General features: G+C 32.4%; 101 protein-coding genes, 2 pseudogenes and 1 riboswitch (1 of these 104 only partly in view). Of the genes and pseudogenes, 76 read left to right on the top strand and 27 right to left on the bottom strand.

Translation table 11 applies throughout. The annotated features are described in order from the left end of the window. The 5 genes and pseudogenes from NSR03_RS06050 to NSR03_RS14445 all read left to right on the top strand — a co-directional run. Positions 1-596, top strand: partial view of a S66 family peptidase gene (locus tag NSR03_RS06050; protein WP_069820810.1) — the 3' portion only. It extends 439 nt beyond the left edge of the window; 596 of the gene's 1,035 nt are visible here — the last part of the coding sequence; the start codon falls outside the window, past its left edge; it ends in the stop codon at positions 594-596. 172 nt (positions 597-768) lie between these two features. Further along, positions 769-1,587, top strand: a complete 819-nt coding sequence (locus tag NSR03_RS06045; RefSeq protein ID WP_021338769.1) for an MIP/aquaporin family protein — start codon at positions 769-771, stop codon at positions 1,585-1,587. A 186-nt stretch (positions 1,588-1,773) separates the two neighbouring features. Further along, on the top strand, positions 1,774-3,276 hold the full coding sequence (glpK, locus tag NSR03_RS06040) for a glycerol kinase GlpK (RefSeq protein WP_069820811.1): 1,503 nt from the start codon (positions 1,774-1,776) through the stop codon (positions 3,274-3,276). A gap of 146 nt (positions 3,277-3,422) precedes the next feature. Beyond that, positions 3,423-5,096 (top strand): glycerol-3-phosphate dehydrogenase/oxidase, encoded by a 1,674-nt coding sequence (locus NSR03_RS06035; RefSeq protein WP_002507804.1) that lies wholly within the window; start codon positions 3,423-3,425, stop codon positions 5,094-5,096. 222 nt (positions 5,097-5,318) lie between these two features. Next, positions 5,319-6,212: pseudogene (locus NSR03_RS14445) on the top strand (transposase). 98 nt (positions 6,213-6,310) lie between these two features. Here NSR03_RS14445 and NSR03_RS06020 read toward each other — a convergent pair. Next, a complete protein-coding gene (locus NSR03_RS06020) occupies positions 6,311-6,814 on the bottom strand; it encodes a MepB family protein (protein WP_069820813.1) in 504 nt (167 codons plus the stop codon). Positions 6,815-6,885: 71 nt separating this feature from the next. Further along, positions 6,886-7,632 (bottom strand): sulfite exporter TauE/SafE family protein, encoded by a 747-nt coding sequence (locus tag NSR03_RS06015; protein WP_069820814.1) that lies wholly within the window; start codon positions 7,630-7,632, stop codon positions 6,886-6,888. Between the two features lie 510 nt (positions 7,633-8,142). On the opposite strand from NSR03_RS06015, the gene NSR03_RS06010 reads away from it, so the two are divergent. The 3 genes from NSR03_RS06010 to hfq are packed head-to-tail and all read left to right on the top strand — an operon-like array spanning position 8,143 to position 10,266. Further along, positions 8,143-9,081 carry an alpha/beta hydrolase gene (locus NSR03_RS06010; RefSeq protein WP_069820815.1) on the top strand — a complete coding sequence of 313 codons (939 nt, stop codon included), beginning with the start codon at positions 8,143-8,145 and terminating at the stop codon, positions 9,079-9,081. A 17-nt stretch (positions 9,082-9,098) separates the two neighbouring features. Beyond that, positions 9,099-10,076, top strand: a complete 978-nt coding sequence (gene miaA / locus NSR03_RS06005) for a tRNA (adenosine(37)-N6)-dimethylallyltransferase MiaA (RefSeq protein ID WP_069820816.1) — start codon at positions 9,099-9,101, stop codon at positions 10,074-10,076. Continuing rightward, positions 10,048-10,266, top strand: a complete 219-nt coding sequence (gene hfq, locus NSR03_RS06000; protein WP_002507796.1) for an RNA chaperone Hfq — start codon at positions 10,048-10,050, stop codon at positions 10,264-10,266. The genes miaA and hfq overlap by 29 nt, the downstream gene beginning before the upstream one ends. A 132-nt stretch (positions 10,267-10,398) precedes the next feature. Here the strand turns inward: hfq and NSR03_RS05995 are convergent, their stop codons facing one another. Further along, entirely contained in the window at positions 10,399-10,872 is a 474-nt protein-coding gene (locus tag NSR03_RS05995) for a glutathione peroxidase (RefSeq protein ID WP_069820817.1), read from the bottom strand. A gap of 95 nt (positions 10,873-10,967) precedes the next feature. On the opposite strand from NSR03_RS05995, the gene hflX reads away from it, so the two are divergent. The 6 genes from hflX (at position 10,968) to NSR03_RS05965 (ending at position 16,903) form a co-directional block, all read left to right on the top strand. Then, the gene (gene hflX / locus NSR03_RS05990; RefSeq protein WP_069820818.1) at positions 10,968-12,203 is read left to right on the top strand and encodes a GTPase HflX; all 1,236 of its coding nucleotides are present in this window, start codon (positions 10,968-10,970) and stop codon (positions 12,201-12,203) included. A 16-nt stretch (positions 12,204-12,219) separates the two neighbouring features. Further along, positions 12,220-13,458, top strand: a complete 1,239-nt coding sequence (locus NSR03_RS05985) for a methionine gamma-lyase family protein (RefSeq protein ID WP_069820819.1) — start codon at positions 12,220-12,222, stop codon at positions 13,456-13,458. A 265-nt stretch (positions 13,459-13,723) separates the two neighbouring features. Beyond that, positions 13,724-14,092 carry a MerR family transcriptional regulator gene (locus NSR03_RS05980; RefSeq protein ID WP_002507792.1) on the top strand — a complete coding sequence of 123 codons (369 nt, stop codon included), beginning with the start codon at positions 13,724-13,726 and terminating at the stop codon, positions 14,090-14,092. A 21-nt stretch (positions 14,093-14,113) separates the two neighbouring features. Further along, positions 14,114-15,454, top strand: a complete 1,341-nt coding sequence (gene glnA / locus NSR03_RS05975; RefSeq protein ID WP_002507791.1) for a type I glutamate--ammonia ligase — start codon at positions 14,114-14,116, stop codon at positions 15,452-15,454. 410 nt (positions 15,455-15,864) lie between these two features. Continuing rightward, positions 15,865-16,284, top strand: coding sequence for a VOC family protein (locus NSR03_RS05970; protein WP_064782950.1), 420 nt, complete (start codon positions 15,865-15,867; stop codon positions 16,282-16,284). A 421-nt stretch (positions 16,285-16,705) separates the two neighbouring features. Further along, positions 16,706-16,903, top strand: a complete 198-nt coding sequence (locus tag NSR03_RS05965; RefSeq protein ID WP_021338779.1) for a hypothetical protein — start codon at positions 16,706-16,708, stop codon at positions 16,901-16,903. Positions 16,904-17,133: 230 nt separating this feature from the next. On the opposite strand, the gene NSR03_RS05960 is transcribed toward NSR03_RS05965, so the two are convergent. Next, positions 17,134-17,325 (bottom strand): hypothetical protein, encoded by a 192-nt coding sequence (locus tag NSR03_RS05960; RefSeq protein ID WP_069820821.1) that lies wholly within the window; start codon positions 17,323-17,325, stop codon positions 17,134-17,136. A gap of 210 nt (positions 17,326-17,535) precedes the next feature. On the opposite strand from NSR03_RS05960, the gene nucI reads away from it, so the two are divergent. Next, a complete protein-coding gene (gene nucI / locus NSR03_RS05955) occupies positions 17,536-18,066 on the top strand; it encodes a thermonuclease NucI (protein ID WP_046465290.1) in 531 nt (176 codons plus the stop codon). Between the two features lie 171 nt (positions 18,067-18,237). Here nucI and NSR03_RS05950 read toward each other — a convergent pair whose 3' ends face one another. Then, positions 18,238-19,101, bottom strand: coding sequence for a hypothetical protein (locus tag NSR03_RS05950; protein WP_021338781.1), 864 nt, complete (start codon positions 19,099-19,101; stop codon positions 18,238-18,240). Between the two features lie 255 nt (positions 19,102-19,356). Between NSR03_RS05950 and NSR03_RS05945 the strand changes: the two genes are divergently transcribed. After that, the gene (locus NSR03_RS05945) at positions 19,357-19,812 is read left to right on the top strand and encodes a hypothetical protein (protein WP_069802283.1); all 456 of its coding nucleotides are present in this window, start codon (positions 19,357-19,359) and stop codon (positions 19,810-19,812) included. 111 nt (positions 19,813-19,923) lie between these two features. Then, entirely contained in the window at positions 19,924-20,517 is a 594-nt protein-coding gene (locus tag NSR03_RS05940; RefSeq protein ID WP_069820822.1) for a hypothetical protein, read from the top strand. 89 nt (positions 20,518-20,606) lie between these two features. On the opposite strand, the gene NSR03_RS05935 is transcribed toward NSR03_RS05940, so the two are convergent. Continuing rightward, positions 20,607-21,974, bottom strand: a complete 1,368-nt coding sequence (locus NSR03_RS05935) for an aspartate kinase (protein ID WP_021338784.1) — start codon at positions 21,972-21,974, stop codon at positions 20,607-20,609. A 190-nt stretch (positions 21,975-22,164) separates the two neighbouring features. Here NSR03_RS05935 and NSR03_RS05930 point away from each other — a divergent pair, with 190 nt between their 5' ends. The 4 genes from NSR03_RS05930 to NSR03_RS05915 are packed head-to-tail and all read left to right on the top strand — an operon-like array spanning position 22,165 to position 26,285. Beyond that, positions 22,165-23,445, top strand: a complete 1,281-nt coding sequence (locus NSR03_RS05930; RefSeq protein ID WP_002512325.1) for a homoserine dehydrogenase — start codon at positions 22,165-22,167, stop codon at positions 23,443-23,445. Between the two features lie 5 nt (positions 23,446-23,450). Next, complete coding sequence (gene thrC, locus NSR03_RS05925) at positions 23,451-24,512, top strand: threonine synthase (RefSeq protein WP_002507780.1); 1,062 nt, start codon at positions 23,451-23,453, stop codon at positions 24,510-24,512. Position 24,513: 1 nt separating this feature from the next. Further along, complete coding sequence (gene thrB, locus NSR03_RS05920; RefSeq protein ID WP_021338786.1) at positions 24,514-25,434, top strand: homoserine kinase; 921 nt, start codon at positions 24,514-24,516, stop codon at positions 25,432-25,434. Between the two features lie 44 nt (positions 25,435-25,478). Continuing rightward, positions 25,479-26,285, top strand: a complete 807-nt coding sequence (locus NSR03_RS05915) for a Cof-type HAD-IIB family hydrolase (RefSeq protein ID WP_021338787.1) — start codon at positions 25,479-25,481, stop codon at positions 26,283-26,285. A gap of 124 nt (positions 26,286-26,409) precedes the next feature. Here NSR03_RS05915 and NSR03_RS05910 read toward each other — a convergent pair whose 3' ends face one another. Both NSR03_RS05910 and NSR03_RS05905 read right to left on the bottom strand, forming a co-directional pair. Further along, the gene (locus tag NSR03_RS05910) at positions 26,410-26,724 is read right to left on the bottom strand and encodes a hypothetical protein (protein WP_002507777.1); all 315 of its coding nucleotides are present in this window, start codon (positions 26,722-26,724) and stop codon (positions 26,410-26,412) included. Positions 26,725-26,906: 182 nt separating this feature from the next. Further along, positions 26,907-28,352, bottom strand: a complete 1,446-nt coding sequence (locus tag NSR03_RS05905) for an amino acid permease (RefSeq protein ID WP_021338788.1) — start codon at positions 28,350-28,352, stop codon at positions 26,907-26,909. A gap of 223 nt (positions 28,353-28,575) precedes the next feature. On the opposite strand from NSR03_RS05905, the gene NSR03_RS05900 reads away from it, so the two are divergent. Further along, positions 28,576-30,063: a catalase gene (locus NSR03_RS05900; protein WP_021338789.1), complete on the top strand. Its 1,488-nt coding sequence runs from the start codon at positions 28,576-28,578 to the stop codon at positions 30,061-30,063. Positions 30,064-30,162: 99 nt separating this feature from the next. On the opposite strand, the gene NSR03_RS05895 is transcribed toward NSR03_RS05900, so the two are convergent. Both NSR03_RS05895 and rpmG read right to left on the bottom strand, forming a co-directional pair. Beyond that, positions 30,163-30,411 (bottom strand): hypothetical protein, encoded by a 249-nt coding sequence (locus NSR03_RS05895; protein WP_002507774.1) that lies wholly within the window; start codon positions 30,409-30,411, stop codon positions 30,163-30,165. Positions 30,412-30,851: 440 nt separating this feature from the next. Next, on the bottom strand, positions 30,852-31,001 hold the full coding sequence (gene rpmG, locus NSR03_RS05890; RefSeq protein WP_002507773.1) for a 50S ribosomal protein L33: 150 nt from the start codon (positions 30,999-31,001) through the stop codon (positions 30,852-30,854). Between the two features lie 231 nt (positions 31,002-31,232). Here rpmG and rpsN point away from each other — a divergent pair, with 231 nt between their 5' ends. The 3 genes from rpsN (at position 31,233) to NSR03_RS05875 (ending at position 33,704) form a co-directional block, all read left to right on the top strand. Continuing rightward, on the top strand, positions 31,233-31,502 hold the full coding sequence (rpsN, locus tag NSR03_RS05885; RefSeq protein ID WP_021338790.1) for a 30S ribosomal protein S14: 270 nt from the start codon (positions 31,233-31,235) through the stop codon (positions 31,500-31,502). 190 nt (positions 31,503-31,692) lie between these two features. Further along, positions 31,693-32,670, top strand: a complete 978-nt coding sequence (gene guaC, locus NSR03_RS05880) for a GMP reductase (RefSeq protein WP_069820823.1) — start codon at positions 31,693-31,695, stop codon at positions 32,668-32,670. Between the two features lie 11 nt (positions 32,671-32,681). After that, positions 32,682-33,704 carry a CAP domain-containing protein gene (locus tag NSR03_RS05875; RefSeq protein ID WP_002507770.1) on the top strand — a complete coding sequence of 341 codons (1,023 nt, stop codon included), beginning with the start codon at positions 32,682-32,684 and terminating at the stop codon, positions 33,702-33,704. Positions 33,705-33,904: 200 nt separating this feature from the next. On the opposite strand, the gene lexA is transcribed toward NSR03_RS05875, so the two are convergent. Further along, positions 33,905-34,528: a transcriptional repressor LexA gene (lexA, locus tag NSR03_RS05870; RefSeq protein WP_002507769.1), complete on the bottom strand. Its 624-nt coding sequence runs from the start codon at positions 34,526-34,528 to the stop codon at positions 33,905-33,907. Positions 34,529-34,669: 141 nt separating this feature from the next. Between lexA and sosA the strand changes: the two genes are divergently transcribed. The 8 genes from sosA to sbcC all read left to right on the top strand — a co-directional run bounded on the left by sosA (position 34,670) and on the right by sbcC (position 43,429). Then, complete coding sequence (gene sosA / locus NSR03_RS05865) at positions 34,670-34,903, top strand: DNA damage-induced cell division inhibitor SosA (RefSeq protein WP_002507768.1); 234 nt, start codon at positions 34,670-34,672, stop codon at positions 34,901-34,903. A gap of 130 nt (positions 34,904-35,033) precedes the next feature. Further along, positions 35,034-35,282: a DUF896 domain-containing protein gene (locus tag NSR03_RS05860; protein WP_002507767.1), complete on the top strand. Its 249-nt coding sequence runs from the start codon at positions 35,034-35,036 to the stop codon at positions 35,280-35,282. A gap of 77 nt (positions 35,283-35,359) precedes the next feature. Further along, complete coding sequence (gene tkt, locus NSR03_RS05855) at positions 35,360-37,348, top strand: transketolase (RefSeq protein WP_069801469.1); 1,989 nt, start codon at positions 35,360-35,362, stop codon at positions 37,346-37,348. Between the two features lie 210 nt (positions 37,349-37,558). Beyond that, a complete protein-coding gene (locus NSR03_RS05850; protein WP_021338794.1) occupies positions 37,559-37,798 on the top strand; it encodes a YneF family protein in 240 nt (79 codons plus the stop codon). 256 nt (positions 37,799-38,054) lie between these two features. Next, a complete protein-coding gene (locus tag NSR03_RS05845) occupies positions 38,055-38,237 on the top strand; it encodes a hypothetical protein (protein ID WP_002507700.1) in 183 nt (60 codons plus the stop codon). Positions 38,238-38,635: 398 nt separating this feature from the next. Further along, the gene (locus NSR03_RS05840; RefSeq protein ID WP_002507699.1) at positions 38,636-39,103 is read left to right on the top strand and encodes a CcdC family protein; all 468 of its coding nucleotides are present in this window, start codon (positions 38,636-38,638) and stop codon (positions 39,101-39,103) included. A 165-nt stretch (positions 39,104-39,268) separates the two neighbouring features. Then, entirely contained in the window at positions 39,269-40,399 is a 1,131-nt protein-coding gene (gene sbcD, locus NSR03_RS05835; RefSeq protein WP_069801470.1) for an exonuclease subunit SbcD, read from the top strand. After that, a complete protein-coding gene (gene sbcC, locus NSR03_RS05830; RefSeq protein ID WP_069820824.1) occupies positions 40,400-43,429 on the top strand; it encodes an exonuclease subunit SbcC in 3,030 nt (1,009 codons plus the stop codon). Positions 43,430-43,637: 208 nt separating this feature from the next. Here sbcC and mscL read toward each other — a convergent pair whose 3' ends face one another. Beyond that, positions 43,638-43,988 carry a large conductance mechanosensitive channel protein MscL gene (gene mscL, locus NSR03_RS05825; RefSeq protein WP_002507696.1) on the bottom strand — a complete coding sequence of 117 codons (351 nt, stop codon included), beginning with the start codon at positions 43,986-43,988 and terminating at the stop codon, positions 43,638-43,640. Between the two features lie 201 nt (positions 43,989-44,189). Here mscL and NSR03_RS05820 point away from each other — a divergent pair, with 201 nt between their 5' ends. The 3 genes from NSR03_RS05820 to menI all read left to right on the top strand — a co-directional run bounded on the left by NSR03_RS05820 (position 44,190) and on the right by menI (position 49,562). Beyond that, positions 44,190-45,833, top strand: a complete 1,644-nt coding sequence (locus tag NSR03_RS05820; RefSeq protein ID WP_021338796.1) for a glycine betaine uptake BCCT transporter — start codon at positions 44,190-44,192, stop codon at positions 45,831-45,833. 362 nt (positions 45,834-46,195) lie between these two features. Continuing rightward, positions 46,196-48,901 carry an aconitate hydratase AcnA gene (acnA, locus tag NSR03_RS05815; protein WP_021338797.1) on the top strand — a complete coding sequence of 902 codons (2,706 nt, stop codon included), beginning with the start codon at positions 46,196-46,198 and terminating at the stop codon, positions 48,899-48,901. A gap of 211 nt (positions 48,902-49,112) precedes the next feature. Continuing rightward, positions 49,113-49,562 (top strand): 1,4-dihydroxy-2-naphthoyl-CoA hydrolase MenI, encoded by a 450-nt coding sequence (menI, locus tag NSR03_RS05810; protein WP_002507693.1) that lies wholly within the window; start codon positions 49,113-49,115, stop codon positions 49,560-49,562. Between the two features lie 275 nt (positions 49,563-49,837). Here menI and NSR03_RS05805 read toward each other — a convergent pair whose 3' ends face one another. Both NSR03_RS05805 and plsY read right to left on the bottom strand, forming a co-directional pair. Then, positions 49,838-50,134: a HesB/YadR/YfhF family protein gene (locus NSR03_RS05805; protein WP_002507692.1), complete on the bottom strand. Its 297-nt coding sequence runs from the start codon at positions 50,132-50,134 to the stop codon at positions 49,838-49,840. 351 nt (positions 50,135-50,485) lie between these two features. After that, the gene (plsY, locus tag NSR03_RS05800) at positions 50,486-51,094 is read right to left on the bottom strand and encodes a glycerol-3-phosphate 1-O-acyltransferase PlsY (RefSeq protein WP_031265905.1); all 609 of its coding nucleotides are present in this window, start codon (positions 51,092-51,094) and stop codon (positions 50,486-50,488) included. A gap of 204 nt (positions 51,095-51,298) precedes the next feature. On the opposite strand from plsY, the gene parE reads away from it, so the two are divergent. The 7 genes from parE (at position 51,299) to NSR03_RS05765 (ending at position 62,477) form a co-directional block, all read left to right on the top strand. Continuing rightward, positions 51,299-53,293: a DNA topoisomerase IV subunit B gene (parE, locus tag NSR03_RS05795; protein ID WP_031265907.1), complete on the top strand. Its 1,995-nt coding sequence runs from the start codon at positions 51,299-51,301 to the stop codon at positions 53,291-53,293. Beyond that, positions 53,290-55,692: a DNA topoisomerase IV subunit A gene (parC, locus tag NSR03_RS05790; RefSeq protein ID WP_021338799.1), complete on the top strand. Its 2,403-nt coding sequence runs from the start codon at positions 53,290-53,292 to the stop codon at positions 55,690-55,692. The genes parE and parC overlap by 4 nt, the downstream gene beginning before the upstream one ends. A 253-nt stretch (positions 55,693-55,945) precedes the next feature. After that, positions 55,946-57,391 carry an alanine/glycine:cation symporter family protein gene (locus tag NSR03_RS05785; RefSeq protein WP_002507688.1) on the top strand — a complete coding sequence of 482 codons (1,446 nt, stop codon included), beginning with the start codon at positions 55,946-55,948 and terminating at the stop codon, positions 57,389-57,391. Positions 57,392-57,547: 156 nt separating this feature from the next. Further along, positions 57,548-58,507, top strand: a complete 960-nt coding sequence (locus NSR03_RS05780; RefSeq protein ID WP_040762886.1) for an IS30 family transposase — start codon at positions 57,548-57,550, stop codon at positions 58,505-58,507. Between the two features lie 109 nt (positions 58,508-58,616). After that, entirely contained in the window at positions 58,617-59,471 is an 855-nt protein-coding gene (gene glcT / locus NSR03_RS05775) for a glucose PTS transporter transcription antiterminator GlcT (protein ID WP_069801474.1), read from the top strand. Positions 59,472-59,813: 342 nt separating this feature from the next. Further along, positions 59,814-60,911, top strand: coding sequence for an acyltransferase family protein (locus NSR03_RS05770; protein WP_021338801.1), 1,098 nt, complete (start codon positions 59,814-59,816; stop codon positions 60,909-60,911). Between the two features lie 339 nt (positions 60,912-61,250). Next, positions 61,251-62,477 carry an AI-2E family transporter gene (locus NSR03_RS05765; RefSeq protein WP_002507685.1) on the top strand — a complete coding sequence of 409 codons (1,227 nt, stop codon included), beginning with the start codon at positions 61,251-61,253 and terminating at the stop codon, positions 62,475-62,477. Positions 62,478-62,738: 261 nt separating this feature from the next. Here the strand turns inward: NSR03_RS05765 and NSR03_RS05760 are convergent, their stop codons facing one another. Further along, on the bottom strand, positions 62,739-63,266 hold the full coding sequence (locus NSR03_RS05760) for an LOG family protein (protein ID WP_251470690.1): 528 nt from the start codon (positions 63,264-63,266) through the stop codon (positions 62,739-62,741). 426 nt (positions 63,267-63,692) lie between these two features. On the opposite strand from NSR03_RS05760, the pseudogene mprF reads away from it, so the two are divergent. The 7 genes and pseudogenes from mprF (at position 63,693) to NSR03_RS05725 (ending at position 72,255) form a co-directional block, all read left to right on the top strand. After that, positions 63,693-66,218 (top strand): annotated as a pseudogene (gene mprF / locus NSR03_RS05755) (bifunctional lysylphosphatidylglycerol flippase/synthetase MprF). Between the two features lie 448 nt (positions 66,219-66,666). Then, positions 66,667-67,230: a hypothetical protein gene (locus NSR03_RS05750; protein ID WP_069820826.1), complete on the top strand. Its 564-nt coding sequence runs from the start codon at positions 66,667-66,669 to the stop codon at positions 67,228-67,230. A 226-nt stretch (positions 67,231-67,456) separates the two neighbouring features. Beyond that, positions 67,457-68,455: a LacI family DNA-binding transcriptional regulator gene (locus NSR03_RS05745; RefSeq protein WP_069820827.1), complete on the top strand. Its 999-nt coding sequence runs from the start codon at positions 67,457-67,459 to the stop codon at positions 68,453-68,455. A 44-nt stretch (positions 68,456-68,499) separates the two neighbouring features. After that, positions 68,500-68,889 carry a D-ribose pyranase gene (gene rbsD, locus NSR03_RS05740; RefSeq protein WP_056935605.1) on the top strand — a complete coding sequence of 130 codons (390 nt, stop codon included), beginning with the start codon at positions 68,500-68,502 and terminating at the stop codon, positions 68,887-68,889. Positions 68,890-68,901: 12 nt separating this feature from the next. After that, entirely contained in the window at positions 68,902-70,395 is a 1,494-nt protein-coding gene (locus tag NSR03_RS05735) for a sugar ABC transporter ATP-binding protein (protein WP_069801483.1), read from the top strand. Next, positions 70,382-71,323 (top strand): ABC transporter permease, encoded by a 942-nt coding sequence (locus NSR03_RS05730; protein ID WP_069801485.1) that lies wholly within the window; start codon positions 70,382-70,384, stop codon positions 71,321-71,323. The genes NSR03_RS05735 and NSR03_RS05730 overlap by 14 nt, the downstream gene beginning before the upstream one ends. A 17-nt stretch (positions 71,324-71,340) precedes the next feature. After that, positions 71,341-72,255 carry a D-ribose ABC transporter substrate-binding protein gene (locus NSR03_RS05725; protein WP_002507677.1) on the top strand — a complete coding sequence of 305 codons (915 nt, stop codon included), beginning with the start codon at positions 71,341-71,343 and terminating at the stop codon, positions 72,253-72,255. Between the two features lie 110 nt (positions 72,256-72,365). Here the strand turns inward: NSR03_RS05725 and msrA are convergent, their stop codons facing one another. Next, a complete protein-coding gene (msrA, locus tag NSR03_RS05720) occupies positions 72,366-72,869 on the bottom strand; it encodes a peptide-methionine (S)-S-oxide reductase MsrA (RefSeq protein WP_069801489.1) in 504 nt (167 codons plus the stop codon). Positions 72,870-73,008: 139 nt separating this feature from the next. Between msrA and NSR03_RS05715 the strand changes: the two genes are divergently transcribed. Then, positions 73,009-73,989, top strand: a complete 981-nt coding sequence (locus NSR03_RS05715; RefSeq protein WP_069801491.1) for an LCP family protein — start codon at positions 73,009-73,011, stop codon at positions 73,987-73,989. 130 nt (positions 73,990-74,119) lie between these two features. On the opposite strand, the gene NSR03_RS05710 is transcribed toward NSR03_RS05715, so the two are convergent. Continuing rightward, entirely contained in the window at positions 74,120-74,305 is a 186-nt protein-coding gene (locus NSR03_RS05710) for a 2-hydroxymuconate tautomerase (RefSeq protein WP_002507674.1), read from the bottom strand. A 150-nt stretch (positions 74,306-74,455) separates the two neighbouring features. Between NSR03_RS05710 and NSR03_RS05705 the strand changes: the two genes are divergently transcribed. Continuing rightward, on the top strand, positions 74,456-75,718 hold the full coding sequence (locus tag NSR03_RS05705) for a Y-family DNA polymerase (protein WP_021338809.1): 1,263 nt from the start codon (positions 74,456-74,458) through the stop codon (positions 75,716-75,718). A 240-nt stretch (positions 75,719-75,958) separates the two neighbouring features. Here the strand turns inward: NSR03_RS05705 and NSR03_RS05700 are convergent, their stop codons facing one another. Beyond that, positions 75,959-77,050: a prephenate dehydrogenase gene (locus NSR03_RS05700; RefSeq protein WP_056935613.1), complete on the bottom strand. Its 1,092-nt coding sequence runs from the start codon at positions 77,048-77,050 to the stop codon at positions 75,959-75,961. 236 nt (positions 77,051-77,286) lie between these two features. Between NSR03_RS05700 and NSR03_RS05695 the strand changes: the two genes are divergently transcribed. The 3 genes from NSR03_RS05695 to NSR03_RS05685 all read left to right on the top strand — a co-directional run bounded on the left by NSR03_RS05695 (position 77,287) and on the right by NSR03_RS05685 (position 81,837). Then, positions 77,287-78,219 carry a D-2-hydroxyacid dehydrogenase gene (locus tag NSR03_RS05695; protein ID WP_069820828.1) on the top strand — a complete coding sequence of 311 codons (933 nt, stop codon included), beginning with the start codon at positions 77,287-77,289 and terminating at the stop codon, positions 78,217-78,219. Between the two features lie 41 nt (positions 78,220-78,260). Next, positions 78,261-79,973, top strand: a complete 1,713-nt coding sequence (locus NSR03_RS05690) for an ABC transporter ATP-binding protein (protein WP_081333662.1) — start codon at positions 78,261-78,263, stop codon at positions 79,971-79,973. Positions 79,974-80,799: 826 nt separating this feature from the next. Next, positions 80,800-81,837, top strand: coding sequence for a M42 family metallopeptidase (locus tag NSR03_RS05685; protein ID WP_069820829.1), 1,038 nt, complete (start codon positions 80,800-80,802; stop codon positions 81,835-81,837). 152 nt (positions 81,838-81,989) lie between these two features. Here the strand turns inward: NSR03_RS05685 and NSR03_RS05680 are convergent, their stop codons facing one another. Then, complete coding sequence (locus tag NSR03_RS05680; protein WP_002512389.1) at positions 81,990-82,085, bottom strand: type I toxin-antitoxin system Fst family toxin; 96 nt, start codon at positions 82,083-82,085, stop codon at positions 81,990-81,992. A gap of 1,003 nt (positions 82,086-83,088) precedes the next feature. Here NSR03_RS05680 and NSR03_RS05675 point away from each other — a divergent pair. The 10 genes from NSR03_RS05675 (at position 83,089) to NSR03_RS05630 (ending at position 93,070) form a co-directional block, all read left to right on the top strand. Then, positions 83,089-84,495 carry an anthranilate synthase component I gene (locus NSR03_RS05675; RefSeq protein WP_069820830.1) on the top strand — a complete coding sequence of 469 codons (1,407 nt, stop codon included), beginning with the start codon at positions 83,089-83,091 and terminating at the stop codon, positions 84,493-84,495. Then, complete coding sequence (locus NSR03_RS05670) at positions 84,492-85,088, top strand: anthranilate synthase component II (RefSeq protein WP_069820831.1); 597 nt, start codon at positions 84,492-84,494, stop codon at positions 85,086-85,088. Before NSR03_RS05675 ends, NSR03_RS05670 begins: the two co-directional genes overlap by 4 nt. Beyond that, complete coding sequence (gene trpD / locus NSR03_RS05665) at positions 85,057-86,073, top strand: anthranilate phosphoribosyltransferase (protein ID WP_002507666.1); 1,017 nt, start codon at positions 85,057-85,059, stop codon at positions 86,071-86,073. The genes NSR03_RS05670 and trpD overlap by 32 nt, the downstream gene beginning before the upstream one ends. Beyond that, the gene (gene trpC / locus NSR03_RS05660) at positions 86,057-86,839 is read left to right on the top strand and encodes an indole-3-glycerol phosphate synthase TrpC (RefSeq protein ID WP_069820832.1); all 783 of its coding nucleotides are present in this window, start codon (positions 86,057-86,059) and stop codon (positions 86,837-86,839) included. The genes trpD and trpC overlap by 17 nt, the downstream gene beginning before the upstream one ends. Next, positions 86,836-87,465, top strand: coding sequence for a phosphoribosylanthranilate isomerase (locus NSR03_RS05655; RefSeq protein ID WP_069820833.1), 630 nt, complete (start codon positions 86,836-86,838; stop codon positions 87,463-87,465). The genes trpC and NSR03_RS05655 overlap by 4 nt, the downstream gene beginning before the upstream one ends. Before the next feature lie 2 nt (positions 87,466-87,467). Further along, entirely contained in the window at positions 87,468-88,682 is a 1,215-nt protein-coding gene (trpB, locus tag NSR03_RS05650; protein WP_021338819.1) for a tryptophan synthase subunit beta, read from the top strand. Then, a complete protein-coding gene (gene trpA / locus NSR03_RS05645) occupies positions 88,675-89,412 on the top strand; it encodes a tryptophan synthase subunit alpha (RefSeq protein WP_069820834.1) in 738 nt (245 codons plus the stop codon). Before trpB ends, trpA begins: the two co-directional genes overlap by 8 nt. Positions 89,413-89,561: 149 nt before the next feature. Beyond that, entirely contained in the window at positions 89,562-90,221 is a 660-nt protein-coding gene (locus tag NSR03_RS05640; RefSeq protein WP_069801511.1) for a type 1 glutamine amidotransferase domain-containing protein, read from the top strand. A 296-nt stretch (positions 90,222-90,517) separates the two neighbouring features. Then, on the top strand, positions 90,518-91,780 hold the full coding sequence (locus tag NSR03_RS05635; protein ID WP_002507660.1) for an aminoacyltransferase: 1,263 nt from the start codon (positions 90,518-90,520) through the stop codon (positions 91,778-91,780). Positions 91,781-91,810: 30 nt separating this feature from the next. Further along, complete coding sequence (locus tag NSR03_RS05630) at positions 91,811-93,070, top strand: aminoacyltransferase (RefSeq protein ID WP_069820835.1); 1,260 nt, start codon at positions 91,811-91,813, stop codon at positions 93,068-93,070. A 355-nt stretch (positions 93,071-93,425) separates the two neighbouring features. Here the strand turns inward: NSR03_RS05630 and NSR03_RS05625 are convergent, their stop codons facing one another. Together NSR03_RS05625 and NSR03_RS05620 are read right to left on the bottom strand one after the other, a co-directional pair. Next, positions 93,426-93,947, bottom strand: coding sequence for an HdeD family acid-resistance protein (locus NSR03_RS05625; protein WP_069820836.1), 522 nt, complete (start codon positions 93,945-93,947; stop codon positions 93,426-93,428). Between the two features lie 1,021 nt (positions 93,948-94,968). Continuing rightward, on the bottom strand, positions 94,969-95,316 hold the full coding sequence (locus NSR03_RS05620; protein WP_021339148.1) for a hypothetical protein: 348 nt from the start codon (positions 95,314-95,316) through the stop codon (positions 94,969-94,971). Positions 95,317-95,565: 249 nt separating this feature from the next. Here NSR03_RS05620 and pepF point away from each other — a divergent pair, with 249 nt between their 5' ends. Continuing rightward, positions 95,566-97,374 (top strand): oligoendopeptidase F, encoded by a 1,809-nt coding sequence (gene pepF / locus NSR03_RS05615; protein ID WP_021339149.1) that lies wholly within the window; start codon positions 95,566-95,568, stop codon positions 97,372-97,374. Between the two features lie 112 nt (positions 97,375-97,486). Here pepF and phoU read toward each other — a convergent pair whose 3' ends face one another. The 6 genes from phoU to cvfB all read right to left on the bottom strand — a co-directional run bounded on the left by phoU (position 97,487) and on the right by cvfB (position 103,361). Continuing rightward, positions 97,487-98,137 carry a phosphate signaling complex protein PhoU gene (gene phoU / locus NSR03_RS05610; RefSeq protein WP_002507655.1) on the bottom strand — a complete coding sequence of 217 codons (651 nt, stop codon included), beginning with the start codon at positions 98,135-98,137 and terminating at the stop codon, positions 97,487-97,489. A 3-nt stretch (positions 98,138-98,140) separates the two neighbouring features. Continuing rightward, entirely contained in the window at positions 98,141-99,022 is an 882-nt protein-coding gene (pstB, locus tag NSR03_RS05605) for a phosphate ABC transporter ATP-binding protein PstB (RefSeq protein ID WP_021339150.1), read from the bottom strand. Between the two features lie 103 nt (positions 99,023-99,125). Continuing rightward, the gene (pstA, locus tag NSR03_RS05600; protein ID WP_002507653.1) at positions 99,126-100,037 is read right to left on the bottom strand and encodes a phosphate ABC transporter permease PstA; all 912 of its coding nucleotides are present in this window, start codon (positions 100,035-100,037) and stop codon (positions 99,126-99,128) included. A 1-nt stretch (position 100,038) separates the two neighbouring features. Then, positions 100,039-100,968, bottom strand: coding sequence for a phosphate ABC transporter permease subunit PstC (gene pstC / locus NSR03_RS05595; RefSeq protein WP_002507652.1), 930 nt, complete (start codon positions 100,966-100,968; stop codon positions 100,039-100,041). Positions 100,969-101,113: 145 nt separating this feature from the next. Further along, positions 101,114-102,064, bottom strand: a complete 951-nt coding sequence (locus NSR03_RS05590) for a PstS family phosphate ABC transporter substrate-binding protein (RefSeq protein WP_002512395.1) — start codon at positions 102,062-102,064, stop codon at positions 101,114-101,116. A gap of 397 nt (positions 102,065-102,461) precedes the next feature. Then, entirely contained in the window at positions 102,462-103,361 is a 900-nt protein-coding gene (gene cvfB, locus NSR03_RS05585) for an RNA-binding virulence regulatory protein CvfB (protein ID WP_021339152.1), read from the bottom strand. A gap of 157 nt (positions 103,362-103,518) precedes the next feature. On the opposite strand from cvfB, the gene NSR03_RS05580 reads away from it, so the two are divergent. The 10 genes from NSR03_RS05580 to lysA all read left to right on the top strand — a co-directional run bounded on the left by NSR03_RS05580 (position 103,519) and on the right by lysA (position 115,201). Next, the gene (locus tag NSR03_RS05580) at positions 103,519-105,120 is read left to right on the top strand and encodes an ABC-F family ATP-binding cassette domain-containing protein (protein WP_002507649.1); all 1,602 of its coding nucleotides are present in this window, start codon (positions 103,519-103,521) and stop codon (positions 105,118-105,120) included. 409 nt (positions 105,121-105,529) lie between these two features. Beyond that, positions 105,530-106,360 carry an aldo/keto reductase gene (locus NSR03_RS05575; RefSeq protein ID WP_064782944.1) on the top strand — a complete coding sequence of 277 codons (831 nt, stop codon included), beginning with the start codon at positions 105,530-105,532 and terminating at the stop codon, positions 106,358-106,360. A 180-nt stretch (positions 106,361-106,540) separates the two neighbouring features. Next, positions 106,541-106,719, top strand: a riboswitch (Lysine riboswitch). An 86-nt stretch (positions 106,720-106,805) separates the two neighbouring features. Beyond that, positions 106,806-108,008 carry an aspartate kinase gene (locus NSR03_RS05570; protein ID WP_002507647.1) on the top strand — a complete coding sequence of 401 codons (1,203 nt, stop codon included), beginning with the start codon at positions 106,806-106,808 and terminating at the stop codon, positions 108,006-108,008. 55 nt (positions 108,009-108,063) lie between these two features. Then, entirely contained in the window at positions 108,064-109,053 is a 990-nt protein-coding gene (locus tag NSR03_RS05565) for an aspartate-semialdehyde dehydrogenase (RefSeq protein WP_021339156.1), read from the top strand. A gap of 1 nt (position 109,054) precedes the next feature. Then, the gene (dapA, locus tag NSR03_RS05560; protein WP_069820837.1) at positions 109,055-109,942 is read left to right on the top strand and encodes a 4-hydroxy-tetrahydrodipicolinate synthase; all 888 of its coding nucleotides are present in this window, start codon (positions 109,055-109,057) and stop codon (positions 109,940-109,942) included. Further along, a complete protein-coding gene (dapB, locus tag NSR03_RS05555; protein WP_021339158.1) occupies positions 109,939-110,661 on the top strand; it encodes a 4-hydroxy-tetrahydrodipicolinate reductase in 723 nt (240 codons plus the stop codon). Before dapA ends, dapB begins: the two co-directional genes overlap by 4 nt. Before the next feature lie 22 nt (positions 110,662-110,683). Then, positions 110,684-111,403: a 2,3,4,5-tetrahydropyridine-2,6-dicarboxylate N-acetyltransferase gene (dapD, locus tag NSR03_RS05550; RefSeq protein WP_002507643.1), complete on the top strand. Its 720-nt coding sequence runs from the start codon at positions 110,684-110,686 to the stop codon at positions 111,401-111,403. A gap of 301 nt (positions 111,404-111,704) precedes the next feature. Next, complete coding sequence (locus tag NSR03_RS05545) at positions 111,705-112,862, top strand: M20 metallopeptidase family protein (protein WP_021339159.1); 1,158 nt, start codon at positions 111,705-111,707, stop codon at positions 112,860-112,862. Further along, the gene (locus tag NSR03_RS05540) at positions 112,859-113,932 is read left to right on the top strand and encodes an alanine racemase (RefSeq protein ID WP_069820838.1); all 1,074 of its coding nucleotides are present in this window, start codon (positions 112,859-112,861) and stop codon (positions 113,930-113,932) included. Before NSR03_RS05545 ends, NSR03_RS05540 begins: the two co-directional genes overlap by 4 nt. Positions 113,933-113,935: 3 nt before the next feature. Continuing rightward, the gene (lysA, locus tag NSR03_RS05535; RefSeq protein WP_021339161.1) at positions 113,936-115,201 is read left to right on the top strand and encodes a diaminopimelate decarboxylase; all 1,266 of its coding nucleotides are present in this window, start codon (positions 113,936-113,938) and stop codon (positions 115,199-115,201) included. Positions 115,202-115,343: the final 142 nt, after the last annotated feature.

Below are 115,343 nucleotides of genomic sequence, written 5' to 3'. Positions count from 1 at the left end.
TGGATAGCTTTACAATTAATGATATTGAAAAATGTTGGTTCAATAGTTCAGCGATTGGCGAACGATTGCCTACGCCTTATACAAGACCAACAGGATTAGAATGGAAAGTAGAAAATAAAAATATTGCTAGGACTAAACGAGATAACCAAAGTTATGAAGTTATAAATGGAGCCGATATTGTGAGTGGTCATTTAATCGGAGGTAATTTAGAAACGTTTGTGAGTTTGATAGATACTTCCATATTTCCGGAATTAGAGCAATTTAATCATGCGATACTTTTTTTGGAAACTTCAGAAGATACACCATCTCCTTTAGAATTTTCAAAAATGTTTAACCAATTATTACAAATAGGTGTGTTAGATAAAGTTGAAGGCATTGTTTTTGGTAAACCATTTAATCAAATATATTATGAAGCGTATAAAAATGAAATATTAAAAATTATTAAAAAAAGTAAAAATCCAAACGTTCCAATTTTATATAATTTGTCATTTGGACACAATGAGCCCAAGCACAGCATGCCTTATGGCTTATCAGCAAAAATAAATTGTTATACTCAGCAATTCGAAATTAAAGAAAGCGCTGTTATTGATTTTTAAATTGTGGCAATTTTTTTACAAAAAAGATTGACAACGCTTTCAATAGAGGTGTAAGATAAACACAAGTTAATAATTAGAACAGAGATGGGAGATTTCTACAGTCATTAAACCAGTGTATTAACGCTGGACATAATTGTAGGAATCTCTTTGTCTTTTTTTAGGAGGAGTCTCTATGAGTGTATATTTTGCTGAATTATTGGGAACAGCAATATTAGTATTATTTGGGGGTGGCGTTGTTGCCAACGTTAATTTAAAACGAAGCAATGGTAACGGTGCTGATTGGATTGTAATTGCCACAGGTTGGGGACTTGCTGTAACCATGGGTGTTTATGCTACAGGTGAAATATCTGGTGCGCATTTAAATCCGGCCGTTACATTAGCGTTCGCAATGGACGGTGCATTAAGCTGGGGTATGGTTCCAGGATACATCATTTGTCAAATACTTGGTGGTATCATCGGTGGTACTTTAGTTTGGTTAATGTACTTAGCGCAATGGAAAGCAACTGAAGACAAAGATACAAAATTAGCTGTGTTTTCTACAGCACCAGCAATAAAAAATTACTTTGCCAACTTCTTAAGTGAAATTATTGGTACTGCTGCTTTAACAATGGGCTTATTATTCATTGGGATGAATAAAATTGCTGATGGTTTAAATCCACTAATTGTTGGTAGTTTAATCGTTGCTATCGGCTTAAGTTTAGGTGGTCCAACTGGATATGCCATTAATCCTGCTCGTGATTTAGGTCCACGTATTGCACATGCCATTTTACCAATTGCTGGAAAAGGTAACTCAAATTGGGGTTATGCAATTGTTCCAATTTTAGGGCCTATTACAGGTGGTATGATGGGTGCAGTTATTTATAGATTATTCTATAAAGGTGCTTTTGATATGATGTCTGTTGTATCAATAGTGTTGCTAATCGTAACAATTGCGCTTGGAATCGCTTTAAATAAAGCAAAAAGTGCAAAAGGTATCGAATCAATTTATTAAATAAGTTTTAACTGTCCTGTTTATACGTTAAAATATAAACAGGTCTTATATTATAAAAAAATAAATAATATGAATATGTTTGTTGGATTATTAAAATAGAATGTATATAAATATGTTGTTGGGAATTATTCATTTTACATACATTATTGTCCATCCTACAAACATAATATAAGGGAGATTATCATTATGAAAAAATATATTTTGTCAATTGACCAAGGTACAACAAGTTCAAGAGCAATTGTTTTTGATCAAGATGGAAAAATCCAAGGTGTAGCACAACGTGAATTCAAACAATATTTTCCTAAATCAGGTTGGGTAGAGCATGATGCAAATGAAATTTGGACATCTGTTTTAGCAGTTATTGCTGAAGTGTTAAATGAAGAGAATATTGGCGCAGATCAAATCGCGAGTATCGGTATTACAAATCAACGTGAAACAGCAGTAGTATGGGATAAACATACGTCTCGCCCAGTATATCATGCAATTGTATGGCAATCTCGTCAAACACAAAGTATTTGTCAGAACTTAAAAGACCAAGGCTTAGAAAGTAAATTCCGTGAAAAAACAGGTCTTTTATTAGATCCTTATTTTGCAGGTACAAAAGTAAAATGGATACTTGATAATGTAGAAGGTACTAGAGAAAAAGCTGAAAATGGCGATTTATTATTCGGAACAATAGATTCATGGTTAGTATGGAAATTATCAGGTGGAAAAGCACATATCACAGATTATACAAATGCAAGTCGTACATTAATTTACAATATTCATGATTTGGAATGGGATCAAGAATTATTAGATATTTTAGAAATTCCAAATTCAATGCTCCCTGAAGTAAAATCTTCAAGTGAGGTTTATGCTAATACTGTAGATTATCATTTCTTCGGTAAAGAAGTGCCGATTTCTGGTATCGCTGGTGACCAACAAGCAGCATTATTCGGTCAAGCATGTTTCGAACGTGGTGATGCGAAAAACACTTATGGTACTGGTGGATTTATGTTAATGAATACAGGAGAAGAGGCAGTTACTTCTAAAAGTGGTTTATTAACGACTATTGCATATGGTATTGATGGTAAAGTCAACTATGCACTTGAAGGATCTATCTTTGTTTCAGGCTCTGCAATTCAATGGTTAAGAGATGGATTAAGAATGATTAATTCAGCACCACAATCAGAAAATTATGCAGAACGTGTTGAATCAACAGAAGGTGTTTATGTTGTGCCAGCATTTGTTGGTCTTGGTACACCGTACTGGGATGCAGAAGCACGAGGTGCTATTTTCGGACTTACACGCGGTACTGAAAAAGAACATTTCATCCGAGCTACTTTAGAATCATTATGTTATCAAACACGTGACGTATTAGAAGCTATGGAAAAAGATTCAGGTATCAAAGTAAATAATTTACGTGTTGATGGTGGCGCAGTTAAAAATAATTTCATCATGCAATTCCAATCTGATATCTTAAATGTTGGTGTTGAACGTCCAGAAATTAGTGAAACAACAGCATTAGGTGCAGCATACTTAGCTGGACTTGCAGTTGGATTCTGGGATAGTAAAGATGAAATTGCTAACCGTTGGAAGTTAGATAAGCAATTCAATCCAGATATGGTAGAACAAGAAAGAGAAAAACATTACAAAGGCTGGAAGAAAGCTGTAGAAGCTACTCAAGTCTTTAAATTAGACGATGAGTAAAAAAATTAGACTTAAAAGTGTTATCTATGCTACAATACGGGTAAGTTAATAATATCGAGATGAGAAATGAGAGATTCAATTCGTACAATTATATATGTATGGGATGAGTCTCTCTTTTTTTAATACTTTAGGAGGCGCTGGATTTTATGAGTTTATCAACTTTAAAAAGAGAACAGATTAAGAAAGAATTGAAAAATGACGCTTATGACGTTGTGATTATCGGTGGCGGAATTACCGGAGCTGGGATTGCTTTAGATGCTAGTAACAGAGGTATGAAAGTTGCTTTAGTAGAGATGCAAGACTTTGCACAAGGTACAAGCTCACGTTCTACTAAATTAGTACATGGTGGCTTACGTTATTTAAAACAATTACAAGTAGGCGTGGTTGCAGAAACTGGTCGCGAACGTGCGATTGTTTATGAAAATGGTCCACATGTAACGACACCAGAACGTATGCTGTTACCATTGCATAAAGGCGGATCTATGGGTAAATTCACTACATCGATTGGTTTAGGCGTTTATGATAGATTAGCAGGTGTTAAAAAAGCTGAACGTAAAACAATGTTAAATGCAAAAGAAACACTTGCAAAAGAACCACTTGTTAAGAAAGCTGGTCTTAAAGCTGGTGGCTCTTATGTTGAATACCGTACAGATGATGCACGATTAACTATTGAAGTAATGAAACGTGCTGAAGAAAAAGGCGCTACTATCATTAACCATACAAAATCTGTTCATTTCACATATGACTCAAATGAAACAGTTAATGGTATTCAAGTAGAAGACCAAATTAGCAATGAAACTTACCCAATTAAAGCTAAAAAAGTTATCAATGCAAGTGGTCCATGGGTAGATGAAGTACGTAGTGGCGATTATGCACGTAATAATAAAGAATTACGTTTAACAAAAGGTGTTCATGTTGTAATTGATCAATCTAAATTCCCACTAGGTCAAGCTGTATACTTTGATACAGAAAACGATGGCCGTATGATTTTTGCTATTCCACGTGAAGGTAAAGCATATGTTGGTACTACAGATACATTTTATGACAATGTTAAGACATCACCGTTAGTTAACCAAGAAGATAGAGATTATTTAATTGAAGCAATTAACTATATGTTCCCTGATGTTAATGTATCTGATGAAGATATCGAATCATCATGGGCTGGTGTAAGACCACTTATTTTAGAAGAAGGTAAAGATCCTTCAGAAATTTCTCGTAAAGACGAAGTTTGGGAAGGTAAATCTGGTTTATTAACAATTGCAGGTGGTAAACTAACTGGTTACCGTCATATGGCAGTAGAGATTGTTGATTTATTAGCAAAACGCTTAAAATCAGAATATAAACTTACTTTTGATAAAGCGGCAACAAAACACTTAACAATCTCTGGTGGCGATGTAGGCGGCAGTAAAAACTTTGATAAATATATTGAACAAAAAGTTGAAGATGCAAAAGCTTATCAAATCGACGAAGCGACTGCACGTCACTTTGTATCTAAATATGGTTCAAACGCTGAAGAGTTATTCAAAATTGCACAAACTGCGCAATATCAAGAAACTGGTTTACCGTTAGATATCTACACAGAATTAATTTATTCAATTCAAAATGAAATGGTTCACCGTCCAACTGATTTCTTTATCCGTCGTACAGGTAAATTATATTTCAAAATTGATGATGTATTAAATTATAAAGAACAAGTAATCGATGTAATGGCTGAATTATTAGGCTATACAAACATTCAAAAAGAATTATATACAAAAGAATTAGAAACTGCGATTAAAGAAGCACAAACAGGTAATAACCAACCAGCAGTTAAAGCGTAAATATTAAAACTGGCGACAAGGTCTTAGGACTTTGTCGCCAGTTTCAGAGTGTCGACAAAGTCTCCGACTTTGTTGGCACTTTTTTGTGCACGCTTTCCGCGGGCACAGCCTCAGCCTATAGTCTTCGGCTAGTGCTTTTCCCGCAGGAGTCGGCACAAATTACTGCCATTTTTAAACAAAAATAATATAATATATTTAAATTAAGCAATGGTGGTGTTTGTAATGTTGAATAAATCAACTGATAAAAGAGATCAATATGAAATGATTTCAATATCGGAATTAGTTCCTAGTAATCACTTATTACGTAGAGTAGATAATATATTGGATTTAAATTTCATTTATGAACTTGTCGAAGACAAATATTGTCTTGATAATGAAAGACAATCAATTGACCTTGTAATTTTAGTGAAGATATTATTTATTCAAAGATTAATTGGAATAAAATCAATGAGACAAAAGATAAAAGAAATAGAAACGAACGTAGCTTACCGTTGGTATTTAGGTTATAGCTTTTTAGATAAAGTACCTCATTTCGGTACATTTAGTAAAAACTATACACGTCGTTTTCATGATACAGATTTATTTGAACAAATATTTGAAAGAATTCTTAAAATCGCAATAAAAAATAATTTAATAGATCATTCATCTTTATTCATTGATTCAACCCACATAAAAGCAAACGCAAATAAAAATAAATATATAACTGAATTAGTGAAAAAAGAAAGATTCTCTTCATTTCCAAGAAGAATTAGATAATGAAATTAATGAACAAAGATTATCTCAAGGAAAAAAGCCTATAAAAAAGAAAAAGAAGGAGGAATACAAAAGTAAAAAAAGTAAGTACGCCTGATCCGGACTCTGGTTACTATGATAATTATATTTGTCCTAACGATGAAACATTAATATTTAAACGAACAATGCCAATAGGTCACAGACTGTATGTATCCAATCCTAACAATTGAAAGAAGATTTGGAGATGCAAAAGAGCAGCATGGTATGAGATGGACACGATATAGAGGTATCAAAAAAGTTTCCATGGATACCACGCTGATTAGTGTTGCCATGAATCTTAAGAAAATGGTAATGTGGCTTATAAAAGGGCCAGAAATGGTCTGAAAGACCACTTTTTGTTTTTAAAATTAAGTTATATTTATAAAAAAATAAACTAAATGCCTTTAGAGCAAATGGTTTGTCTATCTCAATATATCTTCGTGTTACTTTATCTCATAATATGTACAGATATCTTTTTCATTGAAGGTGGTAGATAAATCTAAAAAGTAAGGGCTTTGCCACTTTTGTGTTTTTAGCGCAGTCTTATTCAAATTGGATTCCCAATGCGGATAAACACGCATTGCCATTTTTCCTTTGTGTTTAGTAGATGTTATTATGCCGTTTGCTAACAAGATATCTTTCGGGAAAATAAATTGTCCTGTACGGGCACCATCAATAATATTAATAATCAAGTAATCTTTAGAATTCTCGCAATTAAAAGGGATATTTTTAGCTATTTCATTTTTTTGCCACATTGCAACGAAATAACCAGTTTTTTTAGGTGTCTTCTTAGCTAAACGACTTTTAAAAGTGTGATGAGTTAAGCTAAAATTAAAACCTTCATACTCACGATTCCATTTTTCAATTTCAAAATTAACTGGGGAAAAGTCATTTACCATTTCATCCATTTTATTTATTAACTTTTTAGAAGCATATTCTTCAAACATAATAATAAACCAACCTTTGCTAAATTATATTTGTATTTTTGTTTTCAGAAGCAAATTATACAAAAAGCCAATTACTGTGTTGAGAGCATTAATATACCTAAGATAACTATAAAAATATAAATCCATTTTTCAAAATGATTATGGTGTGTCTTTTTCGATAAATACTTACCTAATAAAACTGCAACAACCAATATAGGTAAAGTAGCTAAGAATAATCGAATAGTTTGGCTCGTCCAAATACCGCCTAATAATTGACCCACGACAACAAAGATAGCTGTTAATAGAAAATGAGCTTGAATTGTACTTTTAAAGTCTTTAATATGCCATTGACTTAGCGTTCCGAAAATAACAATTGGTACACCATGAGAATTATAAACACTGCCTAACACACCTGAAACAAGTCCTGCCAAACCCTCCCATAGAGAAGATTTAAGTTTGATTTTAGAATGGTGGGTGAGAAAAACGGTTTTGATAAAAGCATAAATACCATAAAGAATTAGAAAAATAGCTAATAGTAATTGGATTTTCCCAGTATCAAAATGATGGAGTATCCATATGCCTACAGGTATGCCGATTAAACTGCCTGACATCATGACTGCCAAAGTTCTATATTTAATATGCTTCATTTCAGAAAAAATATTAAATAAAGCTACAGTTAGACCAGCGATACCAACTAAAGATATAGCTGTTTTTATGTCTAAACCTATTAAAGCTAATAAAGGCATGCTTATTAAAGCTTCTCCAAAACCAAAGTATGTACGTACTAAAGCACCTAAGAATATAGCTAATAAAATAAAAATAAAAATTGTTATATCCATTAGATGTCCTCCTTGATGAATTGTTGTCTGTGTTACATTTTATGTTGAGTACAAATAACTCGATACTTATTACTTACTGATTCAAAATGTAGCTAAACCAATTGCTATAAGAGCATTTGATATTAAAAAATATTTTTCTTTGAGACAAACTGTGTTCATTAATTGCTTTATTTAATAATTATTAGAAATGAAGAAAAAGGTTTGTATGCATTTGTCTCCATATAAGTTTAACTAAGAAACTATCAACAAAGTTATTGATATAGTCGACAACCTAACTTAATACTTGATATTGAGTATAACATTTTTAAAATAGAATTATATTAGTGTTTCGAATAATAATTACGTTTTTATTAAGTAAAACATTTGCTTGAGTTTTTATAAAATCAATGTTTTTTAATATATCGTTGTCTAGTGGTTAACGTTTTGCATTCTATTTGATAACATTGAATTTTGAGGGTATATTGTATAGTATAAGAAGTTTGAAATGATGCATGATTTGGGGGCTATCACATGAGTCAAAAGGAATTTAAGATTACTGTTGAAGATGGCACAATGTTAGAAGTGAAATTAGATAAAGCCAAGCATGAAACAATTGGTGTTGTACATTTGCTTCATGGTATGGCAGAACATATGGGAAGATATGATGAACTTGTTGAATCGTTTAATCAACAAGGATATGATGCATTACGCCATAACCATAGAGGTCATGGGAAAGAAATAAAGGAAAAAGAACGTGGACATATAGATGATATATCGCAAGTTGCGGATGATACATATGAAATTGCGCAGACAATGTGTACACACTACACGAACATCCCATACATTATGATAGGTCATTCTATGGGTTCTATTATAGCCCGTATATTTGCTCAAAAATATCCTGATGCAGCGCAAGGTTTAATTCTTAGTGGCACAGCCCAATATCCAAAGTATTTAGGTCTACCTATTGCTGTGTTAATGAAAATCATTACTTTAATATTAGGAAAGCGACGTCGATTGAAGTGGGTTAATCGATTAATGTATAAATCATTTAATAAAGATATTAATAATCAAAAAACTTCAAGCGATTGGTTATCTAGCGATGCTCGAGAAGTTGCTAAATTTATCAAAGATCCAAATACTGGTTTTTTAGTTTCCAATCAACTCATATACCAAATAATAAAACACGCGTTAGGCACAAGCCGTGTAAAAAACATCGAAAAAATGAACACAGAACTTCCTGTATTGCTCATATCGGGGAAAGATGATCCGTTAGGTGGCAAAGGTAAAGGTATTAGAAAACTAGGGAAATTATATAAACGCTTTGGCGTGAAACATGTAACCGTCCATTTATACAAAAATAAACGTCATGAAGTTTTATTCGATACGGATTCTGATATTACATGGAATAACATGTATGAATGGATTGAAAAGCAAATTTTAAAAAAGATAAATAACAATAGTAAATAAAGAGAGTTGATATACACGTGCATAATGATAAACCTTTTTTAATCGTGCTTGTAGGTCCGACTGCTGTAGGAAAGACAGAATTCAGCATTGAATTAGCGAAAAAATTTAATGGTGAAATTATCAGTGGCGATTCAATGCAAGTATATAAACATATGGATATAGGTACAGCAAAGATAACGTCAGATGAAATGTCAGGTGTGCCACATCATATGATAGATATATTAGAGCCAGATGAAACATTTTCTGCGTTTGATTTTAAAAATAGAGCGCAGCAATTAATAACTGAGATTACTGATAGAGGATGTGTGCCTATAATTGCTGGAGGCACGGGCTTATATATCCAGTCTTTGATACACGATTATGCGTTTGAAGATGAAACAATCACAGACGAAGAAAGTGAAGTAGTAGACAAAAAGTTAGCAGAATTAGATCAGCTATCAAATGCAGCGTTACATCAGTATTTATCATCATTTGATAGTGAGTCTGCAGAAGATATTCATCCCAATAATAGAAAAAGAGTGCGCAGAGCAATTCAATATTATTTAAAAACCAAAAAACTTTTAAGTTCTCGAAAGAAAGTTCAACAATATACAGAAAATTATGATACATTATTATTAGGGATAGAAATGTCGCGTGACATATTATATCAAAGGATAAATAAACGCGTAGATATAATGTTGGAACGTGGTTTACTTGATGAAGTGAAACAACTCGTAGATGCGGGATATGAATCATGTCAAAGTATGCAGGCTATAGGCTATAAAGAAATGTTGCCTGTAGTGAAGTGCGGTACAAATAAAAATGACGCAATAGATAAATTAAAGCAACATTCTCGAAACTATGCAAAGCGACAGATGACTTGGTTCAAAAATAAGCTAGACGTAGTATGGTTAGATAAAGAGAAAATGTCACTTTCATCGATGTTAGATGTAGTTTCAGTCCAAATAAAGAAAAGGAGTATAGAACATGAAGACAACAGAAAACATCCAAGATAAATTCCTAGGACAATTTAAGACTGATCAAACAAAAGTGATTGTGTTTTTAATGAATGGTTTTCAAATGAAAGGTGTTATTGAGGATTATGATAAGTATGTAGTATGCTTATTATCTCAAGGTAAACAGCATTTTATTTATAAACATGCTATTAGTACTTTCACAATTGATGATGCACCTCAAACATCATAATTAGAAAATATATAATTAAAAGTTAAAAACTAAATAAGCTACACTAGATTAATTGATATCTAGTGTAGCTTATATTTGTTTATAGATATTGTAATGCTTAATATTGTTTCAGAAAATCATAGAATTTTCAAATTATAATAATGCTTCAATTTCTGATTCGATTTGATTAGGTTTTTTCTGTGGAGAAAAGCGTTTTACAACTTTACCATCTTTATCTACTAGGAATTTAGTGAAGTTCCATTTGATTTTTTCATTGAAGACACCATTTTGTTCTTTAGTTAAAAATTCAAATAGTGGGTGTTGATTTTCACCTTTGACATCAACTTTTTCATGCATTGGGAAGGTAACACCGTAGTTAATTTTACAGTTTTGTGTAGCTTCTTCACCAGTGCCAGGCTCTTGACCTCCAAATTGATTACAAGGGAAACCTAATACTATCAAATTTTGATCTTTATATTTATCATATAAACTTTGAAGTCCTTCGAACTGTGGTGTAAAACCACATTCACTAGCCGTGTTAACAATTAACATGGGTTGTCCTTGATACGTATCTAATTTGTACGATTCTCCATTTGGTTTCTGAACTTCTATGTCATATATAGTCATTTTAATTCACCTCTTATAAGTAATCTAACATAATTTGGCGCTGTAGTCTTTATATATACACTATGATAGAATAGCTAAGAAAAGAGGTGCATGTTATGACCCAACAACAAACTTATAATACAAAAAAAGAATTAGAAACAGCTATTTTAGTTGGAGTACATGCTCAAAATGATGACGAATTTGATTTTGAGTCGACAATGGAAGAATTAGCATCATTGTCAGAAACGTGTCAACTAAACGTTCAAGAACAGTTTACTCAAAACAGAACACATTTTGATAGAAAATATTATGTTGGTAAAGGGAAATTAGAAGATATTCGAGCGTATATTGAATATCATGATATCGATGTCGTTGTTGCTAATGATGAATTAACAACAGCACAATCAAAAGCGCTAAATGGAAATTTAAATGTGAAAATTATCGACAGAACGCAATTAATATTAGAGATTTTTGCATTAAGAGCAAGTAGTAAAGATGGTAAATTACAAGTTGAATTAGCGCAACTTGATTATTTAATGCCTAGATTGCAAGGACATGGACGTAGTTTGTCACGTTTAGGTGGCGGTATTGGGACAAGAGGCCCTGGTGAAACGAAACTAGAAATGGACCGTCGTCATATTAGAACGAGAATGAACGAAATTAAGCACCAATTAGAAACAGTGGTTGAACATCGTGAACGTTATCGTAATAAACGTGAACAGAACCATGTTTTCCAAGTTGCACTCATAGGTTATACGAACGCAGGTAAATCATCTTGGTTTAACATGCTTGCCAATGAAACAACATATGAAAAGAATTTATTATTCGCAACACTTGATCCTAAAACACGACAAATCCAGATAAATGATGGGTTTAACTTAATTATTTCTGATACAGTTGGTTTTATTCAAAAGCTACCAACGACATTAATTGCAGCTTTTAAATCAACGCTTGAAGAAGCAAAAAATGCGGATCTATTATTACATGTCGTTGATAGTAGTCATCCTGAGTATAGAGCACAATATGATACTGTGAATGGAATTGTTGCAGATTTAGATATGGCACAAATTCCGCAAGCAATTATATTTAATAAAAAAGATTTGCATGAAGGTGCGACGCCGACAACGAATAAGCCATCGGTATTTGTTTCTAGTCGGGATGAAACAGATATAGACAAATTAAAACAATTACTATTTGATCAAGTCAAAAAAATACTCACATATTATGAAGAAACCATCCCAAGTGCGAATGCGGATAGATTATACTTTCTTAAACAGCATACACTTGTGTCAGAATTAATATTTAATGAAGATGATGCAACTTACGAAATTAAAGGATATAAAAAAGAATAGAAGGAAGTAATGATTAATGGAAGATATGAAACAGCTGATTGCTAATACAGAAGAAACATTAGCACCATATTTTAGAAACATTGAGGCAACAGCATATGTTAATCAGGAAAAAGTATTAGATGCATTTCATGCGGTAAGAGCAACTGAAAATGATTTACAAGGCACTACTGGTTATGGCTATGATGATTTTGGTAGAGACCATTTAGAAGAAATTTATGCCCATGTTTTTAAAGCAGAAGATGCTATTGTCAGACCACAAATTATTTCAGGTACTCACGCAATAACGATTGCTTTACAAAGCACATTAAAGTATGGTGATGAGCTGTTATATATAACAGGAAATCCTTATGATACTTTATTAGAGGTTATTGGCATAAATGGAAATGGTATTGAAAGTTTGAAAGAATATGGCGTGAGTTATAATAAAGTTGATTTAAAAGAAGATGATATAGATATAGAAGAAGTAATGAATCAAATCAAACCACAAACTAAAGTTATTGCAATTCAACGTTCTAAAGGGTATGACAAACGACCATCTCTTAATTTAGAAGTAATTGAGAGTGCAATTCAAACAATAAAAGCACAGTATCCAGACGTGATTATTTTTGTAGATAATTGTTATGGTGAATTCGTTGAAACGCATGAACCAATAGAATGTGGTGCGGATTTAATTGCTGGATCATTAATTAAAAATCCAGGTGGTGGTTTAGCTAAAATTGGTGGTTATATTGCTGGCAAAGAATCCTTGGTTGCGAGATGTGGATACCGTTTAACTGCACCTGGTATAGGTAAAGAAGCGGGCGCTTCTCTTAACTCATTACAAGAAATGTACCAAGGCTTTTTCTTAGCACCTCATGTTGTTAGCCAAAGTTTAAAAGGTGCATTATTTACAAGTCTTTTATTAGAAAAAATGAACATGCGTACAAAACCAAGATACGATGTTCCTAGAACCGATCTTATACAAACGGTTGAATTCGATACTAAAGAGCAAATGATTCAATTTTGCCAAAGTATTCAACAAGCTTCACCGATCAATGCGCACTTTAAGCCAGAACCTGCTTCTATGCCAGGCTATGAAGATGATGTTATTATGGCTGCTGGTACATTTATCCAGGGTTCGTCTATTGAATTATCAGCTGATGGTCCAATTCGCCCCCCTTATGAAGCCTATGTACAAGGTGGCTTAACCTACGAACATGTGAAATTGGCAGTAACAAGAGCTGCAGCAAATCTTAAATCACAGCAACTGATATAAAAAGAAGTTGAAATCCATGTATTCTATCAAACACACATTTTGAAGTAATATACTTGTTAATGATGTGAATTTTGATAAATATATGGATTTTTTTTGAACAAATTAAAGGAATTTTCTAAAAATTAATATGATTCACGAGTGTTGATAAGACGTACGCTAGTGATACCAAGGGTTCAAAGGATATGTAAGGAAACCTTACATATTTTTGAAATTATTGAAAAATTATGCTAAATTTAGAACAAGTTCAAAAATAGAGGTGAGGGAATTGAAGTCAAACGATACATTAAGACGCAATATGCCTGTATTCTCTATCAGTGTTGTAACTAAATTGAGCGAATTAACCGCAAGGCAAATTCGCTACTATGAAACACATGAACTGATTAAACCACAACGTTCAGAAGGCAATAAGAGGCTCTTTTCATTAAATGATTTGGAACGACTTTTAGAAATTAAAAAACTGATTGAAAAAGGATTTAATATCAAGGGTATTAAGCAAATTCTTAATGAAGAGCAAAGTCATCTTTCTGATGATGAACAAGAAACAAGAAAACAAATGATAGTTGAAGCTACCCAGAAACCACAGCGAGAAGCAATACCGATAAATCGTGGTGACTTATCACGTTTTATCAAATAATATTAACGGGGGACATTTACAATGCCAAAACGTACATTTACTAAAGAAGATATTCATAAGTTTGCTAAAGAAGAAAACGTAAGATATTTACGCTTACAATTTACTGATATTTTAGGCGTAATTAAAAACGTAGAAGTACCAGTTAGCCAACTAGAAAAAGTATTAGATAATGAAATGATGTTTGATGGTTCTTCAATTGAAGGTTTTGTTCGAATTGAAGAGTCAGATATGTATTTATACCCAGATTTAGATACATGGGTTATCTTCCCATGGACGGCAGGACAAGGAAAAGTTGCACGACTTATCTGTGATGTTTATAAAACAGATCATACACCATTTGAAGGTGACCCACGTTCAAACTTAAAACGTGTCTTAGAAAATATGAGAGAATTAGGATTCACAGATTTGAATTTAGGGCCTGAGCCCGAATTCTTCTTATTTAAATTAGATGAAAAAGGTGAACCAACATTAGAATTAAATGATAATGGTGGATACTTTGACCTTGCACCAACAGATTTAGGTGAAAATTGTCGTCGTGATATTGTATTAGAACTTGAGGACATGGGCTTTGATATTGAAGCGAGTCACCATGAAGTCGCACCAGGTCAACACGAAATAGATTTTAAATATGCAGATGCAATTACAGCTTGTGATAACATTCAAACATTTAAACTTGTTGTAAAAACAATTGCACGTCAACATAATCTACATGCGACGTTCATGCCGAAACCTTTATTCGGTGTTAATGGTAGTGGAATGCACTTTAACATGTCATTATTCAAAGGCAAAGAGAACGCATTCTATGATCCAGATGGGGATATGCAAATGACGAAAGATGCTTATCATTTCATAGCAGGTACTTTAAAAAACGCACGTGGTTTCACAGCTGTATGTAATCCTTTAGTAAACTCATACAAACGTTTAGTTCCAGGTTACGAAGCACCATGTTATATCGCTTGGAGTGGTAAAAACCGTTCACCATTAATCCGTGTACCAACTTCTCGTGGATTATCTACACGTGTTGAAGTACGTTCAGTAGATCCAGCTGCCAATCCATATTTAGCATTAGCAGCACTTTTAGAAGCAGGTTTAGATGGTATTAAAAATAAACTAGAAGTACCAGAACCAGTTAACCAAAACATTTATGAAATGAATCGTGAAGAACGTGAAGCTGTTGGTATCGAAGATTTACCTTCAACTTTATACACTGCTGTAAAAGCAATGAAAAATAACGCACCAATTAAAGAAGCTTTAGGCAATCATATTTATAATCAATTTATTAACTCTAAATCAATTGAGTGGGATTATTATAGAACACAAGTTTCTGAATGGGAAAGAGAACAATACCTTAAAGAATACTAGGTGCTAAGCAAGAGGGATAATATTAGTAATATCAACAACTCGGGTCATTCTGAATGAATGATTTCGGGTTGTTTTTTGTATGAAAAAGGCGCAAAAATCTCTATAATTTAAATATCCTACCAAATAAATTAAGGAGAGATTATGCGCCTATGAATCATTTTATATCAAACACACTTGGAATTGAAGACCCAAATATTATCTTTGAAAATAAGATTGAAGAAATTGAACATAAAGGACAAATATGTAAGTACTTTTATGCAAAAGTTTCATATACTAATGATTGTTATGAAAGTTGTGGTCCACTTAATGCTCATTTTCGGTACTTTCATCGTTAACTTTTGTTTATCTAGGGTATTGTTAAAATATATTAAGGTGAAAATTGTGTGAATAGATGAAGAGGAGACTAAAAGATGGAGTTAAGTCCTTATTTGCAATTAAATGGAAATGCTAGAGAAGCAATTGAGTTTTATGAAAATACTTTTGGAGCTAAGAATTTAGGGATTATGACATATGGGGATCTTCCAGAGGACCCAGGTTTTTCACTTCCTGAAAATACAAAAGATTTAATTTCTCACTCAGCGTTGGAAATAGAGAATTCGAAAATTATGATTGTAGATACGTTCCCAGGTTATCCGTCTCAAGAGGGTAATGTAGTTATAATCTGTATTACTTTAAATAATAAAAATAAAGCAAGCCAAATTTTTGAAACTTTAGGAAAAGAAGGTCAAATTGAAATGCCATTATCTGAAACAAGTTTTAGTCCGGCATTTGGAGTAGTTAAAGATAAATTTGGGGTAAGATTTCAAATTTATACCGAAGTGAACGAATGATTTTTGTGAATTTAAAAGAATATTCTATGCTAAATTATTTTTATTAAAAAACAGGTTCAAATCGCTCAATCTATTGAGTGATTTGAACCTGTTTGTTTGTTGAGATAATATAATTGTAATGATACGACTATATTAACCGAATATCGCGTGCACGAAAGGTAATAAATATAATGTTAATAAAGTAAGACATATTCCAAAGTATATAATAAATGCACGCGCTTCTTTTGATTTGAAGAAAATAATCACCTCAATCATTATAAACTGAAACTTAATTTTAAGATAAAAAGATTATAAGAGTCAACAAAGAGCATTTAAATCCACGTTAATATTTGATGCTATTGTATTATTAATTGTATGTATGATGTATAAGTAGTAATATGTACCTAATAAATATTATTTATCTTGATAAGGGGATGGTTAGATGAACAAGATTAAACTAAGTACATTGAGAGCGGCATCATTAAAAGAATTAGAGAGTAGTATTAATGCATTTTTAGAAGATGATGAAGTTGCAGGTTATCAGTTACTAAATGCTACAGTGCGAGAAGTTGAGGAACGCACATACTCATCGAATGAAGAAGAGTTTAATGCTATACTGACATTCGTAAAAAATGATTAAAATAAAAAGTCGTGTATGAAGTTATAAAACTTTTTACACGACTTTTTTATTTAGTGAAATCAACGTATAGAGTAATGAAACTAATTAAAAAGCTTTAAAAGGAATTAATTCAACTATAATATAATTATGTAAACTAAAAAACACGTTTCATCCTTTCTCATCCTATAGTTAATACGTATTCAAATGATACATAAAAAAACTGCCTGCATTTTGATATGCGGCAGTAAAGATTATTTCTTTTTATATTTCGTTACGATTGTTTGGATAACAAAAACAATGAACCCAATAAGGATACCTAAAAAAACCGCTACGACTGCTGATACCATTAATGGTAATTGAAATTGATTTTGTAATATGAGCCCCACAATCACTGCAATAATCACTGCGATGATTGTAATCATATTCTCTTTAAATATACTCAATTTGTTCACTCCTATCTAATGTATTATAGCACGAGTTTATCAGTGATATGAAATAAAATATTATTATTCGTCATTATATTTACGTTGGATATTATAACAGAATTTTGTCATTTGAATTAAAGTATAAAATATTGTGGACTACGCTAACTTGACGACTTAATTGATTTTCTATATGATAATTTGGACAATTCAAAAGAAGTAGGTGCAACTGTGAAATCGACTAAAAAAATGACAATATTAGTTGTTAGTATGATTGTGTTAGGTGTACTTGCGTTTCAATTTATAAATGAAACAGGGCCTTTTCAAAATAATGGATCAAAATCAGAATCTGGACCTAAAGAAACTGAAGAAGTGCACATTGAACGTGTTGTTGATGGTGATACTTTGGTTGCCAAAAATGACAATAATAAAGAACTGAAGGTTAGACTTATCGGAGTGGATACACCAGAAACAGTTAAACCTGATACACCAGTTCAACCATATGGTAAAGAAGCTTCAGATTATTCTAAAGCACAATTAACGAACAAAGACGTTTTTTTGGAATATGATGAAGAGCAAGAAGATCAATATGGAAGAACATTAGCTTATTTATGGTTAGATAAGGATACAATGTTTAATGAAGAGTTAATAAAAAAAGGTTTGGCTAAAGAAAAATACTATGCACCTAATGGTAAATACAGAGATATATTTGAAAAAGCTGAACAACAAGCAAAAAATAACAATGAGAATATTTGGAGTTAAAGTAATTAACTGAACATTTTTGTACAAGGTATGCACATAAATGCTAAAAGAAATCATGTGACTTTGTGCACAAAATAAAAGGTAGCTTCCCATTTTAGGAAGCTACCTTTTATTTTTGCTACTATTCTTTCTAGTAATATCGATTTTGAAATGACATTTGTTGTAATTCGATTAATGCATATGATTTACTAATTTATTATATTGTTCTTCAGTTAATGATTCGTTAGAAGATGCTAGTGTTTCACCAATGACTTCTTTTAAAGATGATTTTGAAGAGACGGTTTCTGCGTAATTTCCTCTAATTGCTGGTCCATCTATGATATTCACACTACCATCTGTAAAATAAACAAGGCCTATACTCTTGATTTGACGTTTGAGATGTTCATTTATTTTATCTTCTAATACTTTGGCATTTTGCGAAGATTGTTCATATGGATCATAATTATAAAATTCAAAAATTACTGAATTATTTTTGATACGTTCTATAAATGTATAATTTGTTTTTCGCTTTGTTTGAAATTGTGAATGGTATTGATTCGCAATGTAGCGACCGACAGTTTGATTTACTGTGTCGTCATTATTAGATAAAGTTTCTAAGTTAGAGTCAGCATTAAAATGGTAGAACGTTTTTTGTTTCCAATTTTTAACATTAATGTTGAAGAGCCCTTTATCAGTTATGATGATATAATCGAATGTTCTTGCATATTCAAATAACGGATGTTTTACCGCAAGATTACTCGTAGCAATGATGTCATAAAACTTAATCTGAGCATCTGTTTTGTATTGTGATAAAATTTCATTTAAAACTTGTTTGGCTTTTCTTAATCCATGATGATATGTATCGTTATTTGCGTCAATATCTAACATCTGATTTTTTAAATGTGTGTTTTCACTCGTAACCATACTGATTTTATTAACTAATTGATTCTTAGAATATATTTCAGTATCAAGCTTATGTTTCATAAGGTGATGATTTATAAATACAATAATAATTAATAGAACAATTATTATGAGTAAAATAGAAATTAAAAACATGTGTACCATCCTAATCTTAAATTAATTTTTAACAAGGTTTATTTTACGCCTTTCTTTAAAGTAGTACAAATTGTATTTATTAAATTGTTATAAAAAATACAATAAAATAATTATTAATAATGATTGTTACGATTAATTCTATAATAAAAGTTAACAAAACGAACGTTTGAACAATGATTTATAGTTTTATTTATGACCATAAATAGATATAATAAATTATGCGCAATATAAATAGTGTAGATGGAGGACGACAATTTGAGTGCAATTAAAAGTTATCTCGAACAAATTACTGAGAAAATCAATGAAAATGAAATTATTGCATTTGATAATCATCCTGCTGCTTATAAAATAATTGATCAATTATTTTATAATGGAATTAAAATCTCAGTGATTAGTTATTCTACGGATATTATTAAATATGTAGCTAAATATACAAACTTTAACATTATATTATCAAATGGCGTGGTAAGTAGTGAATATCATATTATAGTAGGCACAGATGTTGCTCAAACATTTTCAAAATATCGTATTAGTCGGTATTTTGCTGCAATGCCTTATATGGCAGATAATTCATTGTATCAGACTATACCTGAAGTAGCTGAAATTCAAATTGCACTAAAACAAAGTGCTGATCAGTTTTGGGTTATAAATAGACCTGAATTTCTAAATACCAGATTAGCACATGATTTTATACATATAGGAGACTTTTAAAATTAAATGTGTTTTATTTCACATTTTCATGTTTTATACATTGAAAAACGCTTCTACAAATTATATAATGAACATTATTGGAAACGCTTACTTTGAATAGGAGGTGCTCATTTGCCAGATACTAAAAATAAAAATATTAAACAAATTGTAGAGACGTTAAACGAAAATGTAGCTAGTTTATTTAAATATAATGGTGAAGTTGCTAAACAATTATTTTTGCATGATGAATTTAATTTAAATGGAAAAGTAGATATCAGTGTTGAAAGGAAATTTTTAGGGGAAGTTTTAAAATATATACCAAAAACATTTAAATCTGTGCTTTATGATGGCACATCCTCAACGTCAGATTTCACGAAAATTGATTTTCCTAAAGTGACACATGCCAATATCTTTGATAATGAAGAAATCATCATGACGATTATTGTTTATGATGTAAAAGATGAAGATTGGATGTTTAGATGGAATCATAATATCAGGATGCCTGAGAAACATATTTATTTCCATTCAATCAAATGGGATGTAGATTATGTTAAACCAGAGATTGTCTTGATGTATGAATTGTTAGATCCTATCGATTATCATCAAATTCCTAATTACAGGAGCGTTATTGATTCATTAAGTTATTATCAATTTGTTATTTTACGCTTAGTTGTAGGAGATGAACGTATTAACCAAGCATTAATTTCAGAAAAGAAAGCAATATAAAATCCTTCAAATTAGAATGTCAGTCTTTTAATTTAAGAACCATTTGATTTGAAGGATTTTTATTATCTAATATTTATGAATAAAACATGTTATATCTTTAAACATTGACCATTATAGCAGTATTCATATGTTGATTTAACCGCTTTTTCTGCATCTGATACATCTATACCGAACATGATTGATATTTCCGAAGCACCTTGGTTCATCATTTTTAAATTTATATTAGCCTCAGCAAGCGCATGCGTTATTGTATTGGCTGTGCCGATAATTCTATGCATGCCTTCTCCTACAATCATGAGTACAGCTAAATCGTGCTCTACACTCAACTCATCAACATCACAACGTTCGCGAATATCGTTCAAGACTTGTTCTTCTCGATGTTGAATTTCTTTTGAACGCATAATGATACTGATACTGTCTATACCTGAAGGCATATGATCGAATGAAATCTCATAATCTTCAAGTACACCTAATATTTTACGTGTAAAACCTACTTGTCTATTCATTAAATATTTTTTGATGTTCAGTACTGTGAAATCTTTGTCACAACTAATACCACTGATAACATTATTAGAGTTGATTTCTCTATCATGACGAATATATGTCCCTATATCATTGGGTCTATTCGTATTTTTAATAACGACAGGAATTCTATCTTTATGCAATGGCTGCAATGCTTCATCATGGAACACACCAAAGCCGGCGTATGAAAGTTCACGCATTTCTCTATAAGTAATTTCATCAATCACTTCAGGATCTTTTACAATAGAAGGATTGGCTCTAAAAATACCAGATACATCTGTGAAGTTTTCATATATATCTGCTCTAACGCCTCTAGCGACAATTGCTCCAGTAATATCAGATCCGCCACGAGGAAATGTAACGATGTAATTTTGTCTTGAAAGACCAAAGAAACCTGGGATGATTAATTTTTCATCATATTCTCTTAATTTATATAACGCTTCATAAGATTGATCTAAGATTTGGGCATTTTGAGGTAAATCTGTAACAGTTATGCCAGCATCTCCGGGCGAAATATAACGGGTAGGAATACCTTGGCTGTTATTATACTCAGCGATCAATTGAGCATTAAAATTTTCTCCACAAGATAATAATGCATCTAACAAACGAGAAGGTTTGTCTTTTAATGTAGCAATGTAAGACTCTAGAGTTTGATCAATCGTAGATAGTAATGTATCACTCATATGTAATTCATGAATAATATCGGCATAACGCTGAATGATTTCTTCTTTTTTAGAAATATAGTCTAAATGATCGATTACTTTTTCGTATAGACGAATTAATAAGTCAGTTGTTTTCACATCTTCTTTATGTCGTTTACCTGGTGCAGAAACAATAGTGATCTTTCTATCTTCATCCGAATTGATAATATTTAATACTTTTTTAATTTGTTCTGCGTTGGAAACAGAACTTCCTCCAAATTTTGAAACTTTCATAGTGACATACAACCTTTCTAAAAAATCAGAAAATTTTGTTTAGTTTTTATCACGAGAGTGATAGGATAGATATACGATTTAGATTTTCAAGCTTTACAAAAATAATGAATGAATTTATACTATACCATATTCAAGTATTTTTCAACTGTACAATTGTATTTTTTAGAAGAACAATCGGAGGAATGAATTTATGAAGGAATTAAATGTAGCCCTGCTCGGTTTAGGTACTGTAGGTTCAGGTGTAGTAAAAATTATTGAAGAGAATAGAGAACAAATTAAAGAAACAATGAACAAAGATATTAATATTAGACATATCTTGGTACGCGACAAGAGTCGTTCAAGACCTATAAATGTTTCGAAGTATCATTTGACGGAAGATATTGATGAAATATTAAAGGATGATTCAATTGATATCGTCGTAGAAGTCATGGGTGGTATTGAACCAACAGTAGATTGGTTGAAAAGTGCTTTAAGCGAGAAAAAACATGTTATTACAGCAAATAAGGATTTATTGGCAGTTCACTTGAATGTATTAGAAGAATTAGCGCAAAAAAATGATGTAGCTTTAAAATATGAAGCTAGTGTTGCAGGCGGTATACCAATCGTCAATGCGATAAATAACGGTTTGAATGCAAATAATATCAGTAAATTCATGGGTATTTTAAATGGAACATCAAACTTTATTTTAAGTAAAATGACTCAAGAAGAAACATCATTTAAAGATGCTTTAGATGAAGCACAAAGATTAGGTTTTGCAGAAGCAGACCCTACTGATGATGTGGAAGGTATCGATGCAGCAAGAAAAGTAGTAATTACGTCTTATTTATCATTTAATCAAGTTATCAATTTAGCTGATGTAGATAGACATGGTATTAGTGACGTGGAACTTTCAGATATTAAAGTAGCCGATGAATTAGGCTATAAAATCAAATTAATTGGTAAAGGTACATATGAAAATAGCCAAGTACAAGCTTCTGTTGCGCCAACACTAATTAATAAAGCACATCAATTAGCTTCAGTTGAAGATGAATTCAATGCAATTTATGTTATTGGTGATGCTGTCGGTGAAACGATGTTCTATGGTAAAGGTGCGGGTAGTTTAGCTACAGGTAGTGCTGTAGTAAGTGACTTATTAAATGTCACATTAAATTTCGAAACGAATTTGCATACATTACCACCACACTTTGAATTGAAAACTGCAGAAACAAAAGAAATGATGGATGACGATGATACAATTTCTCTTAAAGATAAAGAAAGTTATTACTTAGTAGTCCAAACAGATGGTGAAGAAATAAACAAAGTTGAAACTCAAATTAAAAGTAAATTACCTTTCCATAAATCATTATCAGTATCAGAGCGCGATGCACATACTGTAGGTATAGTCATTGTGGGTATTGATGAAGCACCAGAGACCTCTATTACAGAGTCAGGTTATATTGTTAAGAAAATTTATCCAGTAGAAGGGGTTTAATATTTATGAAAAGATGGCAAGGATTAGTTGAAGAATTTAAAACATATTTACCAGTAAATGAAGAGACACCACAGTTAACATTAAACGAAGGTCATACTCCATTAATATACTGTGAGAACATGTCAGAGATGCTTGGTATTGAATTACATGTGAAGTATGAAGGTGCAAACCCAACAGGTTCGTTTAAAGATAGAGGCATGGTTATGGCTATGGCTAAAGCAAAAGAAGAAGGCAAAAAGATAGTGATTTGTGCCTCTACAGGTAATACATCAGCATCAGCTGCAGCATACGCTGCACGTGCTGGTTTAAAAGCAATCGTAGTAATACCTGAAGGGAAAATTGCTTTAGGCAAATTATCTCAAGCAGTTATGTATGGTGCTGAAATTGTTTCAATAGAAGGCAATTTCGATGAAGCTTTAGAGATTGTTCAGGAAGTTGCTGAAAACGGTGAAATTGCACTTGTAAATTCAGTGAATCCATACCGTATTGAAGGTCAAAAAACAGGTGCCTTTGAAGTAATTCAACAATTAGACGGTGTTGCACCTGATATTCTATCTATACCAGTAGGTAATGCTGGAAATATTTCAGCTTATTGGAAAGGTTTTAAAGAATATCACGACAAACATGATACGCAATTACCTAACATGTATGGATTTCAAGCTGAAGGTGCTTCACCAATTGTACAAAATAAAGTAGTAAAGGATCCTGATACAGTTGCAACAGCAATTAGAATAGGAAACCCTGCAAGTTGGGATAAAGCGACAAATGCATTGAATGAATCTAATGGATTAGTCGACAGTGTGACTGATGAAGAAATCTTAGAAGCATATCAACTTATGGCACGAAAAGAAGGCGTCTTTAGTGAACCTGCAAGTAATGCTTCAATCGCGGGATTAATTAAACTACACCGTTCTGGAAAATTACCAAAAGATAAAAAAGTAGTGGCCGTATTAACAGGTAATGGCTTAAAAGATCCTGATACTGCAATTTCTTTATTAGATAACCCTATTAAACCTTTACCAAATGATAGAAAGAGTATTCTAGACTACATCAAAGGAGCACTATAGCATGAGCGATAGGTTATATTTAAAAATTCCGGCATCTACTGCAAATTTAGGTGTCGGTTTTGATTCTATAGGAATGGCTTTAAATAAATTTTTATATTTAGATGTGAAAGTAAGTGAAAGTAATGTTTGGACATTTAACCATATTGGGCCCAATGTTGAAGGATTACCAACTGATAACAGTCACTATATTTATCAAGTTGCTCAAAAGGTTGCGCGTAAATATAACGTTATGTTACCCAACCTAGAGATAGAAATGAGAAGTGAAATTCCATTGGCGAGAGGATTAGGCTCTTCAGCGTCTGCTTTGGTTGGTGCGCTTTATATTGCTAATTATTTTGGTGACATAGAGCTGTCTAAGTATGAATTGCTGCAACTTGCTACAGAATTTGAAGGACATCCTGATAACGTAGCACCGACGATATATGGTGGTTTAGTACTCGGATATTATAATCCAGATACAAAAGTTACAGATGTGTCTTATATTGATACACCTAAGGTAGATATCATTATCACAATTCCGTCGTATGAATTGAAGACAACTGACTCAAGAAATGCATTACCTGATACTTTTTCACACAAAAAGGCGGTTCAAAACAGTGCAATAAGTAATACGATGATTAGTGCACTCATACAGCACAATTATGAACTCGCTGGCAAGATGATGGAGCAAGATGGCTTCCATGAACCATATAGACAGCATTTAATACCTGAATTCCAATCGATTAAAGCGATTGCTAAACAATACCAAGCTTATGCGACAGTAATAAGTGGTGCAGGGCCTACGGTATTAAATTTAATCGCACCTGAACGAAGTGGGGAGCTAGTAAGGGAATTGAAGCATGAATTTGAAAATTGCCGATCTGAACTTGTTACAATCAACGAATCTGGTGTAGAATCTAAAGTATTGTACCAACATCTTTAATTTGGTGTAGTATAGATTGAAGATGTTGAAAGGAGATAGGCAACATGAGTAAATATAAAGTTATAGTAATGGATATGGACGATACTTTGATGAATGCTGAAAATAAAGTCAGCCCTGAAACAGAATCTTATTTAATTGAGATACAAAAACAAGGGTATAAAGTTATTTTAGCTTCAGGTCGTCCAACTGAAGGTATGCTACCCACTGCGAAATTATTAGAGTTAGATCAACATAATAGTTATGTGATTAGTTATAATGGTGGTCAAACAATCAATGTTCGTGATGAAGCGGTTGAAGTGAGCCGTGCAATAACAAAAGAAAATTTTGATTTAATTGTAGATTTTTGTAGAAAACATGAGTTGTTTGTATTAACTTATCAAGATGGTCACATCATTTATGAAGGTGAACACGAATATATGAACATTGAATCAGAACTTACTGGTTTACCAATGAAACATGTAGATGATATGAAGGCGTATATTCAAACAGATGTGCCTAAGATTATGGGTGTTGATTATGTTTCTAAGGTTTCAGCTATTAACACTGAATTAGATGGTAGTTTCAATGATGCTGTTGATGTTACAACGAGCAAACCTTATTTTTTAGAATTCATGACTAAAGACGTCTCTAAAGGAAATGCAATTATTGCTCTATGTGAGAAATTGGATATAGATATAGCGCAAGTTATCGCATTTGGTGATAGTTCTAACGATATATCAATGCTTGAAGTTGTAGGCTATGCAGTAGCCATGGACAATGCAAATGATGCTGTGAAAGCTGTAGCTGATGAAATTACTTTAAGTAATATTGATAATGGTATTCCACACACTTTACAAAAAATAATAAAATAGAAATAGGCTTGGATTTAAGTCCAGTTTATATTCGTGGTATTTAAAAATCACCAATTCATCGGCATATTAAGCCGTTGAATTGGTGATTTGTTTTATGAATAGAGCATTAAGTATGTTTTCGTATTTATTTTGCTGTATGTGTCCATTCATTTTTACCACGATGTCGTTTAACATGTGCGTATACTTGATCGGCTGCATAATCTAAATTTGTGTAGACTGTAATAGAAAATGCAGATTGATTTTCTTCGAAATCTTCCTCGAGAAATAAATCTTTAAGATGGTTAAAAAGACTTTCCATTTGTGAATGGTCTAAACTACTATACTCCCTTAATGTGCGTTTTATTAAGCGGTTATGTCTATCTTCAAGTGATTGCACAACAATAACGAAGCGTTCCTCAGTTTCTAAAATATCGTCAAATAAATTCGTTTGTCCAATCATAGTTTCCACCTCTAAGTTACGTTTATTATTATAACCTATTATACTATATTTCCCTTCAACTGAAAATATCAATGCTTTATAGATTTGAAATCGTATTGAATTAAATAAACGCTATTTATTATAAAAGAAAAAGCATTGATCCAAGAAACAAATAATTGCTTCTGTGTATCAATGCTGAAATGTTAACTATAATCGTGGCTCTTTAAATCCAATTCTTCTAGTTTAACAATTTTAGTTTTTTTGAAATACTTATGTGCAAAGTAAATAATTGCTAAAATAATCATAGGGAAAATATTTCGGAATAATGCTCCAAAATCACCAGCCATAACAGCGCCAAATGAATTCCCGACAAATAAGAATAGTAAGGAAAGAATTACAATGATTGGTCCTAATGGATAAAATGGTGCTTTATAAGGAAGTACATCATCAGGATTTTTATTTTGTTTTTTAATTGCTGACCGTAATCTTATTTGTGCTAAAATACTGGATCCCCAAATTACAATGACTAAAGAACCAATGATATTAAGTAATGTGAAAATAATGTCTGATTTAAATTGAGCGATAATAATTATTGCTAATACAATGATAAAAGTAGTGAAAAGTGCAGCCATCGGTAATTTTGTAGTTTTATTTAATTTACCTAAGAATCTTGGTGCCTGCTTATCTTCAGCCATTGAGAATAGCATACGACTCGTTGTATAGATACCAGAATTCGCTGCAGATAATAATGCAGTTAAAATTACAGCATTAATTACAGATGCTGCAAATGCAATACCTACACGGTCAAATACAATTGTAAATGGACTTTGTGCTACTGATTCACTTTGGTTCAATAACATTGGATCAGTATAAGGAATAATTGCTGATATGACAGCTATTGATAATACATAGAATAATAAAATTCTCCAAAATACTTGTTTAATTGCTTTAGGCATTGATCGATGTGGATTCGATGATTCTCCAGCTGTTACAGCAACAACTTCAGTACCACCAACAGAGAAACCTGCGACCAGTAATACGCCTAAAAAGCCTGAAAATCCACCCACAAACGGTGCTTCTCCGCTTGTGAAATTGCTTAAGCCATATGTTTTACCGCCTAAGATACCAACAATAGTTAATACCCCAATTACGATGAATACAACAATTGTTATTACTTTGATTAGAGATAACCAAAATTCTGTTTCACCAAAAGCTTTAACTGAAAAAATGTTCAGTAAAAAGAGTAAGCATAAAAAGATAATACTCCACGTCATTGGTGAAAAGAATTGAAAGACATCCCAATAATAAAGTACGCTTGCAGATATAATAATATCAACACTCGTTACGAGTAACCATATTGCCCAATATAACCAACCCATCGTAAAGCCTAATGAACTATCCACGAAACGGGTAGAGTATGAACTGAATGATCCCGAAACAGGATAAAACGTGGCTAATTCACCGATAGACGACATTAAGAAATATAGCATTACGCCAATAATCAAGTAAGCCAATATTGCGCCGCCTGGACCAGCTTGAGATATAACATTCCCAGTTGCTACAAATAACCCGGTACCGATGGCGCCACCAATTGCTATCATTGAAATATGTCGAGAGTTAAGACCACGATTCATATTATTTTGTGCCATAAAAAATCTCCTATAATCTATTGAATTTTATATATACAATCCATTTTAATGCTTTTAAGTGATACAAGCAATGCCTTTTGTGACTTAAAATTCATAAAATATTTAAATATTTAGAAAACTTTCACATATTTCAATGAGACTTTGTTGCTTTTAAAGTTATATTACATTAAAATAAGTGCTAGATAATAATTATTATTATTTAGAAAATCGAGGGGGAATTTTTATGAGTAATGATAAAAAATTGACAAGTCTTTTTGGTGCGCCAGTCTCGGACAGAGAAAATAGTATGACGGCAGGACCTAGAGGGCCATTATTAATGCAAGATTGGTACTTTTTAGAGCAAATGGCTCATTTTGATAGAGAAGTTATTCCTGAACGACGTATGCATGCGAAAGGTTCTGGCGCATTTGGTACGTTCACAGTTACAAATGATATTACAAAGTATACTTCTGCAAGTATTTTTTCAGAAGTTGGAAAACAAACAGAAATGTTTGCACGTTTTTCTACAGTAGCTGGGGAACGTGGGGCAGCAGACGCTGAACGTGATATCCGTGGATTTGCTTTGAAATTTTATACGGATGAAGGTAACTGGGATTTAGTAGGTAATAACACACCAGTATTCTTCTTTAGAGATCCTAAATTATTTGCGAGTCTTAATCACGCAGTAAAACGTGATCCAAGAACGAATATGCGTAGTTCACAAAACAATTGGGATTTTTGGACTTCGTTACCTGAAGCATTGCATCAAGTAACAATTTTGATGTCAGATCGAGGGATTCCAAAAGGTTTTAGAAATATGCACGGTTTTGGTTCTCATACTTATTCAATGTACAATGACAAGGGTGAACGTGTATGGGTGAAATTCCATCACAGAACTCAACAAGGCATTGAAAACTTACAACCTGAGGAAGCAGCAAGTGTTATTGCTAACGATAGAGAATCATCACAACGTGATTTATTCGAAGCAATTGAAAATAAAGATTATCCAAAATGGAAATTATATATTCAAGTGATGACTGAAGAACAAGCAAGAAATCATAAAGATAATCCGTTTGATTTAACTAAAGTCTGGTATAAAGGTGATTACCCACTAATTGAAGTTGGTGAATGGGAACTTAACCGTAACCCTGATAATTACTTCCAAGATGTTGAACAAGCTGCATTTGCGCCAACAAACATTGTTCCAGGATTAGATTTTTCACCGGATAAAATGTTACAAGGTCGTTTATTCTCATATGGTGATACACAAAGATATCGTTTAGGTGCTAACCATTGGCAAATTCCAGTAAACCAACCTAAAGGTGTAGGTGTTGAAAATATTTGTCCATTCAGTAGAGATGGTCAAATGAGAATTTTAGATAATAATCAAGGCGGTGGCACACACTATTATCCAAATAGTGATGGTTCTTTTGAGGATCAACCACAATTTAAAAAACCTGGATTACCAATTGAAGGCGAAGCATATGAATATGATTATAGACAAGATGATGACAATTACTTCGAACAACCAGGTCGCTTATTTAGATTACAATCTAAAGAGCAACAAGAGCGTATATTTGTAAATACTGCAAACGAAATGCAAGGTACTACATTAGAAGTTCAACATCGTCATATCCGTCATTGTTACAAAGCTGACAGTGAATATGGTAAAGGTGTGGCAAATGCATTAGGCATTGATATCAATGATGTAGACATAGAAGCAGCAGACTAAGTTAATATGATGGGTATTAACTTTTAAGATTTTTAAAACTTTAAAGCAGAATTTATAATTAAAGGTAGCTTCCAATATAATGGAAGCTACCTTTTTATGTTATCTCGTTTTAATACCTAAAAAGTTTTGTGAATAAAAATGAAGTTTACCACAATTATTGCACATCAGTGCAATTAATGGAGTTGCATCATTTCCTAATGAAGCTGTTAATAGAGGTGCGAAATAATGACCATTTAAAATTTCGATTTTAGGATGTTCACAATTACAAATACTTTTGTTTTTCGTTTTTGTCGTTATTGAATTAATGATATGACTTTTCTGCTCGTCTGACATGTGGCGATTTTCCATAAAATTCTCCTCCAATAATAGATGGTTATACTATTATAAGATGTTTCACGGTTGATTAGAAGACTGTGCAAAAATTTAAAAGTGACAATTAAGTTGTAAAATGTTAATTAACACTTATTAATGAAAAATAAGATTTGAAAATTATAAAATACGTAGCAAAAGGGCTTATTTACTTGTGATAATCTAATGAAATTTAAAGTTTTAAATTAAAATGAAGGCCTCTTTATTATGAAAAGCCTTAAATAATAGAATAGACAAAAAGATACTTTCAATAAAAATACTTAAAAAAATAAACCAAATGCTTTTATAGCAATTGGTTTATCTAAGTTCTTAGATGTCTCCATTATGGAAACACCTTTATCTCTGGAACTTAACAAATAATTTAAGTTCAGTATTACTTTTAAATATGTCGTATTCAAAAGATAAGGTCTAACATCATATTATTTTGTTTCACGATGTAACGTATATTTATTTAATCTTGGGCAGAACTTTTTAAGTTCTATACGCTCAGGATTATTACGTTTATTTTTAGTAGTAATATAGTTACGCTCGCCAGACTCAGTACAAGCCAATGTAATATTTACGCGCAAAGTTAACACCTCTTTCTTAACAGGAATGATTACGCTTTAAAATTCTACCATATAAATTATGCAATTTCAATTACTTTTCTATAAATATAAATATCTAATAATGAAGAAACAAATGATGTCATTCAAAAAATTGCAATAAAAATTTGAATATGGAACTTTCTGTTTGATTAATGAAAAGGATGTGTTATAATTTAAAACGAAATGATTACGATTTAAAAGGAGAGATACATTATGGCAAAAAAATCAAAAATAGCAAAAGAACAAAAAAGAGAACGCTTAGTCGCTCAGTATTATGAATTACGTCAAGAATTAAAAGCTAAAGGAGATTATGAAGCTTTAAGAAAATTACCGAGAGATGCATCACCGACAAGATTGACACGTCGTTGTAAGGTTACTGGAAGACCCAGAGGTGTTTATAGAAAATTTGGAATGTCTAGAATTGCTTTTCGTGAATATGCGCATAAAGGACAAATTCCAGGGGTTAAAAAATCAAGTTGGTAAATACGACCCAAGTTCGTTTACATTTGTAGTAAAACAATGTATATTATCAATTGGTTAAGATAAATCAAAAAGTTATTGTTCGGAATTTGCTGTAAATATATGTATTTTCCTTGTACAATATTTGAAATCACCATGAAAATCTTACGATTGTATTATTGTTTTATTAAAAATGTTAGGGGTTTGTTAAATTATGAAAATTTTTGATTATGAAGATATCCAATTGATACCAAATAAATGTATTGTTGATAGTCGCTCTGAATGTGATACAACTGTCAAATTTGGTTCAAGAAACTTTAAGTTGCCTGTAGTACCAGCAAATATGCAAACAGTTATGAATGAAGAATTAGCAGAATGGTTTGCGGAAAATAATTATTTTTATATTATGCATAGATTTGATGAAGAAGCTCGTATTCCTTTTACTAAAAAGATGCAAGATAAAGGTTGGTTCGCTTCTATTTCTGTAGGAGTAAAAGAACGTGAATTCGGTTTTGTTGAAAAATTGGCAGCAGAAAATATAATCCCTGACTATATTACAATTGATATTGCACATGGTCATTCAGATTCAGTCATTAATATGATTAAACATATAAAAGCACATATTCCAGAGACATTTGTAATTGCTGGTAATGTGGGTACACCTGAAGGCGTTCGTGAACTTGAAAATGCAGGCGCGGATGCAACGAAAGTAGGTATAGGGCCTGGTCGAGTTTGTATTACTAAAATTAAAACTGGTTTTGGTACTGGCGGCTGGCAGTTATCGGCACTCAACCATTGTAGTAAAGCAGCACGCAAACCAATCATTGCTGATGGTGGTATCAGAACGCATGGAGATATCGCTAAATCAATTCGCTTTGGGGCATCAATGGTAATGGTGGGCTCATTATTTGCAGCTCATGAAGAATCTCCTGGCGAAAGTGTTGAATTAGATGGTAAAATGTATAAAGAATATTTTGGTAGTGCTTCTGAATTCCAAAAAGGCGAACACAAAAATGTTGAAGGTAAAAAAATGTTTGTTGAACACAAAGGTTCTTTACTTAATACTCTAATAGAAATGCAACAAGATTTACAAAGTTCAATTTCGTATTCAGGTGGCAAAGATTTGAAATCATTAAGAAAAGTGGATTATGTAATCGTTAGAAACTCTATTTTTAATGGTGATAGAGATTAGTTTTATAGTGGGTGTATAAAATCAGAAAAATTTTATTATATATAGTTGTTTTTTTAATAATAGTATTAGTCGTTCCAATCCAAGAAACTACACCTCTGACATCATTACAACAACAGTTTAAATCAAAAGTGGACGGTTGGACATCAGAACAATCTACATCTGATGATGCGCTAAAAGTGCCAAGTGAACAAGAATTTGCTGTAAATAATATTCAAATGAATATGACTAAGGATGAAGTTGACAAAAAGTTAGGAGACGCACAACGTGTGACTTCTAATGAGTATGGCACAAATTGGCATACTTACTATTCTGGTGATTATAGATCATTTGTGATGGTGAGTTACATTGATGATAAAGTAAACGCACTTTATAGTAATCAGAATGTAATTTCATCAAAATCAAAAATTAAATATGGAACACCGAAAGAAGTCGTTAGAGATAGATTAGGTGAACCTATTACTGAAAAAGAAAAAGGTCATGTAAAATTTGATGTGCAAGATGATGAATTTGACAATTTTCATGATGATCAAATTTATACAACAGCTTTTTATGACAAACATGAAAACAATAACTTAACTGCACTTCTACAAGTTAGCGAAAAAATGGAAAACCGCTTACAACAACAATATGCTGCACCATCAGAAGGATTGGCACAAAGTTTTGAATTACAAAACTTTGATTTAGTAAACGCTGAGAGAGTCCAACGTGATTTAGCATCGTTAAATTATTCGGCTAGTATTTCTGATACTGCGAGAAAACATAGTATAGATATGGCAGAGCATGACTATTTTAATCATGATAATTTATCAGGCGAATCACCGTTCGACAGATTAGAAGCAGACGGTCATGATTTTAATGCAGCAGGTGAAAATCTAGCTTATGGTCAAACAAGTAGCATTTATGCACACCAAGGTTTAATGAATTCATTAGGACATAGAAAGAACATACTAAAAAAAGAATTCAAAACATTAGGTGTAGGTGTGGACTTTAATGAGGAAAGACAACCTTATTGGACTGAAAATTACAGTGGATAGTGTTTATTGATTGTTATAAGAGGGTATCTTACTATTTGTGAGGATGAATAAGTTATGACAACAAATAAAAAAGATAAAACAGAAGATATACTTGAAAAAGTAAAAGAAGTCTTAGATAAAAAAGACAAAAAATAAGAGGTTGAGCTCATAGCTCAACCTCTTATTTTTGTGAGAGTGTTTTTAAAGGGTTAAATTTATAATTACATTTCTCTAAATAGTCCTACAACTTTACCTAATACAGTTACATGTTCTAAATAGATAGGGTCCATTGTACTATTCTCAGGTTGCAAGCGATAACGTGTCTTTTCTTTATAGAATCGTTTAACAGTAGCTTCATTATCTTCAGTCATAGCAACGATAATATCACCATTTTCAGCGATTGTCTGGCTTCTAACGATTACTTTATCGCCATCTAAGATACCTGCTTCAACCATACTGTCACCAACTACATTGAGAATGAAAATATCACTATTATGAGTTGAAGTGAAGTGTTCGGGTAATGGGAAATACTCCTCAACGTTCTCTACAGCAGTAATAGGTATGCCAGCTGTTACTTTACCGATTACAGGAACGTGGATAGTTTCTTCCATATTTAAAGTATCACCTAATTGTTCTGATACAATTTCAATTGCCCGAGGTTTAGTAGGATCCCTTTTTATATAACCCTTTTCTTCTAACCTTGATAAATGACCGTGAACTGTAGAACTTGATGCTAATCCAACGGCTTCACCAATCTCTCTTACACTTGGCGGATATCCTTTTGAATGAACTGTTTGTTTTATATATTCGAAAATTTCACTTTGTCGCTTTGTTAACTCTCTCATAGTAGGCACTCCCTAGATTAATTTGTTTTTATTATAGCATGCATATATATATATTACAAACGTTTGTTCGTTTCTTGTTGACTCGGAACACGTGTTCTGGTAAGGTATAAATACAAACAAACGTTCTAGGAGTGACTATTAATGATAAAAATATATAAACACCAAATAAAAGCATATATAACAGTGTTATTTGTTACGATGTTATTAAGCGCATTATTTATTATAAGTGCGCATAACAACGCAGAATCAGAACAGACGTACGAAATGACCGATCATCAATTAACGAGTGAACCGGTACAAAGCGAACAATATAACGTGAAAACTGAAGGTAATAGCGAACACGAACACCAACCGGTTATAGCAGCAGTTAAATAACGATCTAAATAGAAGTGATTTGGGAAAGCAAGCATGTTAATAGTAAATAGGGATAAAGTGAGCGAAACGATTTAGTTTCGCTCACTTTTTTGTTATATTTTTTCTAGATTATAAATTACGGAGGTTTACTATGGCTAACAAGGGTGGCGTAGATTTAGAACGTATTAATGAATTAGCAAAGAAGAAAAAGGAACAAGGACTAACTCAAACTGAAGCTAAAGAACAATCTAAGTTGCGCAAAGCTTATTTAGATGAATTTAGAGGCAAGTTCAAACAACAAATTGAAAGTACGAGAGTTATTGATTCAGAAGGAAATGATGTTACACCTAAGAAAGTGAAAAAAATATTAGATTCTAAAGATAAAGAAGATAAAAACTAAATCAATTTTTTGTTAAATAGAAGAAAAGTAATGTATAATGATATTGAATCTTGCTAGAAGAAAGGAAGTCATATTAGATGAATATAGAAAAAGATCAATTAGCGATAGATACGATTAGAGCGTTAAGTATCGACGCTATTGAAAAAGCAAACTCAGGTCACCCTGGATTACCAATGGGCGCTGCTCCTATGGCCTATACTTTATGGACGCGTCATTTAAACTTTAACCCCCAATCAAAAGATTTCTTTGATAGAGATCGCTTTGTATTATCTGCGGGACATGGTTCTGCGTTATTATACAGTTTATTACATGTTTCAGGTAGTTTAGAATTAGAAGAACTTAAACAATTTAGACAATGGGATTCTAAAACGCCTGGTCATCCTGAATTTAGACATACGGATGGCATTGAAGTAACAACAGGTCCACTTGGACAAGGTTTCGCTATGTCAGTTGGTATGGCAATGGCAGAAAAACACTTAGCTGGCAAGTTTAATAAAGATGATGCACAAGTTGTAGATCATTATACTTATGTACTTGCTTCTGATGGTGACTTAATGGAAGGTATTTCACATGAAGCTGCTTCATTAGCAGGTCATAGTCAATTAGATAAGCTTATTGTTTTATATGATTCTAATGATATTTCTTTAGATGGTGATTTAGATAAAGCATTCTCTGAAGATGTAAAAGGTCGTTTCGAAGCATACGGTTGGAAACATATTTTAGTTGAAGACGGTAATGATATCGAAGCAATTGATAAAGCAATTGAAGAAGCGAAGTCTAATGATGTACCTACAATAATCGAAGTTAAAACAATTATTGGTTATGGTGCACCAAACAAACAAGCTTCTCATGGCGTGCACGGTGCACCATTAGGTGAAGACGAAAGAAAATTAGCTTTCGAAAATTATGGTCTAGACCCTGAAAAACGTTTCAATGTGCCTGAAGAAGTATATGAAATTTTCCAACAAAGTATGCTAAAACGTGCTAACGAAAAAGAAGAAGCATGGAATAAACTTGTTGAAGAATATAGCAGTAAGTACTCAGATTTAGCTGAGGAATTCAAACTAGCTATTAGTGGTAAATTACCAGTAAATTATAAAGATGAATTGCCACACTTTGAAGCTGGTCATAGCGGTGCTTCTCGTGCTGATTCAGGTGAAGTAATCCAAGTATTAAGTAAAACAGTACCTTCATTCTTTGGTGGGTCAGCTGACTTAGCTGGTTCTAACAAATCAAATGTGAAGGATGCAGCTGATTTTGACAAAGATACACCAGAAGGCAAAAACATTTGGTTTGGTGTGCGTGAATTCGCAATGGGAGCTGCAGTAAATGGTATGGCTGCACATGGAGGATTACATCCATACGGTGCAACATTCTTTGTATTCAGTGACTATTTAAAACCAGCTCTTCGTTTATCATCAATCATGGGCTTAAATTCAACATTCATCTTTACGCATGATTCAATTGCTGTTGGTGAAGATGGTCCAACACATGAACCAATCGAACAATTAGCTGGTTTACGTGCGATTCCTAATATGAATGTGATTCGTCCTGCAGATGGTAACGAAACACGTGTAGCTTGGGAAGTAGCACTAGAATCAGAAAGTACACCGACATCATTAGTATTAACACGTCAAAACCTTACAACAATGGACTTACCAAAAGAGACAGTTGAAGAGGGCGTACGTAAAGGTGCTTATGTAGTATTTGAATCTGATAAAGAAGCAGAATTCTTATTATTAGCAACTGGATCAGAAGTTAATCTTGCTGTAGATGCAGCAAAAGATTTAGAAGCACAAGGTAAAGGCGTTCGTGTTGTATCAATGCCTAACTGGAATGCATTCGATCAACAATCTGCTGAGTATAAAGAATCAGTACTACCATCATCAATTACAAAACGTGTAGCTATTGAAATGGCTTCACCACTTGGTTGGCATAAATATGTCGGCACGCAAGGCAAAGTCATCGCAATTGATGGATTTGGTGCAAGTGCGCCTGGTGATTTAGTAATTGAAAAATATGGTTTCACTAAAGAAAACGTATTGAATCAAATACAAACATTCTAATTAATACAATTAATTATTTAAATTGTTGGTATGAGAGCGAAAGTTCTCATACCAATTTTTATTATTAGATATAAAGCATAGCTTATATTTACAAATTGATTTTGTAATTGATATAATACATAAGGTTGAAAAAATATATTAATTGAGTTGCTCTTGAAAAGGAGCACCAATTTTAGTAAAATTCATTAGGATAGGAAAGTGGGTGAAACAATGGCAACTTGGTTAGCAATTTTATTAATCGTGTTAGCACTAATTCTAGGACTAGTCGGTGGATTTTTCCTTGCAAGAAAATATATGATGGATTATCTTAAAAAGAACCCACCAATTAACGAAGAGATGCTACGTATGATGATGATGCAAATGGGTCAAAAACCATCTCAAAAGAAAATAAATCAAATGATGACGATGATGAACAAAAATCAACAAGATCAAATGAAAAAAACAAAATAATGTTCTATAAAAGGTTCGAGCCAATAAGTGAATTGGTTTGAACCTTTATTTTTTAGCAATAAGGTTAATGTATTAAATCCTTAGACATATTAAATACTTTTCAAAGTGAAGGATAGTATTATAAAAGGTTTTAAGTCGCAAACTCTAGAGTATTCAATGAGTAAAATGTAAGTATTATATTTCAAATATTCAGAAAATATTTGATTGTGATATGATTTTTGTTATAATTGTATATATATAAGGGAGGTATCGATAAGTGAAGGATGCTTATGACATGGAAGACAGAGAAGTATTAGATCGTCTAGCTAATATGCACATTAACTTTCCGAACGATGAAGCTTTTAAGAAATATCATAATGCAATGCAAACTCATGATATGAATTATCTTAGATATACACTAAATGATGCATTATCAGCATGTGTTAATTCGCATGTGTAATAGAGCAAAAATGATAGAATAAACCTTTACCAAGGTTCATTCACATTGTCGACAAAGTCTTAACTACTTTGTTGGCATTTTTTATGGTGTATGTTTTAGATTTTTTAGTTTCACAAAGCTTTAGTCATAGCACTTCACTTTTCCCAAGAATAAAAAAGGAACAATAGTATAAATTTATATTCTTCGCATATATGTTAGTATAAGAAATTTATTATTTATAGAAGGAAAAGATATTGATAGTTGTTATTTACTTAATTTAAAAATGCTAATATATACTATGTAATGTTAGAAACGATAAAATAGGTGAAAACGAATTAAAAATACTGATTAATATTTTGTTAAGTGATATACTATCGAAAGTAAATATCATCTTATAGAAATTTAAAGAAGGTGTAAGTGTGTTATATTTAGTAATTTCTATAATTTTCGCTTTTATAATGGGACTAGGTGCTATCTTTGTGCGAATGAAAGCGCAAAATTTTCCAGTTAATGAAAAGAAAATTATATTACCGCCATTTTTTATGGCAACAGGTGCTTTAATGTATGTTGTTCCATATTTTAGATTAACTGGTCTTGAAATTGTAGAATGTATTATTTTAGGTATAGCGTTTTCTACAATTTTAATATGGACATCTAAATTTGAAACTCAGGGCAGTGAAATATATATGAAGCGCTCTAAAGCTTTTCCTATCATTCTTATTTCACTACTGTTAATACGTACATTACTTAAAATATTTATTAGCAATAAAATAGATCCAGGAGAAATTGGTGGCATGTTTTTCTTACTTGGTTTTTCAATGATTGTTCCTTGGCGCTTAGCAATGTTATATAAATATAAGAAGCTTAAAAGCACATTAATTCAATAGTTTGGGGAGGCTGGGGCATACATACATGTCTCAGCCTCAATTGTTTTATTAGCAGTAGTTGAAGAAAAGGAAAAACAGTTTAATACCATTATGTTTATACTTGTCTTAGTGGTAAAAATATTATATTATATAAATACGAACAAACGTTCTATTAGAGGTGTAAAAATGAAAGTAATACATACAGCCGATTGGCATTTAGGCAGAATTTTAAATGGTAAATCATTATTAGAAGACCAAGCATATGTTTTAAATCGTTTTATAGAAGCGATGGACAATGAACAACCGGATGTCATAGTAATTGCGGGTGATTTATATGATACGAGTTATCCGAATAAAGATGCCATCCAATTATTAGAAAGTACAATTGATACTTTGAATCTAGAGATGGGCATTCCGATTATTATGATAAGCGGTAATCATGATAGTAAAGAACGATTGAACTATGGTTCCAAGTGGTTTGAAAAGTCAAATTTATATATACGTACAAAACTTGAAGACATAAATATACCTATTTCAATTGGAAATGTAGATTTTTATACGCTACCGTTTGCAACAATTAATGAAACTCAACACTTTTTAAAAGATAATACGATAGAAACTTATCAACAAGCTTTAAGTAAATCTATTGAATATATGAGTAATAATATAAATAAGAATAATACCAATATTCTTATCGGTCACTTAACTGTACAAGGTGGTGTGCGTTCAGAATCAGAGAGACCTTTATCTATAGGAACAGTCGAATCTGTTGAAGCTGACTCGTTTCAACAGTTTGATAGAGTTATGCTGGGTCATCTACACCATCCGTTTAGCATAGATTCTGATTTTATAAGCTATAGTGGGTCAATACTTCAGTATTCTTTTTCTGAAGTGAATCAACCTAAAGGATATAGAATCATTGAAATTAAGGAAGATACAATCAAAGAGAAGTTCATACCGATTGCGCCTTTAAGACAATTAGAAGTTATAGAAGGCGATTACGAAGATGCGATACAAGAAAAATTAAAGGTAAAGGGTAAAGATAATTATTTACATTTCAAATTAAAGCATATGTCTCATGTCAGTGATCCAATGGTACATTTAAAACAAATTTATCCTAATACATTAGCACTTACAAACCAGACTTTTGATTTTAGCGCACATATTCATCAAGATAACTATGAAATTCAAAAATTAGATGATGAAACGATAATTGATAAATTCTATAAAAATATTACTGATGAAGAACTAACACAAACTCAAAGTAAAACTGTAGCTAAGGTGTTAAATGATTTACTAGAAGGAGGGTCTGAATAAATGAGACCTTTAACATTAAATTTAAATAATTTCGGACCTTTCTTAAAAGAAGTGATAGATTTTAATAACGTAAAAGATAATCAACTTTTTTTAATCAGTGGTAAAACTGGATCAGGTAAGACAATGGTTTTTGACGCAATTGTGTATGCGCTTTTTGGTGAAGCGTCTACTAAAGATAGAAAAGAGAGTGATTTAAGGAGTCATTTTGCAGATAGCAAGACTCCTATGACTGTAGAATTTGAATTTAAGCTAAGAGATCATATTTTTAAAATTGTGAGACAAGGCGCATTTATTAAAGAAGGTAATAAAAATAAAACACTAGGCCAGTTAGCCATATACCAATACGAAGACGATGAGTATAATCTCAGAGAGAGTAAAATAAATACGGGTAATCAATTTATCAGAGATTTATTAGGCGTAAACGCTGAGCAATTCAGACAACTTTTCATATTACCTCAAGGCGAATTTAAGCGATTTTTACTATCTAAAAGCTCAGAGAAGCAAGAAATTTTAAGAACACTTTTTAATAGTCAGCGTTTTGAAGAAATACAGAAACACTTGAGTAACGATGTAAAAGAAGTTAGAGAACAAATTGAAAAGAAATTCAATATATTAGAAAATAATTGGCATGACATTGAAACATTTGATGATGAAATATTAACTGAATATAAAACAATCAATGCTAGACAAACAAATCGAATTATGGAAGTATTACCTGAATTTAAAGAAAAAGCACGAAAAATACAACAGGAAATAAAAGAAAAAAAGAGTAAATATAAAGCTGAAGTGACTTCGGCAGAAAATAATTTAAATCATAATTTAAAACTTGAAGAAGCATTAACTCAGCTTGAAGAGAAACAACAGCAATATGAACAGTTACTTTTAAACGATGACGAAATCAAGAAGAAAATAAAACTATTAAATGAAATTTATGAAGTAAGACCGTTAGCCAATTTGCTAGAGTCTAAAGAAACGCTATCTTTAAAAAAAGAAAAATCAATAAAAGATATAGAAGAAAAACAAAACTCGATTAATACGCTCAAAGATAAGGAACATGAAAATAAAAAACAACTCGAAAAACATTTACAGACTTCGAATATATTAGAAGGTTTTAGAAAGTATGTAGAAAAATGTAAGTTGTTTTATGATAAAGCAAGTAAATATCGAGAGGCATATCATCAACGTGAAACAATAAATAAAGCTTACGAAACACTTGAAGAAAAGGTTAAAACACAAAAGCAACTACTGGATGATCTCGCTAAGAAGTTAAACCATCGTAAGAGTGATTATAAAAAAGTCGAATTGCTTAATTCACAAATTTTCAATTTAAATAATGAAATCAAAGAGTTAAAACAGAATGAACTCAAAAAAATTGAATTTGAAAGCTTACAAAACAGAAAAAAACAGAAGTTAAGAGATATAGAAAAATTTCACTTGCAGCTTCAACAATTAGATGACAAATATTCTAAAATAGACAAAACAAATATAGATTTAAACAATAAAAAGGATATTATTGCAAAAGTTCAATCAGCATTAAATTCAGGTGATATATGTCCAGTTTGTGGAAATGAAGTACATTCAATTGAGCAACATTTAGACTTTGATGAACTTACGGAAAGACATCAAGCGTTAACTGCAATAGAAGAACAACATAAAAATATAAAAGAGAAAAAGATAAAATGTGAAAGTGAATTGAACTATTTGAATGAACAAATAGAAAAATTTTCTCAAGAAGAGCTTAATAATACGAATTATCATGAACTTGAAAAGCGTATTGATCATAAATATGTTGAAAAAGAGAACTTAGAAAAAGAAAATGAAGAGATTAATCAATTAAAAGAGCAATTACAAAAAAACGAACAAAGTTATCATACGCTTGAATTAGATATGAAAAATAAGCAACATACTTTAAGAGAAAATGACATTGCTATAAATGACTTCGAATATAACACCGAATTTGATAATGTTGCTAAGTTTGTGAAAGTGTATGAAAGTAATTTAGAAAAGATAAAAGAATATGACGATGTTTGTTATAAATTAGAACAAAATATTCTAAATAGTAACCAACAACTGTCTATTGAAGAAAATAGTAAAGCATATTTAGAATCAAGCCTAAAAGAATTAAAAAATGAATTGGAAAATATGAATCTGAAGATAGATGAGGAAATGGGTAGAATTGGCTTCACAAAATTTGAGCAGGTGAAAGCAACGATAGTTAAAATAGCAGATAAAGATAAAATTGAAGCGGAGATTAATACTTACAATAAAGAGAAACAATCTTTGGAATTAGTTATTTCGCAACTCAGTGAGGAAACTAAAAATAAAAAACTCCAAGATAGCCAACATTTAAAAGAAATTCATCAACAAAAGCAACAAGTATTAGACGAGATAGCTACGGAATTAAGCCAACATGAATATAAGATTGATTTTAATCAGAAGAAAATCAATGAAATTAATACAATTATAGAAAAATTAGAAAAGGAATTGAAAGCACAGCAAGAAGTGTTTCAATTAGCGGAAATCTTGTCAGGTAAAAATGATCAAAAGTTAACTTTAGAAAACTATGTATTAATTTACTACTTGGAACGAATTCTTGCTCAAGCCAATCAACGTTTAGCATTGATGACAGGGCAACGCTATCAATTAACAAGAAGAGAACAAATATCACAGGGTTACAGTGGACTTGAAATAGACGTCTTTGATTCGCATTCGAATCAATCTCGACATATTTCATCATTATCTGGTGGAGAAACTTTCCAAGCATCATTAGCCTTAGCATTAGGACTTAGTGAAGTAGTTCAACAAGAATCTGGAGGAATTGCTTTAGATTCAATGTTTGTAGATGAAGGTTTCGGAACATTAGATCAAGAAACATTAGAAACAGCGTTAGATACATTACTGAGTTTGAAATCTACAGGGAGAATGGTAGGTATTATTTCTCACGTAAGTGAACTTAAGCAAAGAATACCGTTAATACTTGAAGTTAGTACAGAGCAATATCAAAGTACAACACAATTTAAAAGACAATAATTAAACAAACCAACCGATTGATTATATAACAATTGGTTGGTTTGTTTATATCATTTTTTATTGAAACACTTATTTTATAATAAAAAGCTAAATTAAGTTTACAGTTTTAAGATTATACGCAAAAATAGGCATAAAAAATACCAACGGAATCGATAGATTTTGTTGGTATTTAAAAGCAATAAACAGCAAATGTCTAAGGCTAGTTTGATTAATTTTTTTCACGTAGTAAATCGCGAATTTCTGTTAGTAATACAGTGTTTTCTTCGACTTCGTCTTCTTCAGGTTTCATTAATGTATTTGCAATTTTAACAAATATGAACAATGCAAAAGCGATGATAATGAAATCTATGATTGATTGTACGAACATACCATATTCGATACCCATAAACGTCCAACTTTTTGCAAAGTCAACAGTTCCGAAAATCAAACCAATTAGAGGCATGATAATGTATGCAACTAGTGCTGTAACAATTTTGTTGAAAGCTGCACCCATAACTACAGCTACTGCTAAATCTAAGACATTACCTTTTAATGCAAATTCTTTAAATTCCTTTAACATTATATAACACCTCTTAATTAAATATAAATTTTATTATACAATAAGTTTCAAATAAAGAGAATAGTTTTTTTAACTAAATTTGATATTAACTCGGGGGTTTGTTATTCTAAGACGTGGCGAAAGATAAAAATAGAAATTATTGTAATTTTTCTATTTAGGTTTTTTAAAAATTAAATAAGATGAGAAAGGGAGTTATTATTTATGAATTCTTCTAACAACCAACCTAGCGGTAAGAAGATATCTCCAGTTTTTATCTATAGTGCGATTATCGTAGCGATTGTAGTACTTATTGGTGCATTTCTACCAGAACAGTTTGACACTGTTACGAATACAATCAAACTATGGATAACGGACAAACTTGGATGGTATTATTTAATACTTACAACGCTCATTGTTTTCTTCTGTGTTTTCCTAATATTTAGTCCTATTGGTAAACTGAAACTAGGTAAACCAAATGACAAGCCAGAGTTTAATACGATTTCATGGTTTGCAATGTTATTTAGTGCTGGTATGGGGATTGGGCTTGTATTCTATGGTGCGGCTGAACCAATGGCTAACTTTGCTGCCCCACCAACTGCAGATCCAAAAACAACTGAAGCGTATACTGAAGGTTTACGCGCAACATTCTTCCACTGGGGATTCCACGCATGGGCGATTTATGGCGTAGTAGCATTAGCGCTTGCGTATGCTCAATTTAGAAAAGGTGAACCAGGACTTATTTCTAGAACTTTACGTCCTATCTTAGGCGATAAAGTAGAAGGTCCTATCGGGACAATGATTGATGTATTAGCAGTATTTGCTACTGTTGTAGGTGTGGCCGTATCACTTGGTATGGGTGCATTACAAATCAATGGTGGTTTGAATTACTTATTTGGCGTCCCAACTAATATATGGATACAAGGACTTATCATATTAGTTGTAACAATATTATTCCTTATGAGTGCTTGGTCTGGATTAAGTAAAGGTATCCAATATTTAAGTAACCTAAATATTAGTTTAGGTTTAATATTGATGGTAGCTGTACTAATTATTGGGCCAACAGTATTAATTTTAAATATGATGACAAGTTCAACAGGTAGTCTATTGAACACATTCTTATTTAATTCATTTGATACAGCAGCTTTAAACCCTCAAAAAAATGAATGGATGTCTAGTTGGACACTTTACTATTGGGGCTGGTGGTTAAGCTGGAGTCCATTCGTAGGTATATTTATTGCACGTGTATCTAAAGGACGTTCTATCCGCGAATTTATCGCAGGTGTGCTCTTAGTACCTGCATTAGTAAGTTTCGTTTGGTTCAGTGTATTTGGTGTACTAGGTATTGAAACTGGTAAGAAAAATCCTGAAATATTCGACATGACTGTAGAAACACAACTCTTTGCTGTATTTAACGAAATACCTATGGGCATTATATTATCAATAATTGCATTGGTATTAATTGCTTCATTCTTTATTACATCAGCTGACTCAGCGACATTTGTATTAGGAATGCAAACAACATATGGTTCATTAAATCCTTCGAATTACGTTAAAGTCACTTGGGGTATCGCACAGTCATTAATTGCTTTCGTATTATTATTTGCTGGTGGTGGTGATGGCGCACAAGCCCTGAATGCGATTCAGAGTGCCGCCATTATAAGTGCCTTACCGTTCTCCTTTGTAGTTATAATGATGATGGTTTCATTCTACAAAGATGCGAACAAAGAGCGTAAGTTCTTAGGCTTAACATTGGCACCTAACAAACATAGATTGCAAGATTATGTACAACATCAAGAAGACGATTATGAAGATGACATTATTGAAAGACGTAAACCATTAAGAGACAATGAAAAAAACGAAAAATAATGTGAATTAACTGGGGAATCCTAATGGATCCCCAGTTTTTTTGTGCGCAAAAAGATTAATTATTGAGTATGAGCGGCTAATGTTAAAGCATTTAATATAAATAAAAAATATAAGTAAATAGAACTATGTAAAATAGTAAAAAGAAATGTATATATAATTAAATATAGCTGATAATGATTCTCAATTGATAACATTAACTTATTACACAATCATAGCGTGATAAGTTATACTTATACATACTGATTGAAAAATCAAATCTAAATTATATAGGTTTCTAGTCTTATGTAGTTGTTTTAAGTTGCATTTAATTATACAATTCAGATAACGGCATATAATCAATATAAATTTCAAGGGGGATTTTTATGGCTTCTAATATCAAACAACAAGCGAAAAAATCGTTTGAGCTTAACGGAAAATCATATACGTTTTATGATTTAAACACGTTAGAAGAACAAGGTTTAACGAAAGTATCAAAATTACCGTACTCAATAAGAGTATTACTAGAGTCTGTTTTAAGACAAGAAGATGGCTTTGTAATCACTGATGAACACATCAAAGCATTATCTGATTTCACTAAAGGCACAGAAGGCGAAGTACCATTTAAACCTTCACGTGTTATTCTACAAGATTTCACAGGGGTTCCTGCTGTTGTAGACTTAGCATCATTACGTAAAGCAATGAATGATGTAGGTGGAGATTTGGATAAAATCAATCCAGAAGTACCAGTAGATTTAGTTATTGACCACTCGGTTCAAGTTGATAGTTATGCAAACCCAGATGCATTAGAACGTAATATGAAATTAGAGTTTGAAAGAAACTACGAACGTTATCAATTTTTAAATTGGGCTACTAAAGCATTTAACAACTACAGTGCAGTGCCACCAGCAACTGGTATCGTTCACCAAGTTAACTTAGAGTATTTAGCAAATGTTGTTCATGCTCGTGAAGTAGATGGTGAAACAGTAGCATTTCCTGACACATTAGTTGGTACGGACTCACATACGACAATGATTAATGGTCTTGGTGTATTAGGTTGGGGCGTAGGTGGTATCGAAGCTGAAGCCGGAATGCTTGGTCAACCTTCATACTTCCCAATTCCTGAAGTAATTGGTGTTAGATTATCTAACGCATTACCACAAGGTGCAACAGCTACAGATTTAGCTTTACGAGTGACTCAAGAGTTACGTAAACAAGGCGTAGTTGGCAAGTTTGTGGAATTCTTTGGTCCAGGTGTACAACATTTACCATTAGCAGACCGTGCAACAATCGCAAACATGGCTCCAGAATATGGTGCGACTTGTGGTTTCTTCCCAGTCGATGAAGAAGCATTAAAATATATGCGCTTAACAGGTCGTTCTGAGGATCAAATCCAACTTGTGAAAAAATATTTACAAGAAAACAGCATGTTCTTCACCGTAGAAGAAGACGAACCAGAATATACTAAAGTTGTTGAATTAGATTTATCAACTGTTGAAGCTTCATTAGCAGGACCAAAACGTCCTCAAGATTTAATTGCCTTAAGTGATATGAAATCTGAATTCCAAAAATCAGTTACTGCACCAGCAGGTAACCAAGGTCACGGATTTGATGAAAGCGAATTTGATAAAACTGTTGATATTGAATTTAAAGACGGTTCAAGTACAACAATGAAAACTGGTGACTTAGCTATTGCTGCGATTACATCATGTACAAACACTTCTAACCCATATGTAATGTTAGGTGCTGGACTTGTTGCTAAAAAAGCAGTTGAAAAAGGTTTAGAAGTTCCAGAATACGTTAAAACTTCATTAGCGCCTGGTTCAAAAGTTGTAACAGGTTATTTAAATGATTCAGGATTAAATGATTATCTTGATAAACTTGGATTCAATCTTGTAGGTTATGGTTGTACAACTTGTATTGGTAACTCTGGCCCATTACTAGAAGAAATTGAAAAAGCTATAGCAGAAGAAGATTTATTAGTTACATCTGTATTATCAGGTAACCGTAACTTTGAAGGACGTATCCATCCTTTAGTTAAAGGTAACTACTTAGCTTCACCACAATTAGTTGTTGCTTATGCTTTAGCAGGTACAGTAAATATCGATTTACAAAATGAACCTCTAGGGAAAGGCAAAGATGGCGAAGATGTATATCTAAAAGACATTTGGCCTACAATTAAAGAAGTTTCTGATACTGTAGATAATGTCGTTACACCTGAATTGTTCAAAGAAGAATATGCAACGGTATTCAACAATAATGAAATGTGGAACGAAATCGATGTTACAGATAAACCATTATATGATTTCGATTCTGAATCTACTTACATTCAAAACCCTTCATTCTTCCAAGGCTTATCTAAAGAGCCAGGAACAATTGAATCACTTAAGAACTTACGTGTTATGGGTAAATTTGGAGATTCAGTAACAACTGATCATATTTCGCCAGCAGGTGCTATTGGTAAAGACACACCAGCAGGTAAATACTTATTGGATCACGATGTTCCAATTCGTCAATTTAACTCATATGGTTCACGTCGTGGTAACCATGAAGTTATGGTCCGTGGTACTTTTGCTAATATTCGTATTAAAAACGAATTGGCTCCAGGTACAGAAGGCGGGTTCACAACATATTGGCCAACAGGTGAACAAATGCCAATATACGATGCAGCAATGAAATATAAAGAAGATGGCACTGGTTTAGTAGTATTAGCAGGTAATGACTACGGCATGGGTTCTTCACGTGACTGGGCAGCTAAAGGTACAAATCTATTAGGTGTTAAAACAGTTATTGCTCAAAGTTACGAACGTATTCACCGTTCAAACTTAGTTATGATGGGTGTATTACCTTTACAATTTAAAGACGGAGAGTCTTCAGAAAGTTTAGGCATCGATGGAACTGAAGTTATTTCAGTTGATATTGATGAAAATGTTAAACCTCATGATTTAGTTAAAGTGCAAGCTAAAAAAGAAAATGGTAAAGTCATTGAATTTGAAGCAGTTGCACGTTTTGATTCCAATGTGGAAATGGATTATTACCGTCATGGTGGTATCTTACAACTTGTACTAAGAAAAAAATTAGCTAGTAATTAATAACTTAAAGATTACACAGTAACTGTCTGATATATAAATTCACTTGTTTTAAGTTCTTATTCAAGAGCTTAAGCACTTGTATTTCTTTATCTAATCAGTCTTGTGGGGGTGGGAAAATGAGATCAAACGTTGATTTCTGTCCTGCTCCCTTTTTTATGTTAATATTTAATGTGTAATAATTGACTATGTGTATTTGAAAAGAGGACGTAAAATGATTTACAGTATGACAAAAATAGAATCACGTTATCAAGAGACTGACCAAATGGGAGTGATTTATCATGGTAATTATCCTACTTGGTTCGAAGTCGCACGTACAGATTATATCTCTAAATTAGGCTTCAGTTATAAAGACATGGAAGATGCGGGTATTATCTCACCTGTAACAGATATAGACATTAAATATATTAAATCTATCACTTATCCAGAAAAGGTAACAATTAAGACTTGGGTAGATAAATATTCTAGGTTGAGATATGTCTATCGTTATGAAATTTTTAATGAAGTAGGCGAGCTAGCGACTACAGGGTCTACTACTTTAACCTGTATTAAAAAAGAAGACTTTAAGCCTATTAGACTAGACAAGTATTTCCCAGAGTGGCACACAGCTTATCTTGATATTGATCAAAGAAATAAAGCAGGCGAAACGTTAGAGCTTGTATGAGGTGTTAAACTTAATAATGTTTTAGGTTAAGTATTAATGAAATGATACATGACAAGACAAATAAAAAAGGATGATTTCTATAGTATTTAATAGAAATCATCCTTTTTCTTATTTAACTTTAATGCTTTATCTCGAAACCTTGCTTAATTATACTAATAGTAAATCATTCGAATATAATAGTTTCAATACAATTGTGTAAGCAATATTTTATAGAAGAAAGATAATAATCAACACTATTGTACATTAACTTAAGTTCAAAATAATTTAACTATATATTATTTTGTAGTATATGAAATCTCGTCAACGCTATCATTTATATCGATGAATAAATTATCATCTTTGAAATACCATAAATCTTTTTCAGCGATTACAACGTCTAAACCTTCGTAATTGTTTTCGTAACCAATTTCAACTTCATCTTTTTTGTCTACGCTAAAGGCAGGGCTAAATCCTTGTTTTAACTGGAATTCTCCACCATAACGAACGAAAAATTGTAATACTTTGTCACCTTCGGGTAATTCAAGTTCCTCTTTAAACCAAGACACTGCATTATTTGAAAGTTCTATTTCCATAATAAAAGTCTCCTTTCGGTTCACAAGTGCTTAACTTATGATAGTTAGTCACTAATCTAAAAATTAGTATTATATACATTACCCGTTTTGAGTAATACTAAAGATATTATAGCATAAATTATTAGAAAATTATTTAAAAACAATTTAGACATATGTGAAATAGCGAAAATCTATGTTAAAGCGCTACATTAGTAGTATAATAGAAGTAATGATGTTTTAAAGTGATCGGAGAAATTACTTCTTCGTATGTGGATGTTAGGGGTCTTAAGCTAAAAATAAAAAGCTGGAGACAATGATGTCCTCTAGCTTTTTTTAATTACTTGATTGTTTACATAGTGACTTGTGTAATAGTTACATCCATTTTATTTTAGGTTCTTCACCTTTGAATATTCTTACAATATTAGAACGGTGTCTAATGATTAGTAATACAACCACACCGATGCTAACGATAACCAAGATGATGTCTCGAATGAGTACAGCACCAATAAGACAACAGATTGACGCAATAATACTTGAAAGCGAAACATATTTTGTTAACTTCAATATTATAAAGAAAATAGCTGCTAATATAATTAATAAGATAGGATTCATACCGAGTATAACGCCAGCACTTGTAGCAACGGCTTTACCGCCTTTGAATCCAAGGTAAACTGGATATACATGACCTAAAATTGCGAAAGCACCAACGATTAATCCATTTGTGAAAAATGAACTAATAGGACCTTCTGCACTGACAGGTAACCATAGTGGGAAGAAGACAACAATGAAACCTTTAAATATGTCTAAGAAAGTAACTAGGAATCCTGCTGGTTTACCTAATACTCTAAAGCTATTTGTCGCGCCAGTGTTGCCACTACCAAATTGTCTGATATCTTTTTTATAAAATAATTTCCCTATTACATAGCCACTTGGAAATGCACCAATGAGGTAACTTAGTATCAACATGATTATAATCATCATCATATATAATCCACATCCTTTAATGACATTAAAATTATTTTACCATATAAGACCATAATAAGACGAATAAAAATTTTCATATAGAAATGAATTATTTTTTGAAAATTGATTTGGTGCTTGCAATTTATCCAGATTTATATAAGAATAACTAATGTATAGTTTTAAAAACGAACATATGTTTGTAGGAGGGCGAAACGATTGGCAATGAATAAACAAAATAACTATTCGGATGATTCCATTCAGGTTCTTGAGGGGTTAGAGGCCGTAAGAAAAAGACCTGGTATGTATATTGGTTCTACCGATAAACGTGGATTACATCATCTAGTGTATGAAGTTGTCGATAATTCCGTCGATGAAGTATTAAACGGTTTTGGTAGTGAAATTATAGTAACTATCAATAAAGATGAAAGTATTACTATAGAAGATAATGGACGAGGCATGCCCACAGGTATCCACACATCAGGGAAGCCTACAGTTCAAGTCATTTTCACGGTACTTCACGCAGGCGGTAAGTTTGGACAAGGGGGATATAAGACTTCAGGTGGTTTACACGGCGTAGGTGCATCAGTTGTCAATGCGCTAAGTGAATGGTTAGAGGTTGAAATCTATAGAGATGGTACGATATATACCCAAAGTTTTAAAAATGGCGGTAAACCATCATCAGGACTTGAAAAACATGGTAAAACAAAAAGAACAGGTACGAAAGTAACGTTTAAACCGGATCCTGAAATTTTCAAAGCAGCAACTTCATTTAATTACGATATGTTAAGTGAAAGATTGCAAGAGTCGGCTTTTTTACTTAAAAGCCTAAAAATCACGCTTAGAGATTTAAGAGCTGGTAAAGAACGTGAAGATGTTTACCACTATGAAGATGGCATTAAAGAATTTGTGAGTTATGTTAATGAAGGCAAAGAAGTATTACACGAAGTCGCTAATTTTTCAGGTGAAGCGAATAAAATTGAAGTAGAAGTAGCATTTCAATACAACGATCAATATTCAGAAGGTATCTTGAGTTTCGTTAATAATGTACGTACTAAAGATGGCGGCACGCATGAAGTTGGATTTAAATCAGCTATGACTCGTGTGTTTAATGACTATGCACGACGTATTAACGAATTAAAAGAGAAAGACAAGAATCTAGATGGTAATGATATAAGAGAAGGACTTACAGCAATTATATCATTACGTATTCCGGAAGAATTACTTCAATTCGAGGGCCAAACCAAGTCTAAATTGGGTACTCCAGAAGCTAGAAGTGCAGTTGATTCTGTTGTGTCTGACAAATTGCCGTATTATTTAGAAGAAAAAGGGCAATTATCTAAATCTCTAGTGAAAAAAGCACTGAAAGCTCAACAAGCGAGAGAAGCAGCACGTAAAGCAAGAGAAGATGCACGCTCAGGCAAGAAAAACAAACGTAAAGATACATTGCTTTCAGGGAAGTTAACACCTGCACAAAGTAAAAATACTGAGAAGAAAGAAATATACCTAGTAGAGGGTGACTCAGCAGGTGGTTCTGCTAAATTAGGAAGAGATCGTAAGTATCAAGCTATATTACCGCTAAGAGGTAAAGTAATAAACACAGAGAAAGCTAAACTTGATGATATATTCAAAAATGAAGAAATCAACACAATTATCCATACAATTGGTGCAGGTGTCGGTAATGAATTTAAGATTGAAGATAGCAATTATAATCGAATCATTATCATGACAGATGCTGATACCGATGGCGCACATATCCAAGTATTGTTATTAACATTCTTCTTTAAGTATATGAAACCTTTAGTAGAAGCTGGAAGAGTATTTATTGCGCTACCTCCTTTATACAAATTAGAAAAAGGTAAAGGTGCTTCGAGAAAAATTGAGTATGCTTGGACTGACGAAGAATTAGAGCAATTACAAGATAAATTAGGTAAAGGCTTTACATTACAACGTTATAAAGGTCTGGGTGAAATGAACGCTGATCAATTGTGGGAAACAACAATGAATCCTGAAACGCGAACATTAATTAGAGTACAAATTGAAGATGAATTGCGTTCTTCTAAACGTGTTACAACGTTAATGGGTGATAAAGTAGCACCACGACGTGAATGGATTGAAAAAAATGTTGAATTTGGCTTACAACAAGAACAAAGTATTTTGGATAATAATGAAATTCAAATTCTAGAACAGGAAAACCCCGATGAGGAGGAAATAAATTGAGTGAAATAATTCAAGATTTATCGCTAGAAGATGTTATTGGCGATCGATTCGGTAGGTACAGTAAATACATCATTCAAGAACGTGCATTGCCAGACGTTCGTGATGGGCTCAAACCTGTTCAAAGACGTATTTTATATGCAATGTATTCAAGTGGAAATACGTATGATAGAAATTTCCGTAAAAGTGCTAAAACTGTCGGTGATGTCATTGGACAATATCATCCACATGGTGATTCCTCTGTATACGATGCAATGGTTCGACTGAGTCAAGAATGGAAATTACGCCATGTATTAATCGAAATGCAAGGGAACAATGGTAGTATTGATAATGATCCGGCTGCAGCTATGCGTTATACGGAAGCTAAATTAAGTCGTATCTCAGAAGAATTATTAAGAGATATTAATAAAGAAACAGTGCCATTTATGCCGAACTATGATGACACAACAATGGAGCCTATGGTATTACCAGCAAGGTTACCTCATTTATTGATTAATGGTAGTACCGGTATATCTGCAGGTTATGCAACAGATATACCACCGCATAACTTGGCAGAAGTAATACAAGCAACGCTTAAATATATTGACAATCCTGATATTACAGTGAGCCAGTTGATGAAATATATTAAAGGACCAGATTTTCCTACTGGTGGTATTATCCAAGGTATTGACGGTATCAAGAAAGCTTATGAAACAGGTAAAGGTAAAATTATTGTCCGTTCTAAAGTAGAATTAGAAGAACTAAGAAATGGCAGAAAAGAGCTTATCGTTACCGAAGTACCATATGAAGTGAATAAAAGTTCACTAGTTAAAAAAATGGATGAGTTACGTGCAGATAAAAAAGTAGACGGTATTGTTGAAGTACGTGATGAAACAGACCGAACTGGTTTACGTATAGCAATTGAATTGAAGAAAGACGTAAATAGTGAAGCGGTAGCGAACTTCTTATACAAAAATACTGATTTACAAGTTGCATATAACTTTAATATGGTTGCGATTAGTGATGGACGTCCTATACTTATGGGTATACGTCAATTTATTGACAGCTATATCAATCACCAAATTGATGTTGTGACGAAACGTACGCGCTATGAATTAAACCATGCTGAAAGTAGAATGCATATTGTAGAAGGTTTAATGAAGGCACTCTCTATTTTGGATGAGGTCATAAAACTCATTAGAAGTTCTAAAAACAAAAAAGATGCTAAAAATAATTTAGTAGCGGAATATGATTTTAGTGATGCTCAGGCTGAAGCAATTGTGACGTTGCAATTGTATCGACTTACAAATACAGATATTGTTGAACTTCAAAATGAACATGATGAATTGAAAAAGACTATCGAAGCTTTAAGAAATATCTTAGATAATCATGATGCCTTATTAAATGTTATTAAAGAAGAGTTAACTGAAATAAGAAATCGCTATAAACAAAAACGTTTGTCTTCAATTGAAGCGGAAATTACAGAAATCAAAATTGACAAAGAAGTTATGATACCAAGTGAAACTGTAATCATGAGTGTCACAAAACATGGTTATATCAAACGTACTTCTTTACGTAGTTTTAACGCAAGTGGCGCTGAAGAAGTTGGTGTCAAAGAAGGCGACGAGTTGTTGAAATATCAAGAAGTTAATACTTTAGATACAGCACTTGTATTTACTAATAAAGGACGTTACTTGTATATTCCAGTGCATAAATTATCAGAGATCAAATGGAAAGATTTAGGTCAACACGTATCGCAAATCGTACCTATTGATGAAGGTGAACATGTTATAGATGTCTTTTGTGAACGTGACTTTAAACCTGAAGCATTTTATGTTCTTGCTACACGTGATGGCATGATTAAGAAAAGTAATGTTTCTATGTTCAAAACTTCACGCTTTAATAAACCATTAGTATCAATGAAGTTAAAAACGGATGATGAAATTATTAATGTCATGCGCATAGAAGAGCCACAACTGATTACAGTACTTACACATAAAGGTATGTCATTAACATATAGTAGTGATGAACTTTCTGATACTGGTTTAAGAGCAGCTGGCGTTAAATCTATTAACTTAAAAGATGAGGATTATGCAGTGCTTACACAATTGATTTCTGAAAAGGATTCAATTCTAATGGCTACGCAAAGAGGTTCATTAAAACGTATAGGATTTAAAGTATTGCAAACAGCAAAACGTGCACAACGTGGACTTACATTGTTGAAGGAACTTAAGAAAGCACCACATCGTATTGTAGCTGCCGAAGTTGTCCAACCAGGACAAAAGCAATATACAATCTATTCAAATAAACAACAAGAAACTGGCGATATTAAAGATATTCATTTATCAGAACAATATACGAACGGTAGTTTTATAGTAGATATTAATGACTTTGGCGAAGTAGAAAGTTTAGTTGTTAAATAATATAAATTGAAAAAACTGTTAGTAAATACAACTATATAGTGATAAAATACCTTTTAGGTGCAATAAAAAATAAAACCAAGAGATTTATAGTGGAGCAAGACATGATAGTGCAAGGCTTTTAGCTTAACACTGTTAAACTTTCGCTCACTTTCATGTGCACATATGCATTTTGATTATTAATATGTACATGAAATAACTATAAATCTCTTGATTTTGCTATAAAATTCAAATTATATAGATGAGAGGGATTAAATTGAGTAATTTTGATAGTTTAATTCCAGATTGGTTCAAAACTTTTGTTCAAGTCGGGAATGATTTAATCTGGTCGCAATACCTAATTGGGCTACTAATAACAGCAGGTTTATACTTTACTATTAGTTCTAAATTTGTTCAATTAAGATGGATTCCAGAAATGTTTCGTGCCATTGGCGAAAAACCCGAAACACTAGATAGTGGTAAGAAAGGTATCTCACCATTCCAAGCTTTTGCAATAAGCGCGGGATCTCGTGTGGGTACTGGTAATATCGCAGGTGTGGCTACTGCAATTGTTTTAGGTGGACCAGGCGCTGTGTTCTGGATGTGGGTTATCGCTTTGATTGGTGCGGCAAGTGCTTTTATAGAAGCTACTTTAGCGCAGGTATATAAAGTGCCTGATGAAGATGGGGGTTTCCGTGGGGGACCAGCTTATTACATAACTAAAGGTTTAAATCAAAAATGGCTAGGTATTTTATTTGCCATATTAATTACAGTGACATTTGCATTTGTGTTTAATACTGTGCAATCTAATACAATCGCTGAATCATTAAAAACACAATATAGCATAAGCCCTGTTGTAACCGGTATTATTTTAGCAGTACTAACAGGTATTATTATTTTTGGTGGTGTCCGTAGTATTGCTAAAATATCATCAGTCATCGTACCATTTATGGCAGTCATATATATTGGTCTCGTATTTGTTATTCTGATTATCAATTATGATCAAATTATTCCGATGATTACTACGATTGTTACGAGCGCCTTTGGATTTGAACAGGCGACTGGTGGTGCAGTTGGTGCAGCAATTTTACAAGGTATTAAACGTGGTTTGTTCTCCAATGAAGCAGGTATGGGTTCTGCGCCTAATGCTGCCGCAACAGCAGCCGTTCCTCACCCTGTAAAACAAGGTTTAATTCAATCGTTAGGTGTATTCTTTGATACAATGCTTGTTTGTACAGCAACTGCGATTATGATTTTATTGTATACAGGATTAGAATTTGGTGAAAATGCAGCTCAAGGCGTTGCAGTAACACAATCTGCACTTAATGAACATTTAGGTAGTGCTGGTGGTATTTTCTTAACAGTAGCAATATCATTATTTGCCTTTTCATCTGTGGTAGGAAACTATTACTATGGACAATCGAATATTGAATTTTTATCAAAAAACAAAACATTATTATTTATTTTTAGATGTTTAGTTGTTGTACTTGTATTCGTGGGTGCAGTAATTAAAACGGAAACCGTTTGGGGTACAGCCGATGTATTTATGGGCTTAATGGCGATCGTCAACTTAGTGGCAATTATAGGATTATCTAATATTGCGTTTGCAGTTATGAATGATTACCAACGTCAACGTAAAGCAGGCAAAAAACCTATCTTTAAACCAGAAGAATTAGAAATTAATTTATTTGGCATTGAAAGCTGGGGCATGAAAAAGAAATAATGATATAAAGTGAGTAACTATGTATTTTCTATAAAATGAAAATACATAGTTTTTTATGTACGCCGATTGTAAAATTAAGCTAGACACATAAGAAAAGCCACTCGTGATACACTCAAAATGAATTTCCAACCAAAGAAATCATAGGAGTGATCACGAATGACCTACACCCATCTTAGCACGGATGAATTGATAATAATAGAAGCCTATTTCCATCAAAATAGCTCTGTCACAAAGATTTCAAGACAGATGGGCCGGGCCCGTCAAACAGTGCACAATGTGGTGACTTTTCTGAAAGACGGGCACACGGCACTGGATTATTACAAGCGCTATAAGCAGAACAAGAAACGCTGTGGTAGAAAACAGACTGTACTACCCGCCGATCAACATCTCTATGTTGAAGAAAAAGTCGCTCAGGGCTGGACCCCCGATGTGATTACTGGTCGCGAGGAACACCCAATTAATTGTTCGGGACGGACACTGTACCGGCTATTCAAACGTCAGCAGTTTGATATTTCTACACTGCCGATGAAAGGCAAGCGAAAACCAAACGGTCATAAGGAACGCCGGGGCAGACAGACATTCAAACGGAACATTTCTGAAAGAGAGACGGATTATCCGGCATTCAACGAAGAATTTGGTCATCTTGAAGGCGACACGATTGTCGGTGTCCACCATAAAAGTGCCATCATTACATTGGTTGAACGCCTGTCAAAAGCCATCATCACGCTAAAACCCGAAGGCAGAACAGCGAAGGATATCGAAACCACGCTCAACACATGGTGTCATCAGGTGCCCAGAAACCTGTTCAAATCCATTACATTCGATTGTGGCAAAGAATTCTCGAATTGGCGGTCAATCAGTAATCAGAATGATCTTTCCATCTATTTCGCTGATCCGGGCACCCCTTCCCAGCGCGGGTTGAATGAACATTCCAATGGGTTATTGCGGACAGATGGATTGCCTAAGGGGATGGATTTCAATCAGGTGGACCAGCGGTTTGTTTCCTCCGTCTCTACCAGAAGGAACCATATCCCCAGAAAGTCATTGAATTATCAAACCCCGTTGGAAGTATTTATGAGTTACATGGATGTAGGTAAACTGTCTAGCTTATTTTGACAAACGAAGGTAATAATACTATAAAATTAATAGAAAAGCGCTTTACTACTTTCATTTTTCTATTTTTCACTATATAATGCTTATTGACATAATAAGAAGGATGAGTGACATGAGTTCTTACCTTATTACAAAGGTTTTAAATAACAATGTAATTATTTGTACTAATGAAATGCAAGAATATGTATTAATTGCAAAAGGCATTGGTTTTAATAAAAAGATTGGAATGACATTACATGAAAACCAATCCATTGAAAAATTATATATATTAGATCAAAAATCACAACAAGATCATTATAAAACATTGGTTGAATTAGCTGATGATAACTTGATACAAGCCGTGATCGACGCAGTAAATATTATTACCAATTCGGTAATGAAAATAGATAATCAAAAATTGGTTGTATCGTTAACAGATCACATTATTTTTGCTTATAAGCGTATGAAACAAAACCAATTAATTAATAATCCATTCGTAATGGAAACAAAGCAATTATATGGTGAGGCATATGAAATAGCAGAAAAAGTAATTGAACGATTAAACCATGTTTTAGAAGTGAATTTTCCAGAAGATGAGATTGGTTTTATCGCATTACATATTGCTTCTAATACTGATACAGTGTCCATACGTGAGATGGAAAAGATAAATGAATTAATTAATAAAAGTATCTTTATTTTAGAGCATGATTTGAAACATACAATAGATAAAGAAACAGTTCAATATCAACGGTTTATTAGACACATTCAATTTTTAATCAGAAGATTAAATAAAGGAGAAGTATTACAAAAAACAAGTGCGTTTGAAGAATTATTAAAAACGCAGTATCCTTTGTGTTTTAATATCGCCTTGAAAATAATGAAAATGTTGCAACAAGAACTGAATGTTACTGTATATGAGGCAGAGGTCATTTATTTAACATTACATGTTTATCATTTTATGGTTGATAAGCCGTCAGATCAAACATAATTTAATTAATTACGAAATCGAACAATGATATAAACTTATGTATTAAACTTATTATATGACCCAGTTAATACTGCTAATAACACCTAGTCATTTCAAATGACTAGGTGTTATTTTTAAAACTCACAAACTAAATTAAAGAATTTTGTTATTTTAATTTATAATTTAGATAAAAAGTAATTTTACTTTTTAAAAAGGTTGAAATGTAAAGAGTGTTTAGACAATATTAAATAACATATAATAATGTATTAAGATTTAAAATTTCAGCGCAACAAGGTTTACAGCTTATGATGAACATTATAGACTTAGTCTTCAGGTTAATTATGAGTAGGGGGCTACAGTTACGTGAAGTATTATGATGAAGTGCCTATTATAAGAGCAGTAGCGGCTATGTTAGTTGTAGCAATTCATACAGTCAATAGTATTGGTTATTCAGCTTCAACAGGCGAATTTACTTCTGACGCTTTAGGATATATCAATCAAATGGCAAGATTAGGGACGCCTATATTTGCTGTTATTAGTGCTTTTTTATTGACTATATCAGTTATTAATAGAGGATTTAGTTTAAATTACTTTATGAAATCTAGATTTAGTAAAATCTTTATCCCTTACATAATTTGGACGATTTTTTATTTGTTATATAGAGAATATTTTTTACATAACCTTGAGGACGACGGTAAGTTAATTAACTATTTCGTTTATGGTAAAGCTAATTTTCATTTATACTTTATTTTGACTGTCATTCAATTTTATTTTCTTTTTCCATTTGTGCATAAATTTAAAAAAGGTTGGCCAATCATATCGGTTTTCATTTTAGCGACCATTGTCAACGTTGTTTGGATCATCATTCAGCCAATTTCATTGGGTGGCGGAGGCGTCGAACGCTTTGTTAATGATAAACTGTTTATTTTGAATTGGATTTCATTCTTTATGCTAGGTATTGTATATGCTAAATATTATAATGAAATAAAAGAATTGATATTTAAGTATAAGACGCTGCTTTCTATAATTATTGCAATATTATTTATAGATTTACTTATCAGTATTGATTTAGAAAATCTCAATAGTTCAATCACAATTTCGAACATCATTTATATTCCTTTCTTTATCGTTTTTCTTAATTACATGTATGAGCATGTTAAGAAAAATAAAGTTGTATTAAATACGTTAACTGTAATTGGTAACTATTCAATGGGGATTTACTTAGTCCATTATGTTGCCATACAGTTTGTGAAAAGATTACCAATTGTAGAGAACATAGCACCACAAAGTAAATTGGTGAGCGTCTTTATTGCAGCAGTTGCACTATCAGTATTATTAGTATACTTAATTGGCAAATTACCTTATGGCAATTATATCGTTCCGATTCCCAAAAAGAAGACTAATAAAAATAAAGTTATTACCGAAGAACCAGTTCGTGAAAATGAACCTACTTTAAATTAATAATTTAGTGCTTTCGCATTATTATAGAATCTATTAACGTCTAGGCAAACCAAGCAAATCATCATGTTTGGTTTGTTCTTTTTTATTAAAAGATGTAGTAGTACAAAAATAATGAAAGTAATGTTGTCTTTTATTTATGTGTATAATTTCTCGAAAAGATTCTTACAATATATAATGTGGTAAAATATATGTTTGGAAGATGACGAATGTGTTAATATTAATATTAGTAAATAAATCGACAACACATTAACATATTTTACGTTCGTAGTTTTGTACTACATTTTGTATCATTTTAATGTGAAATTATAATTTAGAATCAAATTAAGGTATGGTGAGTATATGTCGAATGAAGAAAATATAAAGCAAGAAAAAAAGAGTGGAAAAGATAAATTGAAACTGAGTTTTCCAGAAACCCGCTTCATGAAGTTTTTAGGCGGTAAAGATTTACTTTTTGGTTTGTTGATTTTAATATTAGTAGGTTTCTCAATTTTTATATTTGATCAAGTTTCTTACATTTTCAAACCATTTATTATCGTATTTAATACGCTTGCAGCACCTATCATTGTTTCAATTATTCTCTATTATTTATTTAACCCGGTAGTTAATTTAATGGAACGATATAATATTCCAAGAGTTTGGGGCGTTATCATTTTATTCCTACTCATCGTTGGTGTAATATCATTGGCAATTAATCTACTTATCCCAGTGATTGGGTCTCAATTCAAAAGTTTTGGTAATAATTTCCCATACTATGTCGATAAAGTGAATCAATTTATTGATAGTCTTACTAAATTTTCTGTGATATCTAATTTCTATACGCAGATTCAAGATCAACTTGATACTTTAGCCAAAAAATTACCAAGTATGGTTTCTGATTATTTTAATGGTTTTGGATCTAAAGTTAAGAATTTTGCTGAAGCATTAGTCAATGTTGGTGTAGTAATTGCAACAACACCATTTGTATTATTCTTTATGTTAAAAGATGGTTATCGTTTTAAAGATTTTTCTACAAAATTAATGCCACCAAAATTCAGAAAAGATTTTCATGATTTATTAGACAAAATGAGTGTTCAAGTAGGTTCTTATATCCAAGGACAAATTGTTGTTTCGTTCTGTATTGGTATTCTATTATTTATTGGTTATAGTATTATCGGATTAGATTATAGTTTAATCTTAGCATCTATTGCAGCTGTAACGAGTGTAGTACCTTATATTGGTCCTACGATTGCTATTTCACCTGCAATTATCATTGCATTAATTACTTCGCCAATTATGTTATTGAAATTAATTGTCGTGTGGACGGCTGTACAATTTATTGAAGGGCACTTTATTTCACCGAATGTAATGGGTAAAACACTGAAAATACATCCACTAACAATTATTTTCATCTTGTTAAGTGCGGGTAACTTACTCGGTGTAGTTGGTGTTATTTTAGGTATACCAGCTTACGCTATTTTGAAAGTGCTTATTTCACACTTATATTCTATGTATAAACGTAGATATAATAAATATTATGGTCAAGATGCAGGTGAGTATCAAACTTCATCAGAAGAAGAAATTCGTTAATATTAACGTATCTTCAATTAGATTGCACAGTAGCTATCGGATATCTAAATGAAGTTGTTTCAGTCCTTGTATTACTTTTTCGGGTCAGTCTTATAGAGCGGTGATAGGAAATCAAAATCTGATTTCCTATCACCGCTCCTTTTTTATACAAAATCAAATTTTAGTCTAGTGACTTTTGATAGTTATAAATAATGAAATATTTTTAATAAACGATGCCTACATACGAGGTCAGGCCTATGTGCTTTCTCATTAGGTTGCTTTTTATTTATAGCTACGTATGGATGGTTTTTCATAATTAATTATAAAGTTTTCTATAACTTCTAACGAATCACTAAATAACGTTTTTTCTCTATCATTTAAAGTTAAAAAACCATTTTTTACCATATCATCATACATATCTTCCATCGGCTTATAATAGTTATTCACATTTAAAAAAATACAGGGACTGTCATTTTGTCCAACACGAGACCATGATACTACCTCTGTAATTTCTTCAAGTGTGCCAGGTCCGCCAGGTAAAGCAATACAAGCGTGCCCTAAGTTTATCATTTTGGCCTTTCTCTCAGACATGGTATTAACGATATGTAATTCTGTTAATCCTTGGTGGGAGAGTTCTCTTTGTATTAGAAATTCTGGAATTACTCCTATAACATCTCCATTATTTTGAAGTACTGTATCAGCCAATAAACCCATTAGACCCATTAGACCTACATTTCCACCACCATAAACTAGAGTGTGATTATTTTTAGCTATCCATTTTCCTAAGTTAATAGTTGATTCTTTATAAATTTCTAAGTTACCTTAACTTGCTCCACAATATACTACAATATTCATCGTCAATTCTCCTTATAAATTTTTGTTCATATATTATTATATTTATATTAAAATTTTTTAATACTATAATCATTATTTTCTAGATAGTATTTAACTTAATTTGTGCCGACTCCTGACTAGTTAATAAAGCACTAGACAAAACTATGGGTCGAGTCTGTGACCGCAGAAAGCGCGTACAAAAACGACAAATACTGAAACTCGTCATTTTTTTATGCTCTCCATTTCATAACGACTTTACTGTGTATCGTATAAATGATTTTAAATGAAAGCCACCTAACAACTATGTTATATAGATGTCATTAAAAATTTATTTATTATATTTTAGTGTTGTGCTATATTTTTTTATGACACAATAGAAACACTGAAAAGAGAAGTGAAAATATGTCTAAGGAATTAAGAATTAAATTATTTTCTATATTAAAAATAGTATTTGCAGTTACATTATTTATTTTTGTTGTTTTCACATTATATAAAGAACTCTCACATATTAATCTTAAAGAAACAGTAAAATCATTTGGGGATATTAATAGAGTATGGTTAGTGGCTTTATTCTTAAGTGGTGGTTTATCTATTATTGTATTATCACTTTATGATGTCCTCTTAGTAAAAACGTTAAAGTTGAAACTCTCTTTATTGAAAACCATTCGTATTGGTTATATTGTAAATGCACTTAATGCTGTCGTAGGATTTGGAGGTTTTATTGGTGCAAGTGTACGTTTCTTATTGTACAAGAATGCAACCGATGATAAAAAGGCGTTAGTGCATACAATCTCTATTGTTTTAATATCAATGTTAACAGGACTTAGTTTACTGTCTATCCTTGTAGTGATTCAAGTATTTGACGTGACGCATATATTTAGTCCTTTTCCGTGGATTCGTTGGTTATTGTATATTGTGGCGCTATTTTTACCAATATTTATTATAATAACTTATATAAAACCAGTTAAACAATCACATAAATTACTTGGTGTTTATTGCACAGTTGTTTCTGGTGTTGAATGGATGATAGCTTAATTTGTATTATATATGGCTTTAGTCATTGTAGGCATCCACATACCATTTACGACATTTATTGGTATTTTTATTATTGCGTCATTATCAGGTTTGATTAGTTTTATCCCTGGTGGATTTGGAACATTTGATTTAGTCGTCTTATTAGGTTTGAAAAGCTCAAATGTACCGGAAGAAGAAATTGTTTTAGCATTATTACTCTATCGTTTTGCTTATTATTTATTCCCAGTGTTAATCGCGCTGATTCTTTCTACATTTGAATTCAAGAGTACTGCAAAACGCTATTGGGAAGATTCAAAGCTTATGTTACCAGTGAAAGATATGACATCACTTGTAGCATCGTATCAAAAAGATATTATTGCAAGAGTACCGTCGTTTGCAATTGCGGTATTACTGATGTATACAAGCTTAATATCTTTTTTAAATAACATGACGATTATATATGATGGTTTATATGATCCTAATCATTATATTTATTACATTATCGTATCAGTGCATACATCGGCATGTTTACTTTTATTATTAAATATAATTGGTGTATATCATCTATCTAAACGTGCTATTTTATTTTCAATGATTTCGATTAGTTTAATATTTATTGTTACAGCCTATACTTATGCTTCTTTTATACTACTGAGTTGGCTTGCAGTTATGTTTGTCCTACTATTGGTATTTTATAGACGTTCGAATACAATTAAAAGACCATTTAGATATACAAGGTTATGGTTAAGTGTCGCTGTAGGTTCACTTATTTTGTATACTAATCATATTGTTATAGATGGTACATTCTATACATTAGATATTTATCATTTGGAAATGGATAGTTCAATATTAAGGTATTATTTCTGGTTTACGATTTTACTCGTTGCTATTATTGTGGGTGTAATCGTCTGGTGGTTTGAGTATCGTTATAGAGTAAAGAATAGAAGTAATAATATTGCAATGTGCGAAGCAATCATAGCGCAATATGGCGGTAACTATTTAAGCCATTTAATATACAGTGGAGATAAGTATTATTTTATCAATGAAAAAGAAGATGCCTTTATTATGTATCGTTATAAATACAGTGCATATATTGTATTAGGTGACCCAGTAGGCAATCCAGAATCATTTCATGAATTATTAGAGACGTTTTACCGTGAAGCGCAATACTTAGGATACGATGTGATTTTTTATCAAGTAAGTGATAAATATATGTCACTTTACCATGATTTAGGCAATCAATTTTTCAAGTTAGGTGAAGAAGCGGTTATAGATTTAACTACATTTACTACATCAGGTAAAAAGAAACGTGGCTTACGTGCAACATTAAATAAGTTTGATGATTTTAATCTAACTTTTGAAGTGTTAGAACCATCGTTTTCACCCGAATTACTTACAGAGTTGAAAAACATTAGTGACGATTGGCTAGCAGAAAGAAATGAAATGCATTTTTCTGTAGGTAGCTTTAATGAGCATTATTTATCGCAAGCACCTATAGCGGTCATTAAAGATAAAAATGAAGCTATCATCGCATTTTGTACCTTTATGCCTGCGTATTACAAAGCAACACTTTCTGTAGATTTAATTCGTTGGAAGCCAGATAGTAAGTTACCTTTAATGGATGGCTTATATTTGAATATGTTGTTATGGGCAAAGGCGCATAATTATGAGCACTTTAACATGGGTATGGCTACATTATCTAATGTAGGGCAAGTGCCGTTCTCATTTTATGGAGAGAGAATCGCAGGTAGAGTGTTTGAACATTTTAATGGTTTGTATAGATTTCAAGGTCTCAGAAGATACAAAGAGAAATTTAATCCTATTTGGGAACCGAGATTTTTAGTTTATAGAAAACATCATTCATTATGGCTTAGTATGTTAAAAGTGATGCGTGTAATTAGAAAGCATAAATAAGAAGGAATAAATATAAAAGCAACCAACACACGTTTTATGTGTTGGTTGCTTTTTTAAGGAGTTTAAAAGTGTTTAATGGTTTCTATAGTTAATATCTGGAGAAGTTATTAACTACTTTAAATAAACTAACTGGTAGAACTGTTCTAAATATCATTTGACTCTAACTATATATGAATTTCTCGTTACCCCTTTGTTAAGGTATAATCATAATATATCATCATCAGAAAACGCTTTCAATGGTGGAAAGTAAGATTATTCAAATGAAAAATGACATTTTATCTACATAATTTCTTTTTAAAATTTAATTGTATTATTACTATTAGACAAGAGTGGAACGCTCGCTAAAAATAAGATTTCATTATAATTATTTAATATTAAAAATAGATTCAATCAGTTCATCATTTGTAGTAAGATATAAAATAAATTAAAAATATTGGGGCGTATTAAAATGAAGAAAATCATAATTAGTATTATCTTAGCCTTATTAGTCATTGCATTAATCGTTGCTGGCACGTTTTTATACCAATCCCTTAATTCTAATTATAAAGGGACAAAACAAGTTTCTCAGAGTAACGAGCACAATAAAGAAAAAAGTAACGGTCATACGCCGAAAATAGATGTGTTAGCGCAGCAATTTAGCACAGATTTCATGAATAGTGATACAAGACATGGTTATTATAAAGTATCAAAGGGCATGCACAAAGGTAAAATAGAAGCTGAATTTGGTAAAAGTGAGCAAACAATTGATATAGCCGGTGTGAAAGTTGTTAAATACGGTAACATCGGGGTCCACTACACGAATCATAAAGTGAGCCGCTTCTTTATCATACCGGAAGACGTGAATGTACAACAATTTAGACAAGTACATGGTACAAGAACAATAAACTACGAAAAAAATACAATGATTTATGATGATAATCCTAATAATAAATTTTCGGTAAAAGTTTATGTAGGTCAAAATGGTGAAATTAAAGGGATAGAAAGTATTGATCAAGTAACCGGTAATCGTTAAAAAGTACAATGTGGTAATTTTGTTATTTAATATAACTAGATCAATAGTCTTAGTATTGAACGACATTACATATAATTTGATAAAGGCATTGATATGTAAGAGCGGTATTCTAAAGTTAAAAGAATACCGTTTTTTATTTTAAAAAACTGCAAATATCTCTACAGAAAATTAATCTAATAAATAGAACATATGATTGTTCTATTAAATTATAAAAAGGTGTGGTAATATGAAAGCGGTTACACAAATTGAGGTGATTGCATTGGCAACTATAAAAGAAGTAGCTCAATTGGCAGGATGCTCAGTAGCAACTGTCTCTAGAGCAATCAATAATAATGGTTACGTAAAAGCACAAACAAGAGCACAAATTGAAAGTGCGATTAGCGAGCTGAATTATCAACCGAATGAAGCGGCACGTACGCTATATAAGCGAAAATCTAAAATGATAGGATTATTGCTTCCAGATATTAGTAATCCGTTTTTCACACTTATTGCTCGTGGAGTAGAAGATGTCGCTTTAGCACACGGTTACCAAGTATTGATAGGTAATAGCGACAACGATATTGATAAAGCGAAAAATTATCTTTCTACATTTGTAGCACACAATTGTACGGGTATGATTTCAACAGCACTAAATGAAAATGTAATTGAAAATACACTTCATTCATATGGTATTCCATTTGTATTTGTTGATCGTATTCATGATGGCAATAAAGGGATTTCAACAAATCATTTTGAAGGTGGTCAACTCCAAGCTCAATTAATCATTGAAGGACAGGCACAGCACGTATTAATCGTACATTCTGATTTAAACGTAGCTGCATTCCAATCACGCGTGAATGGTGTAGAAACAGTACTCAACCAACATAATGTGTCATATTGCGGTTGTGAAGAAGACCAAATAGATGACGAAGCACAATTTATTAAACAAATACGCCAAAATCATATCGATAGCATTATATGTAGTAATGATTTAATTGCGATTAAAATATTAGGTGTTATTCAACAACATGGATTTAAAGTGCCGAAAGAGATACAACTTGTTGGCTATGATGACATACCATTTGCAAAAATGACATTTCCTCAAATTACAACAATAGACCAATCGGCATACCGTATAGGTGAGCTTGCTGTATCGAAACTACTCAATTTATATGAGGAGGGAGACGAACATCACGTTGATCAAGTAGCAATTACAGTGAGGCGAAGGGAAAGTACGAGATTTTAATGCGCAACATGTAACAGGTTACATAAAATTTTAGGAGTGATTGAATGTATAAGACAGGTATATTAAATAGTGAAATTTCAAAATTGTTAAGTGATTTAGGGCATACAGATCAAATTATCATTGCAGATTGTGGACTTCCAGTTCCAGAAGGTGTGAAAAAGATTGATCTAGCATTGGAATTTGGAAAGCCTTCTTTTATAGAAGTGTTTAATCTTATAAAAAAACATATGGAAATCGAGCAAATGACATTAGCTGAAGAAATGATAACGCAAAACACGACATTATACCAGACATTATCAGCTGAAAATATTGAAATTCAAACGACATCACATGAGCAATTCAAAGTCCAAAGTAAAACAGTTAAAGCCATCATTCGCACAGGCGAAGCTAAACCATTTGCTAATGTCGTACTAACAAGCGGTGTTTTATTTTAAGGGGTGAATAAGATGATAAAGATGGAACAAATATATAAATCATTTGGGCAAAATGACGTATTAAGAGGCGTGGATTTTGAAATCGGTGATGGTGAGATACATGCCTTAATGGGAGAAAATGGTGCTGGAAAAAGTACATTGATGAAAATACTCACTGGTGTATATAAGTCGGATAGTGGGTCTGTGGAAGAAAACGGTGAAGCGATTCAATTTAAAAATACCAAAGACGCGGAACTTAATGGTGTGTCGTTCATACAACAAGAGTTAAATATATGGCCTAATTTAACGGTATTAGAAAATTTATTTCTCGGTAAAGAGGAAACAAAGTTCTTAGGTATTGTTGATAATAAAGCGATGAAAAAACAGGCGAATGCTATTTTCAAAAAGTTAAATATTAATATTGACTTAAATAAAGAAGCGGGTGCTTTATCTGTAGGTATGCAACAGATGTTAGAAATTAGTAAAGCTTTAATGCAAGATTCAAAAGTCATTATTATGGATGAGCCTACTGCAGCATTAACAAATAACGAGATTGATATTTTATTTGAACAAATTCGAAAACTAAAAAGTGAAGGCGTGTCATTTGTCTATATCTCTCATAGAATGGAAGAAATTTTCAGTATTTCAGATCGTATTACAGTAATGCGAGACGGACGTTCTATTTTAACTTCTGCAACTGCAGATACAACAAATGCGAAGATTGTTAAGGCAATGATTGGTAGAGACTTAGATAATCAATACCCAGATAGACATTACACACAAGATGAGGAAGTTGTTCTTTCTGTTAAAAACCTCAGTTCAACTGAACATAAATTGAATGATATTCACTTTAATCTACATAAAGGTGAAATTTTAGGTTTTAGCGGATTGATGGGTGCAGGACGTTCTGAAATTATGCGTGTATTGTTCGGTTTAGATAAAGGGCATATGCAAGTAACGCTCAATAATAAACAATTACAGATAAATAATCCTAATCAATCTATCAAACAAGGCTTAGCATTTATCACAGAGAACAGAAAAGAAGAAGGTTTGGTGCTGCAAGATTCAATATTAGAAAATATCTCATTACCAGCGTTGAAAAGTTTTTCGAAATCCGGCTTTTTAACACGAAGTTCTATGGAGCAATATGCAGAACAAATGATTCAACGCTTGAATATTAAAGGTAAGAAAAATGATGCTTGTGTGGATTTATCAGGTGGTAACCAGCAAAAAGTTGTGATTGCCAAATGGATAGCGACTGCGCCACATGTTCTCATATTAGACGAGCCTACGCGTGGTATTGATGTAGGTGCGAAAAGAGAGATTTATCAATTGATGAATGAATTGACCGAACGAGGCATGTCTATCATTATGATTTCATCAGAATTACCTGAAATCATAGGTATGAGTGATAGAGTGGCCGTTGTGCATGAAGGAAATATTGTAGGCGTGTTAGAGAAAGCATCATTAACAGAAGAACGTATTATGACATTAGCTACTGGAGGGGAAGTACATGACACAGTCTAAATTATCAATTTCATATTTAGAAAAAATAATTCCATTTATTGGGTTAATCTTATTAGTTATTATCATTAGTGCATTAAACAATGCATTTTTAGAACCATCCAACTTATTTAATTTACTGAGACAAGTATCGATTAATGGACTCATTGCATTTGGTATGACATTTGTTATTTTAACGGGCGGTATTGATTTGTCGGTCGGTTCTACATTGGCGTTATCAAGTGCAATGGTAGCAATTTTAATGGTATCAGGTGTAGATTCAATAATTGCCCTATTACTTGGATGTATCTTTGGTGCAGTTTTAGGGGCAGTTAATGGTTTGTTAATTACTTTAGGTAAGATGGCACCATTTATCGCAACGTTGGCTACTATGACCGTCTTTAGGGGCTTAACACTCGTAATTACGGATGGTAACCCGATTACAAACTTAAATGGGAGCTATGCATTCCAATTATTTGGTCGTGGTTACTTTTTAGGCATACCTGTTCCGGCAGTCACAATGTTTGTTACGTTTATCATTTTATATATTTTGCTACATAAAACAGTATTTGGTAGACAAACTTATGCTATGGGAGGTAATGAGAAGGCAGCATTTATTTCTGGTATTAAAGTAAATAAATTAAAAATCATGATTTATAGCTTAGCTGGCTTAATGTCGGCAATGGCAGGTGCAATATTAACATCACGTTTAAACTCTGCTCAACCAACAGCAGGGATGTCATATGAGCTAGATGCGATTGCAGCCGTTGTACTGGGTGGTACATCACTTACGGGTGGTAAGGGACGCATACTCGGTACATTAATCGGTGTACTTATTATCGGTGTGTTAAACAATGGTTTGAACTTATTAGGAGTTTCATCATTCTATCAACAGGTTGTTAAAGGTGTAGTGATTATCATAGCTGTATTAATTGATAGAAAGAATAAATAGTGTGGGAGGTTAACAAGATGAAAAAAATATTAATCAGTGCAATTGCTATTTTATTATTTTTAACAGGATGTTCACTTGAGTCTCCTTTGGAAAATAATGATGGTGGTAAGTCAGATAAGAAAAAATCTGATATTGTCATCGGTGTAAGTATCTCCACGTTAAACAACCCATTCTTTGTGAAAATTAAAGATGGTATTGAAGACGAGGCAAAAAAACAAGGTGTTAAAGTGAAGTTTGCAGATGCGCAAGATGATGCAGCAAAACAAGCAAACGATATTGATGATTTAATACAACAAAATGTAGATTATCTTATTGTGAATCCTACAGACTCAGATGCAATTTCTGGTAGTATACAAATAGCGAATGATCAGAATATACCAGTAGTAACTTTAGATAGAGAAGTTGCTAAAGGGGAAGTCGCTTCATTTATTGCGTCAGATAACGTTAAAGGTGGAGAAATGGCTGCAAACCTCATCGTTGATAAATTTGGAGAAGGTACTAAAGTTGCAGAGTTAGAAGGTATACCTGGGGCAAGTGCTACAAGAGAACGTGGTAAAGGGTTCCATAACGTAGCAGATGACTCACTTGACGTGGTATCCAAACAAAGTGCGAAATTTAATAGAACAGAAGGATTGAACGTAACTCAAAATATTATTCAAGCACATCCAGATATTAAAGCCATCTTTGCACAAAATGATGAAATGGCATTAGGCGCAATAGAAGCGGTTGGTAGCAAAGATATTAAAGTTATTGGTTTCGATGGTAATGAAGATGCAATTAAATCAGTAGACAAAGGTAAGTTATATGCTACGGTCGCGCAACAACCTGATTTGATGGGTGAAGAAAGTTTGAAAACAGTAATAGATTTACACAATGGTAAGGAAATAGAGAAGAAGAATAAGATTCCATTAGAAATGAAAAAACAAGAGTAGTAGCTAAAAATAGCTTGAAACGCTATAGCAGATTAACAAGTGAGTACGATCATATAGTATAAGAAGGCCGGATGCATAGAAGATATGCTCCGGCTTTTATGATTGATTTGTTAGTGCTTATAATTTTGACGTTCATTTTGTTCTTCGGCATAACGTTCTGGATTTTTTTTATAAAATTCTTGATGTTCTGCTTCAGCTTTATAAAACTTAGAAGCGGGCAAGATTTGAGTTGCAATTGCTTTGTCTCTATTAATCGTGTGTTTTAATTTTTCGATATACGTTTCAGCTACTTCCTTTTGATTGTCATTAGAATAAAAAATAGCTGTCTTATACTGTGAACCTCTATCTTGGAATTGCCCGCCGTCATCAGTTGGATCTATTACAGAAAAGAAAATTTCTAATAATTTATTATATGAAAACAATGCGACATCGTATTCGATTTCGACGGTTTCATAATGCCCAGTGTTGCCAGTCTTGACTTGTTCATATGACGGGTTATCAACTGTACCTCCCATATAACCAGAGGTTACTTGTTCAATACCTTCATACGTGTCAAAAGGCTTGACCATACACCAAAAGCAACCTCCGGCGAAGTATGCTTTGTTTATATTCATGCTTAACATCCTTTCTGTATTAGACCTTAGTACCATATATTAAGATATTACTTGATTTTTATACTCTTTTTATATAACTTTAATATATGTTAATTATAGTACATAGAAGTGCAATTTTGAAGATATAAGGTTGATACTAATGAATAAGGACAAAAAAAGAAGTACATCAGATGCGAACGAAGAAACAACACAAGCCCCTTTACGAAGGGTGAAAAAGAAGCGGATTAGAAAGCTTCCCTTCATTATTCTAATTATCATTATCCTATTGGCGATAGTGATTGGTTATGCAATTCATGGTTATAATTCAGGTATTGATTATGCTAAAGACCATGGTAAAACACTGAAACAGCATAAATTTAATGGTGCTCAAAAAAATGACGGTAAGATTACAGTCATGGTATTAGGTGCAGATAAGGAGCAAGGCGGTATCTCCAGAACAGACTCTATCATGATTGCTCAATATGATTTTGTGCATAAAAAGCTGAAAATGATGTCTGTCATGCGTGATATCTATGCGGATATTCCTGGAAATGGGCAACATAAGATTAACTCTGCATATTCTATAGGCGGTCCAGAATTAATGAGAAAAACGCTAAAGAAAAACTTAGGTGTAGATCCTGAGTATTACGCTATTTTAGACTTTACTGGTTTTGAAAAAATGATTGATGAACTAGAACCTAACGGTGTACCTATAGATGTTGAAAAAGATATGTCAAAAAATATAGGCGTATCACTGAAAGAAGGTCACCATCGATTAAATGGTAAAGAACTTTTAGGTTATGCTAGATTTAGACATGATGCTGAAGGGGACTTTGGTCGTGTCCGTAGACAACAACAAGTGATGCAAGCACTTAAAGGAGAACTTGCAAGTATCGATACACTTCCTAAATTGCCACGTGTTGCTGGTATTTTAAGAGGTTACTTGAATACGAACATGCCAGACTCTGCAATTATGCAAGCAGGTTTAAACTTTGGTATTAGAGGCGATAAAAATGTTGATTCTCTAACGTTACCTGTCGAAGGAAGTTACCAAGATATTCAAACATTTGGTGATGGTAGTGCATTAGAAATCGATAAAGCGAAAAATAAAGAAGAAGTTCAGAAGTTTTTAAACGAATAATATAAGGAAGTTACCATATGTGGTAATGACAAAACAAAAGGTAGACAGTCATTTTTATGATTGTCTACCTTTTTTGTCATTAAAATTTTTGTTTGGGGTTGTCTATAAGTATAAATTTAGCATAGATAATTTATTGGTCGGATTTTCTAACGCCAGCAACACCATAGTGTGATGCTTTCATTTCTTCAATAACAACTTGTATTGCTTCTTTGTTAGCGCCTGTAGTTTTTTCTACAGCTTGTGTTACCTCAGAGACTAAATCTTTAAGTTGATCATCTGAACGACCTTCTAATAATTTTACATTAACGATTGGCATATGTATTTCCTCCTATAACAGTTTGAACTTATTATATCATGAAAATTCTCAAAATTCTAAAAACAATTAAAATAGAACAATTGTTCTTATTAGTATTGAATGAGAACACTTGTTCTTATATAATAGAATTAATTGAGGGAGGTATTTGATATGTATGATTATAATCTAGTGGAAGAAAGAGATGTATTGTGTATAGACCAAAAGAGTTTTTTTGCAAGTGTGTCTTGTATTCAAAAAGGATTAGATCCATTGAAGGAGAAATTAGCCGTTGTTGCCGATACGAAGAGACAAGGATCAGTTGTTTTAGCTGCTACAGGACCTTTAAAAGCACTAGGTATTAAAACTGGGTCAAGACTGTTCGAAATACCACATAGAAGCGACATATATATTATTAATCCGAGTATGAGAAAATATTTGGAAGTGTCCGTAGCAATATCAAAAATTGCATTACGTTATGTAGCGCCAGAAGATCTACATCAATATAGTATTGATGAGTTTTTTATGGATGTTACGGATAGCTATCACCGTTTTAGTACTACGATTCATTCTTTTTGTGAAAAACTGCAATGTGAGATCGAAGAAGAGACAGGAATTAACTGTTCTATTGGTGTTGGCTCAAATATGCTTTTAAGTAAAATCGCAATGGACGTAGAAGCGAAACATTCTTCTAGTTTAATTGCAGAGTGGCGTTACCAAGATGTCCCGAATAAACTTTGGCCTATTCAGCCGTTAAGTGAATTTTGGGGAATTAGTAGGAAAACAGAAGCAAAATTGAATAAACGAGGTATTTTTACTATAGGTGATTTAGCCAATTATCCTTATCAATATTTAAAGAGAGATTTAGGTATTGTAGGCGTTGATTTACATTTACATGCGAATGGCATAGACCAAAGTAGAGTAAGAGATAAATATGAAGTAATGAACCCGTCGATTTGTAAGAGTCAAATACTGATGCGCGATTATCATTATGAAGAAGCTAAGGTTGTCATGCGTGAGTTGATCGAAGATGTTGCTAGTCGTGTTAGGGCAAGAAATCAATTAGCAAAAACAATTCATTTTTCATTTGGTTATAGTGATGAAGGTAGCGTTAATAAACAATACACCTTACCGGATCCGACGAATTTGGAAGAGCAAATTTATAAAGTCGTTGAACATTTCGCAGATAAATTATGTGATCATACTATGTTATTTAGAACTGTAAGTGTTTCATTAACGAAATTTATAGATGAAAAAGACAGACAGTTAAACTTGTTTATAGATGAATATGAAAGAAAAAGAAATGAAAAATTAGCAAAAACCATTGATGCCTTACATCAGAAATTTGGTCGAGGCATCGTATCTAAAGCTGTATCTTATACTGATGCGGGTACAAAACACGGCCGTCTAGGACTCATGGCAGGTCATAAGATGTAAAAAATGCTTAGCATATTAGATAATGAAGTGTTTAAACCTGTTGATAAAATTATTCGACGTAAAGCATTGATTTGTACGCGATCTTCTCGATCACAGCATCAGTCTATAGTCTTCGGCTCGTGTTTTTTTCGCAAGATTCAGCTCAAATCACTATCATTATTAAATAATAGTTAGGAATTAATAATGTTAAATATAAAAATAAGCCAAACGTCTTTATTAGCGTTTGGCTTATTAATTAAATCAGGCTATATAAGTATCAAAATCGCTCAGTGCTTCAGCACCTTTCTTGCGATCTTCTGGGTTTTTAAAACTAATACGTAATGCACCATAAATATCTTCACGCACTTCTAAAATTCTTAGGTTGCTTATAGAAATATTATGTAAACTCAAGATATTTGTAACTTTGCTTATCATACCCGATTTATCCGGAATATCCACATATAGATCATACTCAATAGATAGCGCGCCTTGTGATTTAAGGGGAAGTTCATCACGATATATTTTAGCATCGTTATAAAAATCATATAAGTCATCAGAGCTATCACGCTCAATGAGAGCAATAACATCTTCCATTTGTGTTTTCCATTCGTTTAAAATAGTTAAGATTGTGTTTTTATTTTCAATCGTAATGTCTCGCCACATAACAGGGCTACCACTCGCAATTCTTGTGATATCCCTAAAGCCACCAGCTGCAAGTGTTTTTACAAGGCTAGATTCATCAGCATGATTGGCATTTAAATGTACCAAGCTCGAAGCAATGATGTGGGGGACATGACTTACGACACCTGTCACGAAATCATGCTCTTTTGGAGTTATAGAAATAAACTTCGCATCTGTAGTTTTTAATAAACTTTGGATTTCTTCAAAAGCCATGTCATTAGCTGATTCATTATGAACGAGTATATAAAATGCATTTTCAAATAAATGTTTTTTTGCATTTAACACACCTGACTTATGACTACCCACCATAGGGTGTCCACCAATCAGATGGATATCGTGAGATAAAAGAAGTTGTTCATATTGTTGGATGGTTGACTTTGTACTGCCAGTATCTGTAATAATCACATTCTTTTTCATATGATAGTTTGGTAATTCTTGTAAGTATTTTATCGTTTGTTGTACCGGTGTTGCGTAAATGATGATATCTGCACTTTCAACGCTCGATTTATAATCTGTCGATTGAAAATCAATAATACCTATAGATAAAGCTTTATCTAATTGAGAGGTATCTGCATCATAAGCTGTGATTTCTATATCATCGTGATAATATCTTAAATTACTCGCTAGACTTCCGCCAATAAGACCTAAGCCAACGAAAAGTATTTGTTTCATTGTGCGAATCACCTCTATCAAAATTTTCAGAATAGTAACATTGTAAAGCAGCAAATGTTATTTCGCAATATGCATAAACTCTGAAAATGAAGATTTAACTTACTAAGCAAGTTATAATTTAATGAATTGATATATACTTTGTATGATGAAAAGGTATGAGATAATTCAATAAAGATTTATGTATGAAAGAATAAAAACAAAATAAAAAGCATTTAAATTATATAGGAGTGGTGAAATTGAATATACAAAATATTTTGATTGCTGGTCAATATGAATCTGCTTTTCAGCAATATTTGATGCATTTAGAAAAGTATCATTTGCGTTTTCAATCGATTGATATGATTTCAGAAGGTGATATGGAGTGGGCAGATGCTTATGTAGGCTTTGCGCCTAGTAAAGTATTTCATCCTGCTAAGGTAAGTTGGGTCCATGCGTTTAATGCCGGTGTAAATAATTTTTTAGCAATAGATGGCTGGAAGACATCAAATACGGTATTAACTAGAACTGTGAGTGACTTTGGAGAAAAAATGAGTGAATATTGTTTGAGTTATATATTAAAAGATTTGCAACATCACAAATTATTCCAATCCCAACAAAAAGATAAGATCTGGTCATGCGAAACACCCGCTGCCTTGAAAGATCAAACGATAACGATATTCGGCACTGGTGAAACTGGAAAAGTAATAGCAAAAGTTTTATCGTCATTTGGCACAACTGTATACGGTGTTTCAAGTAGTGGCGAAAACAAAAGGTACTTTAAACAAGTAAATACGTTAGAAACATCCAAAACATTGATTGAACAATCGGATTATATTATTAGTACCTTACCGTTAACACAACAAACTGAAAAACTATTTAATGAACAAATCTTTAGTTATTTAAACAATGCTTATTTTATAAATGTTGGTAGAGGACAGGGTGTTGATACAAATCATCTTATAAAGGCACTAGATTCTGAAAAAGTCAGACATGCAGTATTAGATGTCTTTGAGTCAGAACCATTACCCAAATCATCAGAGTTATGGCACAGGGAAGATGTTACGATAACGCCACATATTTCAGCATTAACAGATTTAGATGATGCTATTTCATGCTTCTATAACACATTAGAACATATAGAAAGAGATGAAACATTATCCAATCAAGTAGACTGCAGTAGAGGTTATTAAATTGTAATAATTAAGTTGTCTGATCTAATCATGTGATAAAAATGAAAATAACTAATTTAATAAAATTAGCCTCAATTTCAAAAAAGTTATTTGCATTAAGTTTAATAATATCGATAATATCAACACTGTCAGGTTTAATAATGCCTATATATTTAAAAATAATAATAGACCAATTTCAAAGGACGGGATTGAAGTCTTTAGATATAATTTTAATAATAGTTTTATTTATAAGTAGCGCAATCTTAGGATCAATTTCCTTATATATATTTAAATATATTGGTAGTAAATCTATGTTAAAAATTAGAAGTCGTATTTGGGAAAATGTTTTAAAATTAGATTTAGCAACTATTTATAAATATGAAAGTGGAGAAATAATTAGTAGGCTTAAAAATGATATTGAAGAACTTAATTATTTTTTGACTAATACCATACCAAATGCACTAAATTATTCTTTAACCTTTTTAGGTGCACTCATTATGTTATTTATTTTGGACTATAAAATCATGTTTATAACTATTGCAATTATCCCAATGGTTTGCTTAATAATATTCCCAATCGGAAATATTACATATAAACTCTCTTTAAAACTTCAAGATCAATTATCAATTTTTACGTCTAAGTTAAATAACGTTTTGACGAATATAAAGTTGGTGAAAGCTTATACATTTGAATTCTTTGAGTATAAAAGGATTAATAAAATAATGGAGAAAATACTTGAAGTAGAGTTGAAAGATGCAAAGGTCAAAGCTGTCATAGCACCAATCATGTCATTGGTTACAATAGGAACGATATTGTTCATTGTAGGATATGCAACATTTAGAATCAGTAATGGCACACTTAGTACTGGAACATTTATCGCAATATTGTATTATGTATTACAGATAATCCCAGCTATTATTTCATTTACAACGTTATACAATGAGGTTCAAAAAGTAAGAGGTGCCAATGAAAAAATTAATGAGTTGTTATCTGATGATAATTTAGAAACCGAAAAAATATTGTTTCATGAGGTTCAATTAAATTTACAAGAATTGAAAATCAGAAATGTGACTTTTAAATTTGATAAAACTCCAATACTAAAAAATATTAACTTAACAATAAAACCAGGTGAGACAATTGCTATCGTTGGACCATCAGGTGCAGGTAAATCAACACTTTTTGATTTAATTTTAGGTCTTTATAAAGATTACGTAGGTGAAATCATTTATGGTGATAAAAATATAAAAGATATTAATATAATTGATTGGAGAAACACCATAAGTTATGTTCCTCAAGAAAACAATATAATGAGCGGTACCATATTAGATAACATTATTTATGGTAAAAAAAGCATAGTGTGTTTTGATGCAATACAGACTGTTTGTAGTAAATCAAATTTAATACAAACAGTTAGCAACTCTCCGAAAAACTTTTTGACTGCAACAGGTGAAAATGGAATATTCTTATCTGGGGGACAAAGACAAAGAATTGCGTTATCAAGAGCTATGATGAAAAACAGTAATATTTTCTTGTTAGACGAATTTTCATCCAATTTGGATAGTCAAACTGAAAATATTTTGGTAGCTAATATTACTAAATTTATGAGAAATAAAACTTGTTTAATTATAGCTCACAGAATGTCGACAATAAAAAATGTAGATAGAATCGTATTCATGGAAAATGGCTCTATAACTGGTTTAGGAAGCCATCATGAATTATATAATTCCCATAAGTTATATAAACTTTTTATTGATAGTCAAAATCGTTTTAAATAACGGAGGTATGATATTCATGGAAATTATAATAGAACTTTATATGGTTATAAAAGAAGAAACCCAAAAATACTTTTTAGTTAAAAAAATAAAAAAGAAATTTTAAAAAATAGCTCAAATAAATACGGACTTAAATAATTTATATCATGATAATAAAGAATGCTTTGAAAATGATGAGAAAATCATAGATAGAATCTTGAAAGTAGATATAAGCAATCGTAGTGAACTGAACAAGCTGCAATCATTTTTAGAAAGTTACTTAGAGCAGAATATATGATGAAAGTAGCAATATTAGATACAGGTATTGATGGCTATCATGATAGGTTAAAAACAAATATTAATTTTTAATATTGAAAATATTTTTTATACTGAATATTGTAATGAGTCTAAGTTAATTGTTATCAAGGCTCATTTTTTAATATTCTTATAAAGGTGATTTTTAACCAAGCTATAACCGAGATAAATGATTACCCAAGTTAGAATAGCTAAATAGACAAATATAATTATAATATTTACGTCACTGTTCCCATTAAACCAATTTATCAAAATCACTATGCTTCTTATAAACAAAGCCCACATAATTATATTTAAAATTAATTTTTTCAATATAATTCAGCCACCTTATTATGAAATGTAATTTGTTACAATATTTTATAATGAATTCCATATACTGTAAATCAATTTTAAAGTTTTTTTATACTATTTGTATAAAAGGATAAAGTTTTTGCGTTTAGTATCACTGTTATCAAATAGGAATTTCTATTCAGAATCTTACCAATTTTAGAAAATAACAGTTAAACTAAAGATATACATATAAGGAGGGGATAGTATGACGGAATCCATTTTTACGACAATTCAAGCATTAACGAATATTAATAGTCCTTCAGGGCATGCAGAAAAGGCAGTTAAATACGTTAAAGATGAAGTTGAAAAGTTAGGTTATACGACTCATATTACTAACAAAGGCGCGTTGATTATTACTGTAGAAGGCGAGAATAATCAAGACCATAAATGTATTACAGCCCATGTGGATACATTAGGTGCGATGGTAAAAGAAATTAAGGAAGACGGTCGTTTAGCATTAGATTTAATTGGTGGCTTTAGTTATAACGCAATAGAAGGGGAATATTGCGAAATTGAAACTTCTGCAGGACAAACTTACACAGGGACAATATGTCTACATGAAACAAGCGTACATGTATATCGTAATAATGATAATGTGCCTAGAAATATAGACCATATGGAAGTAAGACTAGATGAAAAGGTGAATACAAAAGCAGATACAGAACAATTAGGTATCGAGGTAGGAGATTTTATAAGTTTTGATCCTAGAACACAAATCACATCTTCGGGTTTTATAAAATCACGTCATTTAGATGATAAAGCAAGTGTTGCCATGATTATAGAGTTTTTAAAAGCAGTTAAAAAAGAAAATCTCAAATTACCGCATACGATTCAATTTTACATTTCTAATAATGAAGAAATAGGCTATGGTGCCAATGCTTCAATCACATCAAATATTGTTGAATTTATTGCATTCGATATGGGTGCTTTAGGGGACGGTCAAGCTTCAGATGAATATACGGTTTCTATCTGCGCTAAAGACGCATCAGGTCCATATCATAAGGCATTACGTGAACAACTCGTGAATCTATGTAAAACAAATAAAATCCCATACAAAGTTGATATTTATCCATATTATAGTTCTGACGCTTCAGCAGCATTAAAAGCAGGTGCAGATATAAAACATGGCTTATTCGGTGCAGGTATCGAATCATCACATGCACTAGAACGTACGCATATTGATTCATTAAAAGCGACACAAGCATTGTTACATGCTTATTGTTTAGCACCGATTCAATCATAAATATATTGAACCCTAGATTATCTATTTAATTTTGCATTGCACCTATATATGATGTTATAATATATTTAACAAGAGTTTCGTGCATTGAATGCACCAACCCCCTCGCTACCACTAATAGCGAGGGGGTTTTTTGGTGTGGTTAATGTCGTCTTTTACTTGTCATTACGATTACGTAACCAATACGCAAATAAGGTAACGATGCAACCACTAATTACTGTGACAGTGGTATGAACAAGAGCTTCGATCATTAATATGCACCTCCTCTCTACGTCATATTGACGCCTGAGAGATAGACGACGCTAATATTATATCATTTATAATATTAAAAATATATTCTATTATATTTTTGTTGATTAAGCATCGTATTCATAGATAATAAATCATTGATTTTCATATAAAATATCATAAAATAGTAATGGAAATTCAGCGGATTCCATGTACAAAGATGATAAGCTATGCTAAAAATAAGCTTGAATGTAACTTTTGTTTTTATGAAAAGGAGATACAGAATGAAAAAACAGTAATCTTAAACCTTTTGTTTTTAATATTATTCATCATTTTTGCTTTAGCATTTTTTACTAACTTTTTTGGTAGTGGGGCGATATATTTCATTATTATTATGCCTATTTTAATGCTAGTCATTGGGGGTTATGTATTCAAAACCAACTTCAAAAAATATAACCAAAATGATTTCAACAATAATCATCGCTTAAAGTAAAATAATAATTAATATAAATTCAAATGTTGACAAATTAAAAATATCCTTGTAGCATACTAGGTAATTACTTTTCGCAACTTAGGTTGCCATTTGAAAGATAACGTAGCATATATGACATGTAGCAAGCAGAAAGCTAATGGTTGATGGAAATTAGCACTACATATAATGTGAATTGGGCTTTTAGATGTAATTAAAAATTATAATATTTAAAGTGAACAAATAATTTGTTAACTAAGGTGGCACCACGGTAACGCGTCCTTACAGATATGCGTTAGTGTGGTGTTTTTTTATATACAAAAAAATAAGAAAGCAAAATGAAGTAAGTAATGTAAAGGTAGAAAGCAGAAAGTTAGTGGTTGATGGAAACTAACACCTACATATACTGAAATTGGGTTTTGTTGGATAACAAATGAATAAATCAATGAGAGAGTAGATCAAAGCAAGTATATATCTACTAATTTAGGTGGTACCGCGCGTCAGCGTCCTTAACAATGTTTAAGGATGCTGATTTTTTTTATGAGGAGGAAAATAAAATGAAAGTGCAATATCAAAGATTAAATGCAGAAGTAACACCAGAAGCGTTAGCAAGATTGAGAGAAAATAAAATCGTATTAGAGAGTTCAGAACAATTGAAACTAAAAGGGCGTTATTCTATAGTGATTTTCGATACTTACGGTTCAATCACATTGGATAATGAAACAATGACTGTATGTACACCAGAAGAAAACAGAGTAGAACATGAGCAACCTTATAGAAAAATGAAAGATTTAATTGATCAATATAAAGCAGAAATTGAAGACGAAGCATTAGCGTTATTACCTTTTATTTCTGGTTTTGTAGGATCATGTAGTTTTGATTTAGTAAGACATGAATTCCCAGTACTAAAACAAATCAATCTTGAAGATCATCCACAACATGATGCTAAGTTTCATATGGTTGAAGATGCATATATATTTGATCATTACAAAGAGCATTTATACGTTATTGCAACAAACTTATTTTCAAAAGAAAATGACGAGCAATTAAAAGCACGCGTGGCAAAACGTGTAGAAGAATTAAAACAAATTACTATTTATCCTTCTGAGCTTGAACATATAGCTACAGAAAAAGAGATCAAATCAAATATTGCACCTGAACAATTTATTAATACAATTAGTAAAATGAAGTCACTTATTCAACAAGGTGATATGTTCCAAGTTGTACCATCTATCGTTTATAGTTACGAACATCATTTTGGTCAACAATTACAAGCCATGTCTTATCAGCTTTATCAAAATTTAAAGCGTCAAAATCCAAGTCCATATATGTATTACTTGAATATGGATCAGCCGATTGTCGTTGGTAGTTCACCGGAAAGCTTTGTAAAAGTAAAAGGACAAACTGTAGTGACTAATCCAATTGCTGGAACGATAAAACGAGGTGCTACTGAAGCAGAGGACCAAGCAAACGAAACAAGTTTAAAAAACGATGAAAAAGAATTAAGCGAACACAGTATGCTTGTTGATTTGGGTAGAAATGATATCCATCGTGTAAGTGAAACAGGGACTTCGATAATCGGTAAATTAATGACAATTGAACGTTACGAACATGTGATGCATATCGTTAGTGAAGTTACTGGACAGCTTAAAGACAATTATTCACCGATGACAGTGATTGCGAGTTTATTACCCACAGGTACTGTATCAGGCGCACCTAAGCTAAGAGCGATTCAACGTATCTATGAAGTACAACCACAAAAACGTGGCGTTTACAGTGGCGGTATTGGTTATATTAATTGTAACCACGACTTAGATTTCGCATTAGCGATTCGCACAATGATGATTGATGACACGAACATTAATGTGGAAGCAGGGTGTGGTGTGGTTTATGATTCAATTCCAGAAAAAGAACTTGAAGAAACAAAATTAAAAGCTAAAAGCTTATTGGAGGTTTCACCATGATACTTATAGTTGATAATTATGATTCATTTACTTATAACTTAGTAGATATGATTGCACAGAAAGAAGAAGTGATGATTAAATATCCGGATGATCCATCTATCTATAATCTGGACATCGACGGAGTAATCATTTCACCCGGTCCTGGCCATCCATTAGATACAGACGATTTAATGCAAATCATTGATCATTATAAAAATAAACCGATTTTAGGCGTTTGCTTAGGGTCGCAAGCTTTGACTTGTTATCATGGTGGCGATGTTATCCAATGTGATTATATAAAACATGGTAAAAAAGACCAAATGCGTATCACAAAAGAAACATTGTTATACACTGATATTCCAGAATATTCAGAAATTATGCGGTATCATTCATTGATGAGTAATCCTCAAACGCTACCTGAAACATTAACAATAACGGCACAAACAGAAGATTGCATACAGTCATTTGAACACACACAATTGTTACATTATGGGATTCAATATCACCCCGAGTCATTTGCTACGGCACATGGTAAACAAATCATTAATAACTTTTTAAACATAATGAAGGAGGTAACAGAAGATGGAGCTACAAACACAGTTAAAACAATATAAACCACTCAACCAAACACAAATGAATGAATTTATAGAATTACTTATTTCTAAAAATCTAGAAGACAGCGTAAAAATCGAGTTGCTCGAAACGTTTTCTGAAAAAGAAACTACACAAGAGGAGTTAACTTATATATCAAATAGTTTAATTCATTCTATGTATCGTGAACAACCGTACTATCCTAATGCTATGTGCGTTTGTGGCACGGGTGGAGATAAATCAAATAGTTTTAATATCTCTACAACTGTATCTTTTGTTATCGCTAGTGCAAGTGTACCCGTCATTAAGCATGGTAATAAGAGTGTCACTTCATCATCAGGAAGCACGGATTTGTTAAATGCAATGGCTATTAAGTCAAGCACTGTTGAAGATACACCAAAACAATTAGACGACAATGGATTGGTCTTTTTAAATGCTACTGAAACATATCCGATAATGAAAAATATTCAACCTATCAGAAAAGGTATCAGCAATCCAACAATATTTAATATTACTGGTCCAATCATTAATCCTTTTAAATTAGATTATCAAGTCATGGGTGTTTACGAAACATCAAAATTAGAAAAAATTGCACAAACCTTAGCAGATTTAGGACGTAAAAAAGCAATCGTTGTATACGGTGCAAATGGCATGGATGAAGCTACATTATCTGGCGACAATATTATTTATGAAGTAACAGCAAATGAAGAAATTAAACAATATACACTGAATGCAACAGATGTAGGTTTAGATTATGCGCCAAACGAAGCACTTGTTGGAGGTACACCACAAGACAACTTAGAAATCACGAAGCATATATTAAATGGAACAGATCATAGTGCTAAGAGAGATGTTGTTATCTTGAACGCAGGCATCGCACTCTATGTAGCAGAAAAAGCTGAAACAATAGAAGCTGGTGTGAAAGCAGCACAAGCATTAATCGAAAGTGGTAAAGCTTTAGCGCAATATAATAAAATGGGAGGCAAAACGTATGACTATATTGGATGAGATTGTAACATATAAAAGAGGTTTACTAGAGCAAGGTTATTATGAAGATAAGTTATCAACACTAGAAGCAGTGGATATTTCACATAAAAAAACATTCCAATCACAATTAGACGATTCAAATCAACTTGGGGTGATTGCTGAAATTAAATCTAAAAGTCCAACACTTGATGGATTACCAGCAAGAGATTTAGCGCAACAAGTAAAAGAATATGAAGCGCATGGTGCGAATGCAGTTTCTATATTAACGGATGAGCATTATTTTGGTGGTAGCTACGAACGCTTACAGGCATTAACAACAGAAACATCATTACCAGTATTGTGTAAAGATTTTGTAGTAGATCCCATTCAAATTGATGTTGCTAAAAAAGCAGGCGCTTCGATAATATTACTTATCGTTAACGTTTTGACTGACCCAGAATTAAGAGAACTATATCGATATGCAACATCGCAAAATTTAGAAGTGCTCGTAGAAGTTCATGATAAAGAAGAATTGGCACGTGCATATAAATTAGATCCGAAAATTATCGGCGTGAATAATAGAGATTTAAAGCGTTTCATTACAGATGTCTTGCATACAAATGAGATTTTAGAAGATAAAAAACCAGGTTATTACTATATTTCAGAAAGTGGTATCAAAGATGAGCAAGATGTTCAAAATATCGTTGATTCGGGTATAGATGGTTTATTAATTGGTGAATCATTAATGAAATGTGATGACTTAAGTCAATTCTTACCAGGTCTAAAATTAGACAAGGTACAACGATGAAGTTAAAGTTTTGTGGCTTCCGCACATTAGCCGATGTAAACAAAGCAAAAGACTTAAATATTGATGCGATGGGGTTTATTCATTTTCCAAAGAGTAAAAGGTATGTGGATATTCCAACCATTAAACAATTGACTGAAGTTATACCTGACGATAAAGAAAAAGTAGTCATCGTTGTTAATCCAGATTATGACACGATTACCAATTTGATAACGCAGACGCAGATTTCAACAATTCAACTCCATGGTAATGAACCGTTAGAAACTGTACATTTTATTAAAAAAAGTAATCCGAACATTAAAGTTATCAAAGCCTTACCCGCAACGGACCAACAAACATTAACGACAGCTATTGATTATTATAAAGATAATGTAGATATGTTTATTATTGATACACCATCGAAGTCTTATGGTGGTACAGGTAAAGTATATGATTGGGAAATGTTAAAAACAATCAACGATGTTAACTATTTAATCGCAGGCGGTATGAATTACTACAATATACAAGCTGTAACATCTTTAGACTTAGCACATCAAGGCTATGATATCGCTAGTGGCATAGAAACAAATAATGAAAAAGATATGGAAAAAATGGCAGCAATTATTAAACTCGTAAAAGGAGCAAATTAATTATGAATAAAAACATACAAACAGAAGCAGATGAATTTGGTTTCTTCGGTGCTTATGGTGGTCAATACGTACCAGAAACGTTAATGCCAGCAATTCAAGAATTGAAACAAGCTTATCAAGAAGCCAAAGCAGACCCTAAATTTCAAGAAGAATTAGATGGTTACCTTAAAGACTATGTTGGTCGTGAAACACCATTGACATATGCTGATTCATATACAGAAGCCCTTGGTGGCGCCAAAATTTATTTAAAACGTGAAGATTTAAATCACACTGGTGCGCATAAAATAAACAATGCATTAGGCCAAGCACTATTAGCCAAAAGAATGGGTAAAAATAAACTTGTTGCTGAAACAGGCGCGGGTCAACATGGTGTTGCGAGTGCGACGGTTGCTGCATTATTTGATATGGAACTGGTAGTATTTATGGGTGAAGAAGATATTAAAAGACAATCGTTAAACGTATTTAGAATGGAATTATTAGGTGCGAAAGTTGAATCTGTAACTGAAGGTCAAGGGACGTTATCAGACGCTGTTAATAAAGCATTACAATACTGGGTAAGTCATGTAGATGATACGCATTATTTATTAGGTTCAGCTTTAGGACCAGATCCATTTCCAACTATTGTAAGAGATTTACAAAAAATCATCGGTACAGAAATCAAAGCACAAATTCAAGAAAAAGAAGGGCGTTTACCAGATGCAATTGTAGCTTGTGTTGGTGGTGGATCTAATGCCATTGGTACATTCTATCCATTCGTTCAAGATGATGTGAAATTATATGGCGTAGAAGCTGCAGGTGAAGGTTATGATACAGATAGACATGCACTAGCGATTAACAAAGGTAAAGAAGGCGTATTACACGGTACTAAAATGTATCTCATTCAAGATGAAAATGGTCAAATTCAACAAGCACATTCCATATCTGCAGGTTTAGATTATCCTGGTGTTGGACCAGAACATTCGTATTATCACGATATAGGTAGAGTGAAGTTTGCAACTGCAAGTGATAAACAAGCGATGGATGCTTTAGTTAGATTTACAAAAGCTGAAGGTATTATTCCAGCTATAGAAAGTGCACACGCATTAAGCTATGTAGAAACGTTAGCACCAACGATGGGCAAAGATGAAATTCTTGTTGTTACAGTTTCGGGACGTGGCGATAAAGATATGGAAACGATTAGAAATTATATGAAAGAAGGCGGTGATTCTAATGCGTAAACTATTCATTCCATATATTATGGGTAATAAATCTTTTATTGAAAATCTTAAAACTGTCAGTGATGCAGGCGCTGATATTGTTGAAGTAGGTGTGCCATTTTCAGACCCAGTGGCTGATGGACCAGTCATTATGGACGCTGGTAGCAAAGCTATAGAAGAAGGCGTCAATATTCAGTATATTTTAGATCAACTTACTGAACATCGTGACTCAATATCAAGTAAATATGTATTAATGACTTATTATAATATTATAAATTTTTATGGAGAAGATGCATTTTTAAAAGCTTGTGAAAAAGCAGGTGTCCACGGTTTAATCATTCCTGATTTGCCACATGAACTTGTGCAACAATTAAAAGAACGTCATCCTGACAGAAAAGTGAATATTATTTCACTCATTGCTATGACGACATCTGAAGAACGTAGTAATCAAATCGCTCAAGATGCGGAAGGATTTATTTATACAGTAACAATGAATGCGACAACAGGAGAAAATGGTAAGTTCCATCCTGAACTTAAAGATAGAATTAAACATATAAAATCAATGTCCAATGTGCCCGTGGTTGCAGGATTTGGTATTCGTACACCAGAACATGTATCAGATATCATAGAAGCTTCTGATGGTGTGGTTATAGGGAGTGAAATTGTTAAACGATTAGCACGAGATCCAAAAGCAGACACAGTCAGCTATTTTAATTCTATTAGAAGTGCGCTCGATAAAAAAAGTGAATAAAGCATTGTGTGTGTAATACGTTGGAATTATGGGTACGCTACTAAGAGAGAGAATACATTTTTGAAGTATGTAGCATGTAATTTAAAGTGATGCAATTTCATAGAATTAAATATAGCTATTCTCTTATTTTTAAAAAGAGGTGACATAATTTGAGTAAAAAAGTCTTGTTTATCATAACAAGTGTAAACCAATTTGAAGATGGTACACCAACAGGATTATGGTTAGAAGAAGCAAGTGAACCTTATAATATATTAACAGCAGCAAACATTAATGTAGATATAGCTACAATAAATGGCGGAGAAGTCCCATTAGATCCTAATTCCACACAGAATGGTGAGCTTAATAAATATAAAGCATTTGTTGAGCAAACGAAATCAGCATCAAGTATAGAAGATATAGATGTGAGTCAATATGACGCTGTATATTTACCAGGAGGTCACGGCACTGTATTTGATTTTGCGCATAATCAGAAGTTAGCTTCAGTACTTGCTGACTTTAAAGCAGATGATAAAATCATTGCATCTGTATGTCACGGACCGAGTGCTTTTGTCGGTGCTAAAGATAAGAAAGGTAACTTCCTAGTGAAGGGTGTGACGTTAACTGCATTTACAGATGAAGAGGAACGTGCGATGGGCTTTGAAGACAAAGTACCTTTTTTAACTCAGACAGAATTAGAAAACCAAGGCGCTCAATTTGTAACTCAAGACAACTTCACTGAACATGTAGAAACAGATAATCAATTTATTACTGGTCAAAATCCACAATCAAGCGTAGCAATAGGTGAAACATTACGAGACGCTTTAAATTAGAACATAGTATGATAGGGAGTGGGACAGATATACATGTTCCACTCCTAACTATAAAGAAAACTGGAAAACTTATTAAGTTTTCCAGTTTTTGTTGTTATAACTATGGGCAAATGTGTTTAATTGCTCATTCTTTGTTAAAATAAAAGTAGTGATATAATAAGTCATACATAAAGTTCATGTATAATGAATTTATATATGCTATTGATTTAGTTTTATAAATGGTTATTGTATAATAATCAAGATTGAAGTTTAAACTCAAATAAAAAAAGAATTATAAACAAATAGGAGTATACAAAATGAAATTTACGAATTTAACTGCTAAAGAGTTCGGTACATTTACAGATAATATGCCAAATAGTCATTTCACACAAATGGTAGGAAACTACGAATTGAAAATTGCAGAAAGTACAGAAACGCACTTAGTTGGTATTAAAAACAATGAAAACGAAGTCATTGCAGCATGTTTACTTACTGCAGTACCAGTAATGAAGTTTTATAAATATTTTTATACAAACAGAGGACCTGTTATAGATTTTGAAAATAAAGAACTTGTTCATTACTTCTTTAATGAATTAACTAAATATGTTAAAAAACATAAAGGTTTACATTTAAGAGTTGATCCTTATTTAGCTTATCAATATCGTAACCATGACGGAGAAGTGTTAGAAAATGCTGGTCATGACTGGTTTTTCGACAAAATGAAACAATTAGGATACAAACACCAAGGATTTTTAACTGGCTTTGATCCAATTCTTCAAATTAGATACCATTCAGTATTAGATTTAGCAGGTAAAACAGCTAAAGATGTACTTAACGGTATGGATAGTCTACGTAAACGTAATACAAAAAAAGTTCAGAAGAATGGTGTTAAAGTAAGATTCTTAGAAGAAGACGAATTACCAATCTTCCGCTCGTTTATGGAAGATACATCTGAATCAAAAGAATTTGATGATAGGGAAGATAGCTTTTATTATAATAGATTGAGATATTATAAGAATCGTATCTTGGTTCCATTAGCTTATATGGATTTCGATGAGTATATCGAAGAATTAAAAGCAGAGCGTGATGTCTTAAGTAAAGATATTAACAAAGCGATTAAAGATATAGAAAAGCGACCTGAAAATAAAAAGGCTTATAATAAACGAGATAATTTAGAACAACAGCTTATTGCAAATCAACAAAAAATAGAAGAAGCGCAATCATTACAGGCTGAACACGGTAATGAATTACCAATTTCTGCAGCTTACTTTATTATTAATCCCTATGAAGTGGTTTATTATGCAGGTGGTACTTCAAATGAATTTAGACACTTTGCTGGTAGTTATGCGATACAGTGGAAGATGATTAATTACGCTATTGACAATAATATAGATAGATATAACTTCTACGGTATCAGTGGTAATTTCACAGAAGATGCGGAAGATGCAGGCGTAGTGAAATTCAAAAAAGGATTTAATGCTGAAGTCGTAGAATACGTTGGAGATTTTGTAAAACCTATTAATAAGCCAATGTACAAAATTTATACGACATTAAAAAAACTAAAAGATATTAAGAAGTAGATATAAATTATAGAAGGGAACTAAGCTAGAATGAAATTTACAGAGTTAACCGTCAAAGAGTATGACAATTTTGTACAAAACCCGGCATTAGAGAGTCATTACTTTCAAGTAAAAGAAAATATTGCAACAAGAGAAGAAGATGGATTTCAAGTTGTACTATTAGGCTTAAAAGATGACGACAATCAGGTTATTGCTGCTAGTCTTTTCTCTAAAATTCCTACAATGGGAAGCTATGTTTATTATTCTAATCGTGGTCCAGTTATGGATTACAATGATTTAGGTTTAGTAGATTTCTATTTACGTGAATTAGATCATTATCTTCAACACCATAATTGTTTATATGTCAAAATGGACCCGTACTGGATCTATAAAATATACGATAAAGATATCAATCCATTGCCAGAACCAGATAAGAATGACGCATTAGTCAACTTATTTAAATCTCATGGGTATACACATCACGGCTTTACGACTGAATATGATACATCTAGCCAAGTAAGATGGATGGGTGTATTGAACTTAGATGGACAAACACCAGCTTCTCTAAAAAAACAATTTGATAGCCAAAGAAAACGTAATATCAATAAAGCAATCAATTTTGGTGTTAAAGTTAGGTTGTTAAATAGAGATGAATTCGGTCTTTTCTTAGATCTTTATCGAGAAACTGAAAAACGTGCTGGCTTCGTATCTAAAACAGATGAATATTTCTATAATTTTATTGATAACTATGGTGATAAAGCTTTAATACCTTTAGCATATATAGACTTAAATGAATATATTGAAAATACACAAGAGAGTATTAATGATAAAGAATCACGTAGAGATCAAATCATGCAGAATGAAAATAAAACAGATAAACAGTTGAAGAAAATTACAGAACTGGATAAACAAATAGAGCATGATAAAAAAGAGTTAATGCATGCAAGTGAATTAAGCTTAACAGATGGTGCTATATTAAATTTAGCTGCTGGTGTTTATTTTGCAAATGCATATGAAGTAAACTACTTCTCTGGTGGTTCATCAGAAAAATATAATCAATATATGGGGCCTTATATGATGCATTGGTACATGTTGAACTATTGTTTTGACAATGGTTATGGTCGCTACAATTTCTATGGTTTATCAGGCGATTTCACTGAAAATAGTGAAGATTACGGCGTATATCGCTTTAAACGTGGTTTTAATGTGCAAATTGAAGAATTAATCGGCGATTTTTATAAACCAATTAAGAAAACAAAATATTGGTTATTTAATACGTTGAATAATGTTAGAAAAAAAGTTAAAAAATAGCATAAAAAAAGAAAGCATTCTGGTATGTAAGCCCTAATCAGTATGCTTTCTTTCGTTCTGAAGTTAGTTATACTAGGATGGCAATTCCAATATAACAATGAACTAAATGTGGATTAGTCTGAGATGTTAATTCTTGTTGTTCTCCACAATTTTTAGTATAGCATAGGATTTCAGCAATGCAATAACCTTACATTATAATAATTTTATAGTAAAATTTATTTTTATAACATATTTAAAGTAATATATATAATTGTTATGAAAATGTGAGAAGCGCACTACAAGACGACTTGTAGTGCGCTTTCTAGCGTGATTTTTCAAAATACGCCCTATTTAATTATTTATAAGTTACGGATCATTAAGATAATGCTTTAATGATATAAGTTATACCAATAATAAAGAATACCGCACTCATGAAGATAGCAACTAAAATTGCCGCCATAAGTTGATTGAACAGTAAAATAATACCGAAAACAACCGTAATAATGTTCAAAATAATCGATACAATATGAAAACCTTTATTTGATTTTTCAAGTGGCGTTACCGTAAACATATTAAATAACGCATTAATAATAAACCAAATAGCAAATAAATAAACAATAAATGTCGTACTTGTAACGATATTAAATAAAATCAATAACCCTAAAATAATATTAATTACACCAAGTACAAGTACTATGGTTGAGGCATTTTTATCTGTTTTTTTCATTACACGACGAACGAAAATTTCTAAAAAACCGTTAATAATAAATAGTAGACCTATGAGCCATGTAATAGCAAATAAGTTTTCTTCAGGAAAGCTTAAAATAAACACGCCAATAATTAGAAAAATGACGCCAATCACTAAACTCGACCATTTGATTCGGGAACGTTCCTGCATAAATTTCACTCCTAAATGATTATCTAAATAGTATATACCCAAATGACAAAAAAGAACACGTTTTTTATAGGCGCCTATATTTATGTTATGTAACCCTATAAGTATTTGGTTTAAATAAAAAACCTTTTTTCTAAGGATTGCTATAAAAATCAAGGATAAGCCAAAATAATAGCAAAATTAAAGCAAAAAGTATTATTTAATCTTACAATTATAAAGTCATTAAAAACAAGGCGCTGAGAAGTCGATTTCTGAGCATTTAAATATGAGTTTGTTGGTCTATATCCATCCGAATACACGTAACATTATGAGCTTGATCATTATATAAAGCATAGCAATAAGCAAAATAAGTTTCTAAGATCCACACAGCTAAAGCTAAATATGTTTAGATATATCTATGTAACGAATGATATTACCATATAATTGATTGTAGATAGTTTAAGAGTTAATATATGACAATTATAACAAGACATTAAATGAGATGCGTAAATATTTAATGATGTAATGTAGTATATTTATGAAAAAGCTAAACTAGGATTAATAAGCATAAATGCTAAATACATAATAAATTAGTAAAAATAGCTATATAGATATGTAAGTTTTAAAATTTACTTTTTAGTTTACATAATATATATTATAGGAAGTTATTATAATTTGATAGAAAATACCCTAATTGTTAATTCACTACCTATTATGTTATATATGCTTGTTAATGCAATCATTCTTTCAAGTACTTTGATGTAATTTCTTCTTGTTCATTATGCATGTATTACGATAGCTTATAGCTTTGATTAGCTTGTTACTATTATACTTTACTGATGCTATCAAATTATCGACTTTACTATATTGGTTTAAACCTCATATATAGTATATGCTGTGGTTTAAATTATGATATAACATTTTACTAAATCACATTTTAAAACTTCGCTTGAATTACTTAAACATGCTATTAAATCATCACCTTAAATTTAAAGATGTAAATAAAAAATGAACTGTAACTTAAATTATAGCTACAGTTCATTTTTTATTTTTGTTTATAATCTTCTAATTCATCTTTTGGGATGCCACCACGTTTACGTATTTCTTTTCTAGCTTTCTTTTCGCGGCGTTTACGTCTCCAGTTACGTGTCATGTACCATATTACAAAGCTTAGAATTAAACTTAATATCGTCATAAACGCAGCAAAACCTAATAAAGGTTCATATGTAATATCTTGGAAATTTGGTATTAAAAATGCAGCTATTGCTAATACTACTAACGTTAAGATTGGTGCAGTAAACCATTTATTTAAGACAAGATTGCAAAATACTGTTACTAATATGACAGCAACTATAGTAATCCATAAAAAATTAGGCATATCAAAAATAGTCATTTATTCCACTCCTTTTTATTTAATATTTATACTTTACTTACATTATATATATCATACTATATTTTCTATATAAATACATTCAGTCTTGAGCAGTATAATTTTATATTAAATTAATATAAAATACGTGTCAATCCAGTTTGGTTTACTGTTCCCCACTTTTAATATAGATAAACTTTCGGTTATCATTTATGCGGGTCATTCATGTATAATTAATTATGAATACAATATAAATGTAGAGGAGTAGATTATATGGCTGAAACACTACCATTTAGAAATAATGTTCCAATTGAAGAAACATGGGACGTAACTGACTTATTTAGTTCTGATGATGCATTTTATAACACACTGAATGATACATTGGAACAAGCTAAGGCATTTAATCAACAATATGCAGAGCAATTAATTGAAGTGAATATTGTTGAAGATGCACTGGATGCATATTCTGAACTATTAATTCAATTAGATAGAATGGCAAATTATGCTGAGTTAAGATTGAGTGTTGATACAGCTAATGAACATGCACAGACATTAAGCGCAAAATTGTCTACATCTTATGGAAAAATCGCTAGTGAACTTTCATTTGTAGTTTCAGAAATATTAGAGCTATCTGATCAAACACTTGAACAACTTATTCAAACATCAAAGTATCCCCATTTTTTAACGAAATTAAAAGCGAATAAGGCACATCAATTAACTCCAGAAGTTGAAAAAGTATTAGCAAGTTTGTCCCCTACTTTTGAGAGCGCATTTGAACTTTATGGAACTACAAAAATGTTGGATATTGAATTTGAACCATTTGAATATAATCAACAAACATATCCTTTAGATTATGCTACTTTTGAGAATGAATATGAAGATAACCCAAATGAAGCATTTAGAAGAATAAGTTTCAAACATTTTAGTAATGCATTAAGTAAGTACCAACATACGACAGCAGCGACATATAATATGCAAGTGCAACAAGAGAAAATCGAAGCAGATTTAAGAGGATATGATTCTGTTATTGATTATTTACTACAAGAGCAAGAAGTGACGCGAGACATGTTTAACAGACAAATTGATGTGATTATGAGTGATTTAGCACCTATTATGCAAAAATATGCGAAATTAGTTAAACGTGTCCATGGCTTAGATGTAATGCATTTTGAAGATTTAAAGGTTTCTATTGATCCAAACTACGAGCCAGAAATTTCAATTGAAGATTCTAAACAATATATTTATGGTGCTTTAAATGTACTTGGTGAAGATTATTTAGAAATGGTTGAAGCTGCTTATAAAGAGAGATGGATAGATTTTGCGCAAAACAAAGGTAAAGAAACAGGTGCTTATTGTGCGAGTCCCTATGCTTCACACTCATATGTTTTTATATCATGGACTGGTAAAATGACTGAAACTTTCGTGTTAGCGCATGAATTAGGTCATGCGGGCCACTTTACATTAGCACAAGCGCATCAAAATTATTTAGAATCAGAAGCTTCGATGTACTTTGTAGAAGCACCTTCTACTATGAATGAAATGCTTATGGCGAACTACTTATTTAAAAATAGTAATGATGCTAAATTTAAACGTTGGGTAACAGGTTCTATTATTTCAAGAACATATTACCATAATATGGTTACACATTTACTTGAAGCTGCTTTCCAACGTGAAGTTTACAATAAAGTCGATCAAGGAGAATCATTGACTGCACCAGTACTTAATGACATTATGCTTGATGTCTATAGTCAATTCTTTGGAGACAGCGTGAAACTTACGGAAGGTACAGAGCTAACTTGGATGAGACAACCACACTATTATATGGGATTATACTCTTACACGTATTCAGCTGGCTTAACGATTGGTACAGTGATGTCTCAACGCATTCAAAATGAAGGACAACCAGCTGTTGATGCTTGGTTAGATACCTTAAAAGCTGGAGGTAGTAAATCACCAGTAGATTTAGCTGAAATTGCAGGTATTGATATCCGAACTGAACAACCATTAAAATCAACAATTGGCTATATTGGCAAACTTGTTGATGAATTAGAAACACTGACTGAGGAAATTGAAAATAAATAGTATTTTATAAAATTAAAAAGCACAATGGCAATTTTGAAGATCATCTACTTTCATTTATTTGAAAGCGAGTTATCTTTGTAAAGCCATTGTGCTTTTATTATGTGGAACATTTTTATTTATTATAGGATTCATAACGTTCACCTGTAATAAAGAAATAAATGTTTTCTGCTATATTGCAAATGTGATCTCCAATACGTTCTAGATGTCTTGCAGCTAAATGTGCTTGACCTGCAACGAAAGGATCGTTATCTATTAAATAAGTTGTGTTTACAATATTTTTATAGATATCATCAATATCTTTATCGCGATCAATGATTTCTTTTATTAAGGTAATATCATTATCATTAACTGCATCATCTAAGTCTTTTAACATTAAGAGTGCAAGTTTGCCCATAGTGTTAAGTCTCGTCAGTACATATTCGTCAATAATTTTTGCACGTAATCTAATTTTCGCTATACTTGCTGCATTGTCGCCTATACGTTCAAAATCAGTAGCAATTTTTAAAGCAGCCATCATTAAACGTAAATCAGTAGCAATCGGCTGTTGCTTAGTGATAAGCAGGACTACTTTTTCATTAATTGCAGTTTCTTGCTCATTGATTTCTTTATCCTTAGCTATTGTTTGTCTAGCATAATTACGATCTTCTTCACTTAACGACGTTAGTCCAAATTCTATATTACGATATACATAAAGACCAAGTCGACGTAGATCTTTAATAAGTCCGTCTAGTTGGCCTTCATATTTATGTCTAATTGTTGCCATAGATTAACCGAAGCGACCTGAGATATAATCTTCAGTTTGCTTATCTGCAGGATTGGAGAAGATCTTATCAGTGTCGTCGTATTCATTAACATAGCCGTTAAGGAAGAAAGCAGTTTTATCAGAAACACGAGCAGCTTGTTGCATATTATGTGTAACAATAATGATTGAATATTGTTCTTTAAGCTCTTGAACAAGTTCTTCAATTTTTAATGTTGATATTGGATCTAAAGCTGATGTTGGCTCATCCATCAATATAACATCTGGTTCAATAGCTAACGTACGAGCAATACAAACACGTTGTTGTTGTCCACCAGATAAACTATAAGCATTTTTGTCTAAGTCATCTTTTAATTCATCCCAAATTGCAGCGCCACGTAGAGATTTTTCAACAATTTCATCTAAGACTTTTTTGTTTTTAATACCATGGATTTTAGGACCATAAGTGATATTGTCATAAATTGATTTAGGGAATGGATTTGGTTGTTGGAATACCATACCTACATTTGTTCTCAATTTTTCAACTGAATATTTATTATCGAAAATATTTTTATCACGATACATTATTTTACCAGCAGTTTTAACAGATGGCACAAGTTCAACCATACGATTTAATGCTTTAATATATGTTGACTTACCACAACCTGAAGGTCCAATAATTGCTGTTACATTATTTTCTAAAATATCTAAATTAATATTTTTTAAAGCATGATTTTCTCCATACCATAAATCAAGATTTTTAGTTGAATAGACAATTTTCTTTTGGCTATCTGGAATTTTATTCTCTGAATGATTTGGCTCAATAGTTGCTATTGGTGAGTCATTACGGTCAGTATGTGATTTTAATGTATCGTTCGTATCGTTATTATCTATAATTTGTTTATTCATAATTAAAACTCCTTTTTATAGACTAGATGCTAAGATTTTACTGAAATCCTAGCATATTCCCATTTACTAGCCTTATTTAAATAGTATTTCTTGTATCTTAAGTTTAGTATTTTTTACTATATTTATTTCTTAAGAATATCGCTATTGCATTCATTAATAGTAATATAACGAGTAATACGATAATTCCTGCCGATGCAACGTTTTGGAATTCTTCTTGTGGTAATTTTGTCCAGCTATAAATTGACATTGGTAACGCTTGGAATTGATCGAATATTGTAGATGGTAGCTGTAATAAAATCGTTGGTATACCAATTAAAATTAATGGTGCTGTCTCACCTAATGCACGAGATAGTGCTAAGATGAAACCTGTCAAAATACCAGGAATCGCCGCTGGTAACACAACACGGCGTATTGTTTGCCATTTGTTGGCACCTAGTCCGTATGAAGCTTCCTTTACAGAACTAGGTACAGATCTGATTGCTTCTTGGCTAGCTACAATGATTACCGGTAAGATAAGTAACGACATTGTTAATGCAGCCGCTAAAACAGAGTTGCCGAGTGCAATTGAATCGATACCCATACCTCTTACAAAAATTGTAAGACCGAGTAAACCAAACACGACTGAAGGTACACCAGCTAAGTTTGAGATACTCACTTTAATAAAGTTTGTAAGTGCATTTTCTTTAGCATATTCTTCTAAATATATTGCAGTACCAACACCTAAAGTAATTGTTATCGGGATAATAGTAACCATTAACCATATAGTACCGATAAAAGCACCTTTAATCCCTGCCATTGAAGGCGTTGATGATGAGAAATTAGTGAAAAATGATGGAGTTAAGTGTCCAGCACCTTTTATAAGTGTATCAATGAGTAATGCCGCTAATACAAGCAAACCAACCATTGTACAGGCAAAGAAAGCCCATTTATTAACTTTATTTGTCGTTAACCTTCCAGAGAGTTTCTTTTCAACTGTTTGTTGGTCTACGAGCACATTTTTGTTTGTTTCAGTCATATTAATACTCCTCTCTGAAACGTTTCGTAATCCATTGAGAAATCAAATTCATTGCTAATGTGAATAAGAATAAAGTGAATCCTACCGCATAGATACTATAGTAAGTATCAGTACCAAATGTTGCATCACCTGTTGCTACTTGAACGATATAACCTGTCATTGTTTGGATAGAGCCTGTTATATCTAGTGATGCACTCGGTGTACTACCTGCAGCAAGAGATACGATCATAGTTTCGCCAATTGCACGTGAAATCGCTAATACAATTGAGGCCATAATACCTGAAGTTGCAGCTGGTAAAATAACTTTAGTTGCTACTTCAAATTTTGTAGCACCTAAACCTAGTGCACCTTCACGCATTTTGTTTGGTACCGATGACATTGCATCTTCACTCATACTTGATATTAATGGAATAATCATTACACCAACTACAAGACCTGGACTAATAGAGTTGAAACTGCCTATGTCTGGAAAGATTCCACGTATTAACGGTGTAACAAATGTTAGAGCAAAGAAACCGAATACGATTGTTGGAATACCAGATAATATTTCTAATATTGGTTTGATAATACTTTTAGCACGTGGCGAAGCATATTCACTTAAGTAAAGTGCTGCACCCAGACCTAATGGCACTGCTACGATTGTAGCTATTACAGTTATCTTCAACGTACCTAATATTAATGGCCAAATTCCAAATTTAGGATCAGATGAGAATGGTGTCCATTCCATCGAAAAGAGAAATTCTGTAATAGGAATACGTGTGAAAAACGTAATGGTTTCTGTTAATAATGTGACTACAATACCGATTGTCGCTAATATAGAAAAAATTGCTATTGTACCTAAAATAATTGGAACAATTTTATCGCTTGCACCTTTTTTATTGGCATTGTTTTTTTCTATCATTTCGCTTACGGAGCGGTTTTTATTCGCCATGTAAATTTCCTTCCTTCATATAGACTCCGAAATTTATAAAAAAAGGTTGGGATGTTTAGAAATAGAGAAACAAAGTGGACGTTATTCCCATCGCCACTTTGTTTTCTAATACAGAATCCCGACCTTTAAGATTTACAGCTATGTGTTATTTATCTTCTTCTTTGTCTTTGCTTTCTTTACCAGTAATCTCTTTTAATTCATCTAGTTGTTTTTGGTAATCTTTTTCTGGTAGAGCTACAAATCCTGCTTCTTCAGCTGATTTACCTTTGTCTTCAAAGATAAATTTCATGAAATCTTGGAATCCTTCATTTTCTTTTAGTTTTTTCTCGTTTGTATAAATGAACAGTGGTCTACTTAAAGCATATGAGCCATCTTGAATTGATTCTTTAGTTGGTTTAGTAACTTCACCACTATCATCTTTGATTTCAACGGCTTTTAATTTATCTTTATTTTCTTCAAAGAAATTATAACCGAAGTAACCAATACCTTGTTCATTTTTTTGAACTGATTGAACGATTACGTTTGTATCAGCGTTTTTCTCTGCTTTGATATCTCCGTCATCCATAACTTCTTCAGTGAAGAAATCATACGTACCATGTGATTGGTCTGGAGAAAATGATTTAATTTCTTTATCTGGCCATTCAGGATTAACATCTTTCCATGATTTTGCTTCGCCAGAATAAATATCTTTCAATTGATCTTTAGTTAATTCGTTTACAAAATCGTTTTCTTTATTAACTGCAATTGTTACGCCATCTTTTGCAACTTCAAATTCATTATATTTAATACCTTTATCTTCTAATTTTTTCTTCTCTTCATCTTTTATTGGTCTAGATGCGTTTGAAAAATCAGTATTCCCTGAAATGAATTTTTCGAATCCGCCACCAGTACCAGATGTACCAGATGAAACTGTAACATCGGAATTTTCTTTAGCAAATTTTTCGTTTAATTTTTCAATGATTGGACCTACTGTTGATGAACCGTCGCCTTTAACTTCGCCTTCGCCGCCACCAGAACCAGCATTTCCGCCGCCACAAGCGCCTAATAAAAGTGAAGAGCCAATTACTGTAGTTCCAAATACTTGCCATTTTTTCATTGAAACATCCTCCTAATAAATAAATAACCCTTAAAAGTTATATGTATTTCTTACAGTTCCTATATTACACACAATTTATTAAATACAAATATAGATATTGTAAATCTTTCGTTAAGTTATGAGAGCTTCTATTTACAAAGTTTATAAATGGTATGAAATAATATAGGAGTGACTTGTAAATGTTGATAATACAACGTTTTGTTCAAAGCATATATTACAAATAACTATGAAATTGTAATATAAAAAAAGAAACAATCCTGAAATCACTATATAAAAATAGTGATTTCAGGATTGTTTTGTTGAGAATTGTATTTTGAAGTCCAATTCATTTTATAAATTGTTATTATTATTGTTATAAAACAACTTAGATAAAAACATCACTTTATAATAGAAGGAATTACTTTTCTATTCTTTCCCAACCTTTTTTAGTTAAAGCGATTTTACCAGAGTCTATCGTGATAATTTTGTTTTTATATAAGTGCCCGATTGCTCTTTTGAACGAACCTTTACTCATATTAAAAATTTCTTTAATAGCTTCGGGACTCGATTTGTCTGAGAAAGGTAATTCCCCATCGTACTCTACGAGTAAGTCAAAAATATTTTGACCATCATCATCAAGTCTTTCGTGTGCAAGTGGTAAAAATGAACCGTTCAATTCACCTTTATCGTTTTGACCAATGATACGGACTTTTACATTTTCACCGAGACGTGGTTCCTCTTTACGTTCTGTTTCATGAACGAATATTTTATAACCCTCTTTTGATAGTAAGAAACTACCTATGCGTAATAAACGATATGGTCTTGCTTCGATGATTTTATTTTTCAATTCATTATCGAAAACAGACTTATATGTTTGTTCTACTATTGTTTCTGTTGCTAAACGTGCGAACATATTGTTATCTCTATCAATACGTAACGTAACGAATAACTCATCACCTTGTACTGGCCAAACTGATTTAACTTTTGGTAAATCTTCCCAAGGTATTAATACTTCTCTTGGTAAACCTACATCGACATGTGCACCATCGCGATCAACTTTTAATACTTTTACAAAGTCGTATTTATCAGTCGTTACGTCAGGCATATTTTGTGTAGCAAATAATGCACCTGATCTATTTGGGTAAATAAAGAAACTATATTCTTCCCCTATATTTAATTCATCTTCATCTTTTACTTCGGATTGATTGAGTTTAACTTCTTCTCCGTTTGGTCCTTTTAACTTATATGTTGAACCTTCTAATCCAACAACTTCAAGAAATTCTATAGAACCTACAATATCTTTTTCATCTTGGGCCATACTTTTCTCCTTCGTACATACAGATTTATTCTTACTTATTATAACATGCTATGAAGAAACTAGCATCACTACATCGAGAATGGTCGAAACAAGTTGATAAGTGTGTTATAATTTGTCCGGTAGATTAACGAAAAGGATAACGAAAAGGAGTAAATGCATGTTACAAGTTACTGATGTAAGTTTGCGATTTGGTGATCGTAAGCTATTTGAAGATGTAAATATTAAATTTACAGATGGCAATTGTTATGGATTAATAGGAGCTAATGGCGCAGGTAAATCAACGTTCTTAAAGATTTTATCGGGTGAATTAGACGCTCAAACTGGTCATGTTTCTATGGGGAAAGACGAACGTTTAGCAGTTTTAAAACAGGATCACTTTGCATTTGAAGATGAACGTGTAATTGATGTTGTTGTTAAAGGACACGAACGTTTATATGAAGTAATGAAAGAAAAAGATGAAATCTATATGAAACCAGACTTCAGTGATGAAGATGGTATTAGAGCTGCAGAACTAGAAGGCGAATTTGCTGAAATGGACGGCTGGAATGCCGAAGCAGATGCGGGTACCCTACTTTCTGGACTAGGTATCAAAGCAGACCTACAAGATAAAACAATGTCTGAATTAGAAAACAATCAAAAAGTTAAAGTGTTATTAGCACAAAGTCTTTTTGGTAAACCTGACGTATTATTACTAGATGAGCCTACCAATGGTTTAGATATCCCTGCAATAAGCTGGTTAGAAGATTTCTTAATTAATTTTGAAAACACAGTTATTGTTGTGTCTCATGATAGACACTTTTTAAATAATGTTTGTACGCATATTGCTGACTTAGATTATGGCAAAATTAAATTGTTTGTTGGTAACTATGATTTCTGGTACCAATCAAGTCAACTTGCTATGAAAATGGCTCAAGATCAAAACAAGAAAAAAGAAGAAAAAGTTAAAGAATTACAAGATTTCGTGGCACGTTTCTCTGCAAACGCCTCTAAATCAAAACAAGCAACAAGTCGTAAGAAACAATTAGAAAAAATCGAGATTGATGATATTCAACCTTCTTCTCGTCGTTATCCTTTTGTGAAATTCACACCTGAACGTGAAATTGGTAATGATTTATTACATGTCGACAATGTTTCTAAAACAATCGACGGCGTAAAGATATTAGATAATATTTCATTCTCTATGGATCCTAACGATAAAGCTGTATTAGTTGGTGATAGTGAATTTGCTAAATCAACATTACTTAAAATCTTAGCTGGTGAAATGGAACCAGATGAAGGTACAGTAAGATGGGGCGTAACAACTTCTCAAAGTTTCTTACCTAAAGATAACTCATTCTACTTCGATGGTGTAGATACAAACTTAGTTGACTGGTTACGTCAATACGCACCTGAAGATGAACAAACAGAGACATTTTTACGTGGATTCCTAGGACGTATGCTATTTAGCGGTGAAGAAGTTAAGAAAAAAGCGAGTGTCTTATCTGGTGGAGAGAAAGTACGTTGTATGCTAAGTAAAATGATGTTATCAAGTTCTAACGTGTTACTACTGGATGAACCTACAAACCATTTAGACTTAGAAAGTATTACTGCAGTCAATGATGGCTTGAAATCATTCAAAGGTTCTATTATCTTTACATCTTATGACTTTGAATTCATCAATACGATTGCAAACCGTGTCATTGATTTAAATCCAACTGGTGGTCTTTCTAAAGAAACGACTTATAGAGCCTATTTAGAAGAAACTGGTGTATTAAAATAATAACCATGTGTTATTGATTTAAATATAACGCAATAAATAAGCGGAGGCTGAGACGACGTAATCTTGTTAGAACAATTAGATTCCTGTCTTACTCCCCTCTTAAAATATAGGCACCCCAATACTATAAAGGTATTAGGGGTGTCTTTTTCATGTTCTTTTATCTTTATATGAGTTAAATCTATGAAATTGGTTGGTTGAATCATTTTATTGTTATTTAAAATTGTAGTGATTTGAGCTAACTACTTACAAATTAATAAAGCACTAAACGAAGACCTTAAGTTAAGGATGTCCCCCACTTTGTTCATCTTATTTAGGATGAAACGCCCCATTGTTTGGGCTAATTACTTTCAAAATGAATTTTTGAATTATATAATCATAATTAATTCAAATGAACGGAGGAGTTATTTCAATGGAAAATTTAAATATGATTGATGGACAACTTTTACCACAAATCGGTTTCGGTACATATAAATTAAATGGTGCGCAAGGCGTACATGCAATCGTTAATGCGTTAAATCAAGGATACAGAATCTTAGATACAGCCTATAACTATGAAAATGAAGGTACAGTGGGTAAAGCAATTGAAAGAAGTCATGTTTCAAGAGATCAAATCATTGTCACTTCGAAATTACCAGGTCGTTATCAAGACTATGATGCAGCATTAACAGCTATACAAGAATCTATTTATCGGTTAAATGTCGATTATATTGATTTATATTTAATTCATTGGCCAAATCCAAGACACAATAAATATGTTGAAGCTTGGCAAGCGATGATTGATGCTCAAAAAGCGGGACTAATTAAATCTATTGGTGTTTGTAATTTCTTACCAGAACATATAGAAAAATTAGAAAAAGAAACTGGTGTCTTACCAACAGTGAATCAGATTGAATTACATCCGTATTTTAATCAACAAGATATGATTGAGTATCATAATAAAAAAGGAATTATTACAGAAGCATGGAGTCCATTAGGTCGTGCATCTGAAGTAATAAAAGATAAAGATATCGCTGTAATTGCCGAAAAATATAATAAAACAATACCTCAAATTATATTAAGATGGCACGTTCAATTAGGTGTAGTACCAATTCCAAAATCTACTTCTATAACGAGACAAATTCAGAATCTAAATGTTTTTGATTTTAACTTAGAAGTTGAAGACGTAGAAAAGATAAACAACTTATCTCAAAAAGATGGTAGATTAAAAGGTCAAGACCCTGCAACATATGAAGAATTTTAAAATTGAAAATATCGGAAAATGATTGTCACTAAACAATTTTAATTATATTTACACTTATAACGTAAAATGTATAAATATAATGTTGTATTTTTCAGTAAATTTAAAAAACTTCACAAAAGCGGTTTACAGTACATATAAGCATATGTATAATATGAATCATAAACAAACAAAAATTAAATATGGTTTTGATGAGGCGCATCAATCATTAGTAAATATTAGAAGAACCTGCCTGCTAGCAGCTAATTTTGAAAGGGTGAGATGCCGAAATAGTTATAATAGCAGCTTATAACACGTTGGACTTTATGGTTAAGAGCTAAGAGTCTGTCATTATTGTAAGATAATGGAGTGCATCACTTGTATATAAATTATAGAACAAGTTCGCATCCCGAACTTGTTCTTTTTTTAATACTGTGATTCTCCCCTATTGATTGAGGAGGATATAGAATTGAACAGAAGTGTTTTGAAATTTGGAGGTTCTTCAGTAAGTGATTTTACCAAAATAAAAAATATAGCGGAAATGTTGAAAATAAGAGTTGATCAAGGTGAACAGCTTATTGTTGTTGTTAGTGCCATGGGCAAGACAACAGATGAGCTTATGGCTAATGTCTCTGCATTAACTACCAACCCTAAAGATCAAGAACTTGCACTATTATTAACTACGGGTGAACAACAGACAGTTTCTTACTTATCTATGGTTTTAAATGATATCGGTGTAAACGCCAAAGCGATGACCGGATATCAAGCGGGTATTAAGACAATTGGACATCATTTAAAAAGTCGAATAGCAGAAATTAATCCTGATACATTCGAAATCGCATTTACAGAAAATGATGTTTTGGTAGTTGCTGGTTTCCAAGGCATAAATGAATCGCTTGAAGTGACGACGTTAGGTCGAGGTGGTTCAGATACTACTGCTGTTGCCTTAGCAGCAAGTAACGACACGGCATGTGAGATTTATACCGATGTCGATGGTGTCTATGCTACTGACCCAAGATTATATAAAGAAGCAAAACGACTTGAATACGTTTCTTATGAAGAAATGATGGAGATGAGCGCATTAGGTGCAGGTGTGTTAGAAACAAGAAGCGTCGAATTAGCAAACAACTATAATATTCCGCTTTATTTAGGAAGAACTTTATCAAATGTGAAAGGAACATGGATTATGTCACAAGCAGAATTATTAGAAAAAAAAGCAGTTACAGGTGTGGCGTTAGATACACATATGATGCACGTTACAATTAGTTATCCCTTACCAGATAATAGATTACTTACTGAGCTTTTTACTCAATTGGAAGAAGGTTCAGTAAATGTTGATATGATTTCTCAGATTATTAACTTGGAAGGATTACAAATGTCCTTTACTATTAAAGATACAGATGCTTTTCAGATTTCAACTATATTAGAAACTTTAAAAGAACAATTTAATGCATTAGACTTCAAGATTAATGAAGAATACGTTAAAATCTCTTTAATTGGCTCTGGTATGCGTGATATTTCTGGTGTAGCATCAAAAGCATTCATTACTTTAATTGAAAACGATATTTCTTTTTATCAAACTACAACATCAGAAATAAGCATTTCATGTGTAATAGATGCTGAGAATGGCGAACGAGCTGTTCGAGCCCTTTATCAAGCTTTTGATATCTGAATTTTCGGAATATAATTAATATTTATTAAAATAATAAAAATGGAGTGTATGGTATATGACAAAATTAGCATTGGCAGGCGCAACAGGATTAGTAGGAAGAAAAATGTTAGAAACAATAGATCGCAAAGGCGTTGAATTTGATGAGTTAGTGTTGTTCTCTTCGGCTCGCTCAGCAGGTGAAAACATTGAATTTCAAGGTAAAAACTACACTGTTAGAGAATTGACGGAAGACGCAGCTAAGGAATCATTTGATTATGTATTAATGAGTGCTGGCGGTAGCACAAGTGAACACTTCTCCCCTATTTTTGAACAAGCGGGTGCAATTGTCATTGATAATTCAAGTCAATGGAGAATGACTGAAGGTGTAGACTTAATCGTTCCAGAGGTTAACGAGCCTGTATTAGATAGAAAAATTATTGCAAATCCAAATTGCTCAACAATACAATCAGTCGTACCACTTAAACCATTACAAGAACAATTTGGCTTGAAACGTGTTGCATATACGACATACCAAGCGGTTTCAGGTTCTGGGGTAAAAGGTAAACAAGATTTAGCAGAAGGAGCAAATGGTAAAGCGCCTGAAGCATATCCACACCCTATTTATAATAATGTGTTACCCCATATAGATACTTTCCTTGAAGATGGGTATACAAAAGAAGAACAAAAAATGATAGACGAGACACGTAAAATATTAAAAGATGATGAATTAAAAGTTACAGCTACTTGTGTACGTGTGCCAGTCCAAGACAGTCATAGTGTTCACATGAGTGTAACGTTAGAAAAAGAAGCTACAGTGAGTGCAATCCAAGAATTATTTGAAAATGATGACCGTGTGGTACTTGAAGATGATCCACAAAATAATGTATATCCATTAGCGATTAATTCTACTGACAGAGATGAAATTTTTGTAGGACGTATTCGCCGTGATGAAACATTAGATAATACATTCCACGTATGGTGTACTTCTGACAACTTATTGAAAGGTGCGGCATTGAATGCAGTGCAAATACTTGAACAAGTTATGAGCTTGAAAGGAGTAAAATAATATGGGACATATTTTTGAAGGCGTAGGTGTCGCTTTAACAACACCTTTTACACACAATGAAGTAGATTATGATGCACTTAGAAGACATTTGAAATATTTAATTGAAAATGATGTAAAATCGATTGTTGTAAATGGTACTACAGCTGAAAATCCAGCATTAACTGATGGCGAAAAAGATCAAATACTAGAAGCAGTCGTAAATTATGTAGATGGACGCATTCCTGTAATTGCTGGAACAGGTACGAATAATACACAAAAATCAATTCAAGCTTCAGTTCGTGCTAAAGAAAAGGGTGCAGATGCAATTATGCTGATCACACCCTACTACAATAAGACGAATCAACGTGGTTTAATTGCTCATTTTACGAAAATAGCAGATGCAATTAAATTACCAGTCGTGTTATACAATGTGCCTTCTCGTACAAATATGACTATAGAACCAGATACAGTTGAAACATTAAGCAAGAATGAATATATTATTGCATTAAAAGATGCGACCAACGATTTTGAATATTTAGAAGAAGTAAAAAAACGTATCAACTTAAATGACTTTGCGCTTTATAGTGGTAATGATGACAATGTAGTTAACTATTTTAATAAAGATGGACATGGCGTTATCTCAGTAGTTGCTAACGTGATCCCAAAATCTTTTCAAGCGTTATACGATGCAAAACAAAATGGAGAAGATATTGAAAAACAATTCCAACCGATTCAAACATTGTTAGATGCATTAGCAGTGGATGTGAACCCTATTCCAGTGAAGGCACTCACAGCGGTAGAAGGTTTCGGAAATTATGAGGTGCGTTTACCACTTGTACCTTTAGAAGATGAAGACCGTAAAACGTTAGAAAATGCGTACGAACAATTTAAAGCAGGTGACAAAGCATGAAGATAGTATTAATAGGCTATGGTGCGATGAATCAACGTGTCGCAAGATTAGCTGAATCAAAAGGACATGAAATAATTGGTGTTATTGTACGAGATGCTACCAAGGATTACCCGTACCCTACATTTGAACGTATTGCAGATGCTAAAGAAGCAGATGTTGCAATAGATTTCTCAAACCCAGAACTGTTATTACCATTATTGGATGAAGACTTTAATTTACCATTAGTAATAGCAACGACTGGTGAAAAAGAAGAAATAATCAATAAACTTCAAGCGTTAAGTAATCAAATGCCAGTCTTTTTCAGTGCGAATATGAGTTATGGTGTACATGCTTTAACAAAAATTTTAGAAGCGGCAGTGCCCCTATTACAAGATTTTGACATTGAACTTACGGAAGCACATCATAATAAAAAAGTGGATGCGCCAAGTGGTACATTAGTAAAATTATATGATGTGATTGATGACTTGCGAGAAAAATCTACACCAGTCTATGATAGACATGAGCATACTGAAAAACGCACACAAGATGAAATCGGTATCCATTCCATTCGTGGTGGCACGATTGTAGGAGAACATGACGTGCTATTTGCTGGTACTGATGAGACAATAGAGATTACGCATCGAGCACAGTCAAAAGATATTTTTGCAAATGGTGCAATTGGTGCAGCAGAAAAATTAATCAATAAGGCAAATGACTATTATACATTTGATAACCTATAAAAACTAAGGAGCGTATTAAATTATGGTACAACATTTAACGGCAGAAGAAATTATTAAATATATTAGTGATGCAAAGAAATCTACACCCTTAAAGGTTTATATTAATGGGAATTTTGAAAATGTAACCTTCCCTGATAGTTTCAAAGTGTTTGGTTCACCTGATTCAAAAGTTGTTTTCTGTGAAGCGGATGAATGGAAAACATTCTACGAAGCGAATCAATCTAGCATTGAAACAATAGAAGTTGAAATGGATCGTCGTAATTCGGCTATTCCATTAAAAGATTTAACTAACACAAATGCACGTATTGAACCAGGCGCTTTCATTCGTGAACAAGCTATTATTGAAGATGGCGCAGTGATTATGATGGGCGCAACAATTAATATTGGTGCTGTAGTTGGTGAAGGTACAATGGTAGATATGAATGCAACACTTGGCGGCCGTGCAACTACTGGTAAAAATGTACATGTTGGTGCAGGCTCAGTATTAGCTGGTGTCATTGAACCACCTAGTGCTTCACCAGTAGTAATCGAAGATGATGTACTTATTGGTGCGAATGCAGTTATTCTTGAAGGTGTTCGTGTTGGTAAAGGCTCTATTGTGGCTGCAGGTGCAATTGTAACGCAAGACGTGCCAGCTGGATCAGTTGTTGCAGGTACACCTGCTAAAGTGATTAAACAGACAAGTGAAGTTGAAGATTCAAAACGTGAAATTGTTTCAGCTTTAAGAAAATTGAATGACTAAAGCTTAAATTTCATGCAATTTCCACTTTTACTAAGTTAGTTATTGTTCCAAATAAATAAGGACTATACTTCTTAGTACGAACATCAATAAATATTAATGTAGGAGGTTTAAGGCGAGACAAGATGTAATTAATGATGGCGTTTATAACTTTTAAAAAGTTGCTATCCATTATACATTGATAAATCCGTCTTACCTCCTCATTTTTTTAATATTATATTTTTCGCTTTTTTATACATATAAATAAAGGACTTTAGAATAAAGTCTGAAGTTAATTAATAAAACTAAAAGGATTTGATTTTAAGTGAATGAATTAGAATTCGTAACAACACATAGACGTCATTTGCATCAAAACCCAGAGTTAAGTCTACATGAATATGAGACTACTACCTATATTGCTGCTTTCTTAGATGAATTAGGAATCAGTTATGAACGCCCTCTTGATACAGGATTAGTTGCTTATCTACCTGGGAACGGTGAGCATACGATAGCTTATCGTGCAGATATTGATGCATTACCTATTTTTGAAGAAAACGATGTAGCTTACAAAAGTTTAACAGATAATGTGATGCATGCTTGCGGACATGATGGGCACACTACTGCGTTAATGCTGTTTGTAAAGCGATGTAAAGCGATGGCTGACCAAGGAACGTTACCGCAAAGTATTGTTTTTATATTTCAACCTGCTGAAGAAACAGGTGGCGGTGCAAATCGATTAATTCGTGCTGGTGCCTTTAAAAATTATGATATTGAAGCCGTGTTTGGTATTCATGTTATGCCCTTTGAAAATGAAGGCAAAGTTGTTATTCGAGATGAAGAAATAACGGCAAGTGCTACGGAATATAGATTTTATTTAAATGGCCTTTCAAGTCATGTTGCGGATAAAGAACAAGGACATTCTTGTGGAGAAGCATTACAGCATGTATTAAGCCAAGTGGGACAAATTCAACAATATCATTTGAACGGTTTAAAACGAAATATTGTCCATATGGGTCATTTTGAAGCTGGAGAAGCGATTAATACTGTCCCTAGTCATGGTTATTTAGAAGGTACAATCAGAACATATGATGTGCGTGATTTAGAAATCGTAAAACAACAAATGGCCAAAATTGCTGAAAGTGTAAGCTTATTATTTAATGTAGAATGTGAAGTTAAGTTTGAAGAAGGTTACCCGCCTACTTATAATGATCCATTACTACGTAAACATGTTGAACATGGATTAGATAATGCAGATTTTGAAATTATAGATAAACCTACGCCTTATTTATTTGGTGAAGATTTCAGTTTTTATAGTCAACTTGCACCGAGTTATTTTGTATTTGTCGGTGTACGTGATGAAGCGAAGGGTTATGTGACTGGCTTACATACTGCTCATTTAAATTTTAATGAATATATGCTCATACGTATTGCAGATTATTATGAACAACTTCTAAAATCCTACAGCGAGGTGCGTGTACAATGACAGCCATTTGGTCAGTAGACACAGAGAAATTTTATGAAAATGCAGTAAATGTAGCGCAAGGCAACCAGCTCATGGCAGTAGTTAAAAATAATGCTTATCATTACGGTTTAGAATTTGCTGTTCAACAATTCAAAAAAGTTGGTATTCAAACTTTTAGTACAACTTCTTTAAGGGAAGCAATTCGAATTCGTAAACTTGCGCCCGATGCTACGATATTTTTAATGAATGCAGTTTATGAATTCGATAAATTACGTGCTTATCATATTCAGATGACTTTACCTTCTCTAGATTTCTATTATGAACATGTAGAAGATTTATATGATATTCAAGTTCATTTAGAATATGAAAATTTATTACATCGTTCAGGATTAAAATCAATTGCAGAAATGAGAGAAGTCCTTATACATCATGCGCAAAATAGAAATGAACAGCGTATGATAATAACTGGCCTATGGACACACTTTGGATATGCAGACGAATTTGATGTTCCGGATTATGAAATTGAGCGAAAAGCATGGCTAGATCTTGTAGATACGTTATTAACTGACGGTTATCAGTTTGATCTAGTTCATGCGCAAAATAGTGCGAGTTACTATCGAGAAGATGGTGTTTTCCCCCATCATACACATGCGCGTGTTGGCATTGCATTGTACGGTTCAAGACCCTATAGTGATGTAGAAGAAACAGAAATTAAACAATCATTAACTGTGAAAGGTAATGTCATTCAAGTACGTGAAGTTAATCAGGGAGATTACTGTGGGTATAGTTTTGCTTATGAAGCTACGCAAGATGAAACAAGATTAGCAGTCGTAGATGTTGGTTATGGCGATGGTATACTTAAATCAAGAGCACAACATGAAGCATTGATTAACGGTAAACGCTACCCTATACGTGCGTTAATGATGAGTCATATGTTTGTGGAAGTAGATAGCAATGTTCGTGCACAAGATGAAGTGATACTATATAATAACGATATACGCGTAGATGAGTTCACATTTAAGGGTGTGGGCGCAAATTCTGAACAATTAAGCGCGATGAATCATGACTCACTAATAAAGGAGTATAGATAAATTATGGTAGTAGAATACAATGATAAAGGAGAGCTTACAATTGGAGGTACAAGCCTCAAAACGATAGCACAAAGTTTTGGGACGCCTACAATTGTTTATGATGAAACGCAAATTAGAACGCAAATGAGACGTTTTCACGAAGCTTTTCAAAAGAGCGAATTAAACTATAATATTTCATATGCTTCTAAAGCATTTACTTGTTTACAAATGGTTAAATTAGTAGAAGAAGAAGGACTCGAATTAGATGTAGTATCTGAAGGTGAATTATACACAGCACTAGCTGCTGGTTTTGATGCGCAACACATACATTTTCATGGTAATAATAAGACAAAACGTGAAATCCAATATGCCTTAGAAAGTAAAGTGGGTTATATCGTTATTGACTCTTTAGAAGAAATTGATCTTATTAACCGTTATGCAAGTGAAGAAGTGAATGTAGTGTTAAGGTTAAATCCTGGAGTTGAAGCACATACACATGAGTTTATTCAAACTGGACAAGAAGATAGTAAATTTGGCTTGTCTATCAAACATGGTTTGGCGATTGAAGGTGTCAAAAAAGTTAAAGATGCTAAGCGCTTAAATCTTAAAGGTGTTCACTTCCATGTAGGTTCTCAAATTGAAGGTACTGAAGCTATGATTGAAACTACTAAATTAGTTGTTCAATGGCTGAAAGAAAATGATATTCAAATAGAATTAATCAATTTAGGTGGCGGCTTTAGTATTAAGTATGTTGAAGGCGATGTGAGCTTCCCTATCGAAGATGGTATTGCAGAAATAACTGAAGCAATTAAAAAGATAGCACAAGAAGCTGATTACCCTATTCCAGAAATTGGTATTGAACCTGGACGTTCAATTGTTGGTGAAGCAGGTATTACTTTATATGAAGTAGGTACAATTAAAGACATCCCTAATGTAAATAAATATGTGTCTATCGATGGTGGCATGAGTGATCATATTCGTACCTCTCTCTATGATGCGAAGTATGAAGCTCTACTGGTCAATCGAAATGATCCAAAGGATGAAACTGTAACACTGGCAGGTAAATTATGTGAATCTGGAGATATTATTATCAAAGATGCACAATTGCCAAGTACAGTTAAACGTGGCGATTATTTAGCTATTTTATCAACTGGTGCTTATCATTATTCAATGGCATCAAATTATAACCAAATGCAGAAACCGTCCGTATTTTTCTTAAAAGATGGTAAGGCAAGAGAAGTTATTAAACGTCAATCATTGCGTCAATTAATCATTAATGATACAAGATAAATGATTATATAAGAAAAAAGGTTGTTAGCTATTCCCTACTGGGCATGTTAACAACCTTTTTTATGTTTTTAAAATGGTGTTTTAAGCGTTTTAAACAAACAATATAAAGTTCTGGATTAATTTGGTCATGATTATATTTGAA

Origin of the sequence: Staphylococcus sp. FSL W8-1207 (assembly GCF_038003745.1) — a bacterium.
GTDB classification, from domain to species: domain Bacteria; phylum Bacillota; class Bacilli; order Staphylococcales; family Staphylococcaceae; genus Staphylococcus; species Staphylococcus equorum.
The sequence above is the reverse complement of the archived record's forward strand: the minus strand, read 5'-3'. Positions and strand labels throughout refer to the sequence as shown.

Bases quoted from the DNA above. Each gene is read 5' to 3' on its own strand.
- NSR03_RS05745 (WP_069820827.1), top strand. From the start codon at position 67,457: ATGAAAGCGGTTACACAAATTGAGGTGATTGCATTGGCAACTATAAAA.
- NSR03_RS05950 (WP_021338781.1), bottom strand. From the start codon at position 19,101: ATGTTTTTAATTTCTATTTTACTCATAATAATTGTTCTATTAATTATT.
- NSR03_RS05685 (WP_069820829.1), top strand. From the start codon at position 80,800: ATGACGGAATCCATTTTTACGACAATTCAAGCATTAACGAATATTAAT.
- NSR03_RS05905 (WP_021338788.1), bottom strand. From the start codon at position 28,352: ATGGCACAAAATAATATGAATCGTGGTCTTAACTCTCGACATATTTCA.
- sbcC (WP_069820824.1), top strand. From the start codon at position 40,400: ATGAGACCTTTAACATTAAATTTAAATAATTTCGGACCTTTCTTAAAA.
- thrC (WP_002507780.1), top strand. From the start codon at position 23,451: ATGAAAAGATGGCAAGGATTAGTTGAAGAATTTAAAACATATTTACCA.
- NSR03_RS05575 (WP_064782944.1), top strand. From the start codon at position 105,530: ATGGAAAATTTAAATATGATTGATGGACAACTTTTACCACAAATCGGT.
- NSR03_RS05965 (WP_021338779.1), top strand. From the start codon at position 16,706: ATGAACAAGATTAAACTAAGTACATTGAGAGCGGCATCATTAAAAGAA.
- NSR03_RS05565 (WP_021339156.1), top strand. From the start codon at position 108,064: ATGACAAAATTAGCATTGGCAGGCGCAACAGGATTAGTAGGAAGAAAA.
- dapB (WP_021339158.1), top strand. From the start codon at position 109,939: ATGAAGATAGTATTAATAGGCTATGGTGCGATGAATCAACGTGTCGCA.
- glnA (WP_002507791.1), top strand. From the start codon at position 14,114: ATGCCAAAACGTACATTTACTAAAGAAGATATTCATAAGTTTGCTAAA.
- parE (WP_031265907.1), top strand. From the start codon at position 51,299: ATGAATAAACAAAATAACTATTCGGATGATTCCATTCAGGTTCTTGAG.
- cvfB (WP_021339152.1), bottom strand. From the start codon at position 103,361: ATGGCCCAAGATGAAAAAGATATTGTAGGTTCTATAGAATTTCTTGAA.
- NSR03_RS05580 (WP_002507649.1), top strand. From the start codon at position 103,519: ATGTTACAAGTTACTGATGTAAGTTTGCGATTTGGTGATCGTAAGCTA.
- NSR03_RS05750 (WP_069820826.1), top strand. From the start codon at position 66,667: ATGAAGAAAATCATAATTAGTATTATCTTAGCCTTATTAGTCATTGCA.
- NSR03_RS05710 (WP_002507674.1), bottom strand. From the start codon at position 74,305: ATGCCAATCGTTAATGTAAAATTATTAGAAGGTCGTTCAGATGATCAA.
- trpC (WP_069820832.1), top strand. From the start codon at position 86,057: ATGACTATATTGGATGAGATTGTAACATATAAAAGAGGTTTACTAGAG.
- NSR03_RS05820 (WP_021338796.1), top strand. From the start codon at position 44,190: ATGAATTCTTCTAACAACCAACCTAGCGGTAAGAAGATATCTCCAGTT.
- thrB (WP_021338786.1), top strand. From the start codon at position 24,514: ATGAGCGATAGGTTATATTTAAAAATTCCGGCATCTACTGCAAATTTA.
- pstC (WP_002507652.1), bottom strand. From the start codon at position 100,968: ATGGCGAATAAAAACCGCTCCGTAAGCGAAATGATAGAAAAAAACAAT.
- NSR03_RS05850 (WP_021338794.1), top strand. From the start codon at position 37,559: ATGGCAACTTGGTTAGCAATTTTATTAATCGTGTTAGCACTAATTCTA.
- pstB (WP_021339150.1), bottom strand. From the start codon at position 99,022: ATGAATAAACAAATTATAGATAATAACGATACGAACGATACATTAAAA.
- hfq (WP_002507796.1), top strand. From the start codon at position 10,048: ATGAAGACAACAGAAAACATCCAAGATAAATTCCTAGGACAATTTAAG.
- guaC (WP_069820823.1), top strand. From the start codon at position 31,693: ATGAAAATTTTTGATTATGAAGATATCCAATTGATACCAAATAAATGT.
- NSR03_RS05915 (WP_021338787.1), top strand. From the start codon at position 25,479: ATGAGTAAATATAAAGTTATAGTAATGGATATGGACGATACTTTGATG.
- NSR03_RS05630 (WP_069820835.1), top strand. From the start codon at position 91,811: ATGAAATTTACAGAGTTAACCGTCAAAGAGTATGACAATTTTGTACAA.
- NSR03_RS05620 (WP_021339148.1), bottom strand. From the start codon at position 95,316: ATGACTATTTTTGATATGCCTAATTTTTTATGGATTACTATAGTTGCT.
- sbcD (WP_069801470.1), top strand. From the start codon at position 39,269: ATGAAAGTAATACATACAGCCGATTGGCATTTAGGCAGAATTTTAAAT.
- dapA (WP_069820837.1), top strand. From the start codon at position 109,055: ATGGGACATATTTTTGAAGGCGTAGGTGTCGCTTTAACAACACCTTTT.
- NSR03_RS05540 (WP_069820838.1), top strand. From the start codon at position 112,859: ATGACAGCCATTTGGTCAGTAGACACAGAGAAATTTTATGAAAATGCA.
- NSR03_RS05725 (WP_002507677.1), top strand. From the start codon at position 71,341: ATGAAAAAAATATTAATCAGTGCAATTGCTATTTTATTATTTTTAACA.
- sosA (WP_002507768.1), top strand. From the start codon at position 34,670: ATGATAAAAATATATAAACACCAAATAAAAGCATATATAACAGTGTTA.
- NSR03_RS05995 (WP_069820817.1), bottom strand. From the start codon at position 10,872: ATGACTATATATGACATAGAAGTTCAGAAACCAAATGGAGAATCGTAC.
- NSR03_RS05625 (WP_069820836.1), bottom strand. From the start codon at position 93,947: ATGCAGGAACGTTCCCGAATCAAATGGTCGAGTTTAGTGATTGGCGTC.
- NSR03_RS05655 (WP_069820833.1), top strand. From the start codon at position 86,836: ATGAAGTTAAAGTTTTGTGGCTTCCGCACATTAGCCGATGTAAACAAA.
- dapD (WP_002507643.1), top strand. From the start codon at position 110,684: ATGGTACAACATTTAACGGCAGAAGAAATTATTAAATATATTAGTGAT.
- glpK (WP_069820811.1), top strand. From the start codon at position 1,774: ATGAAAAAATATATTTTGTCAATTGACCAAGGTACAACAAGTTCAAGA.
- NSR03_RS05970 (WP_064782950.1), top strand. From the start codon at position 15,865: ATGGAGTTAAGTCCTTATTTGCAATTAAATGGAAATGCTAGAGAAGCA.
- NSR03_RS05985 (WP_069820819.1), top strand. From the start codon at position 12,220: ATGGAAGATATGAAACAGCTGATTGCTAATACAGAAGAAACATTAGCA.
- NSR03_RS05590 (WP_002512395.1), bottom strand. From the start codon at position 102,064: ATGAAAAAATGGCAAGTATTTGGAACTACAGTAATTGGCTCTTCACTT.
- NSR03_RS05900 (WP_021338789.1), top strand. From the start codon at position 28,576: ATGAGTAATGATAAAAAATTGACAAGTCTTTTTGGTGCGCCAGTCTCG.
- glcT (WP_069801474.1), top strand. From the start codon at position 58,617: ATGAGTTCTTACCTTATTACAAAGGTTTTAAATAACAATGTAATTATT.
- NSR03_RS05910 (WP_002507777.1), bottom strand. From the start codon at position 26,724: ATGATTGGACAAACGAATTTATTTGACGATATTTTAGAAACTGAGGAA.
- NSR03_RS05930 (WP_002512325.1), top strand. From the start codon at position 22,165: ATGAAGGAATTAAATGTAGCCCTGCTCGGTTTAGGTACTGTAGGTTCA.
- msrA (WP_069801489.1), bottom strand. From the start codon at position 72,869: ATGAATATAAACAAAGCATACTTCGCCGGAGGTTGCTTTTGGTGTATG.
- trpD (WP_002507666.1), top strand. From the start codon at position 85,057: ATGGAGCTACAAACACAGTTAAAACAATATAAACCACTCAACCAAACA.
- NSR03_RS05780 (WP_040762886.1), top strand. From the start codon at position 57,548: ATGACCTACACCCATCTTAGCACGGATGAATTGATAATAATAGAAGCC.
- trpB (WP_021338819.1), top strand. From the start codon at position 87,468: ATGAATAAAAACATACAAACAGAAGCAGATGAATTTGGTTTCTTCGGT.
- trpA (WP_069820834.1), top strand. From the start codon at position 88,675: ATGCGTAAACTATTCATTCCATATATTATGGGTAATAAATCTTTTATT.
- menI (WP_002507693.1), top strand. From the start codon at position 49,113: ATGATTTACAGTATGACAAAAATAGAATCACGTTATCAAGAGACTGAC.
- NSR03_RS06035 (WP_002507804.1), top strand. From the start codon at position 3,423: ATGAGTTTATCAACTTTAAAAAGAGAACAGATTAAGAAAGAATTGAAA.
- NSR03_RS05700 (WP_056935613.1), bottom strand. From the start codon at position 77,050: ATGAAACAAATACTTTTCGTTGGCTTAGGTCTTATTGGCGGAAGTCTA.
- NSR03_RS06020 (WP_069820813.1), bottom strand. From the start codon at position 6,814: ATGTTTGAAGAATATGCTTCTAAAAAGTTAATAAATAAAATGGATGAA.
- NSR03_RS05730 (WP_069801485.1), top strand. From the start codon at position 70,382: ATGACACAGTCTAAATTATCAATTTCATATTTAGAAAAAATAATTCCA.
- rpsN (WP_021338790.1), top strand. From the start codon at position 31,233: ATGGCAAAAAAATCAAAAATAGCAAAAGAACAAAAAAGAGAACGCTTA.
- NSR03_RS05680 (WP_002512389.1), bottom strand. From the start codon at position 82,085: ATGATCGAAGCTCTTGTTCATACCACTGTCACAGTAATTAGTGGTTGC.
- lexA (WP_002507769.1), bottom strand. From the start codon at position 34,528: ATGAGAGAGTTAACAAAGCGACAAAGTGAAATTTTCGAATATATAAAA.
- NSR03_RS05860 (WP_002507767.1), top strand. From the start codon at position 35,034: ATGGCTAACAAGGGTGGCGTAGATTTAGAACGTATTAATGAATTAGCA.
- NSR03_RS06045 (WP_021338769.1), top strand. From the start codon at position 769: ATGAGTGTATATTTTGCTGAATTATTGGGAACAGCAATATTAGTATTA.
- acnA (WP_021338797.1), top strand. From the start codon at position 46,196: ATGGCTTCTAATATCAAACAACAAGCGAAAAAATCGTTTGAGCTTAAC.
- NSR03_RS05805 (WP_002507692.1), bottom strand. From the start codon at position 50,134: ATGGAAATAGAACTTTCAAATAATGCAGTGTCTTGGTTTAAAGAGGAA.
- NSR03_RS06015 (WP_069820814.1), bottom strand. From the start codon at position 7,632: ATGGATATAACAATTTTTATTTTTATTTTATTAGCTATATTCTTAGGT.
- NSR03_RS05675 (WP_069820830.1), top strand. From the start codon at position 83,089: ATGAAAGTGCAATATCAAAGATTAAATGCAGAAGTAACACCAGAAGCG.
- pstA (WP_002507653.1), bottom strand. From the start codon at position 100,037: ATGACTGAAACAAACAAAAATGTGCTCGTAGACCAACAAACAGTTGAA.
- NSR03_RS05735 (WP_069801483.1), top strand. From the start codon at position 68,902: ATGATAAAGATGGAACAAATATATAAATCATTTGGGCAAAATGACGTA.
- NSR03_RS05670 (WP_069820831.1), top strand. From the start codon at position 84,492: ATGATACTTATAGTTGATAATTATGATTCATTTACTTATAACTTAGTA.
- rbsD (WP_056935605.1), top strand. From the start codon at position 68,500: ATGTATAAGACAGGTATATTAAATAGTGAAATTTCAAAATTGTTAAGT.
- NSR03_RS05635 (WP_002507660.1), top strand. From the start codon at position 90,518: ATGAAATTTACGAATTTAACTGCTAAAGAGTTCGGTACATTTACAGAT.
- phoU (WP_002507655.1), bottom strand. From the start codon at position 98,137: ATGGCAACAATTAGACATAAATATGAAGGCCAACTAGACGGACTTATT.
- NSR03_RS06010 (WP_069820815.1), top strand. From the start codon at position 8,143: ATGAGTCAAAAGGAATTTAAGATTACTGTTGAAGATGGCACAATGTTA.
- NSR03_RS05765 (WP_002507685.1), top strand. From the start codon at position 61,251: ATGTCGAATGAAGAAAATATAAAGCAAGAAAAAAAGAGTGGAAAAGAT.
- NSR03_RS05690 (WP_081333662.1), top strand. From the start codon at position 78,261: ATGAAAATAACTAATTTAATAAAATTAGCCTCAATTTCAAAAAAGTTA.
- hflX (WP_069820818.1), top strand. From the start codon at position 10,968: ATGACCCAACAACAAACTTATAATACAAAAAAAGAATTAGAAACAGCT.
- NSR03_RS05895 (WP_002507774.1), bottom strand. From the start codon at position 30,411: ATGGAAAATCGCCACATGTCAGACGAGCAGAAAAGTCATATCATTAAT.
- NSR03_RS05705 (WP_021338809.1), top strand. From the start codon at position 74,456: ATGTATGATTATAATCTAGTGGAAGAAAGAGATGTATTGTGTATAGAC.
- plsY (WP_031265905.1), bottom strand. From the start codon at position 51,094: ATGATGATTATAATCATGTTGATACTAAGTTACCTCATTGGTGCATTT.
- pepF (WP_021339149.1), top strand. From the start codon at position 95,566: ATGGCTGAAACACTACCATTTAGAAATAATGTTCCAATTGAAGAAACA.
- mscL (WP_002507696.1), bottom strand. From the start codon at position 43,988: ATGTTAAAGGAATTTAAAGAATTTGCATTAAAAGGTAATGTCTTAGAT.
- NSR03_RS05935 (WP_021338784.1), bottom strand. From the start codon at position 21,974: ATGAAAGTTTCAAAATTTGGAGGAAGTTCTGTTTCCAACGCAGAACAA.
- tkt (WP_069801469.1), top strand. From the start codon at position 35,360: ATGAATATAGAAAAAGATCAATTAGCGATAGATACGATTAGAGCGTTA.
- NSR03_RS05715 (WP_069801491.1), top strand. From the start codon at position 73,009: ATGAATAAGGACAAAAAAAGAAGTACATCAGATGCGAACGAAGAAACA.
- lysA (WP_021339161.1), top strand. From the start codon at position 113,936: ATGGTAGTAGAATACAATGATAAAGGAGAGCTTACAATTGGAGGTACA.